General features: G+C 63.2%; 82 protein-coding genes and 2 pseudogenes (2 of these 84 cut by a window edge). 52 read left to right on the top strand and 32 right to left on the bottom strand.

Going from position 1 to position 115343, the window contains the following annotated elements; all coding sequences use genetic code 11:
• Nucleotides 1-199, top strand: the end of a protein-coding gene (locus ACR9Y2_RS28470; protein ID WP_435045263.1) for a bifunctional YncE family protein/alkaline phosphatase family protein. The gene continues 2336 nt to the left of window position 1, outside the view; the window shows 199 of its 2535 coding nt (coding positions 2337-2535); the start codon falls outside the window, past its left edge; it ends in the stop codon at nt 197-199.
• A gap of 58 nt (nt 200-257) precedes the next feature.
• Here ACR9Y2_RS28470 and secD read toward each other — a convergent pair whose 3' ends face one another.
• Nucleotides 258-3071: a protein translocase subunit SecD gene (gene secD / locus ACR9Y2_RS28465; protein WP_435045262.1), complete on the bottom strand. Its 2814-nt coding sequence runs from the start codon at nt 3069-3071 to the stop codon at nt 258-260.
• A 106-nt stretch (nt 3072-3177) separates the two neighbouring features.
• The gene (locus tag ACR9Y2_RS28460) at nt 3178-3561 is read right to left on the bottom strand and encodes a hypothetical protein (protein WP_435045261.1); all 384 of its coding nucleotides are present in this window, start codon (nt 3559-3561) and stop codon (nt 3178-3180) included.
• Nucleotides 3562-3707: 146 nt separating this feature from the next.
• Between ACR9Y2_RS28460 and ACR9Y2_RS28455 the strand changes: the two genes are divergently transcribed.
• Complete coding sequence (locus ACR9Y2_RS28455) at nt 3708-3890, top strand: hypothetical protein (protein ID WP_435045260.1); 183 nt, start codon at nt 3708-3710, stop codon at nt 3888-3890.
• Here ACR9Y2_RS28455 and ACR9Y2_RS28450 read toward each other — a convergent pair.
• Nucleotides 3882-4226 (bottom strand): hypothetical protein, encoded by a 345-nt coding sequence (locus tag ACR9Y2_RS28450; protein ID WP_435045259.1) that lies wholly within the window; start codon nt 4224-4226, stop codon nt 3882-3884. The genes ACR9Y2_RS28455 and ACR9Y2_RS28450 overlap by 9 nt on opposite strands.
• Before the next feature lie 187 nt (nt 4227-4413).
• On the opposite strand from ACR9Y2_RS28450, the gene ACR9Y2_RS28445 reads away from it, so the two are divergent.
• The 8 genes from ACR9Y2_RS28445 to ACR9Y2_RS28410 all read left to right on the top strand — a co-directional run bounded on the left by ACR9Y2_RS28445 (nt 4414) and on the right by ACR9Y2_RS28410 (nt 12736).
• Complete coding sequence (locus ACR9Y2_RS28445; RefSeq protein ID WP_435045258.1) at nt 4414-5925, top strand: SulP family inorganic anion transporter; 1512 nt, start codon at nt 4414-4416, stop codon at nt 5923-5925.
• A gap of 45 nt (nt 5926-5970) precedes the next feature.
• Complete coding sequence (locus tag ACR9Y2_RS28440) at nt 5971-6633, top strand: carbonic anhydrase (protein WP_435045257.1); 663 nt, start codon at nt 5971-5973, stop codon at nt 6631-6633.
• A gap of 90 nt (nt 6634-6723) precedes the next feature.
• Nucleotides 6724-8058 carry a sensor histidine kinase gene (locus ACR9Y2_RS28435; protein WP_435045256.1) on the top strand — a complete coding sequence of 445 codons (1335 nt, stop codon included), beginning with the start codon at nt 6724-6726 and terminating at the stop codon, nt 8056-8058.
• Nucleotides 8059-8063: 5 nt separating this feature from the next.
• Nucleotides 8064-8714, top strand: a complete 651-nt coding sequence (locus ACR9Y2_RS28430; RefSeq protein WP_435045255.1) for a response regulator — start codon at nt 8064-8066, stop codon at nt 8712-8714.
• Nucleotides 8715-8828: 114 nt separating this feature from the next.
• Entirely contained in the window at nt 8829-10295 is a 1467-nt protein-coding gene (locus tag ACR9Y2_RS28425) for a DegQ family serine endoprotease (RefSeq protein ID WP_435045254.1), read from the top strand.
• A 146-nt stretch (nt 10296-10441) separates the two neighbouring features.
• Nucleotides 10442-10834, top strand: coding sequence for an RNA recognition motif domain-containing protein (locus tag ACR9Y2_RS28420; RefSeq protein ID WP_435045253.1), 393 nt, complete (start codon nt 10442-10444; stop codon nt 10832-10834).
• Between the two features lie 30 nt (nt 10835-10864).
• On the top strand, nt 10865-11077 hold the full coding sequence (locus ACR9Y2_RS28415) for a hypothetical protein (RefSeq protein ID WP_435045252.1): 213 nt from the start codon (nt 10865-10867) through the stop codon (nt 11075-11077).
• A 111-nt stretch (nt 11078-11188) separates the two neighbouring features.
• Entirely contained in the window at nt 11189-12736 is a 1548-nt protein-coding gene (locus ACR9Y2_RS28410; protein ID WP_435045251.1) for an acetolactate synthase large subunit, read from the top strand.
• Between the two features lie 5 nt (nt 12737-12741).
• Here ACR9Y2_RS28410 and ACR9Y2_RS28405 read toward each other — a convergent pair whose 3' ends face one another.
• Nucleotides 12742-13746: an aldo/keto reductase gene (locus ACR9Y2_RS28405; RefSeq protein ID WP_435045250.1), complete on the bottom strand. Its 1005-nt coding sequence runs from the start codon at nt 13744-13746 to the stop codon at nt 12742-12744.
• A gap of 50 nt (nt 13747-13796) precedes the next feature.
• Between ACR9Y2_RS28405 and ACR9Y2_RS28400 the strand changes: the two genes are divergently transcribed.
• A complete protein-coding gene (locus tag ACR9Y2_RS28400; protein WP_435045249.1) occupies nt 13797-15326 on the top strand; it encodes an amidase in 1530 nt (509 codons plus the stop codon).
• Nucleotides 15327-15331: 5 nt separating this feature from the next.
• Here the strand turns inward: ACR9Y2_RS28400 and ACR9Y2_RS28395 are convergent, their stop codons facing one another.
• A complete protein-coding gene (locus ACR9Y2_RS28395; RefSeq protein WP_435045248.1) occupies nt 15332-16549 on the bottom strand; it encodes an ankyrin repeat domain-containing protein in 1218 nt (405 codons plus the stop codon).
• 240 nt (nt 16550-16789) lie between these two features.
• Between ACR9Y2_RS28395 and ACR9Y2_RS28390 the strand changes: the two genes are divergently transcribed.
• The 4 genes from ACR9Y2_RS28390 to ACR9Y2_RS28375 all read left to right on the top strand — a co-directional run bounded on the left by ACR9Y2_RS28390 (nt 16790) and on the right by ACR9Y2_RS28375 (nt 26063).
• Nucleotides 16790-17161: a hypothetical protein gene (locus tag ACR9Y2_RS28390; RefSeq protein WP_435045247.1), complete on the top strand. Its 372-nt coding sequence runs from the start codon at nt 16790-16792 to the stop codon at nt 17159-17161.
• 97 nt (nt 17162-17258) lie between these two features.
• Nucleotides 17259-19466, top strand: coding sequence for a transferrin receptor-like dimerization domain-containing protein (locus ACR9Y2_RS28385; protein ID WP_435045246.1), 2208 nt, complete (start codon nt 17259-17261; stop codon nt 19464-19466).
• A gap of 942 nt (nt 19467-20408) precedes the next feature.
• Nucleotides 20409-20945 (top strand): hypothetical protein, encoded by a 537-nt coding sequence (locus tag ACR9Y2_RS28380; RefSeq protein WP_435045245.1) that lies wholly within the window; start codon nt 20409-20411, stop codon nt 20943-20945.
• 726 nt (nt 20946-21671) lie between these two features.
• Nucleotides 21672-26063, top strand: a complete 4392-nt coding sequence (locus ACR9Y2_RS28375) for an InlB B-repeat-containing protein (protein ID WP_435045244.1) — start codon at nt 21672-21674, stop codon at nt 26061-26063.
• Nucleotides 26064-27445: 1382 nt separating this feature from the next.
• Here ACR9Y2_RS28375 and ACR9Y2_RS28370 read toward each other — a convergent pair.
• From ACR9Y2_RS28370 to ACR9Y2_RS28355, 4 genes are all read right to left on the bottom strand, one after another.
• Complete coding sequence (locus ACR9Y2_RS28370; RefSeq protein WP_435045243.1) at nt 27446-28978, bottom strand: M56 family metallopeptidase; 1533 nt, start codon at nt 28976-28978, stop codon at nt 27446-27448.
• Nucleotides 28975-29361, bottom strand: a complete 387-nt coding sequence (locus tag ACR9Y2_RS28365) for a BlaI/MecI/CopY family transcriptional regulator (RefSeq protein ID WP_194449692.1) — start codon at nt 29359-29361, stop codon at nt 28975-28977. Before ACR9Y2_RS28365 ends, ACR9Y2_RS28370 begins: the two co-directional genes overlap by 4 nt.
• A 570-nt stretch (nt 29362-29931) precedes the next feature.
• Complete coding sequence (locus tag ACR9Y2_RS28360) at nt 29932-30537, bottom strand: hypothetical protein (RefSeq protein WP_435045242.1); 606 nt, start codon at nt 30535-30537, stop codon at nt 29932-29934.
• 450 nt (nt 30538-30987) lie between these two features.
• The gene (locus ACR9Y2_RS28355) at nt 30988-31419 is read right to left on the bottom strand and encodes a hypothetical protein (RefSeq protein ID WP_435045241.1); all 432 of its coding nucleotides are present in this window, start codon (nt 31417-31419) and stop codon (nt 30988-30990) included.
• 373 nt (nt 31420-31792) lie between these two features.
• Here ACR9Y2_RS28355 and ACR9Y2_RS28350 point away from each other — a divergent pair, with 373 nt between their 5' ends.
• Nucleotides 31793-32479, top strand: coding sequence for a PIG-L deacetylase family protein (locus tag ACR9Y2_RS28350; protein ID WP_435045240.1), 687 nt, complete (start codon nt 31793-31795; stop codon nt 32477-32479).
• A gap of 227 nt (nt 32480-32706) precedes the next feature.
• On the opposite strand, the gene ACR9Y2_RS28345 is transcribed toward ACR9Y2_RS28350, so the two are convergent.
• Nucleotides 32707-33528, bottom strand: coding sequence for a hypothetical protein (locus ACR9Y2_RS28345; protein ID WP_435045239.1), 822 nt, complete (start codon nt 33526-33528; stop codon nt 32707-32709).
• A gap of 1529 nt (nt 33529-35057) precedes the next feature.
• On the opposite strand from ACR9Y2_RS28345, the gene ACR9Y2_RS28340 reads away from it, so the two are divergent.
• From ACR9Y2_RS28340 to ACR9Y2_RS28330, 3 genes are all read left to right on the top strand, one after another.
• Complete coding sequence (locus ACR9Y2_RS28340) at nt 35058-35327, top strand: antitoxin (RefSeq protein ID WP_435045238.1); 270 nt, start codon at nt 35058-35060, stop codon at nt 35325-35327.
• Nucleotides 35327-35503 carry a hypothetical protein gene (locus tag ACR9Y2_RS28335; protein ID WP_435045237.1) on the top strand — a complete coding sequence of 59 codons (177 nt, stop codon included), beginning with the start codon at nt 35327-35329 and terminating at the stop codon, nt 35501-35503. The genes ACR9Y2_RS28340 and ACR9Y2_RS28335 overlap by 1 nt, the downstream gene beginning before the upstream one ends.
• A 184-nt stretch (nt 35504-35687) precedes the next feature.
• A complete protein-coding gene (locus ACR9Y2_RS28330; RefSeq protein WP_435045236.1) occupies nt 35688-36056 on the top strand; it encodes a hypothetical protein in 369 nt (122 codons plus the stop codon).
• 66 nt (nt 36057-36122) lie between these two features.
• Here ACR9Y2_RS28330 and ACR9Y2_RS28325 read toward each other — a convergent pair whose 3' ends face one another.
• Nucleotides 36123-37709, bottom strand: a complete 1587-nt coding sequence (locus ACR9Y2_RS28325; protein WP_435045235.1) for a DUF5597 domain-containing protein — start codon at nt 37707-37709, stop codon at nt 36123-36125.
• Nucleotides 37710-38141: 432 nt separating this feature from the next.
• Here ACR9Y2_RS28325 and ACR9Y2_RS28320 point away from each other — a divergent pair, with 432 nt between their 5' ends.
• The gene (locus ACR9Y2_RS28320; protein ID WP_435045234.1) at nt 38142-38264 is read left to right on the top strand and encodes a hypothetical protein; all 123 of its coding nucleotides are present in this window, start codon (nt 38142-38144) and stop codon (nt 38262-38264) included.
• On the opposite strand, the gene ACR9Y2_RS28315 is transcribed toward ACR9Y2_RS28320, so the two are convergent.
• Both ACR9Y2_RS28315 and ACR9Y2_RS28310 read right to left on the bottom strand, forming a co-directional pair.
• A complete protein-coding gene (locus tag ACR9Y2_RS28315; RefSeq protein WP_435045233.1) occupies nt 38265-38906 on the bottom strand; it encodes a TetR/AcrR family transcriptional regulator in 642 nt (213 codons plus the stop codon).
• A gap of 6 nt (nt 38907-38912) precedes the next feature.
• Nucleotides 38913-39194 (bottom strand): hypothetical protein, encoded by a 282-nt coding sequence (locus ACR9Y2_RS28310; RefSeq protein WP_435045232.1) that lies wholly within the window; start codon nt 39192-39194, stop codon nt 38913-38915.
• A gap of 180 nt (nt 39195-39374) precedes the next feature.
• On the opposite strand from ACR9Y2_RS28310, the gene ACR9Y2_RS28305 reads away from it, so the two are divergent.
• From ACR9Y2_RS28305 to ACR9Y2_RS28290, 4 genes are all read left to right on the top strand, one after another.
• The gene (locus ACR9Y2_RS28305; RefSeq protein ID WP_435045231.1) at nt 39375-41405 is read left to right on the top strand and encodes a sigma 54-interacting transcriptional regulator; all 2031 of its coding nucleotides are present in this window, start codon (nt 39375-39377) and stop codon (nt 41403-41405) included.
• A gap of 274 nt (nt 41406-41679) precedes the next feature.
• Nucleotides 41680-42852, top strand: coding sequence for an efflux RND transporter periplasmic adaptor subunit (locus ACR9Y2_RS28300; RefSeq protein WP_435046340.1), 1173 nt, complete (start codon nt 41680-41682; stop codon nt 42850-42852).
• Entirely contained in the window at nt 42842-45991 is a 3150-nt protein-coding gene (locus ACR9Y2_RS28295; protein WP_435046339.1) for an efflux RND transporter permease subunit, read from the top strand. The genes ACR9Y2_RS28300 and ACR9Y2_RS28295 overlap by 11 nt, the downstream gene beginning before the upstream one ends.
• A 1-nt stretch (nt 45992) precedes the next feature.
• Nucleotides 45993-47405 (top strand): efflux transporter outer membrane subunit, encoded by a 1413-nt coding sequence (locus tag ACR9Y2_RS28290; RefSeq protein ID WP_435045230.1) that lies wholly within the window; start codon nt 45993-45995, stop codon nt 47403-47405.
• A gap of 15 nt (nt 47406-47420) precedes the next feature.
• On the opposite strand, the gene ACR9Y2_RS28285 is transcribed toward ACR9Y2_RS28290, so the two are convergent.
• Together ACR9Y2_RS28285 and ACR9Y2_RS28280 are read right to left on the bottom strand one after the other, a co-directional pair.
• Nucleotides 47421-51092: a family 78 glycoside hydrolase catalytic domain gene (locus ACR9Y2_RS28285; RefSeq protein ID WP_435045229.1), complete on the bottom strand. Its 3672-nt coding sequence runs from the start codon at nt 51090-51092 to the stop codon at nt 47421-47423.
• Nucleotides 51093-51186: 94 nt separating this feature from the next.
• Entirely contained in the window at nt 51187-51672 is a 486-nt protein-coding gene (locus ACR9Y2_RS28280; protein WP_435045228.1) for a DinB family protein, read from the bottom strand.
• Between the two features lie 166 nt (nt 51673-51838).
• Between ACR9Y2_RS28280 and ACR9Y2_RS28275 the strand changes: the two genes are divergently transcribed.
• Together ACR9Y2_RS28275 and ACR9Y2_RS28270 are read left to right on the top strand one after the other, a co-directional pair.
• Nucleotides 51839-52228, top strand: coding sequence for an ArsR/SmtB family transcription factor (locus tag ACR9Y2_RS28275; RefSeq protein ID WP_435045227.1), 390 nt, complete (start codon nt 51839-51841; stop codon nt 52226-52228).
• Nucleotides 52229-52360: 132 nt separating this feature from the next.
• Complete coding sequence (locus ACR9Y2_RS28270; RefSeq protein ID WP_435045226.1) at nt 52361-54433, top strand: serine hydrolase; 2073 nt, start codon at nt 52361-52363, stop codon at nt 54431-54433.
• 12 nt (nt 54434-54445) lie between these two features.
• Here ACR9Y2_RS28270 and ACR9Y2_RS28265 read toward each other — a convergent pair whose 3' ends face one another.
• From ACR9Y2_RS28265 to ACR9Y2_RS28250, 4 genes are all read right to left on the bottom strand, one after another.
• Nucleotides 54446-57157 carry an ADOP family duplicated permease gene (locus ACR9Y2_RS28265; RefSeq protein ID WP_435045225.1) on the bottom strand — a complete coding sequence of 904 codons (2712 nt, stop codon included), beginning with the start codon at nt 57155-57157 and terminating at the stop codon, nt 54446-54448.
• Nucleotides 57154-57510 (bottom strand): PadR family transcriptional regulator, encoded by a 357-nt coding sequence (locus ACR9Y2_RS28260; protein WP_435045224.1) that lies wholly within the window; start codon nt 57508-57510, stop codon nt 57154-57156. The genes ACR9Y2_RS28265 and ACR9Y2_RS28260 overlap by 4 nt, the downstream gene beginning before the upstream one ends.
• A 151-nt stretch (nt 57511-57661) precedes the next feature.
• On the bottom strand, nt 57662-61108 hold the full coding sequence (locus tag ACR9Y2_RS28255) for a hypothetical protein (protein WP_435045223.1): 3447 nt from the start codon (nt 61106-61108) through the stop codon (nt 57662-57664).
• A gap of 13 nt (nt 61109-61121) precedes the next feature.
• Nucleotides 61122-65561, bottom strand: a complete 4440-nt coding sequence (locus ACR9Y2_RS28250) for a hypothetical protein (protein ID WP_435045222.1) — start codon at nt 65559-65561, stop codon at nt 61122-61124.
• A 353-nt stretch (nt 65562-65914) separates the two neighbouring features.
• Between ACR9Y2_RS28250 and ACR9Y2_RS28245 the strand changes: the two genes are divergently transcribed.
• Nucleotides 65915-66808, top strand: coding sequence for a hypothetical protein (locus tag ACR9Y2_RS28245; RefSeq protein WP_435045221.1), 894 nt, complete (start codon nt 65915-65917; stop codon nt 66806-66808).
• 2 nt (nt 66809-66810) lie between these two features.
• Nucleotides 66811-67752: pseudogene (locus tag ACR9Y2_RS28240) on the top strand (CHASE2 domain-containing protein); the annotation flags it as partial.
• A 324-nt stretch (nt 67753-68076) separates the two neighbouring features.
• Here ACR9Y2_RS28240 and ACR9Y2_RS28235 read toward each other — a convergent pair.
• Nucleotides 68077-71310: a carboxypeptidase regulatory-like domain-containing protein gene (locus ACR9Y2_RS28235; RefSeq protein ID WP_435045220.1), complete on the bottom strand. Its 3234-nt coding sequence runs from the start codon at nt 71308-71310 to the stop codon at nt 68077-68079.
• Between the two features lie 119 nt (nt 71311-71429).
• Between ACR9Y2_RS28235 and ACR9Y2_RS28230 the strand changes: the two genes are divergently transcribed.
• The 3 genes from ACR9Y2_RS28230 (at nt 71430) to ACR9Y2_RS28220 (ending at nt 82468) form a co-directional block, all read left to right on the top strand.
• A complete protein-coding gene (locus tag ACR9Y2_RS28230; protein ID WP_435045219.1) occupies nt 71430-73739 on the top strand; it encodes a tetratricopeptide repeat protein in 2310 nt (769 codons plus the stop codon).
• Nucleotides 73740-74557: 818 nt separating this feature from the next.
• Nucleotides 74558-77515, top strand: a complete 2958-nt coding sequence (locus tag ACR9Y2_RS28225) for a BACON domain-containing protein (protein WP_435045218.1) — start codon at nt 74558-74560, stop codon at nt 77513-77515.
• Between the two features lie 15 nt (nt 77516-77530).
• Nucleotides 77531-82468, top strand: a complete 4938-nt coding sequence (locus ACR9Y2_RS28220; RefSeq protein ID WP_435045217.1) for a S1 family peptidase — start codon at nt 77531-77533, stop codon at nt 82466-82468.
• Nucleotides 82469-82538: 70 nt separating this feature from the next.
• Here ACR9Y2_RS28220 and ACR9Y2_RS28215 read toward each other — a convergent pair whose 3' ends face one another.
• Complete coding sequence (locus ACR9Y2_RS28215; RefSeq protein WP_435045216.1) at nt 82539-83711, bottom strand: hypothetical protein; 1173 nt, start codon at nt 83709-83711, stop codon at nt 82539-82541.
• Nucleotides 83712-84078: 367 nt separating this feature from the next.
• Here ACR9Y2_RS28215 and ACR9Y2_RS28210 point away from each other — a divergent pair, with 367 nt between their 5' ends.
• The 4 genes from ACR9Y2_RS28210 (at nt 84079) to ACR9Y2_RS28195 (ending at nt 87251) form a co-directional block, all read left to right on the top strand.
• Nucleotides 84079-84447, top strand: a complete 369-nt coding sequence (locus ACR9Y2_RS28210) for a PadR family transcriptional regulator (protein WP_435045215.1) — start codon at nt 84079-84081, stop codon at nt 84445-84447.
• Nucleotides 84375-85046 (top strand): DUF1700 domain-containing protein, encoded by a 672-nt coding sequence (locus ACR9Y2_RS28205; protein WP_435045214.1) that lies wholly within the window; start codon nt 84375-84377, stop codon nt 85044-85046. Before ACR9Y2_RS28210 ends, ACR9Y2_RS28205 begins: the two co-directional genes overlap by 73 nt.
• A 672-nt stretch (nt 85047-85718) precedes the next feature.
• Nucleotides 85719-86069 carry a DUF2200 domain-containing protein gene (locus ACR9Y2_RS28200; RefSeq protein WP_435045213.1) on the top strand — a complete coding sequence of 117 codons (351 nt, stop codon included), beginning with the start codon at nt 85719-85721 and terminating at the stop codon, nt 86067-86069.
• 24 nt (nt 86070-86093) lie between these two features.
• The gene (locus tag ACR9Y2_RS28195; RefSeq protein WP_435045212.1) at nt 86094-87251 is read left to right on the top strand and encodes a DUF3626 domain-containing protein; all 1158 of its coding nucleotides are present in this window, start codon (nt 86094-86096) and stop codon (nt 87249-87251) included.
• A gap of 25 nt (nt 87252-87276) precedes the next feature.
• Here the strand turns inward: ACR9Y2_RS28195 and ACR9Y2_RS28190 are convergent, their stop codons facing one another.
• Both ACR9Y2_RS28190 and ACR9Y2_RS28185 read right to left on the bottom strand, forming a co-directional pair.
• Nucleotides 87277-88155, bottom strand: a complete 879-nt coding sequence (locus tag ACR9Y2_RS28190; RefSeq protein ID WP_435045211.1) for a CPBP family intramembrane glutamic endopeptidase — start codon at nt 88153-88155, stop codon at nt 87277-87279.
• Nucleotides 88156-88530: 375 nt separating this feature from the next.
• Nucleotides 88531-89541 carry a hypothetical protein gene (locus ACR9Y2_RS28185; RefSeq protein ID WP_435045210.1) on the bottom strand — a complete coding sequence of 337 codons (1011 nt, stop codon included), beginning with the start codon at nt 89539-89541 and terminating at the stop codon, nt 88531-88533.
• 250 nt (nt 89542-89791) lie between these two features.
• Between ACR9Y2_RS28185 and ACR9Y2_RS28180 the strand changes: the two genes are divergently transcribed.
• Nucleotides 89792-90331, top strand: coding sequence for a DUF664 domain-containing protein (locus tag ACR9Y2_RS28180; protein WP_435045209.1), 540 nt, complete (start codon nt 89792-89794; stop codon nt 90329-90331).
• 78 nt (nt 90332-90409) lie between these two features.
• Here the strand turns inward: ACR9Y2_RS28180 and ACR9Y2_RS28175 are convergent.
• Nucleotides 90410-90616 (bottom strand): annotated as a pseudogene (locus ACR9Y2_RS28175) (alpha/beta fold hydrolase); the annotation flags it as partial.
• A gap of 497 nt (nt 90617-91113) precedes the next feature.
• On the opposite strand from ACR9Y2_RS28175, the gene ACR9Y2_RS28170 reads away from it, so the two are divergent.
• The gene (locus ACR9Y2_RS28170; protein WP_435046338.1) at nt 91114-91623 is read left to right on the top strand and encodes a DUF4256 domain-containing protein; all 510 of its coding nucleotides are present in this window, start codon (nt 91114-91116) and stop codon (nt 91621-91623) included.
• Between the two features lie 44 nt (nt 91624-91667).
• Here the strand turns inward: ACR9Y2_RS28170 and ACR9Y2_RS28165 are convergent, their stop codons facing one another.
• Together ACR9Y2_RS28165 and ACR9Y2_RS28160 are read right to left on the bottom strand one after the other, a co-directional pair.
• Nucleotides 91668-92624, bottom strand: coding sequence for a hypothetical protein (locus ACR9Y2_RS28165; protein ID WP_435045208.1), 957 nt, complete (start codon nt 92622-92624; stop codon nt 91668-91670).
• Between the two features lie 141 nt (nt 92625-92765).
• Nucleotides 92766-93524 (bottom strand): methyltransferase family protein, encoded by a 759-nt coding sequence (locus tag ACR9Y2_RS28160; RefSeq protein WP_435045207.1) that lies wholly within the window; start codon nt 93522-93524, stop codon nt 92766-92768.
• 108 nt (nt 93525-93632) lie between these two features.
• On the opposite strand from ACR9Y2_RS28160, the gene ACR9Y2_RS28155 reads away from it, so the two are divergent.
• Complete coding sequence (locus ACR9Y2_RS28155) at nt 93633-94151, top strand: carboxymuconolactone decarboxylase family protein (RefSeq protein WP_435045206.1); 519 nt, start codon at nt 93633-93635, stop codon at nt 94149-94151.
• A gap of 80 nt (nt 94152-94231) precedes the next feature.
• On the top strand, nt 94232-94804 hold the full coding sequence (locus ACR9Y2_RS28150; protein ID WP_435045205.1) for an RNA polymerase sigma factor: 573 nt from the start codon (nt 94232-94234) through the stop codon (nt 94802-94804).
• A 126-nt stretch (nt 94805-94930) separates the two neighbouring features.
• On the opposite strand, the gene ACR9Y2_RS28145 is transcribed toward ACR9Y2_RS28150, so the two are convergent.
• A complete protein-coding gene (locus tag ACR9Y2_RS28145; protein ID WP_435045204.1) occupies nt 94931-96991 on the bottom strand; it encodes an alkaline phosphatase D family protein in 2061 nt (686 codons plus the stop codon).
• A gap of 418 nt (nt 96992-97409) precedes the next feature.
• Here ACR9Y2_RS28145 and ACR9Y2_RS28140 point away from each other — a divergent pair, with 418 nt between their 5' ends.
• A complete protein-coding gene (locus tag ACR9Y2_RS28140; RefSeq protein ID WP_435045203.1) occupies nt 97410-98693 on the top strand; it encodes an ankyrin repeat domain-containing protein in 1284 nt (427 codons plus the stop codon).
• A gap of 179 nt (nt 98694-98872) precedes the next feature.
• The gene (locus tag ACR9Y2_RS28135) at nt 98873-99457 is read left to right on the top strand and encodes a DUF4256 domain-containing protein (protein ID WP_435045202.1); all 585 of its coding nucleotides are present in this window, start codon (nt 98873-98875) and stop codon (nt 99455-99457) included.
• 223 nt (nt 99458-99680) lie between these two features.
• Here the strand turns inward: ACR9Y2_RS28135 and ACR9Y2_RS28130 are convergent, their stop codons facing one another.
• The gene (locus ACR9Y2_RS28130) at nt 99681-100169 is read right to left on the bottom strand and encodes a methyltransferase family protein (protein WP_435045201.1); all 489 of its coding nucleotides are present in this window, start codon (nt 100167-100169) and stop codon (nt 99681-99683) included.
• Nucleotides 100170-100364: 195 nt separating this feature from the next.
• Here ACR9Y2_RS28130 and ACR9Y2_RS28125 point away from each other — a divergent pair, with 195 nt between their 5' ends.
• Nucleotides 100365-100544, top strand: a complete 180-nt coding sequence (locus ACR9Y2_RS28125) for a hypothetical protein (protein ID WP_435045200.1) — start codon at nt 100365-100367, stop codon at nt 100542-100544.
• 283 nt (nt 100545-100827) lie between these two features.
• Here ACR9Y2_RS28125 and ACR9Y2_RS28120 read toward each other — a convergent pair whose 3' ends face one another.
• Nucleotides 100828-101496: a hypothetical protein gene (locus tag ACR9Y2_RS28120; RefSeq protein WP_435045199.1), complete on the bottom strand. Its 669-nt coding sequence runs from the start codon at nt 101494-101496 to the stop codon at nt 100828-100830.
• A gap of 123 nt (nt 101497-101619) precedes the next feature.
• Between ACR9Y2_RS28120 and ACR9Y2_RS28115 the strand changes: the two genes are divergently transcribed.
• Nucleotides 101620-102180: an HXXEE domain-containing protein gene (locus ACR9Y2_RS28115; RefSeq protein ID WP_435045198.1), complete on the top strand. Its 561-nt coding sequence runs from the start codon at nt 101620-101622 to the stop codon at nt 102178-102180.
• 303 nt (nt 102181-102483) lie between these two features.
• Complete coding sequence (locus tag ACR9Y2_RS28110) at nt 102484-102888, top strand: hypothetical protein (RefSeq protein ID WP_435045197.1); 405 nt, start codon at nt 102484-102486, stop codon at nt 102886-102888.
• Nucleotides 102889-103181: 293 nt separating this feature from the next.
• On the opposite strand, the gene ACR9Y2_RS28105 is transcribed toward ACR9Y2_RS28110, so the two are convergent.
• Nucleotides 103182-104261, bottom strand: a complete 1080-nt coding sequence (locus ACR9Y2_RS28105) for an MBL fold metallo-hydrolase (RefSeq protein ID WP_435045196.1) — start codon at nt 104259-104261, stop codon at nt 103182-103184.
• 349 nt (nt 104262-104610) lie between these two features.
• Here ACR9Y2_RS28105 and ACR9Y2_RS28100 point away from each other — a divergent pair, with 349 nt between their 5' ends.
• The 5 genes from ACR9Y2_RS28100 to ACR9Y2_RS28080 all read left to right on the top strand — a co-directional run bounded on the left by ACR9Y2_RS28100 (nt 104611) and on the right by ACR9Y2_RS28080 (nt 107922).
• Nucleotides 104611-105006, top strand: coding sequence for a MarR family winged helix-turn-helix transcriptional regulator (locus ACR9Y2_RS28100; RefSeq protein WP_435046337.1), 396 nt, complete (start codon nt 104611-104613; stop codon nt 105004-105006).
• A gap of 55 nt (nt 105007-105061) precedes the next feature.
• A complete protein-coding gene (locus ACR9Y2_RS28095) occupies nt 105062-105643 on the top strand; it encodes a cysteine hydrolase family protein (protein WP_435045195.1) in 582 nt (193 codons plus the stop codon).
• The gene (locus ACR9Y2_RS28090; protein ID WP_435045194.1) at nt 105640-106002 is read left to right on the top strand and encodes a hypothetical protein; all 363 of its coding nucleotides are present in this window, start codon (nt 105640-105642) and stop codon (nt 106000-106002) included. Before ACR9Y2_RS28095 ends, ACR9Y2_RS28090 begins: the two co-directional genes overlap by 4 nt.
• Entirely contained in the window at nt 105978-107207 is a 1230-nt protein-coding gene (locus tag ACR9Y2_RS28085; RefSeq protein ID WP_435045193.1) for an MFS transporter, read from the top strand. Before ACR9Y2_RS28090 ends, ACR9Y2_RS28085 begins: the two co-directional genes overlap by 25 nt.
• A 247-nt stretch (nt 107208-107454) precedes the next feature.
• Nucleotides 107455-107922, top strand: coding sequence for a lipocalin-like domain-containing protein (locus tag ACR9Y2_RS28080; protein ID WP_435045192.1), 468 nt, complete (start codon nt 107455-107457; stop codon nt 107920-107922).
• Nucleotides 107923-108000: 78 nt separating this feature from the next.
• On the opposite strand, the gene ACR9Y2_RS28075 is transcribed toward ACR9Y2_RS28080, so the two are convergent.
• The gene (locus tag ACR9Y2_RS28075) at nt 108001-108939 is read right to left on the bottom strand and encodes a LysR substrate-binding domain-containing protein (RefSeq protein WP_435045191.1); all 939 of its coding nucleotides are present in this window, start codon (nt 108937-108939) and stop codon (nt 108001-108003) included.
• A gap of 602 nt (nt 108940-109541) precedes the next feature.
• On the opposite strand from ACR9Y2_RS28075, the gene ACR9Y2_RS28070 reads away from it, so the two are divergent.
• Nucleotides 109542-110633, top strand: a complete 1092-nt coding sequence (locus ACR9Y2_RS28070) for a DUF4932 domain-containing protein (RefSeq protein ID WP_435045190.1) — start codon at nt 109542-109544, stop codon at nt 110631-110633.
• A gap of 300 nt (nt 110634-110933) precedes the next feature.
• On the opposite strand, the gene greB is transcribed toward ACR9Y2_RS28070, so the two are convergent.
• Nucleotides 110934-111557, bottom strand: a complete 624-nt coding sequence (greB, locus tag ACR9Y2_RS28065; protein ID WP_435045189.1) for a transcription elongation factor GreB — start codon at nt 111555-111557, stop codon at nt 110934-110936.
• An 855-nt stretch (nt 111558-112412) separates the two neighbouring features.
• Here greB and ACR9Y2_RS28060 point away from each other — a divergent pair.
• Entirely contained in the window at nt 112413-113504 is a 1092-nt protein-coding gene (locus ACR9Y2_RS28060) for an AAA family ATPase (RefSeq protein ID WP_435045188.1), read from the top strand.
• Between the two features lie 247 nt (nt 113505-113751).
• Nucleotides 113752-115343, top strand: partial view of a S8 family peptidase gene (locus ACR9Y2_RS28055; RefSeq protein ID WP_435045187.1) — the 5' portion only. Its footprint extends 649 nt past the window's final position; the window shows 1592 of its 2241 coding nt (coding positions 1-1592); it begins with the start codon at nt 113752-113754; the stop codon falls past the right edge of the window.

Raw genomic sequence — 115343 nt, 5'->3', positions numbered from 1 at the left:
AAAGGCCCTGCGCGGTCAACCGAAGTCGGCCGCCATTGCGTCGGCGAAGATGCGCTGGGACGTGCCCGACGCCGTGCCCAGCGGCAAGCTCAATCAGATCCTATGGCACTCCACGCGCGGCTGGAACACTCCGTTCCCCGGCGTGAAGGTCTCTCTGTTCGCTCCTTATTCCGTCGATATCGACGATGACGACAGGTAGCCGCGCGGCGCACCGGGCAGCCCGCTTGGGACTGCCCGGATTCCGGCCGCAATGGCATCTACTTGGCGGCCAGCACTTCACCGCTGGGCACCGCCGGAGGGGCAGCCGGATTCTTCCGGGCATGCCACATCACCAGCAACGCACTCGCCACGAAGATCGACGAATACGTGCCCACCACCACCCCGGCAAATAGGGCGAACGCGATGCCGTTCAGCACCTCGCCACCCAGGAAGTACAACGCGAGACAGGCCAGCAGCGTGGGGCCCGCCGTCAACAGGGTCCGGCTCAACGTCTGGTTGATCGACTCGTTGACAAGCGAGAGGAACGACCGCCCTCGCAGCCCATGCTGCATGTTCTCGCGCACCCGGTCGAAGACGACGATCTTGTCGTTCATCGAATAGCCGATCAGCGTCAGAAGGGCCGCAATGATGTTGAGGTCGATCTCGCGATTCGTGAGCGAGAACAGCCCCAGCGTGATCACGATGTCGTGGAGTGTCGCGATCACGGCCGCCGCACCGGAGATCCATTCGAAGCGGAACGCCACGTAAATCAGCATTCCACCCAGCGCGCACAGGGTGGCCAGCAATGCCTGCTGCCTCAGGTGAGCGCCCGCCTTCGGCCCCACGATCTCGGCCGAACGAATATTGAAGTGCCCGAGGCCCGTCTCCTGCTTCAGGGCAGTCAATACCTTCCCATCGACACCCGCCACCTTCGACAGTTCGTCCATGTTCCCGATCAGGCCGCTGTGCACCTTGTCGCGGAACTCCGTGATGCGTTTCGCCAGCTCATGCCGCTCCTGGTCGCTGAGACTCACCCCGGCCGCCGGCAGCGCCTTCCACAGCGTCTCGTCCAGCGCGCCGATGCTGGCTGTATTCAGGTCCAGCTTGCCGTTCGCCAGGCCGTACTTCTCCTTCAGGGTCTGCTCGATGGTCATCCGGGTCTTTTCCAACTGGGATTCAACGGCCAGCTCAGTCCCGATCAGGACTTCGCTCGTACCCTGCGACTCCTGCAGGCTCACCGTACCCGGCAGGCGGGCCGCCAGGTATGCCCGAAGCTGGTCGAGCGAGGGCTTTCCATCGAACTTCACACTGATCAGCGACCCGCCCCGGAAGTCCAGGCCGTAGTTCGGCCCGCCCTTCACCACCAGGCTGCCGATGCTGATAACAATCGCCAGCACCGAAATGCCCAGCGTCAGCGCCCGTTTGGACAGGAAGTCAATCCTGGGCTGCTCGAACAGCTCCTTGCCGATGCTCAGGCTGCTGAGGCGGGGATTGCGCCAGACTTTCAGGTCGAAAATCGCCCGCGAGACAAACACCGCCGTAAACAGGTTCGCGATCAGCCCGATCACCAGCGTGACAGCGAAACCGCGCACCGGTCCCGTCCCGAAGATGAACAGGAACGCACTCGCCACCACGGTAGTCACGTGCGTGTCGATAATGATCGTCAGGGCCCGGTCAAACCCGGCCGAGATAGCCGCCGGGACGATCCGCCCGCCGCGCATCTCCTCCTTGATGCGCTCGAAGATCAGCACGTTGGAATCCACCGCCATGCCGATGGACAGCACTAGGCCCGCAATGCCGGGCAAGGTCCAGGTTGCGTCAATATAACTCAGCGCGGCCACGGTCATCAGCGTGTTCAGCATCAGCGCGATCACTGAGTTGACCCCGGCGCCGCGGTAGTACGCCACCATCGACGCCACCACCAACGCCAACCCCACCAGGCCCGCCAGGACGCCGCGCCGGATGGAATCCGCGCCCAACGATGGTCCAACCGTCCGTTCTTCAATCACCTTGGCGCCCGCCGGCAGGGAGCCCGACCGCAGGTTCAACGCGAGGTCCGACGCCGTCTGCTGGTCCGCCGCCCCCATGATCCGACCCTGGTCAGAAATGGCAGAATCGATCCGCGGAGCGCTGATCACCGAGTTGTCCAGCACAATCGCCAGTTGCTTCCCGATGTTCGCGCTAGTGAAACGCTGGAAGCGCTGAGCCGCGTCCTGCGTCAGGACGAAGCTCGTGTCCCACTGCCCCGGATTCTCGCCCGGCATCGGCTTGGCATCCCGCAGGTCCCGCCCGGTAATTACTGGCGAGCGCGACAGCAGGTACCACGCCTGTTCATTCGCCGCCCCGGCACGCGCCGTGCCGCGCACCAGCTTCGTATTCAGCGGCATCACTCCGCCATGCTGGCTGATCGCCGCCTCGCGCGAAGCGAATGGCCCAGCCTTCACCTCACACAGCTCCAACAGCGCCGAGGTCTGCAGAATGCCCTTCACCCGGGCCGGATCGTCGACGCCCGGCAACTGCACCAGGATCTCCGCCTCTCCGCCGCTCCCGCCCCTCTGCTGGACGCTCGATTCCGCCACGCCCAGGCCGTTGATCTTCTTCTCAATCGTGTTCATGCTGCGCGCCAGCGTATCCTGCCTCAGCAGAATGGCCGCTTCCTTGCGAATGTTCACGCGGTACGAATCAGAAGTCGCGGGCGTCAGCACCCACTCCGAGCCCAGCACGTCCGTAACGACTCGCCGGAAGTCTCCGGCCCGCTCGGCCGGTACACCGCGGACATCCACCTGGATACTCTCCGCCGTCTCGATCGAAGCCGGATCGTTCCTTTCAATCGACCCGTAGGGCACCTGCTCCTTCTGCAACCGCTCGTTCAGGCGCTCGATCAGAACGTCGGCCTCCGCCTTGAATGCGTCCTGAACCTGAATCTGGAGCACAATGTGGCTGCCCCCCTTCAGGTCAAGCCCCAACCGCATGCTCTTGTGCCAGTTGGCGGACAGTTGTTCGGTTGAGGTCGGCAGGCCGATAACACCAGTCACGCAAGCCAGAAGTACAGCGGCAATGACTATCCATTTCCAACGCAATCCACTGGGCATACTCTCTCCTTAGGGAGACACAGCTCCCCTGTTCGAACCAGGGTGGAGGAACAGGCGGTTTCGACGCGGACACACCTCCGGTGGTCGGCGCTCACTCCGCAAATGGTTAGGAGAGGAAGGCGGGCGGAGCGCGGGCGGGTCTCGTGACGAACAGGCCGCCCGGCAGGCGATGGGAGCGGAAGTGGCCGCAAGCGCCGGCATGATTTGGCAGCGGACTGTGATCCGCCCGCCGCTGCGGCATGCCTGCCGCAAAGGACTGTGCCGCCGTGGAGCGCGACCGCTCCAGCCGCAATTCCTGCCGCTGCGGATTGTGGAAGGACGATGAACCTTCGGCCGGACAGCATGTGCCCCGGACGGCGGCCAGCAGGCTATCCTGCAGGGCTTCCGGAGCCAAGGAAGGCGCGACACTCAGGCTGGCTCCGCCCAGGAACGCGGTAAACAATACCGCCTGGGCGAACCTCAACACCATTACTTTGTCGCGTTTCTTCACGGCAACCTGGATCGATGCTTCCTTTTCGATTATCCGGCACAGAGCCGCCGGTTGTCTCGGGAATTCGCACGGTCACCCAAGACTTTACGAAATCCTGACCCCTTCCTTAGGACCTCTTCAGGCCATCCGGTTCAGAATCAGGCTGTATGAAGATCTCCGGCGATCCTCTCTTATGCCTCGCGCTCGTAGCCCTCTTTGCCGCCTATCTGGGTTTTCGCATCCGCCGGCCCAATGCGTCGAAGCAGCTTCAACTCGCGGTTCTCGCCTTCGTCACCGCCACGTTCTTCTGGGTGTGCAGCTTCCTGCTCAGCCCCGCCGCTTCACTTTGAAGCCGCCTCAATCTTGGCAGGGGCAATCGGGCGAAGCCCGCCACTCGCTCTCTGCCTCTTCGCCTCCTGCCGCCGGTAAAGCGGCAACAGGTTCTCATCCAGCCAGGTGAAGGCGCCAGCCAGCCCGCCGCTCTCGTAGGCCCGGCCGATCCGCGCTTCCACCTCACTCGGCTCCCCCAACTGGCCCAGGAACTGGTTCGAGGTCATCCGCGTGTACCACTCGCCGTCCACCCGGCCGCCTTCACGTAAAATCAGCTCCCTGGCGTAAAGGCATAGAATCGCATCGCCAATCCATGCATCTCTTAGAATACGGCTGCGTTGGTCGGTTCTCGGCACGAATCCTGATCTTGCCATAGCCCTATACCTTGGCGCCAATCCTGAAGAAATCTTAACTATACAGAAAACAGTCCGATCGGCTATACTTCGGCTATCCACACCTGGGATCCAAAGATCCTATCCTTCGATACAATTTGGCCCGATGAAAGCAAACACAGGAATCACACTCCAACCGACTTCAGGCAACTTGTTTCGATACGACGGCCCCGCGGGGACGGTCGTTTTCCTGGTTGCCTTACCGCTCTGCCTGGGCATCGCCCTCGCCTCTGGCGCTCCGCTCTTCGCCGGCATCATCGCCGGAATCGTCGGCGGAATCGTAGTATCCATCGCCTCCGGCTCACAGGTGAGCGTCTCCGGCCCCGCCGCCGGATTGACCGTCATCGTGGCGACCGCCATCCAGAGCCTGGGTAACTTTCAGAACTTCCTGGCTACCGTCGTCCTTGCCGGGGGCTTCCAGATCCTGTTTTCGCTGCTGCGCGCGGGCGCCTTCGGTGACTATGTGCCGCTCTCGGTCATCAAAGGCATGCTGGCCGCCATCGGCCTGGTGATCATACTCAAGCAGATCCCGCATGCCCTCGGACGTGACGCCGACTACGAAGGCAATTTCACCTTCCTCGAAAAGGGTGCCTCGAACACGCTGACAGACATCCTGGAATCCGTGATGTCCTTCTCCCCGGGCGCCTTGCTCATCACCGCGGTCTGCCTCGCCATCCTGATTTTCTGGGATCAAATAGCCGCCGCCGGGCCGAAATTCCTCACGTTCATCCCCGCCCCCCTGCTCGTCGTCGGAGTTGGCATTGGCATGAACCAGATGTTCCACGCCTTCTTTCCGTTCCTGGAACTCACCGATAAGGCGCATCTCGTTTCCCTCCCCGTCTCCTCCTCCATCACCGAATTCGCCCAGCAGTTCACGTTCCCCAACTTCTCCATCCTCTCCACCCCGCAGGCGATCATGATAGCCGCCACGCTCGCCGTCGTCGGCTCCCTCGAATCGCTCCTGTCCCTGGAAGCCGGTGACAAGCTGGACCCGTATAAGCGGATCTCCCCGCCCAACCGGGAACTGTTCGCTCAGGGCTTGGGGAATATCGCCTCAGGACTGATCGGCGGGCTCCCGGTGACCTCCGTGGTAGTCCGCACTTCGGCCAATGTCTACTCCGGAGCCCGCACCTGGATCTCGTCCTTCACTCACGGCATCCTGCTGCTGGTCTCGGCGATGTTCATCCCCGCCCTGCTGAATCTCACCCCGCTCTGCGCGCTTGCCGCAATCCTGCTCGCCGTCGGCTACAAGCTCACAAAGATCGACCTCTACAAAGCCCAGTTCGCTTCAGGCTACGCCCAGTTCATCCCCTTCATCGTCACGGTCACGGCCATCGTGTTCACAGACCTGCTGAAGGGCGTGCTCATCGGCATGGCGTTTGGCCTGTTCTTTGTAATCCACTCGAATCACCACAAGGCCTTCGTCCTCGTGAAGCAGGACAACTGGTACCTCATCCGCTTCACCAAAGACACCACCTTCGTAAACAAGGCAGAGCTGAAAGCACTGCTCCGCTCCATCCCTGACGGCGCCACCCTTCAGATCGATGCCACTCGCGCCATCTATATCGATCGCGACATCTTCGAGGTGGTCTCCGATTTCGAAAAGTGGGCGTCCTTTAAGAACATCGAAATCGAGTACCGCAACTTCGCTTCAGCCCGTTAGGGATCCCCGTAGATAATTGGAAAGCCGGAAAAGGAACTACCAACGATGGAGTCTTACAAGAAACTGCTGCTCGCCAATAAGGCCTGGGTCGAGGACAAGCTGAACATCCGGCCTGATTACTTCGACGCCACGGCTCATGGACAAACCCCGGAATTCCTCTGGATCGGCTGCTCGGACTCGCGCGTGCCCGCCGAAGACATCACCGGAGCCGAACCCGGAGAGCTCTTCGTCCACCGCAACATCGCCAACATGGTCATTCACACTGACCTGAACGTGCTCAGCGTCCTGCAGTACGCCGTGGATTATCTGAAGATCCGCCACATCATCGTGTGCGGCCACTACAACTGCGGCGGCGTCAAGAATGCCATGACGCGCCAGGACCTCGGCCTCATCAACAAATGGCTGAGGCACATCAAGGACGTCTACCGCATCAACAAGCGCGAACTGGACACCATCGGCGATTTCCAGCAGCGCTACGACCGCATGGTGGAGCTGAATGTCGCTGAGCAGGTTCTGCACGTCGCCGAAACCTCCATCGTCCAGCGCGCCTGGAAAGCCGAGAATCGGCCCGTCATCCATGGCTGGGTCTATGATGTCCGCACCGGCTACCTGAAAGCCATCGCACAGATGGAGCCGGGTTCTCCCATGGAAAGTGTCTACGAGTACGACTACGGGGATCCCGAAGCCCCGCAGGGCAAGAATCACTAGCCAGCCGCTCAACCCAATCCCCAGCCCGGCCCTGCGAGATAATCAATCGCAGGGCCGGTTGCATTTGCACCTGGCGTGTTTCGAACGGCCATGGATAGCGCCAGATCCTCATCCGTCCAAAAGCTGCGGGCCATTCTCCTGGTCAGCTTCAGCGGCCTCCTGGGCCTGCTCCTCTTTTCCGGCCTCGACGGCCTGGGTGTCCTCAGCCGCCTGCACGACGAAGAGCAGCAGGCGCGCCGCGCCTTCCTCGTCCGGAACGCCAGCCTCACCCAACTCCGCGCCAGCCTCCTCGAATACTGGCAAAGCCTCGACCGCTGCATCGCCGAGAATGGCTGGGACGATCCCCGCCGTGAAAGGGAGTTCGTCCGGCTCTTCACCGCCGTCGAGGGTGCCCTCAGCCACTACCCCAACGACGGCCCCGTCGAGGAGCAGAATCTCATCGAGCTTCTGCACAACACCCTGCTCCAACATCAGGCCATCGCGCGCAGTTTCACAGGCCGGGCCGACCTCCCGCCGCTCGCCACCGGCAGCATGATCATGGCCGGCAAAGTCCAGGTCCTCGAGATCTCCGAAGAGATCAGCCGCGTCAACCGCCGCATGCTGGAAGAGTCCGGCTACCGGCTCCTGGCCCGCTTCGATACACTGCAGGGCCGCCTGCGCATGCTGCTGCTCATTACCCTGCTTTCCGGTCTCCTCCTAGCCGCCGGCAGCTTCCTCTACATCGCCCGCCTGGAACGCGAGGTGGACGAGCGATCCTTCGAACTCGGCCAACTCTCCTCCCGCCTGGTCCAGGCCCATGAGGAGGAACGCCGCTCCATTTCGCGCGAGCTTCACGATGAGGTCGGTCAATCCCTCGGCGCCCTGCTCGTCGACGCCGGCCGCCTCGGCTCGCTCGTCCCCCAGGAAGACGAACAGGCGCGCGGCTACCTCGCCCACATCAAGTCCGTCGCGGAACGCACCCTCCAGTCCGTCCGCAATATCGCCCTGCTGCTGCGCCCCTCCATGCTCGACGATCTCGGCCTCGTGGCGGCACTGGAATGGCAGGCCCGCGAGGTCTCGCGCCATGGCGAGATGGAGGTCGAAGTCCAGGCCGAAGGCATACCGGAGAATATCCCCGACGACCAGAAAACCTGCATCTACCGCGTAGTCCAGGAGGCCCTGAACAACGCCGCCCGCCACGCCTCGGCCCGCCAGGCCACGGTCACCCTCCACTACCGCGAAAACAAACTCGAGCTGACAGTCGCCGACGACGGCCGTGGCTTCGACCCCAAAACCACGCGCGGCATGGGCATCCTCGGCATGGACGAGCGCGTCAAACGCCTCGGCGGCTCGCTCTCCATCCAGTCGACGCCCGGCGGCGGCACCACCCTCCACGCGGAACTGCCCTGGACCCAGCCTGACGTCCGCTCGAACCCGGTAAACTAACGGCGATGCCCAGCATCCGGGTTCTCCTCGCCGACGATCACAAGCTCATGCGCTCCGGTCTCCGCCTGCTGGTCGAGCAGCAGCCCGAATTCCGTGTCGTGGGCGAAGCCGGCGATGGCCGCCAGGCCGTGGCCCTGGCCGTGGAACTCAAACCCGACGTGGCCGTGCTCGACATCGGTATGCCCGAGCTCAACGGCATCGAAGCCGCCCACCAGATCACTGAACAGGTGCCCGAAACCGCCGTCGTCATGCTCAGCATGCACTCCGACGAGTCCTACGTCCTGCGCGCGCTCAAGGCCGGAGCCCGCGGGTACCTGCTGAAAGACTCAGCCGAGGCGGATCTCGTCCAGGCCATCCTGGCCGTCCGCGAAGGCAAGTCGTTCTTCAGTCCCGCCGTCAGCCAGGTGCTGCTCGAGGACTACCTCCGCAAGCTCCGCAAGACCGGAGCCGAAGACTCCTACGAACTCCTCTCCCCTCGGGAACGCGAGATCCTCCAACTCGTCGCCGAGGGCAAGTCCAGCAAGGAAGTCGCCAACCTCTTCAACCTCAGCGTCTACACCGTCGAGACCCACCGCGCCAACCTGATGAAGAAGCTCAACCTCAAAAGCATGCCCGAGCTCATCCTCTACGCCGTCCGCAAGGGTGTCATTTCCTGATTTTTCTATCGCTTACATCCCATCCCTGAACGTCGGTGGCGGAAATACCCAGTCTCCGGGAGACCCCATCCTTCGTGCCGCCGCGTCTCATGAACAGGAAGGAAGATCCGACACATGATGAAGCACTGGAAGAATCGAACAGGTCTCGCCATCGCCTTCGCAGCGGCCTTGGTCGTCGGCGGTCTCGGAACCGCCTACGCCTCCAAGGTGCTTGCGTCCGCCAACCCGCCGGCCACCCTGAAACTGGCCGATCCAAACGAAGGCCCCAATAAGCTCAGCTTCGCCCCCGTGGTGAAGCACGCCTACCCCACCGTCGTGAATATCTCGTCCTCAAAGGTGGTCCGTACCCCTGCCGGCATGTCCGGCATGCCGCCCATGGACCCGCTCTTTGAGCAGTTCTTCGGCCGTAACCCCGGTGGCCGCGCCATTCCCAGGGAACGGCGTGAGCAGAGCCTCGGCTCCGGCGTCATCGTCAGCCGTGAAGGCTACATCATCACCAACAACCACGTCGTCGACGGCGCCACCGACATCAAGGTGGTCCTGTTCGACAAGCGCGAACTCAAGGCCCGCCTCATCGGCGCCGATGCCAAAACGGACGTCGCCGTACTGAAAGTCGACGCCGGCGACCTGCCTTACATCACCATCGCCGATTCCTCCAAGGTCCAGGTGGGCGACTTCGCCCTCGCCATCGGCAACCCCTTCGGCGTCGGCAAAACCGTCACCATGGGCATCGTCAGCGCTACCGGCCGCGGCAACCTCGGCATCGAAGATTACGAAGACTTCATCCAGACCGACGCGCCCATCAATCCGGGCAACTCCGGCGGAGCACTGGTGAATGAACGCGGCGAGCTGGTCGGCATCAATACCGCCATCCTCTCGCACGGCTCCGGCGGCAATCAGGGCATCGGTTTCGCCATTCCTTCGAACCTGGTTCGCCAGGTGATGGACAGCCTCCTGAAGGACGGTAAAGTGACCCGTGCCTACCTCGGCATCGTGCCCCAGGACGTCACCCCGGCCATCATGCGCGCCTTCAATGTGAAGGACAGCAAAGGCGCCCTGGTCGGCGATGTCACGCCCGACGGCCCGGCCGCGAAGAGCGGCCTGCAGAAGGGCGACATCATCCTGGAAGTCGACGGCGCGCCCATCGACGACAGCAACCAGCTCCGCAACCGGATCTCCATGATGCCGGTCGATTCCCAGGCCAAATTGAAGGTCCTGCGCGACGGCGCGGTGCACAACCTGGAAGTCACGCTGGGCAAACTGCCCACCCGGGAAGAACGCGCGTCCAACGATAGGCCAAATGGCGACCAGGACCTGAATGGCATTCAGGTGGAAGAACTTACGGCCGATGCGGCACGCGAACTGGGCCTACCCCCCACCACCGCCGGAGTGGTCGTCTCCGACGTGGATCCCGACAGCCCAGCTGCCGAAAACGGTCTCCGCCCCGGCGACGTAATCCAGGAAGTGAATCGGCAAAAGGTGCGGTCAGTGGCCGAATTCAACCGCGCAGTTCAGAAATCCGGCAAGAATCCGCTCCTCCTTGTGAACCGTGGCGGCAACACCCGCTACGTTGCGGTGTAAGCGAACAGACGTGACTCTCCTCTCGCCGGCCTCCTCGCGGGGCCGGCGCTTTTTTGTGCCCGCACCGGTCACGTGGAAGGGCAAAATGAGGGCCTGAACCTGGACCACCCCGGAAGGTCCCCAGGGAGGAACCTGTTATACTGAGGTTGCTACTTGATTGTGCCGCAGAACCGGCCGAGATCCGTCCCGCCCCGTCGAGCCCGCCTTCAACTAGTCGACTGCAAGGAGTTAACTTGAAGAATATTTTCGTCGGTAACCTGGATTTCGGCGCTTCCGAAGAGTCCATTCGCACCCTGTTTTCGTCGTACGGCAACGTCGACCGCGTCAGCATCGTCACCGATCGTGAGACTGGCCGCTCCCGCGGCTTCGCCTTTGTGGAAATGAGCGATTCGGGTGAAGCCGATCGCGCCATCGACGCCTTGAACGGTTACAACATGGGCGGTCGCGCCCTCAACGTCAACGAAGCTCGTCCGAAGACCAACAGCGGCGGCGGCGGTGGCGGCGGCGGCTATCGTCAGCGTCGCGAACCCCGCTGGTAGTTCTCAATCTAATTAGAAAGGGAGTCCCCTTTGGCTCAAAGATCGCGAACGACATTTACGAAACGGCAAAAAGAACAAGCCCGCGCTGAAAAACAGCGCGACAAGGCGGCCAAGCGCCTCCAACGCAAGGAGGACACGGACAAGCCGAGCCCGCTGGAAGAGGAAATCCCTCTCCTGCACGGTCCAGTTCTCGTTTCGGATTTCGACGACAGCGATTCAGATACTGAGGGCGGCAAAGCCTAACCGCTTCGGCCCAAACCTTGGCCTAACACGGCGCGCTGCCCCTCTTGGGGTGCGCGCCGTTATCATTCTGGATCGTCTCATTCACCACCCCGCCGGCCTTGATGTGCTTTCATGGGATTTCTCCTCATGAACGGCGCTGAAAGTCTCCTCCGCACCCTCCTCGCCAACGGCATCGACCTGTGCCTGATGAATCCAGGCACCTCGGAAATGCAGTTTGTCGCCGCGCTCGACCGGGTTCCCGGCATGCGCGGCGTCCTCTGCCTTCAGGAAGGAGTGTGCGCGGGAGCCGCCGACGGTTACGCCCGCATGACCGGCCGTCCCGCCGCAACGCTGCTGCACCTGGGACCCGGGCTCGCCAACGGCCTCTCCAACTTCCACAACGCCCGCAAGGCCCGCTCGTCCATCGTCAACATCGTCGGTGAACACTCCACCCAGCACCTGCGCTACGACGCCCCGCTGACCGCCGACGTCGAGGCCTTCGCCCGCCCCGTTTCCGGTTGGGTTCGAACGCTCGATTCCGCCGCAAATATGGGGACCACCGCCGCCGAAGCCGTCCTCGCCGCCTACGGACCACCCGGCCAGGTCGCCAGCTTCATCATTCCGGCTGACCACTCCTGGAGCCCCGCCGGCGAGCCCGGCCCCACCGTCCAGCCGCCGGTTCGCGTCGTTCCGCCCACCCTCCACATCAACCGCATTGCGGCCCTGTTGGCGCTCCCCGGCACCGCCCTGCTCCTCAGCGGAGCAGCCCTCTGTGAACGCGGCCTCAGCGCCGCCGCCCGCCTGGGTGTCCCCGTCTTCCTCAACCGCAATTCCGGACGCATCCCGCGCGGCGCACCCTGGTCGTTCGCGCAGCGCATCCCCTACTTCCCTGAGCCGGCAGAAGCCCTGTTGGAGGGCATCCGCCAGATCATCCTCGTCGAAGCCGAGGCGCCGGTTTCCTTCTTCGGCTACCCCAACCGCCGCAGCACCATGGCCCCGGAGGATTGCGAATTCCATACCCTCGCCGCCCAGAACGAGGATGGCCTTGCCGCTCTCGAAGCCCTCGCCGCAGACCGCCCGGGCGTCGCACGCTCCCAACCGGCAGCCCTGCCTCTGCCCGCGGCCGAACCGCTCACCCCCGACACCATCGGAGCCGCCATGGCTGCCCTGCTCCCGCCGGACGCCATTGTCTGCGACGAGATGGTCTCGAGCAGTGAACCCGTCCAACTCCACCTGAACCATGCGCCGGCCCACGACATGCTGCCCGTCACCGGCGGTTCCATCGGCCAGGGTCTCCCCGTCGCAGCGGGAGCCGCGCTGGCCTGTCCGGACAGGAAAGTCATCGCCCTCGAAGCCGACGGCAGCGGCCTCTACACTCCGCAGGCCCTCTGGACCATGGCTCGCGAACACCTCGACGTCACCACCGTCATCTTCGTCAATCGCCGCTACCGCATCCTCGACGTGGAGATGAAACGCACCGGCACCACGGTCATAGGTCCGCGCGCCGATGAGTTAGTGGATCTGACGAGGCCTGACATCGACTGGCAGAAGCTTGGCGAATCGATGGGCGTCGAGTCCGTGCGCGCGACCTCGACGCCCGAGTTCATCCGGCATTTCCGCACCGCGATGTCGAGGCCAGGACCCTTCCTGATCGAAGCGGTCCTGGCCCCGGAGCAGTAACCGCCTTACACGCCTTCTGTCGCGAAGCCGTGCTGTGTGCGGTGATATGCGCTGTCATACCGCTTGCTGGTCTTGAACAGCTCGTAGCGCCCGTCGAACTGCACGTCTTTCACCTTGGCCAGCAGCGCTGTCTTCTCCGCCGCGGTCAGCGGCTGGAACGACCGTGCGATCTTCAACGCCGTCTGCAGCTCTTCCAGGTTCGACAGCCCCACCACCTGCACACTCACCGGCTGCGACAGGCAGTAGCGGTAGCAATCTTCCACCGTCAGTAGCCCGGCTTTGATCGGCCGCCCATCGCCGCAGCAGCCCTTCATGCCGACAATGCCGACCTTCTTCTGCAGGCAGACCGGCATCACCTCTTCGCGGAAACTGAGGAACTGCGAGTCCAGCAGGTTGTTCGGCATTTGCGCCGTATCCCACGCGAAGTCCTTGGCCAGCATCCGGCGGTGAATGGCCGGAGTCTTGTGCCCCGTGAAGCCGATGAAGCGGATCTTGCCCTGCTTCTTCGCCTCCAGCGCTGCGCGGATGCCGCCCTTCTCAAACACCCAGTCCGGATCGTTGTGGTAGTTGCATTCGTGGAACTGCCACAGGTCGATATGGTCGGTCTGCAGGCGCTTCAGGCTCTCCTCCAACTGCTGCATGGCGCCCTCATACTCGCGGCTGCAGACCTTGGTCATCAGGAACGCCTTCTTGCGATAACCGTCCATGCCCAGGGCCTTGCCCATCACCACTTCGCTGCGCCCGCCGTTGTACTCCCAGGCGTTGTCGAGAAAGGTCATCCCTTCGTCGATGGCCGTCTGGATGAGCCGCACACAGGCGTTGTCGTCCCGGTTGCGGCCGGCATGCGCGCCCCCTACCCCGAGCATCGACACGCGCACTCCGGTCTTGCCGAGCAGCCTTGTGGGCACGCCCGTCCCGGTTGCACTGCTGGTTTGCGCCAGTACCTCCTCAGCCAGGACAGCCGTGGCCGCCATGCCCTGAAAGAACTGCCGCCGGGTATTTTCTGCCATGTGAGCCTCCTTCCGTCCAATGAATTGTATGTCATGGGACAATGGCGCACATGAACCGCAGGAAGTTTCTCGGAGCCACGGCCGCCGCCCTTGGCCTGGCCTCGTGTGCGCGTGTTCCCTACCGCCGTACCGCCTTTGAACTGGAGGAGCTCAGCTTCGAAGGTCTCGCTGTCGGTCTCCGCTCCGGCCGCTGGACCTCCCGGCAGTTGCTCGAGCTATACGTCAATCGCATCCAGGACCTCGACAGCGGCGAGTGGAAGCTCAACGCCATCATCGAACACAACCCGGACGCCGCTAAGCTGGCCGATGAGCTGGACACCGAACGGCGCCAGCGCGGCCCGCGCAGTGTCCTGCACGGCGTGCCCATCGTACTCAAGGACAACATCGATACCGGCGACCGGATGATGACCACTGCCGGCTCGCTGGCGCTGGACGGCTGGCACGCGCCCGTGGATGCCCCCGTTGCGGCCCGCCTGCGCGCCGCTGGAGCGCTAATCCTCGGCAAGACCAACCTCAGCGAATGGGCCAACTTCCGTTCCACCCACTCCTGCAGCGGCTGGAGCGGCCGGGGCGGCCAGACCCGCAACCCCTACGCCCTGAACCGCAGCCCCTCCGGCTCCAGCAGCGGCACCGGCACGGCCGTCGCGGCGAATCTATGCGCCGCCGGTGTGGGCAGTGAGACCGACGGCTCCGTCGTCAGTCCCGCGTCCGTCAGCGGCCTGGTCGGCATCAAACCGACCCTCGGCCTGCTGCCCGGCAGCGGCATTATACCCATCGCCCATAGCCAGGACACGGCAGGCCCCATGGCCCGCACGGTTCGGGACGCCGCCACCCTGCTGGGCATCATGGCCGGCAAGGACTTTACCAAAGACCTGCAGCCCGAAGCGCTCAGCGGAGTCCGCCTCGGCATCGCCCGCAAGTTCTTCGAGCGGAATGCGAAGATGGACGGCTTCCTCAACAAGCAGATCGACGCCCTGAAACGCTGCGGCGCCGTCATCATCGACCCGGCCGATCTCCCCTCGCACGGCAAGTCCGGCATGGAGGAGTTCGAGGTCCTGCTGTACGAGTACAAGACCGATCTCGACGCCTACCTCGCCCGCCAGCCGCAGGGCCGGCCCGTGCGTTCCATGCGCGACCTGATCGACTTCAACGAGAAGAACCGCGTCCGCGAGATGCCGCACTTCGGCCAGGAGATCCTTCTCCAGTCGGTGGACAAGGGCCCGCTCACCGACAAAAAGTACCTTGACGCCCGCGCCGCCTGCCTGCGCCTCAGCCGCGACGAAGGCATCGATGCCGTGCTCACGCAGCACAAGGTCGACGCCATCGTCACGCTCACCAACGGACCCGCCTGGTGCATCGACTGGGTCAACGGCGACTACGACACCGGCGGCTGCTCGACGCCACCGGCCGTGGCCGGCTACCCGCACGTCACCGTGCCCGCCGGACTGGTCGACGAGCTTCCCGTGGGCCTGTCCTTCTTCTCCACCGCCTGGCGCGATCAACGGCTGATCAACTACGCCTACGCCTTCGAACAGGAGACCAAGGCGCGGACCCAGCCCCAGTTCCGCCTCTTCGACTAGCCGGGCTACGACTCAGCCCCATAGCGCCGCAACGCCTCCGCAACACGCGCCCGCGTGGCCGCCGGGGCACGCTCCTGCCGCGACACCCACTCCAGCGAGCCGGCCTCGATCACGGAGCCTGCCTCCAGCAGCACCTCAATCGTGGACGGATAGTCGATCCCGTTCGTCGCCGTCATGGCAAACCACAGCGCCTGGCTCAGCGCCGTGCCGCCATACTCGTTCTCCACCTCGAGCGGAGCTCCGCGGGCGATCAGGAGCTTCATCGCCTCCACTTCGCCGCCCACAATGGCCCAGTGCAGACCCGTCATGCCCGTGCTGACATCGCGCACCAGCTCCGGCCGCCGGTCCAGCAGAAACCCGATCACCTCCAGGCGTCCATACTCGCAAGCCCAATGAAAGCCGCGCAGCAGCTTCAGCTCCGGGACGCCCGCCTTCAACCGCCCCTCGGCATCGAAACACGCGCTCACCACATCCAGACGCCCCACGCCGGCCGCACCTTCCAGATCTAGACTCGCGCCCAGTCCGGCCAGGTACGCAGCCGCGGCCTTGCGCCCGTTCGCCAGCGCAGCCGGGACAATCGTCCACCCGCCCGGAGCCCCCTCCAGGCTCGCGCCCCGCTCGATCAGCAGGTCCATGAGAGGGAGCTGCACGCCTGCGTTCAGCGGGTGCACGCTGGTCGCCACCAACCCCAACGCCGTATCCTTGCCGTACGCTCCGCACTCGGCATCGACCTCCGCCCCCGCGTCCAGCAGCGCGCGGGCGATCTCCACGGCATTGCGCGGAGTCTGCTGCCGGTAGTTCTCCACTCCATTCGCACCGACGTAGTGCAGCAGCATCGCCCCGTGCACCCGCGGCGAGCGCGCATGCACCAATGACGGATCCTCGGCCAGCAGCCTTTGCAGGGTGGCCAGGTCCCCACTGATCACCGCCTCCACGGCCTGCTCAAACCGGGATGCGGGCGAGTTGGCCTTCAGCAGGGCCTCCAGGCACTTCACAAACTTCGGCCAGCTCTCGAAGCCGTGCTGCCGCGCCAGCGCCCACTGCGCGTCGGCCAGCGTGAACTCTCCGCCGCTGAGCTCTTTCGCTCGCGGGTGGAAGTGTTTGACTCGTTCCAGGGCGGCACTCTCTCCAGCCTTGTAGGCTTTGAGCAGTTCCTTCGCCTGTTTCCGGTATTGTGCCAGGCTCGGACGAGCCGGCAACGGCATCAGATCGGTTGTGTTCATCCACGAACTCCCTTTCAAGTCGTGCCTGGAGTCCGCCCAAATCAGGCTGAAAGAAGGTTCGTAATGGACACGGAACCTGCTGAAGGTGGGCACGGCCCTTTCCGCGGACTGGTGGCGCCCTTCGCGCTCGTTTCCAAGCTAAGCCCACGGCGCGGGGAAATCAATACGGCCCGGGTAACTTTTCACATCCTGCCGAACAATTGCCGGTTCCCCCTCGTACTGTGTGGCTAAGGAGCTCCCATGAAGCGAATCCTGAGCCTGACCTTTGCCCTCTTTGCTGCCTCAGCCATCCTGCTGGCAGCCGACGCCACCGGCACCTGGACCGGAACCTTCACCGTCAATGGCGACTCGCCTGAACCCCGCCCCGCCCTGCTGGTCCTCAAACAGGACGGCGACAAGCTCACCGGCACCGCCGGCCCGAACGCCGACGAGCAGCACCCCATTGAGAAGGGCACCATCGCCGACGGCAAGATCACCTTCGAAGTCGCGGCCGGCGAGAGCATCATGAAGTTCGCCCTCGTTCTGAACGGCGATGAGATCACCGGTGATATTCAGCGCGACCGGGAGGGGGAACACCAAACGGCCAAACTCGCCGTCAAACGCCAGAAATAGGGCCCGCGCCGCTGACGGATCCACTCGGGGGCGAGAAGCCAGTGCCTCGCCCGCACACGCGCGGCCCGAAGGCGCGATAATCTAAGCCATTACCTCCATGAAACGAGCACTGGCCCTTTTTGTGTCTACCCTCATGGTCTCCGCGCAGTCGCCGGAGAAACCATTGGCAGGCTTCCAACCCGAAAACGCGCGCCGCGAATTCGAGCTCGAAAAGCAGTTCGACGCCCACCTGAGCCGCGCCAACCTGCAGCAGTGGCTGAAGCGGATGTCCGCCAAGCCGCATCATGTCGGCTCGCCCGGCAGCCGGGAGGTGGCCGAGTTCATCGCCGCCCAGTTCAAGAGCTGGGGCTACGCCACGCAGATCGAGACGTTCTACCCGCTCTTCCCTACCCCGAAGACGCGCGTCCTGGAGATGATCGCGCCCGAGAAGTTCACCGCCAAGCTGAGTGAACCGCCCATCGAAGGCGACGAGAGCACGGCCAACACGGCCGGCGGCCTGCCCACCTATCACGCCTATTCGATCGATGGGGACGTCACCGGTGACCTCGTCTATGTGAACTACGGCCTGCCTGGCGACTACGACAAGCTCGCCGAGATGGGCATCGATGTGAAGGGCAAGATCGTCCTCGCCCGTTACGGCGCTTCGTGGCGCGGCATCAAGCCCAAGGTCGCAGCCGAGCACGGCGCCATCGGCTGCATCATCTATTCGGACCCGCGCGACGACGGTTACTACGCCGGCGACGTCTATCCCAAGGGCGGCTGGCGGCCCAAGGACAGCGCCCAGCGCGGCAGCGTGATGGACATGCCCACTTACCCGGGCGACCCGCTCTCGCCCGGCGTCGGCGCCACCAAGGACCTGAAGCGCGGCCCCTACAAGCAGGCCGCCACGCTCACGAAGATCCCGGTCCTGCCCATCTCCTACGGTGACGCCGAGCCGCTGCTGCGCGCCCTGGGGGGTCCCGTTGCTCCGCCCGACTGGCGCGGAGCCCTGCCCTTCACCTATCACATTGGTCCGGGCGCCACGAAGGTCCACCTCAAGCTCGAATTCAACTGGGACCTCGCCCCCACCCACAACGTCATCGCCCGCATGACCGGCGCCGAGCGGCCTGACGAATGGATCATTCGCGGCAACCACCACGATGGCTGGGTCTTTGGAGCTTCCGATCCCCTCACGGGCATGGTCACCGTGATGGAAGAGGCCCGCGCGCTGTCCGAGCTCGCCAAGGCGGGCTGGAAGCCGAAGCGCACGATCATCTTCTGCGCCTGGGACGGCGAGGAGCCCGCCCTGCTGGGCTCCACCGAATGGGCTGAATTCCATGCGGACGAGCTCAAGAAGCACGCCGCGGTTTATGTGAACTCGGATGGCACCTCGCGCGGCTTCGTCCACGTGGGCGGCTCGCACACCCTGGAGACGCTTGCCTCGCAGGCTGCCCGCGACATCACCGATCCCGAAACGAAGGTCTCGACGCTGGAGCGCGCCAAGGCCCAGCGCGCCGTGGCCGGCAACCCCACGCCGGGCGACCTGCCCATCAGCGCCCTCGGCTCCGGCTCCGACTACACCGTGTTTGTGGACCACCTGGGCATCGCGAGCCTGAACATCGGCTTCGGCGGAGAAGGCAACGGCGCGGGGAGCTACCACTCGAACTACGACACCTATGATCACGTCGTGAAGTTCGAGGACCCCGACTTCCAGTACATTTTCGCGTCGGCCCAGCTCGGCGGGCGCTTTGTCCTGCGCCTGGCGAATGCCGATGTGCTGCCGCTGCGGTTCGACAACTTCTCGAAGATCGTCACGCGCTATGCGGGCGAGGTGAAGAAGCTGGCCGATGACATGCGCTCCGAAACCGACAAGCAGAACGAGCTGATCCGCAACGGCTCGTTGAAGCTCACGGCCGATCCGCGCAAGACGTACATCGTGCCTGAACCCAAGGCGGCCGTGCCGTTCCTGAACTTCGCTCCGCTGGACAACGCGGTGAACAAGCTCAAGACGAGCACGGATGCCTTCACGAAGATCGACCTGAAGGCGCTGCCTGAGCCCAAGGCCAAGGCGCTGGACGCGATCCTGCTGCAGATCGAGCGCAAGCTGACCCGCCCGGAAGGCCTGCCGCGCCGGCCCTGGTTCCAGCACCAGATCTACGCGCCCGGCTTCTATACGGGCTATGGCGTGAAGACGCTGCCCGGGATCCGGGAGGCGATTGAGGAGCGCTATTGGAAAGAGGCGGACGAGCAGATTGTGAAGACCTCGGCGTCGATCGAGGCGTTTGCGGCTGAGCTGGATCGGGCTACGGCGCTGCTGGCTCAGTGAGGAGTTGGGTGGTTCACGGAGATCCTTGGGCCATCGGGGCAGGCCTGGCTTGAGGTGCAGCTCGGGCCGCGGAGTGTGGGCGGGTTCCATTGAAGGAGTGCGAATTGGGGCATGGCCTTTTTCGTTGGGTGGTTGGGGGCGTGCGATTGCTCCCCCGCTCCTTTTAGTCGCGGCTCTGAAAGCGGATTGCCTCGCTTGGCGGGGGGTGGGGGAGTCGATTGAGGACGCTTCCGCTGCTTGGGCCCGCTGCTTGCCAGTTTGGGTTCGGTGCGCGGTGGGGTTGGTGGGGGCTTTTCGGTGATTCCTCCGCTCCCTCACGGTCGCGGCTCCATTTGTTTCGTTTGCTTTGGCGGCTTGGACGGGGGTTGGTGGGTTTGTTCCCTCAAAATCCACGGTGGGTTCCCGCTTGGGCTGGACGGGCGGCGGTTCGGGGGCGTTTTGGGGGGTTATCCACTCACTCACGTTCGCGGCTCCGTTTGTTTCGTTTGCTTGGGCGGCTCGACGGGGCTTGGGGGACGCCTTTGAGGACGCTCCTGCTGCCTTGGACCGCTTCCTGCCAGTTTGGGTTTGGTGGGCGGCGGGGACCACTCCCTCACGGTCGTGGTTCGTTGCGGCTTCGTTTGCTTTGGGGGCTTGGCGGGGCGTGGGGGACTCCACTGGGGGCGCTACGGGAACCGTGGCCCGCTCCTTGCCAGTCGCGGTTCGCTGCGCTGGGGGGACCACTGCCTCACTGTCGGGGGGCGTTGCGGCTTCGTTCGCTTGGGCGGCTTGGACGGGGGCAGGTGGGTTTGTTCCCTCAAATTGCTCGGTGGGTTCCCGCTTGGGCTGGACGGGCGGCGGTTCGGGGGCTGGTGGGTTTGTTCCCTCAAAAATCGCGGTGGGTTGTTGGGTTTCGGGCTCGGCGGGGCTGGGCGGTTCGCTGGGGGCCAGGAGTTGGGTCAGGTGGTCCAGGCCAGTTGGGGTGGAGAGGATGGCGCCTTCGACGCGGTGGAGGCGCATCTGGATCCAACCGGCGTAGCGATTGAGGGCCTGGATGCAGCCGTGCTGGCGGAGGACCCAGTCGCGGGCGATGTCTTCGTTGCCCTTCCCGTATTCGAGACCGGCGTTGAAGAGGGCGCGTTCGCGGCTCTCTTGTACGACGAGGTGGCCCTGGAGCATGTGCCACTCGAAAGTGAGGGCGCGCAGGGTTGGGTCGGCCAGGTTTTGGGTGTTGGCTTCGGCGATGGCTCGGAAGTGGGCTTCGAGGCGGGGCGACATGCGGTGGTCTTCGCTGTAGGCTCCGGTGCGGCGGGCGTTGTCGGCGACTTTGGCTTTGCCCTGTACGGTGCGGGGGCCGGTGGATTTTTGGGCGTTGGCTCGGTTGGCAGCGAGGCGGCGTTCGGAGATCTGGGTTGCGGGCATGGCGACCTTTTCTGTGGCTTTCGGGTGTGTTCCTTGCGTTTCCGTGCACCTGTGGAAGGGGACCGGCGCGTTGGCTGAGGCGCGATCGACTGGTTCGGTGATGTGCATAGAAAATGTCCTCTATAACCATTCTTGTAGGGGGTGGACCTAGGATTTAGGAGAGGAATATCTGCAATGTATTGATTGCAGGGGAGAAGATATTTCTCGAACTTGTGTCATCAAAGAAGCTTCATGTGGGGAAATGGGGTGGTTCGGAAGGGGTGAGGGGGGTTGGAGGAAGAAGGCCGGCACGAATGCCGGCCCGCAAGCGTGGACGCATACCCCACGGAAGAGGGCCCTGGATTGGATTCGGGGTCTTTGGGGTGTCAGGGGGCGAAGCGGTGGGCGGCGTGGATGGGGGTTCGGAGTGGAAGCTGGAGCTCCGGAGCTAACGTCTGTGACTTCCGGTCTCCGGGCGCTGCTCTGCGCGGGATGGCGACCCGTCCCAGTTGCAATTTCGACTGATTGAACATGTACTGCGGAGTACGCCGCGAGTGGAAAATGAGACTGTTTAGGTACTGCATGTTCCTGGATTCCTGGAAATTGAGGGCGGTTGAGGAAGGTGGCGGGCCAGCAGGGCCCGGGCGGTCAAACGCCGACAGGCCAGGAGACTCCGGCGGCAAGTCCTTCTTTATCAGCGGCGTATCAAACGGCCCGCCCCAGGCTACCCGCTTCCCCGATGTCAGCTGATTGAATAATATCGGTTCACTGCATTCCCACTTTAATTTCTGCAATACGATGTGACATTCTTGTTCTGAGGTTGTCTTGCGTACTGCTGCCGCTTCGATTTCTGCCCTGGTTTCGTGCCTGATCCTGGCCGTCCATCCCTGTTCCGCCCAGGTGCAGGTCCAGCGTAGCTTGCAGGAGCCGGTCTCGCCGATTCCCGGACAGGGCGTGGTCCAGCGACCATCCGAGGCCGCGGCCGGACCGGATCTGAATATCCAGGTCACCCACACCAGCAGTTTCCTGAGGGGACAGACCAATGCCGTGTATCTGATCCGGGTGACGAACGTGGGAGGGGGCGCCACTTCCGGAGCCATCGCGGTGGTGGAGTCGATGCCGTCCGGTATCAGCATTGCTTCGATGTCGGGGCCGGGCTGGACTTGCGCCGCGAGTGCATGCAGCCGGACCGACAGCTTCGCTGCCGGCCAGATGCTACCCACAATTACCGTTCTGGCGTCAGTGGGGGCGAACGCTCCGGGCTCGATCAGCAACCTGGTGACGGTGTCGGGCGGTGGGGACTCGAACATCAGCGACAACGTGGCCACCGACGCGACGAGCATCGCCTCGGAGGGATGGCTGTATGGCCAGGAGAATGGCCCCCTATCTTCCGTTGCGTCCCTGGCCCCGCGCACACTGTCGGATGCGGTGGCGATTGCCGGCTCGCGATTGGGTGGCCTAGCGCTGCGCAAAGACGGGACTGTCGTGCAATGGGTCCTCGACCGTTCGAACAACTGGCCCCTGCCCGCAGGGTTGAAGAATGTGATCGCAGTGGCAGCGGGTGACACGACGTTCTTTGCCTTGAAGAGTGACGGGCATGTTGTTGCCTGGAGCACGAATTATCAGGTGCCGGACACATCCAGCCTGTCGAACATTGTCTCGATTGTCGCGGGGCCGAACTTTGCCCTGGCGCTGACCGCCGAGGGTACGGTCCATGCCGTGTCAGTGGCGATGCCAGCGGAGGTTTTTATCCCCGCCGCCCTCTCGAACGCCGTGCAACTCTCGGCAGGCACGGGAGGAGCTTTCGCGCTCACCGCACAGGGAAGAGTGGTTTCGTGGGGCGGACGGGTGCCGCCCACTCCGGCCAACCTGGGAGCCCTCGTGCAAGTGGAGCGAGTGGATCTGGACACGGCTGCCGGGATCCGGGCCGACGGAACGGTGGTGGTGTGGGACAAGGCAGGGACCAGCGAACTGTTGACTCCGCCAGCGGGCCTGAACCGAGTTGTTGCACTGGCCGGCGACAGCTATGGGATGGCGTTACAGGATGACGGCATCGTCCGGGCCTGGGGCCCGTCTTCCAGTCAAGCAACTCCGTGGGCCAATGTAGCGCTGGCAGCGGGTTCCCTAGCCTCCACCAGAGCCATTGCGGGGACGCCCAGCTTCTTCCTGGTCATCCTTTCCGCACCTCCAGTGGTTTTATCCGTGCAGGTCACCGCCCAACATTTCGACGTGAAGAATTACGCGATTGATTCGCCGAAATTCGCCATTGACGGCATCCCCGCCACCAATTACAATGCGGTGCGCGTGGCGCCGGGAGGAACCCACACGATCTCCACCGGGCAGAAGCAGTTCTCATCGGGCAACTGGGTGGAATGGAATTTTGCGTCCTGGAGCGACGGAGGGGCCGCCACGCACAGCATTACGATCGGCTCCGCTGACGCAGCGTACACCCTGGATTACAAGCCGAGGGTCCGGCTGGAGACCAGCGCGGGCGCCGGCGGGACGATCAGCCCGGCTGGCGGGTACTTCGAGATCGGGTCCAATGTACTGATCCAGGCAACGCCATTGCCCGGCTTTGTGTTCTCCAGATTTACCGGCGGCTATCTCGGCACGACGGGCAACAACCCCGCGCGTACCGTGATGAACGCTCCAGGCCTGGTCACCGCGAGTTTCGTGGCGCAAACGGGGACCGCCCTGCGAGCCACCCTGCGCGAGGCGGGCCCTTTCATCCAGGGTCAGCAGAATGCGAGCTTCGCGGGCCGCGTGCTGAACGAAGGCACGACCGCGGTCAGCGGGGTGTCGGCGACATTTACGAACGTGACGATCAAGAGCCTCTGGGGCACCGGCTGGAGCTGTTCCGGTTCGACGTGCAGCCGCGCCGACACGCTCGCGGCAGGGCAGGCATTTCCGGCGATACAGGCGGTTGTCTCGATCCCGGCGAATACCACCAGCAGCATCGCACCGGTGATGCAGGTGAGGTCCACGAACGCAAACATAGTCGAGGCGACGGCCCCGACCGAGGTTTCCGGCACCGGCAATGCGGTGCTCTGTTGGGGGGATCACGCCTCCGGCCAGTGTTCGCCGCCCAACGGTTTGACCAATCTGACGGCCCTGGCCGCCGGAGGCAGGCACACGGCGGCCCTGCGGGGCGACGGCACGGTGGCAGCCTGGGGCGCGAATGACAAGCAGCAGGCCCAGGTGCCGGCCAACTTGGCCAGTGTGATCGCGCTCGCCGCGGGCCTGGACCACACGCTGGCGCTCAGTTCCGCGGGGCAGGTGACGGCCTGGGGGGACAACGGCAGCGGCCAGTCCAGTGTCCCGGCCAACCTGACGAGCGTGATCGCCATTGCGGCCGGGGCGCACCACAGCCTGGCGCTGACGAGCAGCGGCAGTGTGGCGGCCTGGGGCGCGAACGGCAGCGGGCAGAGCAGCGTGCCGGCCTCGGTTCAAAACGCGGTTGCCATTGCAGCGGGAGGGGATCATTCGCTGGCCGTGCTGGGTGACGGCACGGTGATTGCCTGGGGCAGCAATGGCGCGGGCGAGAGCACGGTTCCGGCGAACCTGGCGGCAGTGGAATCTGTTGCTGCGGGCACGCAGTTCAGCCTGGCGGCACTCCGGAATGGAACGGTGGTGGCCTGGGGGAACAATCCGGCGAGCATCCAAGCGGGAATCCCCGCCAATTTGCAGGACGTGCGCCAAGTGGCCGCAGGAGGAGCCCACGCGCTGGCACTGCGATGGCAGAGGACGCTGCAGGCGTGGGGCGCCAACGACAGGGGGCAGACCACGTTGCCCGGCGGTGTGACCCAAGTGGCGGCGGTCACGGCGGGTCTGGCCCACAGCGCGGCCATTACCGCGGTTTCTCCGCAGGCGACGGTGTCGTTCTCCACAGAGCCTGCGGGCCAGGCCTATGTGGTGGACGGCGTGACCTATGCCACCGCGCAAACTTTCCACTGGATCGCCGGCAGCACGCACACGGTGGAAGTCGCGCGCATACAGCCTGGAGCGACCGCGGGAACACGCTATGTGCTGCAGGGTTGGTCCGAAGGTGGGGCTACCACTAAGCGGTCCTTCACCTTGTGGGAGTCCGACACGTATTCGATCACTTTCAAAACCCAGTATCTGCTGACCACCACGGCTTCCGCGGGCGGGACCATCGCGCCCGCCACAGGTTACCAGGATTCGAATTACCAGGTCTCCATAACAGCGACCCCGGACGGGGGCTACCGATTCGCGGGCTTCAGCGGCGACCTTACCGGCAGCAACGGGCGGCAGAGGCTCAGCATGACAGCGCCTCGCGCGGTCCACGCCGTCTTTACTCCGGCGACCCCGTCGGCTGACGCTGTCAGTGTGTCGCCTGCCAGCGGGTCAGGCGCTTCGGGCGTGTTTACGGCGACCTACTCGGCGAGCCTGGGCCATACGGACCTCCTCTTTGTTCAATTCCTGCTGGCCGCGGCGGCGGACGGGGGCGGCCAGCCGTATTGTTTCCTGCATTACGATGTGCGAGGCGATGGGTTCTGGCTCTATGGGGATGGTGGGTTCTTCGTAGGGCCGGTTCAGCCAGGCACCGCCAGTGCGGCGCTTCAGAACAAACTCTGCGCGATCAACACTCAAACCTCAAGTGTGACCGGCAGCGGCACCACTTTCACGCTGGATGCACGCCCGGTTTTCAAAACGGCGGCGACGCTGAACGTCTACCTGCGGGCGTATACGACGGGCGACATCGATACGGGTTGGGTGCAGCGCGGAACGTGGACCACTGCGCCGACTCCTATCGGCAACATGAGTGTCCAGCCGGCCTCCGGGGCGGGTGCACAGCAGGCGTTCGCGCTGACCTACCAGGATCCAGCCGGGTTTGCAGGCGCACCGGCTGCGTGGTCGCAGTTCCTGATCGCCGCGGCGACGGACGGCGGCGGACAGCCCTTCTGTTTCCTCCACTATGACCATGCGGGCAACAGCCTGTGGATGTATTCGAGTGACGTGGGCTTCTTCCTCGGCCCGGTGAATCCGGGCACCTCGTCCGCGGCGCTGGATAGCAGTGCGTGTTCGGTGGATACGGCTTTGACGGCGATTGCGCGCCCAGGGGGGCTGGTGAGAGTCAGCGTTCCCGTTCACCTGAAGGCGCCGATGTTGGGGGCCAAACAGTTGTATATGCGGATGCAGGATCCGTTGCGCCGGGACTCGGGTTGGGTGGCGACGGGCAGTTGGACGATTCCCTAGTGGCCGCTCGCGGCAAGTCTATGAGGATTGGCGGCGGCTGGTTGCCGCAGGGCCTGCTACCCCTGGGAACGGGCTCTGGCCGGATGATTGGAAGGTCCCTCCGACTAGAGCACACCGGGCTGGGGAGTACGACCACACTGACAATCGAGGCGGGACTGTCATCCGGCCGCCTGATTGTGATCTGAATAGTGCGTGGACGCATACCCCACGGAAGAGGGCCTTGGATTGGATTCGGGGTCTTGGGGTGTCACGGGGAGGTGTGGTTTTTGGGGAAGAAGGCCGGCACGAATGCCGGCCCGCAAGCGTGGACGCATACCCCACGGAAGAGGGCCTTGGATTGGATTCGGGGTCTTGGGGTGTCAGGGGGGTGTGGTTTTTGGGGAAGAAGGCCGGCACGAATGCCGGCCCGCAAGCGTGGACGCATACCCCACGGAAGAGGGCCTTGGATTGGATTCGGGGTCTTGGGGTGTCAGGGGGGCGAAGTGGTGAGCTGGGGTTCGGAGCGGAAGCTGGAGCTTCAGCGCTAACGTCTGTGAATTCCTGTCTCCGGGCTCTGCTCTGCGCGAAATGGCGACCCGTCCCGGTGGCCATTTCGATGGATTGAATGCGTACCTCGGAGTACGTGGCGGCAAGAGTGCGGGCGTGCTTTTGTCCTGTATGTTATTGCATCCGAGCCAGTTACTGGACGAGAAGAAGCCTGGCCAACTTCGAGGCTGGGGCCAGTCAAACGCCAACCGGTGACTGGAACGGGACGACAAGCCTTTCTTTTTCTGCGGCTTGCAGAAAGGTGCACGCCAGGCTGTCGCGCCTCCTGCGTCCTGCGGCTTGCAGAAAGGTGCACGCCAGGCTGTCGCGCCTCCTGCGTCCTGCGGCTTGCAGAAAGGTGCACGCCAGGCTGTCGCGCCTCCTGCGTCCCGTTCCTTGCCGGTTTAACCGCCAGGAGGCGTTTCGTCCCCCAAGTCTTCAAAGTCGTGAAATGTTCTATCGTGGTGTTCGATTGCCTCAGTGATCGTGTCGAATGATCGGCCGACACGGGCTTCTGGAGCATCCTCGATCAATAGCTCCACAAACTGTAGATCCATTTTCGTCTTCCATTCAGCGGACACGGGCAGGTGGTATTCATCCGCGCTTTGAACAGTGAACTTTCCGGACTCAACGTTCTGAAGGCACCGGTAGCAGATCGCCATACCATCACAACGTTTCCATATGGTTATTGCCTGGTACATCTATTTCAACTCCGGTGGCTTTGGTGCATGGGAGTTGTCAATTCGTTCCCAACACCCTGTCCGAATTCGCATCTAGGTATTTGCTCGCCTTTTCGTGAATGTAGTGGGATGTCCGCCTGAAAGGGGACAGCCCCCTCCTCTGATTATCGGGCCCATCTATTCGAGGCGAACGCGGTCGTAGCCTTTGAATTTCGTTGTTTCGGAGACGATGATGCGATCGCCGTGTTGCAGGCCTTCGAGCACCTGAATGCTGTTTATGGACGCGGCGCCGAACCGAACCTTCACTCGGCTCGCGGACTTGCGGTCTGCATCGAGTTTGAACAACGAAGCTTCCGCGCCGCCCGACTGATCGGCGGGACGACCGACGTAGACCACGTCGGTGAGTACTTTGACCCGAATGGCGCCATCCACCGGGTGGCCGGCGGGCTGTCCTGCCGGGCCCTGGAACTGAATTACTACGCGCACCGTCCCGTTCGAAGGTGGTGAATCGATGCGGGTGACCGTGCCCGCCGCGATGATGCCCCGACCCACTTCGACGGAGGCACTCTGGCCGAGTTGCACCTCGCTGGCGACCGGAGAGGGCACCTGCAACTCGGCTGTATCGGGGCCGGTGATGGCGCCCACGGCTCGGACGAGCACAGGGAACTCGCCGAACTTCACGCTATCCATCCAGACGGCATCCTTCGAGACGCGCGCCTCCCCGGCCATCTGGGGCTGTGCCTGGGCCCAGCGAACAGTGGTCAGCAGGCAAACGGCGGCGAGACCCACGGCTACGGCGGCAGGCACACGAGGAGCAGGCTGCGAGGCACCGGTGAGCCGGAGGACCCGGTGCAGCAAGGGTCCGGTGGCGCTGTTTTGGGCGAATTCGGGCAGGGCCAGGCGAGCCCGCTCCAGCAGCGTGAGGGCTCGCGCGTACCCAATCGAATCGCCGCAGATTTCGACCGCCACGTCGTCGCAGCAGAGTTCCCGTTCGGCGCGGATGCGCGAGGAAACCCACCAGACGGCGGGCTGGTAGAAGAGCACGGTTTCGGCCACGGTCTGAAGCAGGTTGACGAGATAGTCGTGGCGCCGGATGTGCGCCAACTCGTGCACGAGCACGGCTTCCAGTTGCGCGGCGCTGAGGTTCAAAAACGAAGCGGGTGGGATCAGGATTACGGGCCGAAGCCAACCAATGACACTGGGGCTGTCGGCCAGCCGGGAGAGAAGGACGTGTACAGTGCGGGCGACGCCCACGCGCCTGGCCAACCGCGACACGGTCTCCAGCAGATCGGGCGGGACCGGTTCGCCTTCGCGCCGCAGCCGGGCTACGTGACGGGAGCCCCAGAGCAAGCGGAGCGCGAGGAGAATGACACCCGCCGACCAGACGGGCAGTGCCCAGACTTCGGCGGTGGCGATGAAGCGAGGCAGGAGCGCGGTAACGGCCAGGGCGGCTGAACCGGCTGCGTCCACAGATTGTGCTGGCGGCCCCTGGTAGACGGCAGCCGGCCGCGGAGCGCGGTAGAGGAGGCAGACGGTGACAACGGGGGCGGCGCTCATCGCGAGCAAGGCGGCGCAACTGAGTGCGTAACGCAGCCGGACTGGCCGGGGGCCCAGGATCGCCAGGGCGACCCACAACAGGAATGCGACGACGACGCCCTGCCACACGAAGTGGAGCAGTGCCATGCTGATTGCGTGAGCGAGCTCTGTCATTTGTTTTCTCCTTCCAGCCGATCGAGCAGTTTTTCCATCTCCTCCAGTTCACGCCGGGACGATTTGCGGCCGGCGACAGCCTGCAGGACCAAGGCTTTGACAGAGCCGCCGAAGGCGCGCTCCGCGAGGTCGCGCAGCAATTGCCGCTGAGTGTGCTCGCGTGGGTAGCGCGGGCTATAGATCTGCGGCCGGCTCGTGTCGTCGCGAGTGACCAAGCCTTTGCCGGTCATGATTTGCAGCATTTTTAATGCGGTGGTGTAACCCGTGGGTTTGACGCGATTGAGCAGGTGCTGAACCTCACGGACGGAGTGGGGTCCGTGGTCCCAGAGGACCTGGAGAATTTCCAATTCGGCGGAGGTCGGATTGGGCAGGCTGTTTTTCACAACTCATGATGACGAAGAGCTTCGTCATTGTCAACGAAAACTTTCGTCAATTCGGAGGGTGGCTGGCTGCCTGAGATTTTGGCGGTTTGAACATGGGGGTGTGCATGAGGAATGGGCGCTCGGCCTGGAGAGCGAGTGGGTGTGCGCGCGACCGGGTCGGGTCTGCAAGGCCGCAGTTCGGTGGACCGGGGCGAAAGAATCCTGGGAGTTAAGCTGGATTCCGGAGTGAGGCGGGTTGGTGGGCATTTTGGCGAGTTCGGGCGGCGGATCGGGGCTGCTAGTTCTGGACGGGGGTGAGCCCCGGCATTTGCGACTTCCGCTCTCCGAACTCGTCTGCCGGTGGGATCGCGACCCGTCCCAGCGGCAATTTCGAAGGATTGAATGTGTACCTCGGAGTAGGTAGTATTCGGGATCAGAGACGGTTGAGGTACCGTATGTTATTGCATTCACGGACGTTGCTGGACGAGAGGTTGGCCAGCGGGTCACGTGTCTTGGAGCCGTGAAACGCGAGACTGCAAGGGGATAGCGTCTGTAAGCCTTTGTTTTCTGTGGCCTGGAGAAAGGTGCACGTCAGGCCGTCCCCGTTCCATCTCCGTTCCCGCGGGCGTGCACGCCGCCGTCGTTTTTCAGAATGTAGTAGCCGTTGCCCGATGGCGTCGGTACGATGGCGGTGGCCGTGAGGTCGTATCCCTCAATGGCATCGCCGTATGGTGTGGCCGTCCCGACAGTCCACACCTGACCTCGCCTGCCCAACGCCCACAGTCCCTGGCCGTCGGGCGTAGCGGCCGCGAACGTCACGAACTCCCAATCCTGCGGTTCAAACGGAAAGTTTGTGCAGTACTTCAGGTGTCCGCCGCACAACTCGCGAGCTCCGCCGCGCGCGTGGATCGAGCCTCTCTTGCCGACCACCCAGTAACCGGCCTTTCCGGGAACGGCGACGATGGTGCCTGGTTCGTTGACGCTTTCATACACCGGCGCACCCCCTCTCGCCTCGGTTTTGCCAATTTCCACGCCGGTTTGCAGCTGAACCCAGGTACCCCCGTTGGGCGCCTGGGCCGCGCTGGTGAGCCACACCGAGCCGTCATAGTCCGATGCGCTGGCGGTGGGTGCCAGCGCCAGGCACGCCAGCATAGCGGTCGCCACAAAGCGGAGAAGGGATTGATGGGTCGTTTTCATTGTCTGCTCTCTCTCTACGTTTTCGTGAATGCTTACTGGCCTATGGTGCGCGAACTCGCGAGGCCAAACCATGGTTTGGGGATGACTTGGATCTCAACCGGTATTTGCCACAGCGGCAAGCACTTAGGAGCGCGGGTGGCTTGCCAGGGTCACTTTGCCAGGTTCAGATACCAGGCCCTGCCGGCGACCGTGAACCTGATCGACCGGAGGCCGCAGGATCACAGAACCAAAGCCGCCTGCGCGATGGCTCCACCGAGCGGACGTTGAGGGGCTGAGTCGTGCAGTATAGCGGTCCAGGAGTTCAAGAACCGTAGGGGCGTCGGATGCCGGCTGGATACAGAAATCGGCCATCCTGAATGTCTGGATCAAAATGCGAGAAGGACACCAGGACGTCCCGAATTTCCTCCCATCCCGGATCTCGTCCGTTCGGGGTCACTCGGAAGGATCGCTCTAGCGCTTCCTGACAGGAATCAATGTCTTTTCACAAGCGTCGGTGGGTCCGGACAGACAGATCAGGTAAATAGAGCCTCTATCCATACGAACGGATGCTGGCCGCAATTCAGAGGGACTCGCCATTCGCTTTTCTTCGTCAAGACTGAAATCGTCATCCCCGAGTAAGCGGCCCCCTGGATCCCATGCACGGCAATGGTTCACCTGGCGGACCTTGTCGACCGAGCAGTCGAACCACAATCGGTTCTTCCCATCGTTTGGCACATAATGCGCGGACTTGGACACGCCTTGCGGGCGAAAGAAAAGGCCCTGCACAGTGCTTTCCGCCGCGTCGAGATCGAATTCCACAAAGAGCGCCACCAGCGCGGCGGTCACGACGACGGCGATCGACAGTTTCTTGAACCTCAAAAAGTGACGGCCTTGCCATTTCATCAGCCTGACTCCCGCCGGAGAACACTCTACCTTAGGATACAAATGGGACACGCGCTTCTGCTGCGGCACGAGGGTTTTTGCGGGCTTCCTTGCGTTTGCAAAAGGCGGTGACGCCGGAGGCTTGGGCTCCGGTGAGAATACCATCCACCGTGACCCGGTGTATGACCAGACACAGGATGGGTACACCGCGAATGCACGCCCGTCCAGGGCTCGATGCCCGGGCAGCTCTACAGGGCAGGCTGACTTGGTACTTCCACGAAGCGAACGGGTCGGTGCTTTCGAAGAGGCCTAACTTATAGACTGGTGGGCAGTCGGGATGAACGGAGGAGCAGTGGTTACCAGGCGAGGCTTTTTGACAACAGGCGGCTTATTGATGCCGCTGGCGCCGGGCGCTGTGGCGCGTCCCTTAAATGTAGTTTGCGTGGGCGGCCATCCGGACGATCCGGAGTCGGGCTGCGGCGGGACGCTCGCCCGCTACGCGGCGGAGGGGCATCGGGTGAGCATTGTCTATCTGACTCGCGGCGAGCGCGGAGTCGAGGGCAAATCGCTCGAAGAGGCCGCGGCCATTCGCACCGCGGAGGCAGAAGCAGCGTGCCGCATCCTGGGGGCCAAGCCCATCTTCGCCGGTCAGGTCGATGGCGACACCGAAGTGAACTCGGCCCGCATCGAAGCCTTCCGGAAGCTGCTGGCCGCCGAGGCTCCGGACGTCCTGCTGGCTCACTGGCCCATCGACTCCCATGCGGACCACCAGGCGGCCTCCCTGCTCGCGATGCGATCGTACTTCGCCCTGCGAGACCGGCCCGTTCTGTACTTCTTCGAAGTGAACAGCGGGTTCCAATCGATGGGCTTTCAGCCCACGCACTACGTGGACATTCTGGCTGTGCGCGAGAAGAAGAAGGCGGCCCTGTTTGCGCACCGCAGCCAGAATGGCGAACAGATCTATCGCGTTCATCACGAGGTCATGGAGAATTATCGGGGCCGGGAGTCCGGACTGAAGGCCGCGGAAGGGTTTGTGTTGCTCACCCGCGATGGAAAGATGGACCGCTTGCCGGGGCTTTGAGAGGAAGGCGCGTTCCAGAAGCCGAACATCATTGGACGGAATGGCTGACGGGCGGCAGTTCGGCGCGGCGCGTAGGTGGGCGAATCAGTCGAGACCGGACAGGCCGTCGACAGGGGAGCGGGCAATGCGGGAGAAGTTCCACCAACGGCAGCGCAGGCATACATGTATTTTCCCTGGACAATTGTCCCCTGTCTGACCCTGTCCTCAGTTTCCAGCGTTTGTGGTTCTCATCCTGGCATTCCTATATCATCCCAACGACGAAGGAACTCAGTCATCGTTCCATGCGCATAACGCCGTAGACGAGCACGTCCCTCCTGACCGTCGGTGCGCATTTCGAAGTTCGCGTATTGGGCTGGGCCCCGATGATCGGGAGTGTTGAAGTGTTGCCGGAGGACTCCGATGGCAGCGACGACATCCGGATGGCGGATGATTGGGCTTGCCGCCATCGCTTCCGCTGCGGAGTGAGGCCCTTCGCCATATCCGGCGATCGTCCAAACCAAGTCATAGCTATCCTTCGCTTTGTCTCGCTCGTCAAGGGCGAATGCCTTCAGAATGACGAAGGGAAGCAAGTTTGCCACCCGCACAGGCGTGTTCTCCTGTATGCCCCCATCTTCAAGCAGTTCCCCGCTCAAGGCCACCGTGATAAAGTCGGTCCCGGCAAGTTCCGCACCCCGTGTGCGAATGGCGCTGATTTTGGACCCTGCGCCGCCCGGATTCCTGAGGAGCCTTCCGGCTTCCCCGTCTCCCAACGGGCAGAAGAACTCGAGCAGAACGTCGACGCCCTCCACTTCGCGGTGCCAGCGGAAAGTCTCTTCCTGACCGGTCTCTGCGTTTCGGGCAGGAGCGAAGCGTGCGTCCTTCAAGTTCTGCTGCAGGTTCCGATATGCCTCCTCTTCTTCCGTCGCGAGCGAAATTCCCACAACGATGTCCAGGTCCGTGGTCCCCACGTGCCCGGTGATTCCGGCAGAGGGTGTGCCGACAAGGTATCGAGGAGCCAGGCCCCCGATCAAAATCAGCTTCGATCCCCAGGGACCGATCTTCGTCAACAACGTCAGGAGTGCCCGCTCGCATGCGGCAACCGCGGCCGGCGTATAGGGTTCCCGTGGGTGAATCCTCGGATCAGATGTGCCCACCAACGACCTCCTCACGGACCTTCTGCGCTACCTCATCTGAACGGCCGCCTGCCACCAGCGACTCGATGTATGCCCGAGGGCGGGAGACGACGCGGAGGTTTCCACGGCCACTCCAAGTGACGGCATGCCGAAGCGGAAGATTGTGTTCTATTTGATGGAGAAACATGTTTGCGCCCTGATCGGCGAGGGAGCCACCGAGGCTCCGGGCTACCTCTTCCGCCGGCACGCTCGAATCAATCCAAATAGTCGGGGCGGGGTCGACCGTCAACGTCGGCGCGTAAAGGTTGGCGGCGGCAGTCCCGCCTAGCGCCCAGTGCCCGGTGATTTTCGAGATCTCTGGAATCCTGTCCAGGAGGGCGCCTGGAGACCGGCTCCACAGATAGAGAGCGGTCAGTTGCGCTGGCTTGACTGATTCCTCCATCGCCCAGAGTTCCAGCAGACCGCCACGGTCCAGCAATCGCCAGGTGCGATATGGACCGGCGCCCCGAGTTTCGACCAATCCCAGAGCGCTGAGCCGCGTCAATATGCGGCTTGTCAGGGATAGGGACACGCCGGATGCACGTGCCAACTCTGGAAGGAGAATCGTTTCGTGGAGCGGCCTTAAAAGGAGTGTCTCCGCGATCCATCCGGAGCGGCCACGGAGCTTGGCACGAACAGGGTTATCTGAGTTGCGCGTTCCCCCGGAGTCGGGGCGTGTTACTTCCACGAGGAGGCCAGGAGCGGCCAGACGAACGGCACCGGTCGACTGTTCTACCCAGGAAAGTGCCGCAGAGCGAAGGAGGGCGCGAGTGGGTTCGCTGAGCCGGCGAGTGGCAATGAGTGAAAACGGTGTAGTGCGCCCGGCTGTTCCCGTCACGAGATCCTCCGCACGCTCGCGGCTGAGTACGGGCACGTTTAGAACTTCAAACGGCGTAGGAGCACCGCCTTCCAGCCGTACTATGATCGAGCCTGGTGTGAGTCCAGGTTGGACGCTGAGGCCGTCCACTCGGCGGAGGACGCGAAGGAGCCAATCCTTCAGGGACGATGGCTGCGCTGAAACCACATCCGACAGTTTACAGCACGGCGCTAATCTACAGCAAGAGTAAATTAGTAAGATGGAGTAGAAAATGCTTTGTTTCAATATTATACAGACAGACTCCCAGATCGCGAAACAATCGTAAGCCTAAGACGATTCGTCAAACGTGCGGAATCCGATTGCCGGTCTCCGCGCTCGCAGTGGGTTGCCGCCACACCGTGGTCAGCCCCCGGTCGCGCCACGCCACCTGGATTGATCTCGCCCCAACCCGCAGTCACGGTCGACCCCGCACCCGTCGCGGAGGCGTCGTGGAGTGCGGTCGTCGCGCCCCGGCCGGTGAAGTCCTGAGACTGGAAGTTGCGTTGAGGATCGAAGATCGGGCGCGCTTCGGTTCGCCTGCCTGAGGCCTAAAAGGGGAGTTCCCGACGGCATGGAAGAGGCGGTAACGTATGCTTGGGAGGCGATGGTGTTCCCTAAGCGGCGAGCCAAGGTATTCAAGAACGGGCGGCGCCAGGCAGTGCGCATTCCGCGGGGCTTTGAGCTGCCAGGCAAGCACGCTGTGATGCGCAAGGAAGGAGAGAAACTCATCCTGGAAGCCGTCACCCCAAAATCCCTGCTGTCGGTCCTTGCGACGCTCGCGCCCCTGGCCGAGGAGTTCCCCGAGATCCCTAATCTGGGTCCGCGCCCCGTCGAATGCTGATGCGCAACCTGCTCGACACGAGCATCGTCTCCGAGTTGAACCGAAACCCGCAGGGCCGGGTGACGGAGCGGGTCCGGGCGGTGGGTGAAACGCAGGTCGCGACCAGCATCATTGTCGCCGCCGAGTTGCGTTGCGGAGCCGCCGAAGGCGCGCTCCGCGAGGTCTCGCAGCAATAGCCACTATGTGTGTGCGCCCCAAAGTGATCGCCGAGGAAGAACGGAGCTGTCCGGACGCCACGGCATTCGTTGAGCTGGCCTTCCACCGAATTCTGAACGGTCGTCGCATTTGGCAGATCGGTCTCGTCAGCCGGGAGCAGGCCACAACAACGGCACTTCGTATAGAAGAGGGACGGATACAGCCATGGTCGTAATTGAGACTACTCTGGGGACCGGGCCCTGGCCCCTGACAAAGCCGGGACCGATCGAGAGAGTCCTTGTACGTCTGCTCAGCGCGACCATTCCGGCAGCGAATCCTGACTTCGATCCGTTGTTCGAGAACGTGCGCATGTGGTGGGTTGAAATTGACCCGGCGGGCGTGCCGCAACGGGAACTCGGCTTCGATGAACAAGGACAAATCATCGTAGCGGCTCCTCTTGGAGACAACTTCGGTTTCTTTACTGATTCCAACATGACCTTCTCCCCGAACGAGCATCCTACGGTGTTGAATGCTTCGTTCGAGTCGGCATGGGCCGAGTTTGAAAGTCACTGGGCCGAGCGCAGCCGAGCGTGAGCGAGTTCTCCTCGTAGCGAGCGAAATCTCGTAATCCGGCCTGCAATTTGAACCCGAGCCACACCCTCAATACTTCATCAGCTTCACGCGCACCACCGTCCCCGCGCCCGGCAGCCGCAACCCGAAAAAGATCTCGTCGCCGCTCAACTGCCGGCGCGCTTTCCACACGCCATTCTCATAGGCGCCTTCTTCCGCACTCACGAAATCGGCCCGCGGCGCGGCTGACCCAAACTTCGGCCGGAAGTTCACCGTCGTGTCGAAGCCGGCGATTACGAATTCCTCCGGACCCACCTGCCCGATCAGGACCCGCCCCGTGGTCTTCGGCGTGCCCGCCGCGCGCGCTCCGCCATAGCCCCAATGCGAGGGTCCGAACTGCGCCATCGACTCATAGGCTCCGAAGTCGCCTACCAGCGTGGCAATGCCGGTCTCTTCCACGAACGAGCGCAGCTGCCCGTACTTCTTCGCTTCGGCCAGCAGCGGAGTCGCCGCCGCCACTACGCGATAGGTCGCCGACAGGTCTCGCAGGTTCTCGGGGATCGAGCCGGTGTCTCCTTCCGCTGAACCTTCCACGCCAAACACCGATACTCCGATGCCGCGCAGATCGCCCAGCGCGTAGAACATGCGCCGGCAGAAGCCCAGGTCGCGCCCGGTCTCCGGAATCAGGAGCGGGTTGTCCGGCCGGCTGTAGGGCGTTGCTTCCTCGACGTACTGCACATAGCTCTGCTTGTAGATGTCCGGCGAGATCCAGTCGATGGACGGCACCAGCGCCTTGTAGAGGGGCAGCATACGGGTCGTGGCGCCGCCGCTGGGATGCGAGAAGCCCGGCTCGTAGAAACCGTCCTGGATGTCGCTCCAGACGTTCAGGAACATCGGCAAGGGGAACTCGCGCTTCCCTGCCTCGGCCACGCGCTGCAGATACTTCGCCTGATAGTAGGCGGCGAAGGTCTCGCTGCCATAGGCCCCGAAGACTTCGTTCCACGTGCCGCTGCCGGTCTTCCCGAACGCCTTTACCGCCTCGGCTGGAGCCGCCTGGGCAAACAGTTTGTTCGCGCTTTCGGAGTGATCGCGATCGGTGCCCAACACGCCGGCTTCGTTCTCCACCTGCACGGCGATTACGGTGTGCTGCTCCCCGTCGATCTCCTTCAGGTGCCGCATGAAGGCCGCAAAGCCCTTCGCGTCCGCCGCCTGCGTCGCTTCCACGTGGGTGGCCAGCGCCCGGATGGGGCTGCCGGTCTGATCGATCATGCGCGGATACTTCTGAACGTTCTCCTTCACCCAGGCCGGGGCAAAGTGCATTGCGCCGTTCTTGAAGCCACCGAACCAAAGCAGGATCAACCGCAGGCCGTTGGCGCGCGCTCCGGCCACCAGCCCGTCGACCAGGGCGAAATCGAAGCGTCCTTCCGCCGGCTCCACCGCCTGCCACTGGATGGGAATCTCCACGGTATTGACGTGGATCCGCTTGGCGAGCGGCCAGGTGCGCTGCAACTCCGCGGGGAAGCCGCTGGAATTCCCGGTCTGGATGCCCAGGATCAGGAAGGGCTTGTCGTCTACCAGGAACTGGAAGCCGCCCTTGTCTTTCATCAGACGCGGCATGGGCGCAGCCGCCAGACTCACCGAGGCCAGCAGCAGGACCGCCATCGCTTTCGTATACATGAAGCCTCCTGGAACGCGTTGAGCCGGGAAATGGCGTGACGCGGGACTCCGCCGGAACCGTGCCCCGGTTTCGTCCCACAGACAGCATACAGCGGACAGGCGACTCCGGAATAGCAACCTGCCCATTGAGGAACCAACGGCCTGCAATCGCTCCCACAGCCATAGCGGCCAACTTCAGCAGTCGGGGGCAGCACCGCTGGTTTGGCCCGCCAATTGCCCGAATAGTAAGTCGACCCGGCCCTCCCGGTCAAGACCTACCACGGATGGGCGGAGTTGCCACACGGGGATCGTCTCTCGCACGCGGGAATCAGGGGCCCGCTCGAGTGCGCCGCCGCCAGTCGCCCAATCCTCCCTCCCAAAAGGGCTGCCTGGCGGCGGCCCGCAAAATGCCTTGGGCAGAGAGAGTCGAATTGGAGAGCGAGGAGCCAGGCTATGACATCGTGGACTGATTTTCGCGGCAGGCACAGGCACCAGTTGCCCGATTTGATCTTTCTGCTGCTAACTGTTGTCCCCTGGCTGATCTTCGCGCTGCTGCCCTACCTGGCTTCCAAATGATCAGCGCCGGGCGGCCAGGCCAATAGCGAATCGCCGGACCAGCGGAGCCGCGCTCTCGGCGGTGCTGCGGAAAGCCGCCAGCCACAGGCCGTACGCCAGGCACAACTCCACCGCACACGGCACAAACTCCCGCAGCAGCCGCGCGCGCCCTCGGCCGCGCAGGCCATTCCTCCACAGCCTTTCTACGGCGCGCATCTCTTCCCGGTAGAGGTCCAGGGCATAGCCAGGCGCCTCCAGCAGCGCCCAGTTGATGAGCGCCGCGGGGGCAGGCCCAGCGACGCAGCCCAGCACCGTCGCTTCGGCCATCCGTTCGATTCGCGAACGCACATCCGCGGCGTCGATCACGGCGAGCCTGTCCTCCAAAAGCCGCAACCTCTTCTCGATGTTCGACTCGACAGCCTGCTGGAACAGCGATTCCTTGCTATGGAAGTGCAGGTACAACACCGGCTCCGAGACGCCGGCTGCTTCGGCCAAAGCCTGTGTGGTTGTGGCGTGCAACCCGGTGCGGGTGAACAGAGTGGCCGCAATCCGCAGCACCTGGCTCCGCCGGATGGCGGCTGTCAGCCGCTGGCCGCGCCGCCGGGTCCGCGGCTCCTCCTTGGCTCCGGAGATGAGTGGGGCGGGGGTCGAGGTATCAGGCATGGCGCTTCAACCGGGGCTGCGTTTGGCGGGATTGAGCGCCTCCACCAGGTAAGAGGTGTAGACGCCGTTCGCGAGCAAGTGAACACCCTTCCTCGACAACCGGCGGAGCAGCGCCCGTCCGGCCTGGTCGATGGTCGTCAGGTCCCGCAGCAGCAACTCGACCGGCTTGCCCGCGGAGATCTCCTCGTCACAGCAGTTCTCCACTGTCTCGACGCTGTCACTCATGAGCTGGCCGTCCACCATGATCGTGGTGTGCGATGGCTCTTTCACCGTGCTGATACGGAACATGAACCTTCCGCCTCATCGCCGACAACTGCACGCCGGGTGCCAGCGCGGCGAGTGGAGCCCGAAGTGCCTCCACCCGCGGTAGCCGGCGCCAGCCCCTTTGGCCCCAGGTCCAAAATGCCGAACCCCGACAAATGCCAACGTCAATTGCCGATCTCGGCACCTATTGATAGGCTTCTGGATATGGAGATCCCGGATTCCGAAATCTATCGAGCGCTTTTCGATCTCTCGCAGGTTGTCGCCGGGCACGCCGATCTGGAGACCGTCTGCAACTCCCTGGCGGCCTCCCTGCGCCAGGTTGTCCCCTTCGATTTCCTGGCGCTGGTCCTGCATGATCCGGTGAAGGATCAATTGAGGCTCCACGCCATCAGCGCCAACCGCCCGTATAAGGACCGCCAGCGAGTCATCGATTCGCGAGGCGAGGACCCCGGCGCCCGCGTCTGGCGCGAGCAGATACCGATGGTACTGTCGCCGCTCGAGCAGGAGACCCGCTGGGGCGACCTGGTGCAGGAGGCCCTGGACGAAGGCATCCATGCGATGGTGCTGGTGCCACTGTCGAACGGCGAGCGGCGGTTGGGGCTCCTGGGCTTCGGGTTCGGCACGCCGTTCCAACCGGACCAGCGCGCGCTCCAGTTTTTCCAGCGTGTTGCGGCGGAACTCGCTGTTTCCGTGGAGGGATATCTCACACGCCAGGCCCTGCTCCACGAACGCGACCGGATGCGCGTGCTGTTCGAGATCACCAACTCGCTGGTCTCCAAGCTGCCGATGGAGGAGCTGTTCTCGGCGATCTCCACCCAGCTGAGCAGCGTGGTCGCGCACGATTTCGTGCTGATGGCCCTGCTCGAGAAGACCTCCGGCCACATCCACCTGACCGCGTTGCACTGCCCAGCAGGAATGCTCTTTGAGCCGGAGGAGATCTCAGTGAGCCCGCAAGGGATGCCGGCTGGCGAAGCCATTTCCACGGGCAGACCGGTGGTCCTCGCCGGTGATGAACACGACCGTTTCACCGCGCCGGTCTACCGCAAATACCGCCACCTGGGCTTCCAGTCGAGTTGCTCCATCCCACTGGTGGGGACCAATGGGATCTCGGGGGTGCTTGACCTGGGCCGCCGGAGCGGCCAGCCGTTCACCCCCGACGAGGTGGACCTGCTGGTCCAGGTCGCCCGGCAGATTGCCATTGCGACGGAGAACGCACTGGCATACCGCGAGCTTTCCGAGCTGAGGGATAAACTGGCGACCGAGAAACTATACCTGGAAGACGAAATTCGCTTCGACCAGAATGTCGGCAGCATGATTGGCGAAGGGCCGGCGTTTCAGGCCGTGTTGAGCGGCATTCAGGTGGTCGCGCCCACGGACGCGACCGTATTGATTGAAGGCGAAACCGGCACCGGCAAGGAACTGGTGGCCCGGGCTTTGCACGATCTCAGCGGACGGTGTAAACGTTCCTTCATTAAGGTGAATTGCGCCGCCATTCCGGCGACGCTGCTGGAGAGCGAGCTTTTCGGCCACGAAAAGGGGTCATTTACGGGCGCGTTTGCCCAGAAGATTGGCCGGTTCGAACTGGCCCACCAGGGGACGCTGTTTCTGGACGAGGTGGGCGAGATTCCGCTGGAGCTGCAATCGAAACTGCTGCGGGCGATCCAGGAACAGGAACTGGAGCGCCTGGGCGGCAACCGGACGATCCGCGTCAATGTGCGGTTCGTGGCCGCCACCAATCGCGGCTTGAAGAAGATGGTCGAAGAAGGCAAGTTCCGCAGCGATCTTTACTACCGTCTGCACGTATTCCCGCTGACGGTGCCGCCGCTGCGCGAGCGCAAGGAAGATATCCCATTGCTGATCCGCTACTTCACCCAGAAGTACGCGACGCGGATGAACCGCCCCATCGAGTCGATTCCGTCGTCGACCATCGAGGCGCTGACGAATTATGACTGGCCCGGCAACATTCGCGAACTGCAGAATGTGATCGAGCGTTCAGTCATTCTCAGTCCGGGCCGGGTGCTGGTCGTCACCTTGCCCGAGATCTCGAAAGCGGCGCCGCCGCCGAGGACTTCGCGGATCGAGGAGTCGGTCGAACGGGACCGCATCCTGCGTGCACTCCGGGCAACCCGAGGTAAGGTGGCCGGGCCGCATGGCGCGGCGTCCCTGCTGGGACTGCGGCGGACGACGCTGCAATCCCGTATGAAGAAGCTAAGTATCGAGCGCGAGTACAACTAAATTCGGCAGTTGCCCGGCAAGTGCCGAAGCTGCCGAAGGGCCGGCCGGCACACAGCCCGGAAGTTGCTCAATCCAGGTATCCATTTCTGGCGTCCCATTTGCCTAGAGAGAGGGTGACATGGAAACGCGAGATGCGCTGGCAGTCTTCGGCACCGGGAATCCGACTCAACTCTCCCACGGCAGGTTTCGACGAAGCCTCTTCCCTTCCCCATCCGGACAACACCGGCACTTCGGCACGGTGCCGAAGCGGCTGGCCGGCGCAAGCCTGGTCCTAATGGCATTTGTTCTCTCCGGCTGCAAGCCCCAGGCGCAAGCACCGGCACCGGGCCTGCCGGAGGTAGCGACGGTGACGCTGGCGCAGGAGCCGGTCACCCTGACCACGGAACTGCCGGGGCGGACGTCGGCGTATCTGGTGGCCGAGATCCGGCCGCAGGTGAACGGCCTGATTCAAAGCCGCCAGTTCCGGGAAGGATCCAATGTGACGGCCGGCGACCTGCTCTACCAGATCGACCCGGCTCCTTACCAGGCGGTGCTGACGCAGGCCAAGGCGTCGCTGACGACGGCGGAAGCCGAGTTGGTCACGGCCGAGGCCAACCTGCCGGCGCTGCGCTCGCGGGCGGAGCGGCTGAAGACGTTGGCGGCCACGCGCGCCGCGGCGCAGCAGGATGCGGATGATGCCGGCGCCGCGCTGCGGCAGGCCGAGGCCAATCTGGCGGCCAGGAAAGCGTCGGTGGAGATCAACCGCGCCGCGCTGGAGAGCGCGCGGATCAACCTCTCCTACACGCCGATCCATGCCCCCATCTCCGGCCGGATCGGCATTTCCAGCATCACGGTGGGCGCGCTGGCGGCGGCCTACCAGCCTACGGCGCTGGCGGTGATCCAGCAGCTCGACCCCATCTATGTGGATGTCGTGCAGTCGAACGCGGAGCTGCTGCGGCTGCGCAGCCGGCTGAAGAGCGGGCAGCTGAAGCCGGACAGTTCTTTCCTGCGCAAGGTGAAGCTCAGCCTGGAAGACAAGTCGATTTATCCGCAGGAGGGCACGCTGCAGTTCCGGGATGTGACGGTGGACTCTACCACGGGTTCGGTCACCCTGCGGCTCGTGTTCCCAAATCCGAACAATGTCCTGTTACCCGGGATGTTTGTGCGGGCGCTGATCCAGGAAGGCATCAACCAGCAGGCGCTGCTGGTGCCGCAGCAAGGCGTCGGCCGCGACACCAAGGGCCTGCCCTACGCCTGGATCGTCGGCCAGGACGACAAGGTGGAACAGCGGACTTTGGAACTGGACCGGGCCATTGGGGATAAGTGGCTGGTGACCAGCGGCTTGTTGGCGGGCGACCGGATCATCGTCGAGGGCCTGCAGAAGGTGCGCCCGGGCGTCCGAGTGCGCGCGGTTCCTCTCTCCGCGCCCACGCCGCAACCGGAGACGAAGGGGAAGGATCATGTCTAAATTCTTCCTGCACCGTCCGGTGTTCGCGTGGGTGATTGCGATCGCCATGATGCTGGGGGGCGTCCTGGCGATCTACAACCTGCCCATTTCGCAGTATCCGCCCATCGCTCCGCCATCGATCTCGGTCCGCGCGGTGTACCCCGGCGCGACGGCCAAGACGGTGGAGGACAGCGTGGTGCAGATCATCGAGCAGAAGATGACCGGCCTCGACAAGATGCTGTACCTCTCGGCCACCAGCGACTCGTCGGGGAGCGCGGCGCTTGAACTGACTTTTGCTCCGGGCACCGATCCGGACCTGGCCTGGTCGAAGGTGCAGAACAAGCTTCAACTCGCCATGCCCATGCTGCCGGAGGTCGTGCAGCGGCAGGGCGTGACGGTGAGCAAATCGACGCGCAATTACCTGATGCTGGTGGGCCTGGTGTCAGAGGACTCCTCCCTGGACAATAACGACCTGAACGACTATGCGATTTCGCAGATCCAGCCGTCGCTGGCGCGCGTACAGGGTGTGGGTGAGGTGGAGGCCTTTGGTTCGCAGTACGCCATGCGGGTCTGGCTGGACCCCGACAAGCTCACCCAATACAGCATGACTTCGGACGACGTGGTGGCGGGCATCCGCACGTATAACGTGCAGGTATCGGCGGGGCAGTTTGGCGGGATTCCCGCCATCCCCGGCCAGCGGTTGAATGCCTCGATCCTGGTGCAGTCGTTGCTGAAGACACCCGAGGAGTTCGCCGCGATTCCGCTGCGCAACAATCCGGACGGCTCGATTGTGCGCGTGCGGGACGTGGCCCGAACGGAACTGGGCACCGAGTTCTATGACGTGAATGCGTCGTTCAACGGCAAGCCTTCCGCGGCGCTGCCGATCCGGCAGGAACCGGGCGCGAATGCGTTGGATACTGCCGCGCGGGTGAAGGCCAAGATGGACGAGCTCTCGAGGTTCTTCCCACCCGGCATGAAGGTGGTCTACCCCTACGACACGACACCGTTCGTGCGGGTGGCGATTGGCGAAGTGGTACGGACGCTGATTGAAGCCATCGTGCTGGTGTTCCTGATTATGTACCTCTTCCTGGGGAATATGCGGGCGACGCTGGTGCCCACCATCGCCGTGCCAGTGGTGATTCTGGGCACGTTCGGCGTGCTGGGCGCACTGGGGTTCTCGATCAACATGCTGACGATGTTCGCGATGGTGCTGGCCATCGGCCTGTTGGTGGACGACGCCATTGTGGTGGTGGAAAACGTGGAGCGGGTGATGAGCGAGGAGGGCCTGCCTCCGTGGGAGGCCACCATGAAGTCGATGGAGGAGATCACGGGCGCGCTGGTGGGCATCGGCTTCGTGCTATCCGCGGTGTTCGCGCCGATGATTTTCTTCCCGGGGGCCACGGGCATCATCTACCGCCAGTTTTCAGTCACGGTGATCGCGTCGATGCTGCTGTCAGTCGTCGTGGCCCTGGTGCTGACGCCGGTGTTGTGTGCGTCGCTGCTGCAGCCGGTGGCGAAGGGTCACGAAGCGGCGGAGACCGGGTTCCGACTGTTGCGCCCGTTCTTCCTGGGTTTTGACCGAGCCTTCAACTTCCTGCGGGACAAATACCAAGCGCTGGTGGGCCGCATCCTGGGCGCGCGAGTGGTCTCGCTGCTGGCGTTCGCCGTGATTGTCGCGGCGATGGGGTATCTCTTCCAGCGTATGCCGACGGCCTACCTGCCGGATGAGGACCAGGGCATTCTGATGGCGATGGTCCAGCTGCCGCCCGGGTCGACGCGGGAGCAGACCGAAGGGGTGATGGAGAAGCTGCGGCGGCATTTCCTGGAAGACCAGAAGGAAGCCGTGGAGTCGTGCATGACGGTCTCCGGCTACAGTCCCGCCGGCCGCGGGCAGAACCAGGGCTTCGCGTTCATCATGTTGAAGGACTGGAAGCTGAGGGAGAAGCCCGGACTGCGCGCCAAGGAGGTGGCGGGCAAAGCGATGATGGCGTTCGCCGGCATGCGCAATGCCATCGCGTTTGCGTTTCCGCCACCCGCGGTGATCGAACTGGGCCAATCCAATGGTTTCGACTTCATGCTGCAGGATCGGGGCGGCCTGGGGCACGACGCGTTGATGGGTGCCCGCAGACAACTGCTGCAACTGGCGGCGCAGGATCCGCGCCTGGTGCGTGTCAGGCCGAACGGCCTGGACGATGTGCCGGAGTACCGCAGTGAGATCGACTGGGAGAAGGCCGGCACGTGGGGCGTGCCGATCTCCAACATCCACAGCACGATTTCGGCGGCATTCGGCAGCGCCTATGTGAACGACTTCATCCAGGGCGGCCGCGTGAAGCGCGTGTACGTTCAGTCGGACGCGCCATATCGCATGCTGCCCAGCGATCTGGAGCGGCTGTATGTGCGCAACAGCAAGGGCGCCATGGTGCCTGTGAATGCGCTGGCTTCGGGGCGCTGGGCGTACAACTCGCCCCGGCTGGAGCGTTACAACAGCTTCCCCGCCCTGAACTTCCTGGGCGAGCCCGCGCCTGGCCGGAGCTCCGGCGAGGCGATGCAGGCGATGGAAGAGATCGTCTCGAAACTACCCAAGGGCATCGGTTTCGACTGGACCGGGCTTTCGTACCAGGAACGCATGGGGCAGGCCCAGACCGGGCTGCTGTACTCGTTTTCGATCCTGGTGATCTTCCTGGTGCTGGCGGCGCTGTATGAGAGCTGGTCGGTGCCGATCTCCATCATGCTCGCCCTGCCGTTGGGCGTAATCGGCGGCGTGGTGGCGTCGTCGTGGCGCAACCTGCCCAACGATGTGTACTTCCAGATTGGGCTGCTGACGGTGCTGGGGCTGACGACGAAGAACGCGATCCTGATCGTGCAGTTCGCCAAGATCCGGCTGGAAGAGGGAGTGGGGCTGGTGGAGGCCACGCTGCAGGCGGCCAAGCTGCGGCTGCGGCCAATTGTCATGACCTCGCTGGCTTTCGGCTTCGGCGTCCTGCCGCTGGCCATTGCCAAGGGGGCAGGCGCCGGTGCGCAGCAAGCGATTGGCACCAGCGTACTGGGCGGCATGATCACCGCCACGTTCCTGGCGATCTTCTTCATCCCGCTGTTCTTCGTGATGGTCGTGCAGTTGTTCAGGAATCGAGACGCCACGACGGCGGGGGAGGGCCGATAACATGGACCGCCATATTCTGCTGCTGGCCGCTGTCTTCACACTGGGCGGATGCATGCACAACCGTCCCTATGAGCGTCCGCCGTCGCCGGTGCCCGCTGCCTGGACAGAGGGGACAGCGCAGCCAGCCGCGGCTGGCGCCGTGCAAGGGCCGGAGGTGCCCTGGCGGGAGTTCTTCTCCGATAGCGGTCTCCGCTCTGTCATTGAGACCGCACTCGCCAACAATCGCGACCTGAGGATGGCCGCGCTGAACATCGAGCGGGCGCAGGCGCTGTACAGGATCCAAAGCGCGCAGCGGCGCCCGACGGTCGCCGTCTCGGCCACCGGAAACGTCTACCGGCTGCCGAAGGACATGTCGGTGGCGGGCATCAATGTGGGGGAGGCCGTCACCATCCAGCAGTACACGCTGAACCTGGGCGCGGCCTCCTGGGAACTGGATCTCTTCGGGCGGATCCGCAGCCTGAAGAGCGCCGCGCTGGAACAGTTCCTGGCCACGGAGCAGGCCCGTTCCGCCACACAGCTCGCGCTGGTCTCCGGAGTGGCGAGCAGCTACCTGTCGCTGGCCGCCGATCGCGAGAGTTTGCGGCTGGCCGAGTCGACGCTGGAGGCGCAGCAAGCGAGCTATGACCTGATCCGGCAAATCCGGGACTCCGGCATGGCCTCGGATCTGGATCTCCGCCAGGCGCAGAGCCAGGTGGAAGCGGCACGCGTCGATATTGCGCGGTATACCGGCCAGATTGAGCTGGACGGGCATGCGCTGAACCTGTTGGCGGGCGCGCCGGTGCCGCCCAGCCTGCTGCCCAATGAACTGGGCGCAGGTAGCGCGATGAAGGAGATTGCGGCGGACCTGCCTTCCGAGGTGCTGCTGCGCCGGCCGGACATCCTGACGGCGGAACACCAGTTGAAAGCTGCCTACGCCAATATCGGCGCGGCGCGGGCCGCCTATTTTCCGCGCATCGCACTGACCGCCGGCGCCGGCTCAATGAGCAGCGACCTGACGAAGCTTTTCAATGCCGGTGCTGGCACGTGGAGCTTCGCTCCGCAGATCTCATTGCCCATCTTCGATTCCGGGGCCCGTAAATCGACCGTGAAGGTGGCGGAAACCGACCGGGAGCTGGCCATCGCCGAGTATGAGAAATCGATCCAGACCGCGTTCCGCGAAGTGAGCGATGCGCTTAGCCGGCGCATCCGGCTGCGCGAGCAGCATGTGGCCCAGCAGGCGCTGGTGAACTCGCTGGAGCAGGCGAACCGCATCGCCGACGCCCGCTACCAGGCGGGCATGGACAGTTACCTCACGGTGCTGGTGGCACAGCGGGCGCTCTACCAGAGCCAACAGGGGCTGGTGAGCCTGCGGCTGGCAGAGCTCGCAAACCAAGTGGCTTTGTATAAGGCGCTGGGCGGAGGCGGGGGCGGATGACCCCCGATGGGGCTCTCAACGGCTGGCCGTGAACTCGTAGCTGCCGGAGTGGAGCAGGTAGACGGCTTTGCCGTTCTCGAAGTGTTTGAACTCGACGCCTTGGGCGGCGGAGGGAGGCTGCCCGCCTTCCTTCACGGACGCGGCCGCAGAGGCCGGCAGGTAGAGCGTGGCGGTGGTATTGGCCGGCACGGTTGCTTTGTAAGTGAGGGTCTTGGCCTCCACTTTCCAGGCGCTGCGGATGCGGCCGTACATGGAGTCGTAGTAGCCCTCGGCGGAGGTCATGATGCCGGTGGGGTCGGGCTCCGGCTGCAAAATGAACTTCTGGAAACCGGGTTCGTCGCGCTGGATGCCCAGCGAATAAGCCATCATCCATTGGCCCACGGCTCCGAATGAGTAGTGGTTGAAGGAGTTCATGCTGTTGTTGCCGCCGAAGCCGTTCTCGACGGTGTAGCCGTTGAGACGCTCCCAGATGGAGGTGGCGCCCTGGTCGATGGCGTAGAGCCACGACGGGTATTGGTTGTTGTGCAGCAGGCGGTAGGAGAGTTCGCTGAGGCCGTTGTCGGAGAGCGCCTTGTTGATCCAGGAGGTGCCGATGAAACCGGTCATCAGCGAATTGGGCGGACGCAGCACGCCGCCGTCGTCCTGGTTCCCGCGGGCCACGCTATCGGCGAGGTTACGGACCATGTGGGGCGTGTTCTCGGAATTGAACAAGCCCATGGCCAGCCCAACGGCATAGGAGGTTTGAGAGTCGGCCACCTTGAACTCCAGGGGGGCGGGCGGACGGCCGGGGGCTCCAAACCCGCCTCGTCCGCCGACTGTGCCCAGCGTCTTCTTTTCAGCATTCACAAACGTGGCGTTGAAGAACGCCTTGCGCTTCTCGTACAGGGTCCTGTACTTCGCGGCGTCGGCCGGCTTGCCCAGGATTTCGGCGATTTGCGCCATGATGCCGAGGTCGTAGGCGTGGTAGGCGGTGGACAGGAACGGGGCGCCCAGCAGGTTGTTCTGCGGGCCCAGCCAGTCGCCCAGTTGACCGTCGGAACTGAGGCCGGTCTTCGGGTCGAGAGTCGTCTCCAGATAGTCGATGTAGGCGGCCATGGCCGGGTAGTGTTGGGCGAGCAGGCCGGTGTCCTTGTACTGCAGGTAGGTCTCCCAGGGGACGACGATGCCGGCGCTGCCCCACAGCACTCCGCCAAAGCCGCCGCCCACGGGGGCGACGTCGGTGAAGCGGCCGGCGGCGGACTGGGTGTCGCGCATGGCGTACATGTGGCGGGTGAGGAACTGGTTGGCATTCGAAACGTAAGTGGCGGTGCGCGAGAACACGTTGATGTCGCCGGACCAGCCCATGCGTTCATTGCGCTGCGGGCAGTCGGTGGGGATGGTGAGGAAGTTGTCGACGTTTGACCAGACGAGGTTCGACCACAGCTTGTTCACCTTCTCGCTGGAGGTCCTGTAGTCGGCTGTCAGCTCCCTGACAGAACTGATGGCCACGCCCTGGATGGCTTCGAGCGGCAGCGGTTTGTCGAGGCCGGTGATCTCGATGTACTGGTAGCCGTGCGAGGTGAACCGGGGCTGGAAGACCTGGCTGCCGGCCTTCATCGTGTACACGTCCTGGTTGAGGGCGGCGCGGTAGTTCTCGGTCATCAGCATGCCGACATTCTTCCCCGACTCTTTCAAATCCGGATAGAGCATCTCGGAGAAGCGGAGGGTGAGCCTGCCGCCGGCACGGCCATTGGCAACGGTGATCCTGGGAACGCCTACCAGGTTCTGGCCCATGTTGTAGACAAACACGCCGGGCCGGACCTCCTTCATGCTTTTCGCCGTGAGGGTCCGGAAGATTCCGGCGTTGTTGCCGATCTGGCCGAGGAGGGCGAGCTTGTCGAACTGGAAGGGTGTGCCAGGCGCGCCCATGCGGCCCTGTTCCAAGCCGGCGAAGGTTGTGCCCTGCAGCGGGACCGCGGCCGCCGGCTTCCACTTGCTGTCGTTGTAGGCGGCGGTGGTCCAGCCTTCGACCGCCTGGTCGCGGGCGGCGTCGTAGATCTCGCCGAAATCGAGGCTGCTGTAGAGGACGGGTCCGGAGGCGAAGTACTTCCAGGTTTTGTCGTTGCTGGTGATGGTGTCGGAGGTGCCGTCCTTGTAGGTGACGACGAGCTTCGCGAGCAGCGACTGGCGGTCGCCGAAGTGGTTCCAGATGTTGCCGAAGCTGAGCAGGCCGCTCCACCAGCCTTCGCCGAGCATCGCGCCCAGGGCGTTGTCGCCGGCCCTGATGAGGCTGGTGACGTCGTAGGTCTGGTAGAGGTGCGTCACGTTGTACTGCGTCAGGCCGGGGTTGTAGTAGTCGTCGCCGACGCGCCGGCCGTTCAGGAAGACCTCATAAATGCCGCGGGCAGTGACGTAGAGGCGGGCGCCGGCGACGGCTTTGGCGGGGGCCTTGAAGGTGGTGCGCAGCATGGGCATGGCATTGCGACTGGGATCCTTCACCTGGAACACGCCCCTGGTTCCACCGGAGAGAACATAGCGCCCATTGGCCACGGAAACGCCGGGTGCGGCGAAGATGCCCTTGTAGACAGGGGCCGAGAGATCCTCCTGGAACAGGATGTTGTTGGGGGCGCGGTTGTTGCGCACGGTGAGATCGCGGAAGCTTGCGTTCTGGCCCGGGTCGACGGCGAAGCCGATGTCGCAGAGCATGCCGAAGGGGAGATAGTTACCGCCCATGCCCAAGGGGTTCAGGTTCACGGCGTTCGCCGGACCGCCTCGGCCGCCCGGTCCAAACTGGGCAGGACCGGCTGGAGCGGCGGGGGCCGGTGCGCCCGTGAGGTTGGCCTGCCCGTCGATCGAGATGGTGATCTGGCCGAAGGCGCTGCGGAACTCGATGGTGTGCTCAGAGTTCCTGTTCGCACTGTTGATGAGCTCTTTGGCGAGTTCGAAGGTCTTGAGCGGCTTCGCGGGGGTATCGGTGTCTTTATAGCCGGCCCGATAGACGTTCAGTTTAGCCTTGCCATCAGGAGAGCCATCGACGGCCGCAATGTCGAGTTCCAGTTTGATGTAGCCCTGGTCCTTGCCGTTGGCGAGCTGGTAAATGTTCTTGTTTTTGTCCATCAGCCGCGAATCGTTGGCGCCGTAGACGAAGCTGGCGCGCGTGCTGCCGGGCGCGATGGTGAGGGCGTACTTCAGATCGAAGATAGCGAGGTAGGGCGCATAGAGGACCAGGTCTTCATTTCTGCCGCCGATCCATTGGGCGCCGCTCCACGCGCTGGAGCTGGGCGAGGGATCCATCAAGCCTGTCTCGAACCAGGAGCTGCCGAGGAGCTTCGCGCCGGCCTGGTTCCACACCGTCACAGTCCAGGAGTAGCGGGTCGCGGCCTTCAGGGCGCTGCCGGCGTACAGGATTCCGAGAGAGCCTGAGCCGTCGACCTTCTTCGTGTCCCAGACCAACCGGCCCTGGGGGTCCCGGACCTCCAATTGATAGGCGGCCTGGGCGGCTGAGCGCTCGCCGGCGGTGGTGGCCATCTGCCAGCTGAAGCGCGGCTGAGCTACGTCGATTCCCAGCGGCGTGGGCCTGTATTCCACCTGCAGATTCTGGAGCAAGGCCGCTGCGTTTGCGGTCGATAGGCAGCACAGCAGGGCGCTGGCCACGACGGCAAAGCGTCTCCACCGCAGGGAAACTTTGGGCTGGTATTTCTTCGTCACTACAACCTCCACGTCCTGAAGCCGGCTGTCTTCGTACGGACCGGCGGATCAATTCATATCAGGAAATGGAGGACAGCGGAAGGTCGGCGGCGGCTCAGTCCGCCTGGCGGGTGAGCATCACCTGCCCGAGATGGTAGGCAATGTGCCCGGTTCGCCCCAGCAGGACATTGAAGCGGTTGCGGTGCGGCTCGCGCTGGAAATCCGCCTCAGAGACGGAGGTATGGCGCTGCAGCCACTCCGCGGGGGTCAGTTCGGCGAAGCCGGCTTGCAGCACTTCGTTGGTCTTGCGCCAGATGTGCCGGAGATCCTCGACCGAAAAGGGATTCTCGACAGCCCCGTCGGCATTCTTGAGGAAGATGTCATCCAGTTCCGGATGGAGCCGGCGGCCGAAATCGAGCAGCGGGATGAGTGCATCGTTCACCGCGGCGAGGTGGCCCCAAATATAGAGAAGGCGGTTTTTGCCGGGCGCGACCCTGGCCTGCAGCCCTTCCTCCGAGAGGCTTTCGAAGAACTTGGTCGTCCTATCGACATTCGTGGTCCAGTTGCGGAGAGCGGCATCAATGAATTGCGAATCGGTCATGATCAGGTGATCCTTTTCCAGCGTGGAGATGGATGCGGCCGGCCCGCCCAAACGCGCGGGCGCAGCCGGCCTGCCTGCTGGGATGCTCGCCGGCGGGCTGCGGATTCAATAGTTCCGCATTTGTGAACTGTTGAACCAGAACGGGCCGCGCCGTACCATGGAAGAGATGAGACCGCTGCTGCACCCCTCTGTTGACGAGATTACGGTCGAATCGATTCTGCACGCGCTGGCCGATCCTGTGCGAGTGGCTATTTACGCCAGCCTGTTCAAGTCTGAATGCGCGCAGACGTGCACCGGTTTCCTCGCCGGGTGCGGCGCGAGCATTCCGAAGTCGACGCTCTCGCAGCATTACAAAGTTCTGCGGGAAGCAGGGTTGATCCGCAGTGAACGCCGCGGGGTCGAGATGCACAACACAACCCGGTGCGCGGAGATCGAATCGCGTTTTCCGGGGCTTCTATTCGCCATCCTAACTGCGCACAACCTGCAGCAGGAGCGCAAGGTGAAGGCGTCCGCCGCGCTGAAGCGCAAGGGCGGTTCGGCGGCGAAGGGACAGTAGAGGGCGCGCAAACCGGCGCCAACTGCCGGCCTCGACCAGGCTGTCTGCGATCCGCTTCACGTAGTATCGTGATCTGCAGGGTGAGCCGCTTGCGCTGCCCTCCAGACGGGCACCACCCGCGGCCGAACCACCATGCACCGACTGCTGCTATCCCTGCTTCTGCTCACGCCGGCACTGGCGCAACCGCCCGCCTGGCAGACGCGGGATGCCCGTGCGGCGGGCATGGATCCGCAGCGGCTGCGGCAGATGCAGGACGAGCTCGCCAAACTGCGCACCGATGCCCTGCTGGTCGTCCGACGGGGCCGGATCGTGCACGAATGGTACGCGCCTGAATGGAACGCCGCCCGGCCGCACGGCACGGCCTCTCTCGCCAAGGCCCTGGTGGGCGGCATGTCGCTGCTGGTCGCGCTGAACGACGGCCGCCTCGCGCTGGACGATCCTGCCTCGAAGTTCATCCCCTCCTGGCAGCGCCAGCCGCTGAAATCGAAGATCACCATCCGCCAGCTGGCCACCCACACGAGCGGCCTGGAAGACGCTGAACAGGACAACATCCCCCATATGCAGCTGCCGGGCTGGAAGGGCGCGTTCTGGAAGCGCCAGCCGGATCCCTTCTCCATCTCCATCCGAGACACGCCGGTGGTGTTCGAACCCGGCCAAGGCAACGCGTACAGCAATCCGGGCATGGCGGCTTTGGGCTACGCCATCACGGCCAGCCTGCGGGGGACCGCTTACCCCGACCTGAAGCTGGCATTGCGCGATCGCATCCTGCGTCCGCTGGCCGTTCCTGATACGGAGTGGGAGATCGGCTACGGCCAAGGCTACTCGGTGGATGGGCTCTCGCTCTATGCCACCTGGGGCGGAGCCTCGTTCACGGCCCGCGCCGCCGCCCGCGTGGGCCTGCTGATGCTGCAGCGCGGCGAATTCGGCGGGCAGCGCCTGTTCGCCTCCACGTGGGTCGATCGAATGCAGGCTGACGCCGGAATGCCCGTGCAGGACCGCGCAAGTGGCGATCCGGCGCCCCGCTCCGGCCTGGGCTGGTGGATCAACACCGACGGGATCTGGCCCGGCGTTCCTCGCGACACCATCGTCGGCGCCGGAGCCGGCCACCAGGTGCTCATCGTCATTCCCAGTCTCGACCTGGTCGTCGTCCGGTATGGGCAGGCCTTGACTCCGCCGGGCGTCTCCAGCGGCTTCTGGGCGCCCATTCTCAAGGGAATCCTGCAGCCGGTGATGGAGTCCGTGGTGACCCGCACCGCGTATCCGCCCAGTCCCGTGATTGCCGGGGTGCAGTTTGCGCCCAAGGGTACAATTCTCCGCCAGGCACCCGATAGCGACAATTGGCCCCTCACCTGGGGCGACGACGGAGCGTTGTATACGGCTTACGGCGACGGCCGCGGGTTCGCGCCCTTCACCGAACAGAAGCTCAGCCTCGGCTTTGCCAGGGTCGACGGAACGGCCGCCAAGTTTCGCGGGGTGAACATTCGCTCGGCTACGGGAGAACGCACGGGGGATGGAGCGAAAGGCGCCAAAGCGAGCGGCCTGCTCATGGTCAGGAAGCGCTTGTACATGTGGGTTCGCAATGTTGGGAATGCACAACTGGCCTGGTCGGATGATCGCGGAAAGACCTGGACCTGGGGCTTCCGGCTGGAACAGAGCTTCGGCGCCCCGGCGTTCCTCAACTACGGCAGGAACTATGCCGGCGCCCGCGATGGTTATGTCTATGTGTATTCACAGGACGGGGCCAGCGCCTACGATTCGGACAATGGAGTCGTGCTGATGCGTGCGCCGGTCAGGCGGCTGACCGAACGGGCGGCTTGGGAGTTTTTCGCTGGGCTCGACTCCGCCGGCGCCCCACGGTGGAGCTCTTCCCTCGACGCCCGTCAGAGCGTCTTCCGCAACCCACGCCGCTGCCAGCGCGTCGACGCCGTCTACCACCCTGTGCTGAAGCGCTACCTGCTCGTCGCCGGCTTCAATCACACCAGCGGCTGGGGCATGCATGACGCTCCGGAACCCTGGGGTCCCTGGACCACGGCTTTCGAAACGGAGCATTGGGACATCGAGGGTGCGCACGGCTACCGCCTGCCAGCCAAGTGGTTCAGTGGGGACGGGAAGAGTCTTTCGCTGGTCTATTCCGCCACTCACGGCAGAAACACACCGGACGACGATGCGTTCTGTGTTCGGGAAGTCCAACTGCAACTACGTTGATGCTGCAGGCTGCTATTCACAGCGCAGCGCTGAAGCCGGGTCCACGCGCAGCACTCGCCGTAACGGAGCGTAGCCCGCCACAACAGCCACTCCCAAAAGCAGCACCGCCGCCGTCACCAGCGTCACAGGATCCGATGGCGCGACTTCGAACAGCAGGGTCCTGGCATAGCGCGCGCCCAGCATCGCCATGGGGATACCCAGGGCAACTCCTGCCAGCGTCAGCACCAGGGCCTCGCGCTGGATCAGCCAGAAGAGATGACGGCGCGGAGCGCCCAGCGCGGTCCGGATGCCGATCTCCGGGATCCGGCGCGCGACGTTGTACGAGATCAGGCCATAGAGGCCGATGCAGGCCAGCAACAACGCCACGCCGCCGAAGACGGCCGACAGCATCGCCAGCAGTTGCTCTTTGAGCAATGACTGGGCCAGCTGGAGCTTTAGTGTCCGCAGGCGGAACAAGGGAAGGGATCGGTCCACCGCCTCCAACTCCCGGCGCACCTGCGCCCCCAGGTTCATGCCGTTCGCATAACGCAGTTCGTAGGAGACGAAGCCCCAGCGAAAGCCCTGTTCCCGGCCGTGCTGGAAGATTGAATAGTACAGCACGGGCCGCGGTTGATCGCGCATCCCGTTGTAGAGTGAGTCCTTTACCACTCCGACGATCGTCGCCAAGCCTACACGGTGGCCAATGGGATTCCCATTGGCAAACGCGCGGTTCGCGAACGACTGGTTGACCACCACCACCTTCGGCGCCGCCCCATCGTCACCCGGCTGGATGTCGCGTCCCAATAGGATCCGCGTCGCAACGGTATCGAAATACCCGTGGCTCACGGCATTCCAGGCGACTTTGATTGTGTCCCGCTGTGCCAGCGCCCGGCCGTCGATCTCGTTCACCCGGTCGATCAGGTAAAACTGATCGTCCACGGGACGGACAATCGAGGCGCCAGCCGACCGTACACCCGGCATGGCCTGCATCCGGCGCAGGATCTCGCTATACAGTGCGGCGGCCTGCTCCTTGTCAGAGCCGTAGCCAGCCAGTTTCGCATCCACCGAGAACATCAGCACGTCGTCGCGATTGAAGCCTGGATCGATCCCCCAGAGATTCTGGAAGGTGCGTACGAACAGCCCGGCGCCCGCCACCAGCGCCACGGACAGCGCCACCTGGGCCACAATCAGCCCCCGATCCAGCGCACGGGAGCCTGGCCCCACCTGGCGCGAGCCCGTCCGCATGGCGCTACCGGATCCGCGGGATGCACGCAACGCCGGCGCCAGGCCGAACAGACCCGCGGCCACAAACGTCGTGAGCAGGCTGAAAGCCAATACATTGGCGTCGGGGCTCAAGTCGATCGACAGAGGCGTGTCGCCGGTGGAGATTACCCGCAGCAACAGGGCCGAACTGCCCCACGCGATCGCCATCGCCAGCACGCCGCCCATCAAGGTCAAGACACTGCTCTCCGTCAGCAGTTGTTGGACGATGCGCCGCCGGCCTGCGCCCAGCGCCTGCCGTACCTCAATCTCGCGCCGCCGGCTGGAGGCGCGCGCCAGCAGCAGATTAGCCAGATTTGCGCAGGAAGCCAGCAACACCAACCCTGCGATGCACATCAGCACCTTCAACGGTAGCGAGTAGGTCTCCCGCAGGCCGCTGTGCATGCCTGAAGCAGCCGGGCGCAACATGAGATGGCTCGCCTGCACGAAGCGCTGCGTGCTCTCTTCCCTACCCATCGGAGAGAGCGCCAACTGCTCCTGGAGCACACGGCGGTGCACCAGGTCGAGTTCCGCCTCCGCCCGCCGGACATCGATGCCCGTCCGCACACGCCCGGCCAGCAGCAGCCAGCTTGCAAACGGCTCAGTCCAGCGCTCCTTCCGTCCGGGAGCCAGCCGGTCCGTCGACCGCAACGGCACCCAGGCGTCAGGAGCGTTCCCAATCGCGATGCCGCGGAACTCGGGCGGTGTCACCCCTGCCACCGTAAATGGCACGCGGTTGATGGTCACGGCCCGGCCCACAATGGAGGGATCCGCGGCAAAACGCGTCCGCCAATACTGATCGCTGAGCACCACCACTGAGGCATCCAGCGTGTCTTCCTCCTCGGAAAACAGACGGCCCAGCGCCGGGCGGACGCCCAGCACCGCGAAGAAATTGCCCGAGTACGCATCCAACTGCGCGAGTCCGGAGGTCCCGCCGGACTCCAGATTCACCCGCCCCACCCGTGTTCCGCCGAAGATCCCGGACATCGTCCGCGACTCCTTCCGCAGCCGTTCGAATTGCGGATAGTCGAACCAACTGTTCCAGTTGCCCGGATTTGTCTCCCACAACGGCAGTGTGTAAGCGAGCTGGACCATTTCATTCGGCGCGGGCACAGGCAACGGCCGCAGCACCACCGCGTTCAGCAGGCTGAAGATGCCCGTGGGTGCGCCGATGCCCAGGGCCAGCGAGAGGATCGCCGCAGTCGTGAATGCGGGCGCCCGCCGCAGGTTGCGCAGGGCATAGCGCGCATCCTGCACGATGTAGTCCACCCACTGCCAGCCCCAGGAGGCGCGCGTATCCCCGGCGACTCTCAAAGGGTTACCCAACTCCCGGCGTGCCGCCAATTGGGCCTCGCGCGCCGTCAGTCCTTCCGCCCGCCGGGCACGCGCCTCTTCCTCGAGATGGAACGCCAACTCGTCAGCCAGCTCGGCATCCCGCTTGCGCCGCGAGAGCAGCCAGCCCAATCGCCGTAGTGCGTCTCTCATGCCGGATCCTCCTCCGAGGAATTCAGGACCAGTCCCATCGCCCTCGCAAACGCCTCCCACTTGGAGCGCTCGCTCTGCAACTCCCTGCGGCCCTTTGTTGTCAGACGGTAAAATTTGGCGCGCTTACCGGTCTCCGCCAGCTCCCATCCAGCCTCCACCAGTCCGCGCCCTTCCAACCGGTGCAGCGCCGGGTACAGCGACCCCGTCTCCACCTGCAGCTGGTCTTCGGATGTCCGCTGGATATGCTTGGCGATGGCATGTCCATGGTTCGGTCCAAACAGCAGCGTACGGAGAATCAGTACGTCCAGGGTTCCCTGCAGAAACTCCATGCGCGGCGTGTTGCGAGTTGTCATTCCGTAGACACTCTACAATATAATTCTGTAGAATGTCTACTACAAAATCGCGGGTCATGGCGCAGGTTGGACAGTGTTTGCGAACCGCCACCCTGGGCGGCCGGCATCCAGTGGCTGCAGGGATCTGTCCGCCACGCAGGTCGCGCTGCAGTCAGCAGGCGTCCGGCACCGGTGTGAGCGGCGAGACCCTCAGCATCCGCGAGAAACCCAGATCGGCGCCCATCGGATCCGGCGCCGGATTCTCGTCCGAGGCCGCGCCGAAACACTCCACGGCTAATACCGTCAGCGGCGCTTCCGCGGGCAGCCCGACGCGCTTCAGCATCTCGTGGACCGCGGCAATCTCGATTGCCCCCTCACCGTACAGTAGGGCAGCGTTGCCTTCCAGTCCCGCATTGAAGAGTGCGGCCGGAGGAAGCAAGGGGAAGCGTGTCAGGACCAGGTTCCGCCAGGCCTTCCCATCGGTCTGCCGCACCCTGGCGTAGAGCACCGCCCACAACTGCGTCCGCGGAATCTGGGGCCGGACATTTCGCCCCTTATAGACCGGGGTCGCAAAGGGACCGCGGACTCGAATCGTTCGTTCGGTCCGCGCGGCCTGGCACGAGAGTGGCGGCACGGGATGCTGGACGCCAGCGACGCGCAACGCCGGCCCGTGGCGTCCTTGCGCAGTGGACCACCGGGCCTCGGTATGCCCCAGGCGGAGCTCGTAGGTGTATAGCCCGAACAGCTCCGGCGACGCGGCATTTAGCCCTTCGGGCAGGGGGACAATCCAGTGCCGCCCGTCGGGGGTGTTCGCCGCCAGTTCACCCATTGCGTTCAGCCCGTTGTTGTCGCGTGGCTGGCCGGGGACGATCAGCCGCATCCACTCCGGGTCGAGCGGCAACGGTGCCTCGATCGTTTCTGGAAACACCTCATTGGTCAGCATGGGATCCGGCGCGTCCGCCAGAATCCGGACATAGTAATTGTCGCGTGGGTCCAGAGGCGCCTCTTCGAATTCAATCCATAGCGACCGCACACGCTGATTGGTGGAGGAATAGTCGTCCGCCGCCACAAACTCCGACAAGGCGATTCCGGCCGAGACCAGTTTCGGAGTCTGCACCGGTGGCGTGGTGACGGGCACCACCAGTTCCGGAAGCACCTCGGGCGCAGGCGCCGGGGCCCCTCCTTTGAACGACGCTGCAAGGCGGTACTCAAACCGCAGCTCTTCCGGAAACTCGCCCGCAGCCGGCTTGGGATCGTAGGCATCGAAGAAGAACACGTCAGTGAACTGACGTTGCGCCGCCCTCGGGTCCGGCGCGACACCAGCCCGAGCTTGAGCGGCAAGGGCGCGTGGCAGAACCACCCTGCCCGCGAGCTGATCGGCATCAGGCCGATTCGGATGCCTGACAACCCGCCTTACCTCAAGCCCTGAGTCCGTCAGGCCGTCCCAGGTCCAGTCGCGGCTCACCGTGAACCGTACGACATTCACCCAGCGGCCGGCGAGGTCGGCATTCGACGCGAAGGTGATCGCTGACGCTTCCGAGCCAAGCGTATGCTGCAGTTCGGCGGACGCTCCGAAGATGGTTCGATGACCAGGGCGGCCGGAGAGGGTGACGCGCGAATGAGCCAGGCCCAACTCCAGGGCGACGCGATCCAGGGGGTTGGCCACTGAGCCGTCAGCGGGCGGAGACTGGAAAAAGAATCCGCGCACCGGCAGGTCGTTGGCGTTGAAGAGAGGCTCTTCCGCGGCTGCGTCCGCCCGGATCTCAAGCGTGATGGGAGTCCCGTTCCGCGCGGCCTCCGTCTCGAAATAGTCAGCGTCTTCGCGGCCCAACGCGGTGAGTGTCAACCGGATGTTCCGTGCCGTCGGGATGGCCAGCGGACCATCGTCCGGCTGCAGTCCGTTGAAGGTAGCCAGCGTGGCATGATCCTCGCCGGTCACCGGAATGGTGAGGGTAGCCGCCTCGAAGGATCGCCGGGTGTTGTAGAGCGGCATCCAAGCGGACTCATCGCCTGTGAGGGTCCGCACCTCGACAAGAATTCCAACCTGCAAAACATCCGGATCGGGCACGCCGAACTCGCGTTCCGGCGCGGTCTCGAAGTCGTTGCGCAGGTCGGCGAAGGTGGCGTTGCCCGTGAAAAGCGCATCCGGATAACCGAGCCGCGGCTTCGCCAGCTCAATCGATGGCACGTCTTTGGTGGGCCGCGCCAGCACTTGGATCTGCCCGGGACGGCGGCGCCTGCGGAAAGCAACGGTGGCAATGGAATCCGGCGCCAACGGGACGCCTTCCGCGGCCGCCGGGCCACCTCGCGTCAGGTCCGCCAGCCGGACCCGGAACTCATACGTCCCCCCATACAGCAGGGGCACCGCCTTGTCCGCGACGGGCACAAACTTCTTGTCGCGGCCCAACCTGTGCGCCTGCGCCGCCGGGTCATCGAGTAGAGGATGCTGGTGCAGGTCGACCAGCTCCTGATCCGTCAGCGCCAGCGAACTGCCACGCCACGTGGCGAAGTAGGGCGGCATCCAATACTGTCCCGCGTGCGCCGGTGAGATCTGGACGGGCGCCACTTCCACCACGGCATCGCCGTCAAAGCGTCCCAGGGTTTCCGCTCCAAGCGTGAGGTCCGCAACACTCGCGATCCGCTGCAGCGAATTCCACGCGGCCTCGCCACGCCGGCGGACGTCCACCCGGTAGCCCGCCGTACCCATCGGTGCGTTGAGAGCGGGGTCCACCTGGCGGTTCAGCCATTCGGCCACCTGCTCGTCATCCCATGCGAGACGGATCCCATCTCCGCCGTCGTCCGTCTGCGCACAGTGCACCATCCGGGCGAAGCCGTTGCTGTAGCGTTCCGCTTCGCGATACACGTCGTCGGCCGGATTCGCGCCGTCCAGGGGGAACAGCACGGCGGCGTAGAGCGGCCGGTTCTCGTTGAGCGCCGGCAGGCGGGCCGCGTACACAGACCGGAAGCCGGGGGCGGCTCCAAAGTAGTCGCTGCTGGGATCCAGGTCGATGTAGAGCCATCCGCCCTTGGCCAGGCGCGCCGGGTCCGGCACGGCCACGGTCACCTGCCCGATGAAGCCGCACGCTTCCGCCAGAGCCGGCTGTTTCAGCAGCATGGCCAGAATCCGGCCCCAGGTCACGGTGTTCTCGAGTTCGACAGGCAGCGGCGGCTGGCTCTCCTGCGCCTCGTGCAGCGCGCAATCGAAGTCGTCGGCCGCGGCCATGAACTTCGAGAGTTCCCGGTTCCCGGTGAGTGCCCGGTAGCTGCCGGTCACCGGTTTGCGAAACGTGAGGGTCGCGGCGGGCACGGCCACCGGACGCGCCACAATGTTGAATTGGCGCCTCAGCTCAGCCAGCAGCGCCGCCTTGTTCACGGGCTCGGGCTCGAGCGCCAGGGGCCCCACGGCCACCGCATCGGCGGCACGCGGCAGCTCGTCCGGACTGTCGATCAACTGCGCGGTGAATACCAGGTTTGCCGTGGCGAAGGGGGGTTGGTCCGCCGCCGGAACCTCGTTGGGATCCCCCTTCGGCAGGCACAGGAAGCGCACCTGGATCGATCCGTCGCTCCAACGTTGTGGAAAGGTCAGCAAGCTCAGGCGTGAAGGTGTGGGTGCGGGCATTGAGATCGGCTCCTCAGATGGCTGCGGTCAGCGCCAGGGCTCCGCCGCCCAGCGGCAGGGCGGCAAGCCGCAGTGGGATCTTCTGCTCAAATTGCGTTCGAACGTCGACATCTTCCTCGATCAGCCAGGCAACCTGTACCGTCGCGACCACGCGGATGTCGGCGAAGATGGTGACGTTCTCGAAATCGGCCCGCAGGATCCGGGCCATCGCCTGCACGGCGAACGAGAAGCCGATCAGGCCGCCCATCAGCTTCGCGCGAGCCTCCAGACCCAGCATCACGCCAGGCTGCAGCGTCTGTGGAATGAGCATGTATCCATACGTGATGGTGACCTCCACTTCCAGCAGGTTCTTGATGAGATCGCCGCCCAGTGAGGTGGTCATGCCCAGCCCCAATTCAATCGTGGGACTGCCGTCTTCCTTAATCTCCAACGCGAAGCGGAACATTCCACCCGCATACACCAGCGGAGGAATGACACCCTGCTGGATGTCGCCCTCGAACTCCGCCAGCAGGCGTCCGCTGGTCGACCCGTTCAGGGCCGCCTCCAGTTGTCCGGTGACGTGAAATTCGCCATAGAACTTGCCTACACCGATGTCGATGCGTTCGTTCGGCCCCTCACCCAACCGGAACTTCAGGCTGATGGTCACGATGAATGACGGGCTGGGCCCTGAACCCGCTGTCACGTCGACGTCGAAATCGAGGCCGAGGTTCACAAACTGCTTCAGGGCGTTGACGAGTTCCCGCAGCGCATCCAACGCCGGACCGAAATCCAGCGAAGGCTTCTGCAGCTTGCCCAGCTCACCGCTGATCGCGCTGTAGTTGGTCTTGATGACGAAGATCTTTCCGAAGGGATCGATCTCGATGTTGATGTCGTTGGGGGTGACACCGATCTCCCACGGCTTGTCTTCCAGGGCGGAATCGATGAGGCCGCTCAGCTTTGGCGCATCCGGGAACAGCCGTTGGATCGCCCACTCGCCGCCTTTGGCCAGGTCGGGCAGCGGAGCCGTCAGGTCAAAGCCCGGATTCGTCAGGCGCCAGTCGTTCACGCCAGTGATGTCAAACGCCGCGGCCTGCGCTGCGCGCAACGAATACACGCCCCGGGGAAAGACATCGGTCGACTGCGCCAGCGCCATGGGATCGGCCACGGCTGGCGCCGCCGTTCGCAACACGCCCGGCTCCACCGGATTCACTGAGGGCACCGGGAACAACACGCGACTGGTGGGCGTGGACATCATCAGCCCGTACTCCGTCGCCGGACGGTCGCGATTCGCATCGCCCGGATCGCGGAACGTATAGGGCCGCCCTGCCAGCCGAATTACCGGGATGCCGCGCCGCGGATCAACAGCCGAGGCTTCTCCCGTGCTGCTCACGCTCACCGCGCTCCACTGGCCGGCACGCGGCAGTTTGGGGGAACCGTAGGCAGCCACCACGAAGCCGGGAGCCGGTGCGTTGTCCTTGGGAGCCACACCGGCAAAGAGCCCCGACACCTGCATGTCGAGAGTGCCACCCACCCGGATGGCGATATCCGCCGGTCCGCCAAGCACGCCCTTCACAGCCGCAAACAGCAGGGCCATCCGGGCCGCGGTCGGAGCCGCCGCGGCGCCTGTGGGCAGCACCTGAATGTAGCCGGCCTGGTCATAGACGGGCACCCTGCCCGACTCTCCGCCGGCCCTCACATTCTCCAACTCGGCATCGCAATCGTAAGTCACGGCCTGCCAGACTGAGCCATCCGAAAGGGTCAGCAGCGGCTTGCCCGGGACCCGGATCCGCCGGATCTTCCGGTAAGCGATCACGACCCCTTTGTCGAACCTGGCGGGAGTCTCAAACAGTCCATCGTCGACGGCCACCCAACCGCTGTCGAAACGCAGCACTCGCCCGGAATTGCGCCGCTCCATCACGATGCTGCGCACCAGATGAGATTCACAGGGGGCCAGGATGGTCCGGGCCTGAATGACTTCCAGGCAGGTGCGGCCCACCATGACGTCGAATCGCGCCTGGGTAATGCCCACCGGCACGTCCCTGCGCCAGTTGCTGAACGTACTGAGTCCATACCCGGACAGGTCCGCCTGGTGCAGCGGCAGGAAGTTATGGAGTTCGTCCATCTGCAGGTTGATGGCGGCATCGTCCACAACACTGGCGAGCCCGGCGGCGTTAGGCCGGAGGTTCTGGATCTGGCGGAGGGAGCCGGCCATGATCCGCGCCGGATCCAGCGGCACCGGCGGGTCTGCCGGCCGCAGCTTGCTGGACTTTAGCCGCAACTGCCGCGCGGATGCCATCCCCGGTCCAAAGTCCACCGCATGCAGCGAGGCATCGGTGGCCGAGGTGGCGAACTGCAGCACTTCGAGCACGTCGAAGCGGGCGAAGGCGCGCAGCCCGAACGGCAGCGAGAACATGACTCCGCAGCGCTCACGTTCACGAGCGGAATCCACCCACGCCCGCGCAATCACGCCAGGCAGTACGGGCACCAGTTTGACGCTCCTGCTGCCGGCCAGCGTGCGAGCACCGTTTGTTTTGGAAACCAGTTCGACGGGGCCGGCCTGTACCGGTTCCCACAGGACCTGCGGCTGCATCAGCAAGCGAAGCCCGCTGAACTGCAGGCTCAACTGATTGTCGCGAAGCGTGGGCTCCAGCCGCCCCATTGACTCGATCGCCACGCCAAAGTGGTCGTCGCGGCTCGACAGATCCAGCAGGCTCAATGACTCGCGATGCGTGCCGAGGTGCCCGTCGAAGAGCTCTCGTAAAATGGGATCTTCATCCTCGCGCACCACACCGGGCTCGGGGAAGAAAACCCGGCGCTCTAACCGGCTTTCGATACCTGGGGTGGCCGCGGCCTGCCAGTTGAGGGTCGTGGACAGCGCGGCCGGCTGGGCCTGTCCGGCATCCGGCAAGCTCCAGTTCATCGCGTACGGATCGGGCAGGCTGGGCTGCGCCAGCAGTACATCGAACGAGAGAATGGCTGTCCCGTCCCCCACCGCGGCCGTACCATCGTAGACACCCAGAAGCACCAGCCGGGCAGGTGGCCGGACCGTCAAATACAGATTTTCCAGAGCCAGCCCTTCCGCTGCATTCCCGGGATCCCGGCCCGCCTCCAGAGCGACAAACAAAACCTCGGGGCGCGCCAGGATGGCGAAATTTTCCAGGCGACCTTCGAAGCCGAAAGGGCTGCCGGTTGCCCGCAGCGGCAGGTCCCAGCGGTTGCGGATCGTTCCGCCTTCATGCACCACCGTGATATCGCCCCGGCCTCGCTCGCTCAGAAAGGTGACACGCGTGATCGGATCCGGGCCAAAGTTGATACGGCTGAGCGCAGGCGTCCAGAGCTCCAGTTCCAGCCGGCCGGACCCGTCGGGCCTCCGCCCCTCGAGCATGATCAGATCCGCGTTCGCCGTGAGATCGGCCTCCAGCAATCGCAATGTCCCGCCGGCCACGCCGGCCAGGCTCATCGCCAAAGGGCCTCTCAACGTAATTCGGACCGAGCCCCCGTGCGCCGTCTCCCCCAACTCAGCCGGAGCGGCGGCATTCAAGGGCAGGGACCACACAGCCGAGGTCGCGTCACATTCGCCCGCAAACTGGGCAGCGGCGGACCGGTTCCCGGCGATCGCCCACGGCTGGCTGGCCGGGCCAAACGGAAAGTTCAGGGAGACACCGTCGCCGCTGGGCGCCGCTCCGGCTTCGTTAAACTCGAGCCCGGATCCGAAGCCGGCGAGTCCAATCGCCCCAGTCACCGCCGGGCTGCCATTCGAGCGGACCTCCAGCGTCTGCGGCAACGTGATCGAGACGCCGTTTGCGTCGGAGCCGGCCGGGTCAGCCGGTGGCGGCGGCTCGGGCTGCACAGTGAGCACCCACTGCGCGTTGGAGTTCACCAGGATGCGCCCGGCAAGCGCGAACAGGGCTGGAGCGGTTGAGGTAAACGTTCCGCCGGAGACGCGCAGACCGGCCATCCCGGCCACGCCCGCAACCAGGGATCGCGCGCGGATCCAAACCGTACCCTGGGGGATGTCGAACACCAGGTTCCCTGGCTGCGGCGCCGTGCCGGCAGGAAGCAGCAGTTCCACCTGGGGTGCCGGGTTGCCATTGGGCTGCCGGAGATGGACCGCGTGAAAGGTCACACTTTCGAAAATCAGGAACCGGGTCAGGTGCCCGGATCGGTCCGCAAAGGGCCCGAACACGTGCGACGGGCGCAGCGGCTCGGCCGTTGGGATCAACTCGTTGTTCTGTTGGAAACGCGCCCGGATCCCGTCCGCCGCCAGTTGCACCGCAAGGGCACCACCCGCAGTGATCGCGGCCGAAATGCCCGGATCCATCGAGGTGTCGACGGGAACGGGGATGCCCGGGTTCTGCTGCATGAGGATCGCCGCGACAAACCGGCGCAATTCGGCCAGGTCCTCCAGGCTCGTACCCGCGGCTGGTTGCAGTGCAGCCGTAAGCGCAATCAATTGGTCCGATACCGGGTTCATGGCGAACTCCTTCTATGAACGGAAACCAGTTGCTTCAAGATCGGTTGTACTGCTAGCTGGAGGACAGGAATTACGTCGACTCCAGGGCTCCAACTGTAGCAGGGTTCGGCCTTCGTGTCGCCGGGTGGGTCCGCCGCGCCGCGCGAAAGGAAAATGCCCACAGCGAGCCGCGACCGCAAGGCGCGGGGGGCGCCCAATAGCCTCCAGTCAACCTACCCGCGGGCGCAACCACGCCCTTCGATCGTCATCGACAATCTGGACCCACACGCGTCCGATCCAGCGCTGCATGCACCCCTCAATCTGGAACCGGCGGGTACGTATAATGCGAGTTACAGATATTCGCAGGAGAAAGTATGAATCGAGCTCACTTGTTTGCCCTCGCACTGTCCTTTACTGCCTTCGGTAGCGAACAGCCGGCTCAGACCCCCTCCGCGGTGGCCCCAACGCAACCGACTATCACGGCATTTGTCTATGAAATTCAGGGCGACTGGTCCGCGGGTCGGGAACGTCTACGCAAGGGGCAGGGCCTGGCCGAGGGCAGCGTGATACGGCCGCTGCTCGCACAGAAGGCGCAGGATTCGCGGCAGATTGTGAGCTTCATCGTCCTGATGACACTCGACGGGAAACCACTCAGGCTAGATTGTTGTCCTGTCAACGGCACGCCCCCCAGCCTGAAGGTTCCCGCCTCGGGACAACCGGAAGCGACACTCTCTCGCCGCATCGTCGAGGCCGCGGCGAGGATTTTCAACCACCGCGGGGAAATGTTCGCCACCACGCTGGCGCGCGGAGCGGAAGATGTGAGCCGTTCCGGAATTGCGAAACTCATGGACGGTTGGCTGGAACTCGGCGAGGGTGCTCCGGTCTTCCAGCGGAGCGGAGCCATGCTGCTGGAGCTGTGGCTCTGGCCCGAAAGCGGAGCCGCCCCGTCCGACGCCAAGACCCGCATTACACTACCCCTGCCCGCGGATCAGACGGCGAAAATCAAAGTGACGGCCAACCTCCGGCCGGGTCTGTACCGTGCGCAGCCGATGGGCGCAACGAAAACCGGGCTTGGCGCGGTGGGACGTGATTTCTACCTTCTGGTAAATAGTCCGGCAACCTATGAAGAATCAGCCACCTATTTCCGCCAATGCCTCGCAATTGCATCGGGCTGGAGTAATCAGGTCTCTCCATCAGGGAAGGAGGAGTTCCTCAGGGCATCGCTCCTCGATCTCGCGAGCCGACTCGACGGTCCCGGAAAGCAATAGTCATGTCGAAGCGCTCCTCCGCAGGCGTTGTCCAGTCGCCACATGCCGCGCCGGTTCGCGACACCTTGCGGCACATGCTGGCCGCGAAGTGGGTCATCCTCATCATTGCGGTGCTGACGGCCGGGATTCAACATCTCGGATGGCTGGACCAGTGGGAGTTCACCAGTCTGGATGTTGCCGCGAGCCTTCGACCGGAGCAGGCCGCCCGCCGCACGGTGATCGTCCAAATCAAACAAGAGGACTACGTTGCCTTCTTCCAGGAGTCCAGCCCACTGGATCCCAATCGCTTGAAGCAACTGATTGATGCGATCGCCAAGGGTGGCCCCGCGGTCATTGGTGTGGATCTCTCCACATCGAGAAAGATGTTTCGGGAATTTGTGACCGATCCCGCATGGCCTCCCTTGATCTGGGGCGCCGACCTGTCGATTTCAGACGGAAATGCCAGATCACTGCGCCCGGTGCTGGGCGGGCAGACTCTTTCCCGGCCGGGTGACGCCTTCGGACTCGCCCTGCTGCCCAAAGACTCTGATGGTGTCTTGAGGAAGCACAGCCGTTATATTCCCCTGGGCGGCCGCGAACTACCTTCCTTGCCATGGGTCATTGTTGAGGCGTTCTGCCGGACGCCGGAAGCGTCCGCCCAGGAAAAGCACCGGATCTCCAACCATTCGGGTGACGAGCTGAAAATGAACTTCACCGGAGAGCGCTATCGTTTCCGGACGATCACGGCCAGCCAAGTGTTCGAGATGGCTCAGGAGGAGGGGTGGCAGCAAAGCGGTCCCCTGCGGGGTTCCATCGTCCTGATTGGCGGCTACTACGATGACGCCGCCGATCGGCATGCCACGCCTCTGGGCGAGCGCCCAGGCGTCGAGTTGATGGCCCAGGCCGTGGAATGCGAGTTGAACGGCGGCGGCCTTCGTCCCTCCAATGAACTGCTGGCCATTCTGCTCGATATTCTCGCTGGCTTCGCTCTCACTGCTATCCATCACCGGCTGGGCGCACGCACGGGTGGAGCCTTGGCTGTCGTCGGTGCGGCGTTTCCCATCTTCGCCACCTGCAGCTTCCTGGCATTCCTGACAACCTCGCGCTGGCTGAGTTTCGTGCCGATGCTGTTGGGGGTGCTGGTTCACGAACTGCATCACGAGTCCCGGGAGGCCCGGGTGCTGCGCGACAAGTACCGTGATTTGCGTCACCGGTTCGAGGAGCTTCGCGGTGTCTGCGCCGCACGCTCAGGTGAGACGCCATCGAAGCCCGGCAGCGAACCTCTACCTTCAGAAGCCGATGCGGAGCAGGATCTGAAACTCGCGGGCCGTCTCCCGGAAGGGCGTGCTGACGGGGAAACCGCTATCCAGGCCCGTGCGCCCGAAGAGGGCCTGCCCAAAAGTGGGGGAGCCCAGGAGGCTGTCGGGACGGTTGAGATTGGCATGATTCAGCACGTTGAAGGCGTCTGCCCGAAAGGTCAGCCGGCCGGCCTCGCCCAAAAGCGGGAGGGGCACAAACCGGCTTAAGGACAGATCCAGGCTGAAAAACCCCGGGCTGGAGAAGGCATTTCTACCGGCGCTGCCCAGCCTGCCATTGGCGGGCGATCGGAAAGCGGCACTATTTAGGATTTGGCGCCCGCCGTCGGACGGAGAGTCCGTACTCGCGCCATCCGGATCCAGCAGGTCAGCACGGCTGTTATAAGTGATGCCGCCGGAATCCGGCACACTGGAGGCCGCCAACACGCTGTACGGGAACCCGGAACGAACGGCCCCAAGCTGGGCCAGTTTCCAGTCTCTTAACAAAGCACCGGTTCCACGGACTGCGGGTACATCCCACATGTAGTAAAACACCAGGCTCTGTCGCTGGTCGAAATCGGAATTGCCGCGGTCGGCGGCAGGATCGAACTGGCGGGAGAACGCGGCAATCTGCCGGACACCTGGACTGGCCGAGACTCGCGCGAAGTTCAGATCGAAGAAGTCCCCGGCGATTGGATCGCTTTGATTGTCTATGCTGTGGCCCCAGGTATACGCCACATGAAGCTGGCCGCTGTCGGAGCGGCGTGCGGCGGCGAGCGTCAGACCGTGGTAGCTGGAGGACCCTTGGTTGGCCCGGTAAGAGATTTGTGGCAGCGCGGGATTCAAACTGCCATCGGGCGCCCCCTGCCCCGGCCGCACGCTGAATGGCCTGTTGACGATGTCGGTCGAGGCGAGCCTGCGGCCGGAGGAGCCGAGATAGGCGGCGTCCAGCACCCAGCCGCCGGATATCCGCCGCTGCAAACCGGCAAATCGGCTCTCTGACGAGCCGCTGGACCAGCCGGAATCGAACTGGGTGAGATAGGGAAAATCGCCGTCCACGGCCTGCCGCCGGTAAGCAGGCAGCACCGCCTCCACCGGTCGCAGGTAGGAACCGGCGGCCGGTTCGTAGTCGAAGTTCGCCAGCACAAACCGATTGTTCCGGAGGTTCAGCCAGAGGTTGTCATAGGGCCGGTCCCGGAACTGGCCCCAGCCGGCTCTTAGCACCGTGTTTCCGCCACCTGTCACATCAAGGGCAGCCCCAACACGCAATGACAGGCTAGTGGACGCACTCTGGAACAGGGGCTGACTGCCAGCGGGTCCCGGATCGAGCACCGCGCCCTGCAGTCGCTCTGCCAGCGTGGTCCCGCGGCCAAGTTGCACCACCAGGTCTTTCACGGGCCCCGTATTGACAGGCGATCCGAATCTCTCATATCTCACTCCCATGTTGAGAGTGAGCCTCCGGCTGGCCTGCCACGAGTCCTGAACGAACGCAAGGTAGTCCCGAACGTTGTAGCTTCTCCTGGAATCCGGTTGTGCAAGAGAAGGCAGCTTCAATCTGTCCAGGGATACGGAGAAATAGGCGGGCTGGTCGACCGCGAAATCAACCACAGTGGGAAATGAGTACCGGCCGTCCTGCCCCGCACTGAGGAAGCCGCCCAGTTGCCGGCTGGTGAGGCCGCCGCCAGCCTTTAGCGTGTGACGCCCCGGCGACCACGAGGCTCCATCCTGGACCTGCAGGCTCCGGATGCGATTCGAGAAAGAATAGAACGCCAGGCTGCCCGGGAGAATTGTCGACTCGAAGGAGGTATCCACCAGCGTGGGCACCTCGGGGTGCGGCCGGCTCCACCCGAGATTGTCCGCCAGGAAGCCCACGCGGGCCTCGTTGAAGAAACGTGGTGAAACGAGGCTGGCGACCGTGAACCCGCTGCTGGAGACGCTTTGCTTCAGACCCGATTGGAACTCGGAGTACGGACTCCAGACGAAGTCCGGCCTCGAACTGGCGGCCACCGCCGCGCGCGCCATCGCCCGATGCTTGCCTCCTCCCGGGATGAGATCCAACCGGACGGTCCCCAGCGTCCGTTGAACGGTGACCGGTGGTTCGAACCACAAATGACTCGTAAGGTCTCGTCCGGACTGGACGGCCGGCGAGGGGTAAGCCGTGAGCAATTTCCTCGCATCGCTGGTGGCAAACGTGATTTCGGTCAACAGCGGCGAAGGCACGCTCACTTCGGTCGCGGGTGAATGTCCGTGTGAATCGAGATGTTCCCAGGAGGCGGACCCATAGACCAGCCGCTTCCAGAGCCGTCCCGCCAATTGGACGCCCGGCTGGATCTCCCGGGATACCGGACGCCGCAGGCCCAGCCGGTTGTTCTGCAGACTGTTGGCATTGAAGGCTTCGTTCTTTAGGTTGAGGTACGCCGTACCATGCACGGCATCTCCGCCAGACCGCGTGATGGCGTTCGCCGTATACCCGGAGGTACCTCCCGTCTCAGCGGAAAAATCGGCGGTGGAGATCCGGTACTCCTGCACTACTTCAGGGGCAATGATGAGGGCTGGGCCGCTGAGCAACTGGTTGTTGACCTCAATCCCATCCAGCAGAAAGTTGGACGCTGTCGGCCGCTGTCCATTCACCGCAACGCCCAGGCTGCGCGTCGTCCCCGCCTCGGCCGTGATCCCGGGTTGAGTCACCAGGACGGTATATACATCACGGCCAGCGAGAGGCAGTTCCTTGATCTGGGCAGGATCGATCGACTGGGAGAGTGCCGCATCCGGAGCGCCCTGCTCTCCAACCTCATTGACCATGACGGTAGTCTGCATTCTCAGATCGGGCCCGTAGAGCGTCGCCAGATACTCGCTGCCAGGCATCCTGAGGCGGCCGAAACGGTCACCCCAGACATCGGCCAATTCCTGCAATTGGAAATCCAGGACGAGGCGGCCCGCGACACGAACCTCCAGTTCGTAGTAGTCCTGGGGGCGGTAGTCCTTCACCTCCACGCGAAGATGATAGCGGCCCGGGGGCAGGGGCGGGAGCCGGTATGATCCGTCTGATGCAGAGATAGCGGCGCCGCGCAAGGCGAGGTCCTGCGAGTCGAACGAGACTGTCGCCCCCGCAATGCCTTGCGTCGTTTCACCCTTCCGGATCTGTCCGGAGATGATGCCCTGGGTGGTCTGTCCGAAGCAGGCGGGAGTCAGAACGCGAACCAGGATCAGCAGCCAAATCAACCGCATCTACCAAGGCAGCATACTGAAATCTCCCAGGCCGCGCTAATATTTCAGATGCAGTGCTCCGAATTGTACTCTTGACTCTCTTTTGTTGGGCGGTTCCGGTTGCAGCGCAACCAGCAGCCGTGATCCTTTCGCCCGGTAGCGCCGAGGTGGCCAGAGACGGAACGCAGTCCTTCATCCGGCGTCCCGCGGGCGATCTGCTGTTCGTAGGCGACCGGATCAGTACAGCCGCGGAGCCCATGCAGTTGCTTCACTGCGGTAGCAAGTCCCTGCTTTCGGCGCCGCCTGGGGCGGAGGCCGTGGTGGCGGCGGCCGGTCTCAGCCTGGCCGGCGGCAGCGTTCCGCCGCTTCGCCCGGTCGCCGCCTGCGTGCTGCCTGACGTCCCGAAGAATCTGCCGGCGGCTCAAGCCGACATCGCTGGAGGCAACCGAACTCTCCCGCGCGGCGAGGCCCGCGGCGAGGCGCCCATGGAACCAGCCGCCCTCCTGGATAAGGCCATCCTCCTGGAGAATCAGTCGAACTGGGAGGAGGCGGCGAGCGCCTACCAGGCACTGCGGAACGCGTGGCCGGACACAGACTGGATCGGTTACAAACTCAAGCAATTGTCGGACAGGATCGAAGAGGATAGGCGCAAGGGCGAGGGAGGGCCACCCAAGACCTACGCCATTGTCGTGGGGGTGTCGACTTTTGCGGCCGGATCCGGACTTGAGCCGCTGCGGTTCGCCCATAGCGATGCCCAACTATTCAAAGACTTCCTGCTGACTCCAAGAGGTGGCTCGATTCCAGAGGAGAATATTGATTTCCTCATCAATGAACGCGCCACGAAATCACTGATCAGAGAGAGACTCAAACAGGTACTGACTGAGAAGGTCAGGCCGAAGGATCGTGTGATTCTATTCTTCGCAAGCCATGGAAGAATGCATCAACTGAAGGGAAACGCCAAACCCACTGTCTACTTTGCGCCCTACGACGCGAACCATGAGGAACTGGGGGCAAGCGCAATCAGCTTTGAGGAGATCGCAGCTTATCTCAACGGCACCCTCTCCCGCGCGGAGACGATGATCTTCTTCCTGGATACCTGTTACGCCGGTGCGCTTGCCGCACAGGAACCCAGCCTCAAAGCAGTATCGGATGAGGTCCATGGTATGCAGGGCAGCAGCCGGGCACTTTTCGGTCTCGCCGCCTCGCAGAAGAAGGAGACCTCAAAAGAATTCGCCGAACTCGGAGACGGCCACGGCGCTTTCAGTTGGAGCCTGGTCCTTGCCTTGAACGGTATGGCTGACGCTGATAGCGATCGGAAGGTGACCCGGGACGAGGTGGAACAATTCGTCAATCAGCGGGTCAGGCAGTATACCGGGAACAGCCAGCGCCCTGTGCCGTTTGGCAACATGGACGTCGATACCCCACTTACGCGCCTGGATCTTCCGGGACTCGCCAACCTGAAGGAATCGGCGGTAAACCCTGGTGCGGGCCGCGGGGCAAACGACGCCCAATTGGAGGCGGAGGAAGCCGGCGAGAAAGTTGTCTTGAAATACCTCCATGGGGAAGAGACAGCCCCTGCCAAATCTGAGTTCGAAGAGGCAGCCGAGCGATTTCGGATCGCCCTTGGCTTCTCGCCGGAGTCAGCCTGGCTAGACGCCCGGCACTCCTTCTGCTCGGGCCGCGTATTGGTTTTCGACAAGAACTTCAAGGCGGCGATCGCCGCGCTGGAACGGGCCGTGCGGCTGGATCCGCAAGGCGCATATGCGTTCAACGCCCTCGGCATCGCCTACCTGGAGAACGCCGAATATGACCGCGCGGCCGCCGGCTTCCGCGACGCCATCCGCTTTGCGCCCCAATGGAGCTACGCGTGGCACAACCTGGCCTTGACGCACACGCAGCAAGGCCGCTTTGAAGAGGCCATTCGCGAGTACCAGCACGCGATGCGCCTGGCCCCGCGCTACGCTTATCTGCCCCATAATCTAGGCGTCCTCTATCAACAGATGAACCGTCGCCGGGAAGCCGCGCAGAGCTACCAGCGGGCCATCCAGTTGGCCCCCGCCAAGTCAGACTCCTATAACGCGCTCGGCTCACTACGTGCCGTGGAAGGCAAGCGGCGCGAAGCCGAGCGTCATTTCCGCCAGGCAATGGAGCTCTCTCCCTCGAGTCCGTCTGCTCGCCGGAACCTCGCCGTGCTCCTGTCAAAAGACCGCAAACGCCGGTCCGAGGCCCACGCACTCTGGAGTGAGATTCTCGACAGAGAGCCGCAGGATGTAGCCAGCCGCCTGAAGCTGGCCCAGCTACTGGAATCCGATCACGATTGGGCGGGTGCCGGACGGGAGTATCGTCAGGTGCTCAACCTGAGCCCCGGCTCCACCGCCGCACTCGAGGGACTGGAGCGAGTCAGGAAGGCGGGGGAGCGAACGCCGGCGAAGCGGCAAGAGTCCAAATGAAGTCCGCGTTCTGGCGCTCGACTCACCCACCTCCATGTCCTTCTTCTCCCTCGCGAGGGTGACAGAGAGGGCGGACGCCTCGAGCCGAATCACCCAAATGCGTGACTCGCTCTGCCTTGATCACTCATTTGAGTGAACGAATCACGGCAGGGCCGGACGTACTATATCCAGACCGCCGGGAACCCGTTCAGAACTGTGGTATTTCTCATCGCACGAGTTCATACTATTTTCAGGTCTGATACTCGCTTTGAGGAGCAAGCGTCATGTCGATTGCTAGCCACCCCGCACACGCGCCACGCAGGAATCATCTCGCAATAGGATCCAAGAGCCCGCGCAACATGACCTTCGTGCAACTCCTCGCGCGACTGATCACCGGAGCCCTTGCCTTGATGCTCATCTCCGCTTCACCACTGTTGGGACAACTACCGGAGAGGAGTTGCGCGGCCTCACCAGGTATCACCACGTTCAACTACAGCGAGCGGGTGAATTGTGGAATCGCCATTCCGGGAGAGCGGGACAAGTTGCGATTCAGTGGTCGTGCCGGTGAGTGGATCGAGTTAATCTCATACCGCACACAGGGCGGAGCTCAGCACTGCATGTCCCTGGCAGACCCTGATGGAGTAGTGGTTAGTGATTCATGTGTGCACTCATACTTCCGACCCGCTCTTCTGCTGGTTGACCAAGTCCTTCGCAAAACGGGACTCTACACCATCACTTCATATGCCGCTGGCGATGTGGAGCTATTTGGCTACTCGATCGTCGTTCAACCCATGTTTCCACCTCCAGCGAATGTCCTGCCTCAGATGGCCGCGGGAGTAATGCAACCCGGCGAAGTTTTTCCGCTGACCAAACAGGTCCACTCCATCCTGGCGACTGCAGGAGATACACTTTCATTTCGAATTGTTCGGCAGACCTCCGAGGCCCAACATTGCCTACGGCTCACCGAACCGGATGGAGCGGACGCAAGCAACTGGCAGTGCGTTCACAGTTACTTTCGCCCGGCCACCCTCTACTACGACAAGAAGCTCACGAAATCCGGCCTTTACTTTTTGGAAGTGTTCGACGCTGGCTACATCGAGTCCTTCAAGTACAACGCCTGGCTCGATTGCACCGGCTCCTGCGAACAGGGTTCCGGCGGCTCCGGCTCCGGCGGCGGCCAAACCTCCGATTGCTCCATTTCCCTTCTCCCCTCCAACCAGCTCGTCGGCACCGCCGCCACTGAGGCCAGCATCGGTGTTATGACCGCCAGCGGCTGCCAGTGGAGCGCTGAAACCAAAGCCGCTCACCTTACCGTCAAATCCGGCCTCTCCGGCTGGGGCCCGGGCACCGTCACAGTCTCAGTGGCCGAAAACAAGGACGCCGCCAGCCGCACCGGAGCCGTCACCGTGGGTAGCCAGGCCGCCACCATCACACAATCCGGCAAATCCCCCCTTCTCGTTGTCACGCCGAACACCCTGACGTTCAACCACACCGATGGCGCCGCTGCGCCCGGACCTCAGGTGCTTTCCGTCTATACCAACTCAACTACCTTGGATTACACCGCATCCACAACCAGTGTCTGGCTCCAGCTCTCACAGTCCCGCGCCAAAGCCCCCGGCAGCCTCACCGTCACCGTCAATCCCGACGGACTCGTCGCAGGTACCTATGACGGTCGCATCACGATCAACGCACCCACAGCCAGCCCTGCCAGCAAGGTCATCGCCGTCAGACTCGTCGTCGACGAAGCCGGCTCACCCAAGCTGTCCGTGGACCGTGAGGCGATCTCTGACTCCTTCGTGCTGCGCTCCAATGGCCGCGCGGTCAGAGTGATGGTCGGCAATGCCGGCGGTGGTTCGCTCCCGTTCAGGGTGGAATCCACAACACAGTCCGGTGCGAACTGGCTGGCCGTCACACCTGAGGAAGGCACTGTGTCGCAGACGGAAGAGGCCCCCGTCCTGATCTGGGCGGATCCCTCTCAATTGTCCGTCGGGACTTTCAAAGGCAAAGTCGCCATCATCACCGACTCGGAACGCCGTGAGATCCCCGTCACCGCAACAGTGACAGCCAACCAGCAGACGATCCTGCTCTCGCAGACCGGCTTGACCTTCACCGCCGTGAAGGGAGGCTCCGTCCCGCCTCCCCAATACTTCGGCATTCTCAACACGGGCGCGGATCTGATGGACTGGACTCTGACCAGCTCCACTATTAGCGGAGCTTCCGGCTGGTTGAAGGTTACCCCCAATAGTGGAGCCACAGACGGCCAGTTACTGGAGATTCCGCTCGCTGAGGTGGCCGTCGATACTTCCGGCTTGGAACCGGGCGAGTACCACGGCCAAATTCAGGTCGAAGCGCCTGCAGCCGAAAACTCACCGCAGTTCGTCTCCGTAGTCATCAACGTACTGCCTCCGGGCAGTGATCCAGGTCCGCTGGTCCGGCCGACCGGCCTCATCTTCGCTGAAGCTTTAAATGGAACCCCAGCCGATGACCAGCGCATCAGCATCTCCACACTCAGCTCCTCCACGCGGACGTTCATCGCCGGCCGCCTCACCTCCGACGGCGCCGCGTGGTTCACAGTCGCACCTTCCAGCGGGACAGTCGAACCCAATAAGCCCGTCGAAGTGACCGTGAAAGTCAGCAACAAAGACCTGACGCCGGGCATCCGCCGTGGTGTCCTGACACTTCTCTTCAGCGACGGCGCGGTGCAGACCGTGAATCTGCTCTATGTGATTGCGGGCGCCTCCACCAAAGGGGCAAGAGCGGCTGAAGATTCATGCCAGCCCACGAAACTTCTTCCTCTCGTCACCTCCCTCGGTTCCGCGTTCAACGTTCCAGCCGGTTGGCCCAACACCCTGGAGGTGAAGGTCGTCGACGATTGCGGGACACCCTTCAGCTCGGGTGCGGTCACGGCCACCTTCTCCAATGGAGACGCTCCCCTCCCCCTGATCGGCATGAACGATGGACGCTGGCTCAAGACCTGGCAGGTGCGCAATACGGCGAACCCGCAGATCACTATTAAAGTCGCGGCCGACGATCCCGACCGCCAACTCAGCGGCACCGTGGAGCTGACCGGCGGCGTCCAAGGCTCTTCCGGACCGCCAGTGCTGAGCTCGGACCCCGTCTCGAACGCGGCCAGCAACGAGCACTCGGCCCCCATCGCCCCTGGCTCTCTCGTCAACATCAGAGGCGCAAAGCTCGCCTTCGGGCTGGCTGAATCCCCATCCATGCCCCTGGAGAATCAACTGGCCGGCGCAATGGTGACCATTGGCGGCAAGATCGCTCCCCTGGTAGCGGCAAGCGAAGAAAAGATCAGCGCACTGCTCCCCTTCGGATTGCCGGTGAATACGCGCCACCACCTCATCGTCCGGCGCGGCAATACGTTCTCGGTGCCGGAACCCGTCACCATCTCTGCTACCCAGCCGGCCGTCTTCACCAAAGACGGCAGCGGCGCCGGCCAGGCGATGGCGGAACGCGCGGAAGGCGGACTGGCTGAGCCCGGCAGTCCGGCCATCGCGGGAGAAGTCCTCACGCTCTACTGCACCGGACTCGGCGCCACTTCTCCAGAAGCGGTAGCCGGAGAGGCGGCCCCGGATTCGCCGCCAGCTATGGTGATTGCACCGGTATCGGCCACCATAGGCGGCATGCCCGCAGCCGTCCAATCGGCTTCGCTCGTACCGGGTAAGTCCGGCTACTACCAGGTGAAGGTCGTGGTCCCGTCCGGCGTCGCGGCCGACGATGCCCCGCTCATCGTCAAGGCCGGTGAACAAAGCAGCGCACCGGTCACGGTCGCCATTCGCTAGGGATCGGTGCACCTCATGCGTCCAAGCTCAATCCTTCTCATCGTCGGACTCCTGTGCAGTCCGGCCATAGTCACAGGCCAGGACTTGGGCGAGCGTCGGCAGGTCTCCGCCGCCCGGTTCAGTAATAACGGCGAATGGCTTCTTCTCGAAGACGGCACCCGCCTCTGGCGATCCACTGTCCATTCCGCCGGAGCCTCGGCCATCCGCCTCCACTTCCAGGACTTTCGTGCCGGCGCAGGCACTGTGTGGGTTCATGGCCTCCGTGCTTCCGCGGACCGGGAAGGTCCGTTCACGGGGGAAGGCCGGTTCGCCGATGGCGACTTCTGGACTCGCGAATTCCCGGGCGATACCGCCGTCGTGGAGTACCTGCCGCCCAGCGGTTCCACCACCGGCCAGACACCGTTCCAGGTCACCGAACTCATTCACGTCTGGCCGCAGCCCGATCTGGCCGCAGGACAATCCGGCACCTCGGCCGCGGGCGGCAGCCGCAACGTCACTTCCTGCCACAAGGACGTCTCCTGCTATCAGCAATACCAGGACCCCGCCAAGGCAGTGGTGTTCGTTCGCTATCTGGCCGGCTCAATCTACCGCAATTGCTCCGGTGTCATCCTGCGCGACACTTCCGGCAATCCAGGCGGATACCTTCTCACGTCCAACCGGTGCGTCCCAGACGATACAACGGCGAAACTGCTCCAGGTCTACTGGAAGTTCCAGACCACCGCCTGCAATGGCGGAGCGCCTTCCCCCAACGATGTTCCTTCTGTCGCCGGCGGGCGACTCATCGACACCCGCAAGCCGCCGGAAGGCGATTTCAGCCTCGTTCATCTTGAGTCCATCCCGTCGGTCTCCGGATTCGCCGAACTCAGCAGCAACGAACTCGCGGCCGGCGCCGCCGTGTACGGAATTCACCACCCCGATGGCAGCTACAAGCGGGTCGCCCTCGGCCTTCGGGCAACGGACCGCGACGTCACCGCCGACGGACTCACCCTGCCTGCCGCCCGGTTCTACCAAGTGACCTGGACCGCCGGCCAGATGGAATCCGGCTCCTCCGGCAGCCCCCTGTTCAACGACGCGAACCAGGTCGTGGGACTCCTTGGACCGGCCTACGCGCCCTCCATCGGACAGGTGGGCTGCGACGTCAGCAAACTCACCAGCACCTACGGCCGCATGAGCCTCATGGCGCCTCTCCTCAAACGCTATCTCGATCCGTCCGCGGCCGAGCCTACTATTCTGACTCTCTCACCCTCCTCAATCACCGCCGGCGCAGGCGAAGTCAGCCTTCTCGTCCGCGGCATGGGCTTCTCCGCCGGATCCACAGTCTATTGGGGAGAAACCGCACTACACAGCACATTCAGCAGCGCTCAATCCATGCGTGCCCAGGTGGATGCCGGCCGCATCGCACAGCCAGGCATTGGCAGGATCTCGGTCAAACGTCCTGACGGCGTCCAGTCAAACTTCGTCGATCTGCCCGTAATCGCACCCAGCGTGGCACTCAGCAGCACTGCCCTGACAGTTTCAGCAGAAGTCGAAGGCGCCATGCCCGCGGCCCAGGTAATTCAGGTGACCAGCGTACCCTCGGGCCTGGCGATCACGACCAGTATCGAGTACCAGGAGGCCGGCGGCTGGCTGCAGCTCACCGCCGACCGCTCGGCCACCCCCGCCGCCCTGACAATCCAGGCCAGTCCCCAATTCCTGTCGCCTGGCGCTTACCACGCCTTCGTCAAGGTCATCGCATCCGGTATGGATCGCCCCGTCTCTCTGCCGGTCACCCTCACCATTTCACGCACTTTCAACTTCCTCTACGGCCTGGGGATGGAGACGCCCAAACAGAAGTGCTTCGCCCTGAATGCCGCCGCTGGACAGGAATTCACGGTCACGACTTCCGGAGAACCCTGGCTGGAGGCCCTGCCCGCACTGGGTTCCGCGCCCTCCAACATCTGCGTCGGAATCGCTCCCGCCGGACTGGAGGTGGGGAAATACGCCGGCACTGTCAGTATCCAGCCCTCTGGACTGACCCTCGACATAATCCTGCAGGTCACCCCGCCTCCGCAACTCAGCCTGAGCACGGAAAAGCTCGCCTTTGACTTCGTCCCCGGATCCACGCTCACCGCCAAAAAGGTCTCGGTGAAGAGCGTCAACCCGGTCTCGGGACTGCCCTATACCTGGACCGTTACCCCACCTGCTGCCGCATGGCTCCGTGTCTCCGCGTCTTCCGAGGTCACCCCGTCCGATCTCACGATCTCAGTCAAACCCGAGGGCCTCGCTCCTGGTGCCTATTCGGCGGTCATCGCCGTCGCGGGCAAAGGCTTCAACAACGATCCGAAACAGGTGGAAGTCTCCCTGCAAGTGCAGGAGGTCCGGCTCGACGCTTCGCCCTCGTCACCAACCCTGCTCTACGAAGCCGGAGCCGAGTTGCTGCCCTCTCAAAGTGTTCGCATTCTGGCCCAGGCGTCCGGGGGCACTGCCGCCAAGATCACGTTCACCGCGGCGGCGGAATCGGAAGGCGGCTGGCTCCAGGTGGACCTGCGCTCGGGCACCACACCCCGCGACCTCCGCATCACCGCCAAACCGGGCACCCTCGCTAATGGGGAGTATGCCGGCTCGCTCCGCATCGAGTCGCCCGATGCCGCCAACAGCCCCATTTCCATCCCGGTTGTCCTCAAAGTCGTCGGGCCGGGCCTCGTCGCCGAACCAGCGGCCCTCCAGCTTGAAATGATATCCGGCAATCGCCAGCCCATCCAGAAACAGATCGCCGTGAAACGCAGCAGTTCCGGCACCGAGATGGGCTTCACCGTCGCCGTCGAGGCCGGTTCCGCCTGGCTGACGGCCGTCGCGCCGGCCGGAGCCGCAACACCCAACTCGGTCAAAGTGGCCGCCACCGCCGCGAATCTCGCGCCCGGAGCCTATTCCTCCGCAGTGATCATCACCTCGCCCACAGCCGGCAATTCGCCCTTGCGCGTGCCGGTGGCCCTCACCGTGCGCGATCGGCCCCAGATGCTGGCCACACCCTCTACCCTGGCCTTCACCACTCAGGCCGGCTTCCGTCCCACGGCGGCCCTGCCCCTCAGCATCTCCGGCGGAGGCGCCGCCTTCAGCATTACGGCCCATACGACTGATGGAACTTCCTGGCTCTATCTCGACAAACTGTCGGGCACTACCCCGGCGACGATTCTCGTCTCCGTCGATCCGTCAGGGAAGAAAGTCGGCAGCTACGGCGGCATCATCCGCATCGACTCCCCCGATTCCATTAACGCGACGCAGACGGTCCTCGTCACGCTGGAAGTCACGAAGTCGCCAACTCCCCTCATCACGCCCGCTGCCGTGGAACTGCAGGGACAGGCAGGCAGCAACCGCGCGCTCTCCGGCAGCATCCAGATGGCCACCAGCGGCGACCCGCTCTACGCCAGAGCCTATGTGGTCGAGGGCGGCCAGTGGCTCACCGTCTCCGGTCTCGTCAGCGCCGCCGGAGTCTTCCCCGGTGACCCTCTGCCGCATCCGGGCACCCTCAACTACTTCGCGGACCTCCGTGCCCTGATGCCCGGCATCCACAAAGGCCGCATCTCGCTCGTGGATGTCGGTACGGAAGCCCCCTTGGTGGAAATCCCCGTCACCCTGACGGTGCGTCCGGCCACCCTGGCACTGCCCTACTGGGTAGATGGGGGCGCTTGGACCTCCTCCCTGACGCTGATGAACACAGACAATCAGCCGGCCTCGTTCCGCCTCGCGTTCAGGGATGCCAATGGCGCTCCCTTGCTCATGAACGTGGCCGGTCTCGGCCGGCTCAGTGAAGTGACCGACACCATTCCAGTAGGCGGCGCCCGGTCTATCGTCACCGAGGGCTCGGCCGCCTCGACAACCGAAGGTTGGGCCGAATTGACCGCCGATCGCGGTGTCAACGGCTATTCCCTGCTCAGCCAGAAACGCCAGAATGGCGACACCGAAGCCGCCTTCCCCCTCTATGGGAACGCCGGCAGCCATCTGGTCCTCCCCTTTGACAACACTACTGAGTTCACCACGGCTCTCCGGCTTCTGAACCCCACTGCCGCTGCTTCTGCATTAACAGTGAAGCTGAGGGATGATACCGGCCAGGCCATTGCTTCATCCACCTTGGATCTCCCGGCCGGAGCCCAGTGGAACTTTTCACTCGATCAGAAATTTGAGGAGACTGCGGGCCGCCGGGGCACCGTCGAAATCACTTCGTCCACCGCCAGCGTTTCAGCCATTGGCCTGCGTTTCAGCAAGGAGGGCGCCTTCACCCCCCTGCCCCCCGCGACCCTCGGCACTGAGCCGTCCGGCATGACCACCCTCGTAATTCCTAATGTTGTAGACGGCGGAAGCTGGCAGACCTCCACCCTGCTGTGGAACCCCAACCCGACTCCTGCGCCTTTCTACTTGAAGTGGCGCATTCGCGACGGCACATCCATCAGCATCCCCTTGCCTCTGGATGCCTCGCCCATGGAGTACTTCGACCTGATTCCCGCCTGGGGCACACGCCTGGTTGCCTCAAGCGGGCTGGGCGACGCGCTGTTGTCCGCCCAGGCGGAGATCACCGCGCCCGCCACAGTTCGCGCGGCCGCCCTTCTCCAGCAGGGGATGGACACTTCGTTCTACTCCGAGCGCACCATTCCCGCTGCCCAGCCCCTATCTCCGCCCGCCTTCGTCGCCTTTGACAATCGCGAGGGCGTCTCCACCGCCCTGATCATCTCCAATGGCAGCAGCGTACAAAAGCTGCCGTATTTCCTCGTCCTGCGCGATGAAAACGGAACCATCCTGACCTTCGAGGGCCGGTCGCTGGCCGCCTCAGCCCAGGAGGCCCTCGATATCTCCTCCCAATACCCGGTCTCCGCCGGCCGCAGCGGCGTCATCGAAATCTCCGGCGGGCCCGTCTCGGTAATCGGCCTCCGCTCCACCAGCGGCGGAGCCCTGACAGTCGTCCCGGCGGTCGTGCGCTAGCCCGCCTAGCATTACGAATAAGGCCTCAGGCGGCAGTGCCCTTGCCTGACTTAAGGGCACAGTCTCTCCCCTAATACGGCAGAGTGGTGAACGCCCCGCCCGGTGTAAACCTCAACCCCAAAGGCACGAAATTCGCCGGGTTCCCGGCCGCATCCGTCGCCCGGATTTCCACCAGGCCATTCCGCTCAGCCACCAGGGGGAACTTCGTGGGGATCGCAAACGACGTGTGTGCATTCGGCCCCAACGGCAATGTCGAGGTTGCCAGGATCCCGCCGGCCGTGCCGTGAAAAATGAACGTCAGCGTCAGCGGGGTCGTACCCGGATTCACAGCCGCCAGCCCGGTGGTGAACGCAACATTGTCATAAGGAGCCACCGTCTCCGTCGTCAACTCTCGCGCCAACACCGTCGCCTCCAGGTCCAGCCGGCCGGTCACCACGCTGCGAAAAATGACCATCGCCTGCAACGGCTCGCTCGACAGCACCTTCACCCAGCCCGTCCGCAGCGCCGCCGGCCGCGGTGACTCGATCACCGTCGACGCCAGCGGAGCCAACGTCAATGACCCGTTCAGCAGTGGGTCGAGTATAGCTCCATCATCGCCATACACCGTGTACTGGACCGTCGCCGCAAAGTTCGGCGACGAATTTCCAAACGAGAGACTCGATCCCCACTCCGCGCCATCGGCGAAGTGCGGAAGGTAATACGCATACCCCAGCCGTGAGCCGGCCGCCGGAATCGGCGTCACACTCACCTCGTCCACCAGGTCGCCCAAACTGTCGCTGGGCCCATCCGCCGCCAGGGCCACCCGGCTTACCGTCTTCGTCGCCACCACCTCTGTGACGAACCGTCCGAATGTGGTCTGCCCGCTATCCCTGGTCACCGTGCCCAGCAGCGCATCATCCCACAACAACCGGAACGCACTGCGCGAGGAGCCCGTCCGGTTGGCCCCCCAGAATCGGATCAGATACCGCTGACCCGGAATCGTCGCAATGTCCTGGTAGATGTCGGAATTCGTGTTCACGTCCAGCTCGACGTATTGCGTCCCGATGACCCCCTGGACATAGCCAGCGCTCTTGTTCTGGACCTCGATCTTCTGCCCGCTCGTCGAGTGCCAGCACGGTATATCAGTGAACGTGGTACTCAACCCAAACTGCGGCGCTTCGAATCCGCCATTGCAAATCAGGTTCTGCGCCGGAATTCGGCCGGCCAATCCCGCCAACATGATACCCAGGACAACAATCTTCACTTTTCGCCCCCCCCAGTGGTGGAGCCATTGTAGCTCACGCGCGATCGAGAACTGCGCTTGAGAATGCAATGGAATACGCAGTTCCGCCAAAGTCGCCGGGTGAAGGACGTGAGGTGGACCGCCTTAATCCATCTTGACCATTCACCATGCCGCCGACTGCTTGAAATACAAATCCTGAGGGACGAGTTGCCTCGACGTGGTTTCGCGACGGAATCGCTCTCGGCGCTGCAGGATGGACGCCGGCAGGCCGCCCGCATCGACTCAACGGAATTAGAGAGCCTCGGTCTCAGAAAACCTCTTGACTGCGTTCAGAACGAGGTTTACGCTGATACCATGCATTACATGGTATCAATCAAGGCACTATAGAATGGGCATCGAGGAAGCCGCGAACAAATGGGAGACGCAGCTTAGGAAAGGGTGCTTGGAGATGGCGGTAGTCCTGGCGCTCTTCGCCGGCAGGAACTACGGCTTGGGCATCCTGTCCGTGCTCGAAACGAACTCGAAGCTAGTGCTTTCGGAAGGGACGATCTATCCGATCCTCAATCGATTACGGCAGGAAGGCCTGGTCGACTCAGAATGGGTCGAATCGGAACTTGGCCACCCCCGGCGATACTATGTGCTCACCAGCAAGGGGCGCCAGCGTGCAATCGACATGGCGAGAACATGGCTCGATCTTGCATCCGGGCTCGAACGGCTGGCGAAGCCGGTCTTGAGCAAGAAGGAGAAATCAGCATGACTGCCGACACAGAAGGCGATAGATACTTGGCAGAGCTTCGAATGGAGCTGACAGGGATGACCTTATCCGAGCGGGAAGAGATCATCGATGAAATCCGCGCCCATATACAGGAACGGTCCCTCGAATCGGGAATGACGCTCGCTCAGATCGTCGGGAAGCTCGGTCCATCCGCCGAACTGGCGCACGACTATAACAATGGCATCCTGCTCCGTCGCGCGAGCCGCAGCCGATCGCCCTGGTTCTTACTGGGCGTAACTTATCGGTGGGCCAAAACCGGGATTCAGGGTTTCGGTCTCTTTCTGCTCGCATTTTCCGGGTATGGAATGGCGGCTGCGTTCTTCCTGTGCGCACTCCTGAAGCCCCTGTTTCCAGAACAGACCGGCTTGTGGATTGGGCCACGCGGAGTGAACGCGGGGTTCCGCGTGGGCGGAGTGGAAGGTGCCACCGAGGTTCTTGGCCCCTGGTTCATTCAGGTTGCGCTGTTGATCGGTATCGGCCTGATGATCGGAACAACTGCTTCCGTCCGCGCGCTGCTGCCAAGACTCAAGCAGTCGAGCAGTCTCTTGCGCCGCTCGGGCGAGGCGGAGCAGGTAGGCTGAAACTCGGTCCCCAGTACCCAGGCAACACAGCATGTCCGATGCTGACACAGGTTCCGCCGGGACGCCGTACGTTCACTTGCAGCTTTGGACATATGGTCCGCAACCCGGAAGGGAACGCCGGCAGATTCACGTCCCGGGGGGCGGGCGATCGGGAGCAATCCCGACCCACATCCAGGGGACGACACCTTCTCAGCACGCCGCTTCTGGTCCAACCCTGTCTGCGCTGCGGCTACTCAAGCAATGTATGGTGCGTGTTCCGGCGACAACCTCGCCGCTGTGTGGACTGCTCCTCGGCATGAAATGCACAACGTCCGCGTTCAGCGGAATGCGATGCTCGTGGATGATCAGCGTATAGCATCCCTGCTCTACCGCCATTTATTCGTCGTATGGATGGGCGTGCGCCCTCGACAGCGCCGTCTGATGCCAGGTCCGAAATGCCATTTGGCTCCCGTCCACGCCATCGAAGGCATAGCCCGCTACTCCAGGGGTCGTTTGGGCTGTTGGCGCAATTCTGTTCGCGGCATGCCGCATGAACTCGGGGAAGTTGTCCATGCTGTTAGTGGTCTCAGGCCTGGGCGCCGGGTCCATCGCGCCGAACCGTCCCGAGCCTGGCACCCCTCTGCCACCGCCCTGACCGAAAACGCTATCCTGTGAAGAATAAAGGGCTCAAGCATGGACCTCACCAGAGTCTACCGAATGACGTTCGCGAGCGTTTACCCGCATTACGTCGCCAAAGCCGAGAGAAAGGGGCGCACAAAGCAGGAACTCCATACTGTCATCCACTGGCTCACGGGCTACGACGAAAAGGCCTTGCAGCAGGTGATCGAAAAGAAGGTCGACTTCGAGACCTTCTTCGCCCAGGCTCCGCAAATGAACCCCAACGCCCCGAAGATCACCGGCGTCATCTGCGGCTACCGCATCGAGGAAATTGAGGATCCGCTCATGCGGCAGGTCCGCTACCTCGACAAGCTGGTGGATGAGTTGGCCAAAGGCCGGGCCATGGAAAAAATCCTGAGAAAGTAAGCAGAATCGGGGGTCGGGGATTCCATGCTGTCGGCCGCACAATCCGCAGCACTACGCCACGTGGAGGCGACCGCGGAGGCAGGCGAACCAAAGGCGCTGGAGTCCATTGCGGGGATCTTCGAGCGCGCCGGCCACGGGCTAGCGGCCTATCACGACGCGGTAGAGTCGATCCGGCAACACGCTCGAATCGCGCTCCACTTCCATCCGGATCGCCTGACCCCCAGCGGCGCCACTGTCGCAGACAGCCTCCTCAGCGCAGGAACCTACCGGAATCAGTTCGAGACCGGACTGTCCAGTGGCAGCCCGACAGCCTATCCAGGAGGCGAGCGGGATCTCTGGGAACGCGCCTTGTTTGGGGGCGCCTACCACGCCGGCGGCGTCTTCCTCGCCGATCGCCCCAAGTACGGATCACTCGAGCTCGTGCGTTACCCGGACGGGCCGGCGCCCCGTTTTGGCTCGTGCTACTTCGTCCTCCGTGACGTAGGCGCCCGCACCTCGATCACCTTCATGGGCAGTGAGCATCCGCAAGCTGGCCATCGCGCCGGCACCCTCGCAAGACCTCATGGCGCCCTCGCGGCCCTGCTGGCCGAGATCGAGAACGGCGGCATGGCCACGCCGGACTGGCCTCCATTCCGGACACCCACCCTGGGGGTCCCAGAAATCACGGTGGGCCGCTTCTGTGATCTAGCCCGGAGCCTGCCCGAGCCCAGGCCGGATGCGTCGCTGGGCCCACCCGGACGTCTGCTGGACACAGGCGTCGAAGCCCAGGTCCACGGCCGCATCGAACTGCATCGGGATGTCGAACTACTGGTAGCCGACCCGGCTTTCGCGGCCACCCCTACCGGCCCGGCGCTGCAAGCCCTCGCGGAGAAGTACGGGTTCGATTTGAGGTGGCACTCTGGCTTCCGGCTCCCGGTCCGCGACGTTCCGGACGACTTCCGTGGACCCGCGATGCCGGAATTCGCCCAACGCGTCGCCGGTGCGGCCGATATCCTGGACGCTGCAGCGATAGGGCAAGCCGCCGCCTCACTCCACCGCAATCCCGCCCAATGGAGCGGGTGGGGTGACTACTGGGAAGTCGTCCGGCTGTTCCGCCAGCTCTGGCACGTGCTGGTCCACTTCGGACTTCCGGCTGAATGGGGACCCCACCCTCCGCACCGTCCAAATGAACCAACCGGCTAAGCGCCCGTACTGCTCTCGCCGGAGCTCACCCCCTGGCAGCAGCCAACTGAGGTTGGGCAACTTCCGCCCGGCGCCGCCAGAAATACACAGCCAGCAGGGCGACAGCCAGGGTGAAGCCAATACCGAACTCCCCCAGGATGTACTTCGCACGGCCTGTGTACTCTGTCATCGGATCGAAGAAATGCTGAATGAAGTGGTTGCTCGAGGCGTGCAGAATTACCGCGGTCCATAAGCTGCCCGATTTCAGGCGCAGCCACGTCAACACGAAGCAAAGGCCGATCATGTTGGCGAAAACAACGGCCAAGCCATACCCGCCCGTCCCCGCGTTGTAGCCGGCGAAGACAATGATCGGCACATGCCATGCGGCCCAGATGAACCCGGAGAGAACAGCGGTGGCCGTGAAGGAATAACGCTGAGCCAGTGCGGGCACGAGAAATCCACGCCAACCGATTTCTTCTCCCAAAGTGGTGGCGCAATTCTCAATGACGCCGATAGTGGCCACCATAAGAAAGTGGAGGGTGATACCGAACCCGCGGGAGATTGGGCCGAGGCCGAAAAAGGCCGTATACGCATCGGCACTCTGTTGTGGGTTCACCGCAGCGATGCCAGTCCACCAGGCTGTCGCGTACGTAACCGTAGCATAGGCGAGCGGAATGAGATAGCTCAACACCTGATAGCGGGTCTCGCCCCACTGCCAACCCAGGCTGGCGAGAGGGCGGCCGAGAACCCTGCACGTAAGGAATGCCCCCACCGCCGGGCACCACATCAACGCCTGGGTGTAGGCCCCGCCCGCCGCCTTTGTTCCTGCTGATCTAATGATCAGGAAATAGAAAAGGCAGCTGGCTGTCCAGGTGAAGAGCAGGTAAAACGGAATCGCGCGTCGGTCGGCAGCCGGGATCATCATGACAGAGTACACCATCCGGTCCGGACCGCCGGCAGATCGGGAAGAAACCGCGGAAGCGTACTATGACTCCGGGGTAAGCGATATCCCAACCCCCGGCCACCCCAGCAACGACCGGCCTCGCGTGGCCGGTGCATCATCCAGGCAGACTCGGCCGACACGAAACCACGCGTCAGGACTGACCACGGAACCAACGCTTTCGATCGCACGTAGGAGTTGGACCGACCCAACAAGGAAGACTAACCCAACACAGCCAACTTCCCGCCGAACCCACGCTGCGTCAGCCTGCCCCATGAAGCGGGCCGCTTGCCCTGGAAGCCGGCCGCCGCCTCAACCTCATCCAGAACGCCCCTCGGCCCTGGATCCATGGGTGGTCCATCAATAAACCAGATTCGCTCCGAAATTGGGCATCTGTCCTGAATCCATCAGGGCGGCCCAGGTCTTCAGCCGCCCTCGATCCAACCGCCAGAAGAGACTGCACTCGTCGAAGAACTGCCGCACGGGCTCTTTGTACCCGGCCTCAATCAGTTCCTTGGCGAGCGACATATTCGGCCCGAACGAGTTCAGTTGGGGTGACCCTGGAGTCTTCCCAGCCGCGAGCAGATACTCCCCCGCCTGAACCTGATCGCCACCCCGGAGGGCAAGCTGGCCCAGCACCGTATTCCCGTAGAACACCAGGTTGCCCCGATACCCGTGCCTCGTGATCCTGGCCTTGTCGAGCATTTCGCGCGCATAGGCCCTGGCTTCGTCAGGCGCTTGCGCATCCAGCGCCAGCCGGGCTGCCGTGGGCAGCAGTGCGTCCCGAACAACGCCGTTCAAGGCGGCCATGTCTTGCCCGATCAGGTGGAATGCCTCAACAGCGCTGAGCAGTGGACCAACGTTGAATCTCGTCCTAACGACGAGCGTACGAGCACGATACTCGTGCCATCTTCCAGCAGCCGGCTCCAGGGTGATCGCCCGGTCAACAGCCCGGACGGCGAGCGTGCGGTCCGCATGGATGCTGCTCAGAGCCCGGGGACCCGCGACGAGGGAGCCCTCCACCTCAAACGACGCATTCCACAGTGCGTAGCCGCCCTCCCCACAAACGCCGGCCAAACCTGATTCAGCAAGCTGCTGCCGCGCATGCGCCGCAAACGTGCTGGCGGCCTTTGCGGGATCAATGCCGGTGACTCGATCCCACTCGCCCAACTCCGTGACGCCGAGGACGGAGTAAGCGTAGTTCTTCCCCAACAGCGTCCGAGAGGCAACGTCGGAGGGATTCGCCGCCACCTGGGCTTCCAGTTGGATCACCTGTTCCTCACTCAGCACAGGCGTGATGGTATTTGTGGCCGGCGGGGTTTGCGCAGACGCGCTCGCAGCCAGCAAGGCCAAAATGAGAGTACGATTCACGCGACCTCCAAGCTGAGCGGCTGACTCCGCTCCGGACGCTGCACAATCGAGCAATCCTGTAACCACTAGACGGCGGCGGGGGCCAGTGCGTGGAGAGGAACGTGATGCGCCCTTGGCAGTTCTCGCCTCCTGAAAGCGAGGATTATCAGAAACGATCTCCACAGGAAGGTCCGATTTCCGGCAATCCGCGTGCTCGTAAAAGCCCGCTGTGTGTTAATTCACTGGCAAAACCGGGTTTGTATACTTGGACGTGGGAATTCACTTGGCCAGCCGCCCTGCAAGGTTGCCGCTTCGCATCGAGCCAATCCCCGGTTTCGCACCAACGATTGGCCGTTTGGTTTGCATCCTCACGCATTCGCGGCAAGCGCTAATGACAGCAGTCGACGGCCTCACTTGCGCTCAGTTGGATCATCTTCACGATGAAGCGAGTAACTCGATCGGCGCCCTGTTAGCGCATGCGGCCGCCGTGGAATGGTGGCATCAAGTGCTCACTTTCGGGGAGCACGTGCCGTCGGCGATCGAGGAGGCGCCTTGGTTGGCGGCGCTCGATTTGGGAGCGCAAGCTCGAGAGCAGATTCGAAACCGGGAACCTGAATCCTATCTGGAGGCGCTCGACCGGACTCGCGAAACAACTTTGTCCACCCTGGGTAAGCTGGATGACGCCTGGCTCGAAAAGCCGCTCGTAGCAATGCCGGAGAGAAATGCACACTGGGCCTGGTTCCATGTGGCAGAAGATGAAATCAGCCACGCAGGCCAGATCCGATGGCTCCGTGCCCGCCTTCCTCGATGAACTGGGCCGGGCAACTCCCAATCTGGCATTGGGTGCTTCGATTCCGCCGTCGCTCCAGCCTACGACGTTGACCGCGCCGAGCTTCAGATGGTCCAGCAGGGCGGCCTGATCCTCGGTCATCTTCTCATAGGTAATCTTTGCGGCGCTGTCGCCGGACCGGCCCTGGTCTCGGCTGTCCATGGCGATCACCTGGTAGCTCTTGCGGAAGTATGTGATCTGGGCCGCGAGATCGCGGCTGCTGCCACCGTTCCCATGGATCAGCAGCAGTGGCTCGCCGCCACGCACATGATCCCATTTGATGACCCCGATCGCTTCAACTCCGTCGTGGCGGCGTTCCTGCAGAAACCATTCGTGAAGGTCGATCGCCTCGGCGACACGATCAAATCCCTGGAGAAATTGCGGTCATCCACAGCGAAGTAGGCCGTCTCGCCTGCCATAATCAAACAGACTCGAGCACGGCCCCGCTGAAGCTGGGGAGCATACGCGGAAAACGCCGTTGTGTGGAGCGGAGCCTCTCAAGTCCTGGGCCGCCGGGCCTCGGTGACTCAACCGTCCAGCCGCACCCTCGTTGAGTCAACTTCCCGTCTCCGCGTCAACCGCCCCGATCAATCGGCATGCGTCATCCAAACAGCGTGAGATACTCTCATGAATGCGGCATGCGGGGGGCGGATGCACCTTCCCCGCCCGGAGTCACGGCCTTTCATCGAACGCAGGGGAGATCGACGATTGGAGGCAACAACGGCAGGGTGCTGTCGCCAGAACAGCGGGCGCAGCTCCTCGGGATGCTGAAATCCCGCTTCAAGAACAACAGCAGGCGTCACGAAGGTCTTGCCTGGGATCAGGTACAAACGAAGCTGGAAGCCAACCCGGAAAAGCTCTGGTCCCTGAACGAAATGGAGCGAACCGGCGGTGAACCGGACGTTGTGAGCCACGAAACAACGGGCGCCTTCATCTTCTACGACTGTTCGGCCGAAAGCCCCAACGGCCGCAGAAGCCTCTGCTATGACCGCGAAGCGCAGGAGTCCGGAAAAGAGCACAAGCCGGAAGGCAGTGCGCTCGAATGGGCAGCAGCCATGGGTATCGAGATCCTCACGGAGGATCAGTATCGGGACTTACAGAGACTTGGCGCCTTCGACACGAAGACCTCCAGTTGGATCGCGACCCCCGCGAAGATCAGAAAACTGGGCGGCGCCCTCTTCTGCGATCGCCGTTACGACACGGTCTTCGTCTATCACAACGGCGCGGAATCCTACTACGCGGCCAGGGGCTTCCGCGGCTCGCTCCGGGTCTAGCGCTACGCCCGCGAACCCCGTGCACGGACTGCCGCAAAGCGGCGCTATCGCGAGGACCCAGCGTTCTCGCACCAGCGGAGCACACGCAGTGCCCGCAGCGTAATCCACCGGCTGGGCCGCCCGTCGCCATCCTCCAGCGCAAAGTGGACCTTGCCGGGATGTGTATTCTCCAGCAACCACACTCCGCCGGCCTGCTGTTTGGATCGAAGCAACCCGATCGCTTCCTCTATGCGCGGGTCGGGCGGAGCCCCAACCGTCCGGAAGTACTCGATGGCGCGCAGGACATCATAGTGCCAGCGGGTCGGAAACGAGAATTGCAGCCAGGCTGGATCAACAACCCCGCCGGTACTCTTCCGTCGGAACAGTCTCCGCTCCAGCAGGTATTCCTCACCCCGCCGCCGGGCCGCCATCGATTCCGCCGTGCCGCCCGTTGCGCGCTCATGCGCCCAGAGTCCTTCCAGCACATTGATTGTGGTCGCGAACGACGACCGGACGGAACCGTTCTCCGCTTCGCAGTTCCACCCGCCGTCCTCCAATTGCTCCTCAAGCAGGCGCGCCACCACGCCGCTTACATCCTGGTGGAAGTAGAGGCCCAAGGTGACCGTCCTGCCATTGATGCACGGCTCCACCTCTCCGCTGAAGAAGCGCTGCCCGGCATGCTCCCAACGGCAGTTCTCTCTGACGAGTTCTACGGCTTGACGGACCTTGTCACAGCACGGATCAATTCCAAAATCATGGAGTAGCTGAAGTGTGGGCAGCGTGGAGGTCCAGGGCTGGCCCTCATTCTCGGCCCGCCAATGAAAACTCTGCGCCGGAAAACAGGCGCCTCCGGCCCACTGGCCATCCTCGCCCTGCAGCGCCAGCAGCCTGGCGCCCCATCCTTCATGAGCCACTCGCGCGCGCTCTGCCGCGACGGCCTCCTCAGGTGCGCCGGCCAGCTCCCGCATCACCTGCCAACGAATCGCGGGGTCCGATTCCAGCAGCCAGTCGAGGACGTTCATGCGGCTCAGTGTAGCAAGCCTGTTTTGGACCGTTCAGGATGCCGCCTGACCTCTGGTTTCGACGCGTCACCTGAACGAAATGGCCCGTGCGCACACTCGACGTTGGAACATCGGCTCTGCCTGTGGCCAAATCCCGAATCATCAATGGACGACGGCGCTTTGCGGCCTGGCCGGAACCCGCCATGGCATCAGCATCGGAACCTCCGCCTGGTAGCGCCGGTAGGCGTCGCCATACTGGGCGACCAGGTCTCGCTCCTCCCATCGTGTACCGAGAACGATCCAGATACTGAATAATGCGTTCAACAGCACACGGTCCTCTGAAAGCACCGGCGAGGCCCAGAGCATCACCAGGACCAGGAAATAGAACGGATGACGAACCCACCGGTAGGGGCCGCTCACGGCCAGCGGAACAGGGGCGTGGCTGCGATGGCGGAAGCGTGCCAGCACGTCGGCGGTACCGAACGCATCAAACCCCTCGATCGAAACGAACGCCCACACGAAGCTGAGGAGCGCCAGTAGTGAGATGGCCCGGACAAGCAGGCTCAGGGGACCTTCGAGGGTCAACGGCGTCGCGTCCACCGGTTGCCACAGCACGCACAACAGCACCAGCGCGAAGGCCGAAGCGAAGGTATACAAAGCCCGGCTCAGCCAGCTTGGGATCCACTGCTCAGCCCATTCGCGAAACGAACGGCGCACCATCCCGCTGTGCTGCAGGAAGAAGAGGAGGCAGAGCGCCGCGTCGAAAAGCGCCGCCGCCAACGAGCTGAATCCGAATAGGAAGAGGCTCAGGCCCATACTGCCAAGGAACTGGCCGAAGACGAGAAACGAACCCACCCCGGTCAGCACGGTCAGGCCCAGGAACGCGTAAACCAGAATCATGGAAAGCGTGTTATTTCGCATGGTTGCTACCTCGCTCGTGAAGACGGGAATCATGCCGGAATCGATACACTGGGCCGGCCGGTGTATCTTTTCCCAACCGCCTTCCGTCTTCACGGCAGGAGTCAAACAGTGTCAATCGAACCAGTCATCGATCCCAAGCTCAAAGTATTGATCGCGCTCGGGGCCTCAGTCGCCGCCGGGTGCCAGCCCTGCACGGAATTTCAGGTCAGAGCCGCGCGTGAGGCCGGCGCCTGTGGACAAGGCATCCACTTTGCCGTGGAGGCGGCCCTCGCCGTGAGGCTGGCGGCCACCCGCGGCATCGATCGCTGGAGTGAACGCTGCCAGGGCGCCCGGCCGGAACTGGATGCTGCCTTCCGGGCCAATAAGCAGCTATTGGCGGAACTGATAGCAGTCGCGTCGGCCATCTGCGTTCAATCCGTCCCGGACCTGGTTTTGCACATGGCCGAGGCCGGTCGCCTGGGGGCCACACCGGAGATGTTGCGGGCCACCGTGGGCATCGCCCGATCCGTCCACAACGCAGCCATTGAGCAGATCGAAGCCGTGCTGGCGGGCGATAACGCCGTCTTCACGTCCGCACCGAATGGCGAGACGCCCTGTGGACCCGCCCAGGGGTGCGGCTGTCGATGACGGCCGCCGAAGCCGGCCCTTGCGTCCTCGCCGCGGAGGCGGGAAAATCGCCTCAGGGCATCGTCAGGGAGGGGGGAATCATGTCCTCCATCGACAAGGAAGCACACGGCGTTGATTTCAATGCGGTGTACTCCGCTTTCTATCCGAGAATTCTCCGGTACCTCGCTCGGCTGGTGGGTCCAGACGACGCCGAGGACGTCTCGCAGGAAGTTTTCATCAAGGTCAGCCGCGCCCTTGGCGACTATCGCGGCGAAGGACTCTCTTCGTGGGTCTATCGCATCGCCACCAATGCCGCCATGGACAGAAGGCGAGGCGCCGGCCCCATCGCGATTCCGGCGGAAGAGGAGGCCCTCGCGCCCGACTCCGCCGAGACCGCGGAACAGCGCCTGATCCGAGGCGAAATGAGCGAGTGCGTTCGCGGCCTCATCGATGAACTGCCGGACACCTATCGGGCTGTCCTGATCCTGAGCGAGATCGAAGGGCTGGCCGATGCCGAGATCGGGAGCGTTGTCGGAGCATCGCTGGAGACGGTCAAGATCCGGCTGCACCGCGCCCGGCGCCGGCTCCGCGAGGCACTCGTCGACCGCTGCAACCTGTATCACGACGGCGACCACCGGCTGCTCTGCGACCAGAAGGCCCAGGCTGGGCATTGAAGCCCGAACGGCGAAAGCGGCCTAATTCAGCAGCGAGGTCCGCGCGGCTTCTGTTCCCCGTCCGGACAACAAGCGCGGTCCCCACCGCCAGCACAGCGGCGGACGCAATCATCGCCCCAAGCCCTCTCAAATCGAAAGGCCGGGATCGCCCTCAATCACTTGCTGGCGCAACAAAGGCCGCTCGCCCGGTTTCCAGAGCGATGCCGTGTGGACGACCCGGTAGCGAAGCGGACCGCCATCGGCACGATCGCTGCGCGTGATCGGGCGTGGAATGCACACGAACTCGGTCCGCATTTCATCGCCGGTGAGCCGCACCGTCGCATAGCCATGACCACCCATATCCACGAATTGAAGGTGCGGGGACAGTTTCGGATTGGAAACGGCGTGAGCGCGCTTCAGGTCGAAACTCCTCGCGTATTCGAGGCACGAGCGGACCCCGTGCTTGAGGAGCATGTTGTAGGTCCATTCGGGCTTACCCCCTGGCCGGTCGGCCAGGAACAGCGAACGCAGCGGATGATCCTTCGGAAGCCTGTGCTCAAAAGACTCCATCGCCCCAGGGCTGGCCAGCGAGGCGCCGACAAAACTGAGCCCTACCGGCTCAAACTGGGCCGGTGGCAGTCGGGAGGCGGCATAGCCAGCCCAGAAACTGTGACGGTCGCCCGACACGATCGCAAACCCGGTGATCTTCGAATCGCGGACGAGGTCATAGATCTCGCCACGCTCGTGGTAGGCGCTGCCATAATCGCCGCTGCCGATCTGCGCAAAGGTGTCGGCCGGCCACTTCTGCCTGGTCAGGCCATCGGGTAGGTTCTGCGGGTCGGCCCGCAAATCGAGTGCGCCCAGCGAATTGCCCCAGATCTTCCAGGTTGCCGCGGACCGCCGCAGCTGGTCCAGGAACCATCTCTTCTGCCGGGTCCCGAGCAGCGTGCGCGGTGCTGAATCCTTTCGGGGATTGGGGATGCTGATCTCGCCAAAGCTGAGTTCGGCGGGCGGTTTGCCGCCGTTGCAGGTGCGGCCGGCATCCAGCGCGATCATCGCCGGCTCAGAGAACATCCCGTTAAAAGCCGGATCGTAAATCTTGCCGACGCCCTCCGCATCGGTCGGGTCGTCGCCGCAGAAGCTGTGCTGGTCGGTGAGAATGAGATCGAGGTGCCGGCCGTAGCGCAAAGACCGATAGGCGATCAGGCTATGGATGGCCTTCAGATTATTGGGTTCGATCCCGAGGCCACTCTCGTCCCACTCTTCAATCGCAACATTCTTCACCGCCAGCGCGCCGAACGTGTCCAGCGATCCGCTCGGTGCCTTCACGCGTGCGGGCATGTATTCGAACCACGCCTGGTTGGCTGCGACCTTCACAGTCTGGCCCGGCTGCGGAGCGCCCCCCGCCTGGACGATGCTCTGCCGGCCCTGCCAGGAGAATTCGTGATTGTCCCAGATGGCGACGAACGGCCAACGCGCTCTCGCGTCCTGCAGGTCGGGATCCGCAAGGTAGCCCTTATAGACGGCGCGATAGCCGTCGACCGTTAGCGGGTAATGGAATTTGCCGGTTTGGCCGCCATCGGGAATCCGGCAGACTTCGTAGATCGTGCGGTCATACCGCGTCTTCACCTCGTCGGGATATTCGACAACCTCATAAATGAAATCGCCGAGGTGGAGAACGAAACCCAGTTGATCGGCGGGCGCCGCGCGCTCATCCTCAAAAATCATCCGGCGATAGCCGTTGAGCTTGCCTTCATTCACGCTCTGGCAACTGACAAATGCGAAATGGACGGGCCGTGGATCGTTCGCCAGAGGCGCGGTGATCGTCCGGCCAACGCGGCTACCGTTCCCCTCCTCATCGGTGAATCGGTACCAGTAGACGCGCGAAGGCTTGAGATGACCGACCAGCACGCGCGTCGTCCAATCCGATTCCGCTGACACCGGCGCTGGCGCCGTGGCGACGACCCGCCGGAACGCATCATCCTCGGCCACCTCCACCGTCAGCACACGTCGCCCGCCCGGCTCGAACGGCCGCCGCGTCCAGAGGATCACGCTGCTCACATCGGGATCGCCGGACGCGACGCCCTCCGGATAAAGGTCGCGACGCTCATGCCAAGCGGTGGTGGACGCTCGAGCCGCTCCGCCCCACGCCAGCGAGGCGCCCAGCCCCGCTGCCAATTGAACAAATTCGCGTCGATTGAGCGTCATCGTGTCTCCCCTTCCCAATCTCTCCGCAGGCCAGGCAACGTGATCGGGTATGAACTTCGATGAATAGACGTGGTCGTACCCCGGCTGGTAGCAAAATGAGTGCGCGATGCCCGCCGAAACGCAGACGCGACCTGACCCGCGCGCCAATCTCTTCCGGAAGCCTCTTCACTGCATGGGTAAAAGCCGTTGAGACACGACCGGAGAGCCGCCGGTGATTGGCCTCACGAACCCAGGACCCGCCCGGAGAGGTCGTGTCGCGCGAGTTCTTTGGCTTGTGCTAATCTCGACTCCGGGCGCACAGGGCGCCTCTTTCCGCGGATAGGACTGAGTCCACCTGCAGCGTTTTTCGTTATCAGGTTCTCGCGAACCTCCTTTTACCCGATGCAAGCGGACCGGGCCATTTAGAGGAGGCCACGCTATGTCTATCCGTTCGTTGCCAGTTCGTCCCGATCTGGACCAACTCAAGCATCAAGCCAAAGAACTCCTGGCCGCTATTCACTCGGGCGATTCCGATGCTCTGGCGGAACTCCGGGAACATCACCCTGAGCCAACGATGGACCCGCCCAGTATCAAGCTGGCCGGTGCGCAGTTGGTACTCGCACGCATGTATCAGGCGAATAGCTGGGCGCGGCTTATCCAAGCCGTGAATCTCGCCAATGCCATCTGGAGTGACGACCTGCGCGAGGTTCTCGAGTTGGTGAACCGGAACCGGAACTTGTTGTATGAAGCGACGCTCATACGCAGTGACAGCAATTGGGGTCCGCCCATGACCTATGCGGCCAACCTTGGGCGAGATCGCCTCGTCCAGGCGCTCCATGAGGCCGGCGCCACCGACCACCGCTCTGCGTGGGGTCGTGCGGTGCTGCAAGGCAAAATCGAAACCGCAAAACTTCTCGTCTTGCTGCTCGGCAAACCTGCGATGCCCGACGATGGCCTGGGCGGGCCCGCGTACACGCTCAGCGTCGAAGGGACGTTGTATGCACTCGGCGTCGGCGCGCGCGTTTACGACGACAATGGCAAGCTCCTCGCGCCAGTCGATGTAGTGCTCGAGACCGACGGTAGAAATCCAGCAGCGAAGCACAGGATTCTCGAGCTCTACGAGCAGCACGGCGTGGTATATCCCGACACGCCGGTGATGGCCTTGCACCGCGGAAGAATCGATCTGCTCGCCGAACACCTGCGCCGTGATCCGGCACTTCTTGGTCGCACATTCAGCCATCGCGAGATCTATCCCAGCGAGATGGGCTGTCTCGATCCAATCAATGCGACAGTGGGCACCCCTCTCGGCGGAACGACACTCCTCCACATGTGCGTGGACTACGACGAGATGGAGATGGCGCTCTGGCTCCTCGATCACGGAATGGACGCAAACGCGCGTTCAGCCGTTGGCGCTGCCGGGTTCGGCGGCTACACCGCGCTCTTTGCAACAGTGGTGTCCCAGCCCAATTTCTGGATGAACTACAGGAACCGCGGGCCGTACATCGCGCCGTTCACCGAACTGCTCTTGGAGCGCGGTGCTGACCCAAATATACGGGCGTCCCTCTGGAAACAACTTCATCCCGGCCACGCCAAGCACGCTGACGGCGCGCGCCATGAGTACCGCGATGTGACAGCCTTGTCGTGGGGGAGGCGATTTCATGCGCCGATCTTCGTGAGCGAGCCAGCACTGCGTCTGATAGAAGCGGCCGGGGGCGCCGAGTAGAAGCGACACCGGCCACCCAGCCCACCCCGGCCGAGCCGACTGCCCGTTTGCCCGTCCAATAGACATGCGCCATCCTGGCATCGTGCGATACTCTCTCATGCATGCCACGGGCGAGGGGGCGGCTACACCTTCTCCGCCCGGATTCACGGCCTTTCGTGGAGCCGAAGGGAGCTGGAGCGATGAAAGCAAAACCGCAGGGAAACACCAACGACAAGCGGCTGTCGCCAGAGCAGCGGGAACATCTCCTCGGAGTATGGAAGTCCCGTTTCGAGAAAAACAGGAATCGTCACGACGGGCTTGCCTGGGATCTTGTACGAACCAGGCTGGAAACCAACCCTGAGAAGCTCTGGTCCCTGGGCGAAATGGAGCGAACCGGTGGTGAACCGGACGTGATCGGGCGCGACAAATCGACGGGCGAGTTCATCTTCTGCGATTGTTCGGCAGAAAGTCCCAATGGCCGGAGAAGCCTCTGCTACGACCGCGAAGCACTGGAGTCGAGAAAGCAGCATAAGCCGGAGAACAGTGCGCTGGACATGGCGGCCGCCATCGGCATCGAGATCCTCACCGAAGACCAGTATCGCGACCTACAGAAACTTGGGGTGTTCGACACGAAGACCTCGAGCTGGATCAGCACGCCTCCGCCAATCAGAAGCCTCGGCGGCGCCCTCTTTTGTGATCACCGTTACGACACGGTGTTCGTCTATCACAACGGCGCGGAGTCTTACTATGCCGCCAGGGGCTTCCGCGGCTCGCTCCGGGTATAGCCGTCCGTGGGGGGAGAGCCCGCAAGCCCCGCGCGGCTTTGAAGCCGCACCGGGACGAAACCGCTGGTGGCTTGGTTCAAACTCGGCATTCTGCGGCATGGAGCCTCCGAGAATTGAGCTGGAACCGAGACCCCGTGCTTGTCGCGATACGACCCGCCCGGACCACTTACCCCGTCACGACTCCACACGCGAAGCTCTCTCGCTTCCCTGTTCTGATACCCCTTCACCATAGGAACGGAACAAATCGTCGCGTGCGTTCCAGGTACGCCGCATAGCCTGCTCCGAAATGCTGGAGATTCTCCCGTTCCTCGGCAAATGCGGTCGCAATGAGAAAACCGCTCGCCCCGAGTGCCAGCACAACGCTACCCATCGATAGAGGATTCTTCAGGTATGCGCACCAGACAAGCGCCAACAACGACGTATACATGGGGTGGCGTATGAAGCGATACGCACCAACGGTCACCAGCGTGGATGTGTTCTCAAAAGGGAGATTGGTGCTGCGGACACCCGTGCGCACCGGTTTACCAATCAACCGGAGGAGCCGGAATCCCTCAATCGCCAGTCCGATAGAGGCAACGCCGAGGGACCACGACACCAACTGGCGAGCTGAGAGCGCATCGCGAAACCACATCGGCACGTTCAGGAGGATCAGAGCCGACAGGAGTTCAAACGCGAAATAGCGATAGAAGCCGTGAGAACGGGGATCCCGCATCGACCTCCACGACAGCTGAAGGATGCCGAGGGACGCAACACAAAAAACCCCGACCCGGACCATCGTCTTCGCCTGACTACGGACCTCAATGCGACAAGGCAAATATGGCACTTCTCCCTGGCCGGGTCAATCCACAACAGCAACGCCAGCCTGCGTGCGATCACCACCCCGGGAGGCAGTTTTGGGGGATTCGTTGTGAGTGACCGCGTGGCGCTTACCGTCACCACCGGTTGGACCGCCGGCAGACCGGAAGCCTCTCCTTCGGGTTCGCACCCGCGCCAGCCTGTCACGTCCAACCTCGAGTGTCCCCTCGCAGCCGCGAGGTTGTCCATGGACCTCCGTCGTGTCACCGGCATCGCCGGCTTGGCGAAGTAAGTCCAGTACAAAGACCCGTATCGCATGTGCTTCGTCCGCGGGTACGGAGGGCTTCTCAGCGAACTCGCCCGGGAACTCAGCTGAGTGCAATTCGAAGCCATCGGAGAGACCGCCCCGCTTTACTACTGGGTGGTTCAACAGCAATCCGGTTGCGCCGGATCAGTCCGCAAAACTCAGTGCCCGTGGCGATGCGAATTGGGGTGCCCAATACCACTCATGGGTGACGGCTCCGGAGCACAGCCTGCGGCCTTCCCTCTCCAATGCTCAACCCACACCATGGGAATCAGAACCCAAACTGCCGGACGACCATCTCCACCGCCGCCTCTTCAGGAAACCCCATACCCATCGAAATCGCGGACAACCCCAACCGCGCAACCTCCCCAGCCAGCCGCTCCGTGAACATCTCATCGCGCGCCAGCAGGTTCTCCAATGCCCGTTTCGGATCACTGGCCTGGGCCAGAAACCCGGCGCTCGCTCCGCCCCGCCGTTCCATCGTGGCCCGTCGAAACTCCGGCGAAGGCAGCAGCCACACCGCGTGACGGGAATCGAAGAGAATCGGCCGGACGAGCTGCGGCAACACCCGGAAGCCCTCCACCAGGACCCGCCGCTCGGCCGGGATCCGCAGCAAATCCTCGACAATCAGGGGGAAGCCTTCGCCCTGAAACCAGTGGAAGGTTGCCAGCATCACATCCGGCGAACGCAGGACCCAGCGCTCGTCCAGACTCGTAGCCAGGAACTGGTGCAGTAGCGGGCAGTCTCCAGCCGTGCTTCGCCGCGAGTGCTCCGCCATCACGTCATCCGTGGAGTAGAGAACGAGGTCCCACCGCTCAGCCAGGCGGCGGGCAATCGTCGACTTCCCCGCGCAGCTCCCGCCCCCTATCCAATAAACGTTGCGCAACCGGCGACGCAGGATTTCGGCGGACGCGGACCCCGAATATTCTTCGAATGGCATCGTAACGGGCAGCGGCAATGCTCATCATAACCGGGCGGCGAATCGGGCATCTCCGGGTACCAATCCTCCAAGACCGCCGAACGCGAGCCACATCAGCGGCATGGGCGTTTGCGTCCGAGTGGCGTGGAGGCGAAGACCTTGCGGCCGCATTGGATCCGCATCGCGGTTGACTCGCGAGCAAAGCCCAAGGACAATCCGAACGTGAGCTTCACAAATCTGCGATGGCTTTTCCCGGTCGTGATCATTCTTCACAATGTGGAAGAGGCCATATGGCTTCCAGGGTGGGCGAGGCGATCCGGTTTCTGGTGCACCCCCGTTTCGACAGGTGTTTTCTGTTTTGCCGTAGCTGTCCTAACTGTCTTGGCTTTAGCCGTCACATGGCTGAGTGCCAGGTCGGGAGGTCAGACACTATGGACGTACCTGACGTTTGGATATATGGTCGCGATGTTAGCCAACGCAGTATATCCGCACGTCGTCATATCGATTGCAGCACGTAGCTACATGCCGGGGACCGCAACAGCTGTGGCCCTGAACCTGCCGGCCCTATCTTTCCTGATGGCATCAGCTCTCGCGGAGCGGCAAGTTACGGGCTGGAAGGCCGTAGCATATGGCGCGGGAGTACCCGGTCTGCTGCTCCTCTCCCTCCCGGCACTGTTCAAGTTTGGAAGGGCCCTGAATCTCTGAATGAGAGGCGGAGCGTGTGGTCAATGACCGCCAAGCGATCGACGACGGCTTATTCAGATCCAGAAGGCCGTGTCGTCCCCTATACGCCGAAGTGCCCGTCCGGATCAGTCTCCCAAGTCGCCATCCCACAGGCGAACTTTCGCTCTGCAGGAACGGACACCGCCGCACTGAATCGTGGCATTCTATCGAAGATCGCTACAACCTGGAGTTTCCGTGCCCACAGCAATGTGGAGGCGTGCCAAACCCCGGCGTTCACGGCGGTGTCACGAAAGGGAGGTTCGGATGGGATACGGAGTCGGAGTCTTGCTGTCGCTCGCCGTGGCGGGCTTTGGGCGATTGGCTGGATTTGACCGCGATCGGGCGTTCTACGCGACCGTGCTGATCGTCGTCGCCTCGTACTATGTTCTGTTTGCCGTGATGGCCGGCGGAGGGCAGGTTCTCGTCGCCGAGTTGGTCGGGCTGGGCGTGTTCGGCGCCGCTGCCGTGCTCGGGTTCAGGCTGAATCCGTGGATCGTCGCGGCCGGGCTCGCCGGACACGGGGTTTTCGACTCCTTCCATGGCAGGGTCATCACCAATTCCGGCATGCCTGAGTGGTGGCCGGCCTTTTGCGGGTCGTACGACGTTTGTGCCGGCGCAATCCTCGCGTGGCTGCTGTGGCGCGAACGGAAAGGCGCACGGCGCGATCAAACCGTGGCTAACGCCGCCTGAGCGACGGAGCACGCCCCGATGTAGCCAATCCTCGTAAGCGTGAACCGGCAGGCAATGTGCGGGATGGCGCCTGCCTAACGAACTGCTGCGAACTGCCCGTCAGGATCAGTCCCAATAAGCCGGCATCACAACTGGAACGAGACTGGCGGGGCACGGTTGAGTGCAGGGCTCGATGCGCGTCCACTCCTGGTCCGGCGAGCCTTGCTGTAACGGCACTTCCGGCCCGTGTTGCTCTCATCCGAGCTTCACAAAGAACCTCGTCCGTCCCAGGTACGTCAAGCCGCGGCGCCCGCTCATGGCGCCGCGGTCCAAAGCGCTTCGATGTTGTGCTCGTGGATGTGGGGCACCTGCAGGCCCACGTCCGCCAACCCGGCGAGTTCCGGGCACAGTCGAGATCTTGTCAACGTCTGTTTGGCTTCCTGCAGCGTCTGCCCCGCTGCCTTGGCGCGGCGCACTTCGCTCCACAACTTGTCCATATAGGCGACCTGAGGTGCAACCTGCGCTTTGGTCATCACGTCCCAGCCATGACACGAGATGAACTTCGTCTGCTCATCAGCCTGCGCCAGCACTTCATTGAGCACGGCGATCCAGTGATTCACCATGCGCCCCGTCATCTCCTCCTTGGGGCCGTAGGGGTTCTTGAATACGGGCAGATGCTCGCCGTAGAGGATGGCACCCAGGCGGACGATATGCTCTTCGGGGATGCTGATGATGGTATCCGCGACGGAGTGCCAGTGCCCGAACGAGAACAGGTGCACCGACACATCGCCCAGGCTCAGAACCATCCCGCGGTCGAACACAATGGATGGTGGGATGTAATCGATGCCGGCGGCATAGTCCGCTTGCACGATTTTCCAGAACTTCTCGCCCAGCACAACCTGCGGTGTTCCCTTCAACCCGGGGTCCTTGAGTACCTCTTTGCTGATTGCGGCGATGCTCTGCTCGGGAAGCGAAAGCCTGTCCGCAATGGTCGAGGGGTCGGCCTTCATTCCAAGAATGGCTTTCACCACCAAATCGCTCCCGACGATTGTGGCATCCGAGTAGGCGCTGTTACCAAGGATGTGGTCCGTGTGTTCGTGGGTGTTGATCAGGTAGGCGAGGTCGCGGCGTTGGAACTCCGCCTGGATCGCCTGACGAACGGCTTGCGCGACAGTTTTCGAGAAGGCCGAGTCAATGACGACCATCCCTTTCTGGGTGGCGATCGCCACGTATGAGTTATTCCACGGGCCGGTCTCCACCACGGCGACACGGGTGCTGAGTCGGCGCACCTTGATCCCGAGGTCGGGGGCCCCCTTGGATTCAGCACGGGCGGAGATAGCCGTCAGGATAAATACGGCGGGCATGAGCAGTGAACAACAGCGGCGCATGGGCATAGTCTTTCCAATGACAATCTCTACGTATTATCAGGCGGCGCCGTTCCGTGCAATAGATATACAGATCTAAATAACTTCTACCAATGCACAGCAACCATGAAGGGCTTCGCTCGGCAGTACCCTGAAGTCTGCTGGTAGCCGTCAATCGCAGGCACTCGGCCGTATCTCGGAACCCCGTCGGCAGACTTCCACCTCAGCCCGGCCCGCCACCGAACAGCTCCAGCCGGCAGATGAACAACCATGTATACAGGCAAACTTTACAGCTTACCTGTATATGTGACATACTGTACTAGTGAGCAATCGAAGATCATCCAGTCCGCCCGCACTCGCTTCGACCCTCGCCGCGGAAATCCGCACAGTGGGCGGCAAACTCAGGCGGCGGCTACGCGAGCATGGGGCACACCACGATCTGCCACCATCCCAGGTCTCGGTTCTTCTCCGACTGGAGAAAGATGGCTCAGCCACGGTTTCTCATCTGGCGCGAGCCGAAGGCATGCGCCCACAATCCATGAGCGCTGTCGTTGCACCGTTGCAGCAGGCAGGCTTGGTCAAAGGTGCTCCAGACCCGAACGACGGGCGGCAAACTCTGATGTCCCTGACGCCCAAATGCCTGAAGATGCTCCAGGAAGGCAGGGCCGCAAAACAGGACTGGCTCACCGCGCGGGTCTCACAACAACTCTCGATTCAGGAGCAGCAGCACCTGCAGGCGGCACTCCCCCTGCTACTGCGTCTTGTTGAAGATTGAACCCAGTCTGCCCTGCTTCTTACTCACCGGAGTCTGTGTCCGAGGAGAACATCCCATGCCGCTGACTACGCTGGACCCCAACACCGCCTTGCTCGTGATTGACCTCCAGAAAGGCCTCGTCAACGGCGATTTCATTCATCCCATAGCCGAGGTCATCCACCGCACCCGCGCCTTGATCGACGTCTTCCGTACGAGGCACCTTCCTGTCGTGCTGGTTAATGTGGCGGGACGGGCGCCGGGCCGCACCGAACAAGGCCCGCGCGGCGGTACATCGTTTTCCGAGAAATGGACAGAACTTCTGCCGCAGTTGGATCAGCAGCCGGACGATATAGCAGTCACGAAGCGCAGCTGGGGCGCCTTCGCAACAACAGATCTGGAACGCCGGCTCAAGGCACGGGGCGTTACCCAGGTTGTGGTGACGGGCATCGTGACCTCCGTCGGCGTGGAGGCAACCGCTCGCCAGGCCTATGAGCAGGGGTTCCACGTGACCCTGGCGCTCGACGCAATGACCGATCTCCGCGAGGAGGCGCACCAGTACTGCATCCGGAACGTCTTCCCACGTGTCGGTGAGACAGGCTCTTCACCGGAAATCATCTCGCTGCTGGAAGAGCCGGAAAGAGGAGTGTCCGCATCATGAATTGGCTGTGGCTTGTGTCGTATTTCTTTGGTGGCGTCTTTGCGGTAAACGCCGTCCCTCACTTTGTCGCGGGCACCATGGGACGCTCTTTTCAAAGTCCCTTTGCCCATCCGCTCGGCCAGGGGCTCTCCTCTGCGACGGTCAATGTTCTTTGGGGCTTCTTCAACACGGCGGTTGGCTATCTGCTCGTCGCACACGTCGGCGCTTTTCATCCGCGAGCGACAAGCCACATCCTTGCATTCGGCCTCGGCGCGCTCCTCACCGGCACATTTTCCGCACGCCACTTCGGCCAGTTCCATGGCGGCAACGCGCCGTCGAATTCAGAAAGGACACAGTGTCCGGCACCTTCCGCTCACTGAGAAGCTTCAACTTCCGCTTATGGACAGCAGGCAGCCTGGTCTCCAACGTCGGCACCTGGATGCAGCGCGTTTCCCAGGACTGGCTGGTGCTCACCCAACTCACCCATCGTGATGCCTCAGCGCTGGGCATTGTCATGGGCCTGCAGTTCGCGCCGCAGCTTCTGTTCCTCCCCTGGACGGGCCTGGCCGCGGACCGGCTCAATCAACGCAAGCTCCTGATGCTCACCCAGGCAACGATGGGCGTGCTTGCGCTCATCCTGGGCGTTCTCACCATCACCGGAGTCGTCCGGCTCTGGCAGGTCTATCTCTTCGCTTTCCTGTCCGGCTCCGCCGCAGCCCTGGATGCACCGGTAAGACAGACCTTCGTCGCGGAAATGGTCGGCGACGAGGACCTCTCCAATGCCGTGGCCTTGAACTCAACCTCGTTCAATGCAGCCCGGATGCTGGGTCCCGCCGTTGCAGGTTTTCTGATTCTGAAGGTCGGCATCGGCTGGGCTTTCATTTTCAATGGGCTCTCGTTCGCGGCAGTGCTGCTGTCAATGTCGCTCTTCCGGCTCTCGGAATTGCGTGCCAGCGTCAGGGCCAATCGCACGACCTCCGGATTCCTCGAGGGCATTCGCTACGTGTGGAGCAGACCGGACCTCAGGGTGATCCTCTGCATGCTGTTCCTGATCGGCACCTTTGGACTGAACTTCCCCATCTTCATCTCGACGATGGCCGTGAATGTCTTCCACTCCGACGCACGCGCGTTCGGCCTGCTCTCCTCCATCATGGCCGTCGGCTCGCTCTCCGGAGCGTTATTTGGCGCGGGCCGCAGGAAACCAGGCTGGGCGTCCCTGTCCCTCGGAGCCTTTGTCTTCGGACTGGGCTGCACTCTGGGCGCACTCGCGCCCGGCTACTGGTCGTTTGCGGCCGCTCTTGCGGTCAGCGGCGCCGCCGCCCTCACCTTGATCAACGGCACAAACAGCATCATGCAGCTCTCGACAGAACCCTCCATGCGGGGCAGGGTCATGGCCCTCCGGGTCGCCGTCGCATTGGGAGGAACAACCATCGGCGCGCCCATCGTCGGGTGGGTGGCCAACCACTTCGGCCCGCGCTGGTCGCTCGGCATTGGTGCTGCCTCCGGTTTCGCCGCCGCCCTGCTCGCCGTCTTTGCGTTGTTCATTCCAAATGCACCACCACCGGCGAAGGCATCCGCCCTGTGATGTCGGTGCGATGGCGTCCCCTCAGTCGACAGGAAGCTGAACCGTCCGCGCGGGCTCACTCCGGCGAAACTTGAGAAATCCTCAATCAACAGCTTGAAACAATCAAATTGTGCCTGAATCCGACCACCGTTATTCTGAGTTCGGCTAACTCATGTCCCTGCCCACACACCACCCTCTACCCCACATCAAAAGACCCTCTCGATCAACCTTCGGACTGCTCACACTTTGCTGTCTTTTCATGCACTCTATGGCCGCTCAGAACTCCACTCATCCACTCGCCGGCACATGGCAACTCCTGCGCGCGGAGGTCGCCGCGCCGGACGGCGCCATCTCGGCCGACCCCTCCTATGGAGCCTCAGCCAAGGGCCTCCTCATCGTCGATCAGGGCGGGCGCTACTCACTCCAGGTATTCCGCCCCGTCCGGCCTAAGTTCGCGGCGCGCGATAAAGCCAAAGGGAGTGCCGAGGAGTATCGGGACGCCGTTATCGGCGCCAGCACACACACCGGCACCATCGAATACGATGCCGCGGCCCACAAGCTCATCTTCCGCATCGATCTCGCCATGTTCCCCAATTGGGAGAACACCGAACAGGTCCGCGACTTCCAGCTCACCTCCGACGGAGTGCTCTCTTACACCGTTCCGCCACGTCCGGGCGGTGCCCGCGCAATCTCCGTTTGGAAGCGTATTTCGCCGCATGAGGCAGGGATACGTTGATCATGGTCATCCTCCGCAGTGCCGCGTTGCTGTGTTCGGCCGGCAGCATTCCTGCGGCTTCTGGAAAGGCCTCCCGCTCTACGAGTGAACACGGCTGCGCCCGCGCCGCCGTGTCTGGTGGACCACTAGGGCACTCCTCTTCCAGGTCAATCCGCTCACCGCTTCGGTGAATGTTTCGGACACGATCGCGGCCAAACGCTCCATCACCTCACTCGTACCCTGGGGCATCTGCAGCGTCACCGGAAATGGCTTCAGCTTCGGAAGCCCGAACAGTTGCGGGTCCGCTACCAGCTCCGGCGGCAGTGCCAGTTGTGTTCGCACGGTGAGACCAAGACCACCCTTTGCCGAGGCCCACAAGCCGGCCAGGCTCGGACTGGTGGCGGAGATTCTCCACTCGATTCCGGCGGCGTCCAGCTGCTTCACCGCCTCTTTGCGAAACGCGCATTGCGGACCCAGCAGGATCAGGGGCAACGGTCCGCCGCACGATTTCGGCGCATATTCACCACCCGCGATCCACACCAGGTCGAGACTGCCAATCAACTGCGCGGCCGGCCGCGATTCTTCGCCCAACACCAGCGCCAGATCGATCTTGCCGCTCTCCACCGCATCGGCCAATGCGCGGTTGCCTTCGATCCGGACCTCCAACACGACATTCGGGTAGAGCCGGGAGAACCGGCTCAGCACGGATGGCAGAACGGTCTCCGCAAAATCCTGCGAGAACCCGAGCCGCACCTGTTCCGTCAATTTCGCGCCGGCAATCGAGTCGAGCAGTTCATCGTTCAACGCCAGCATCCGCCGCCCGAAGCGCAAAGTCAGCTCCCCGGCTTCCGTCAACCTCAGGTGCCTTCCTGACTTCTGGAACAACGCCGCGCCGACATCGTCCTGCAGGCGCTTCATCTGCAAACTGATCGCGCTCGCACTCCGTCCCAGACGGTTCGCGGCGTGGCCATACCCGCCCAGATCGGTAGCCACGGCAAGGCTCCTGAGCGTGTCGAGATCGAGATTCTTGAAGCCCATGCTTTTACACTACTGCAGCATGGCTCCTGGTTTGACGCCAAAAGGTGAGCATTGCTCGCCAGTCCGAAGTGGAACGGCAACGCTGATCGATCATCCGCGGGATCTCCAACTGGCGACATCGGCGTCCAGCCAACTCCAAGCAGTGCGCATCTCATAGCAGTCTGTGGCGGAAGTCCCGCTAGCCGCGCGGCAAGGGCTTGCGAGCCCAGGGCGCGAAGAGCCGGCCGAACTAGTGCCGGCCACTCGGAGGCCGGCTCGACACTGCCATGGGCCGCAACCCCTTGTCGCCCTTTGGGTTCGCTCCGCCGCCGGCCTTCCTCCCAGAAAAAGGCGACTCTCTTCGGAGCGGCTTCGAAATTGCACTTGAGCTGCCATTCTGGTACCTGCGGCGGTGCGAACGCGGCTGCGCGACTTCCGCCACAGGCTGCTGGGAGAGGTCACATTCCAAACCTCCTGATCGTGCGTCCGCCAAGTGAGCGATTTGAACTCGCATACCTTCAACTCCCGGCGGAGGACTCCGGGGCTACCACCCCAGGACTTTGGATTATGATAATTAACACCCTTTGCTCTTATTTGAACCTTTAGGGAAGGAGACGCCTCCCATGCCGATCCACCAGATCAAAAGAGGTCCTTGGGCGCCGGTCTCGACGGTTCTTCTAGTCGGGATATTGGCTGTGTTGGTCAACCCCTGCAGTACTGCCCGCGGGCAGGGAGGGCCGGCCGTCTCGACACACACTGACGAGTTCCGGGAGGCGCCCGGATTTATCGTACTGGCCGACCGCCGGATGTTTGCCGTAATGGCGTTCCTGAACGCCGCCGGCTACGACGATGAACCCAACGCCCGCGAGATGCCAGCGTTGCGTGTAAAAGTCCGCCAGATGGTCGCCGCGAATCTAAAGCAGCACCCTCAGAAGCTCGCTTCGTGGCGGCAGCTATATTCGGGCTGGAAAAAGGCGCATATCATGCTGCCGCGCTATCAGGAGTATGCACTCAGCCTCACCCAGGACTACCCGTTCCAACCCGCGGACTCGATCCCCCTCAAACAGTTGCGCGAGTTTCACCGGGTTCTGAACGACTTCTGGCAGGCGGCGAGACTGGACGAAATCTGGCAGGCGATCAGGCCCGACTACCTGTCCGAACTGCGATCGTACTCGCTCGAGTCGCTTCAGTCCGGCGTGGATGCCGTCTGGGCATATTTGCACATGACTCGCTCGGACACGTTCACGTTCGTGATCGTTCCTAATCCGCTGTGCCAGAGCCGTTCCGCTCAGGCGATATCTCGGAGCGCGATGTATTACATCGTCGACGGCCCCCTGGTCGGGCGAGGCTTCAACAGCCACGAATATCTACACAGTATTGTCGACCCGATTGTGAAGGCCGGTTTAGCTCGGCAGAAACGCAAGCTCGACCAGTACTTCCGCGCAAGTAACGGAAAGACGATCTACTACGGAACCCTGCCGAATTTCACGGCCGAGTGCCTCATCCACGCGTTGACGCCGCGGTTGGCGTTACAACATAACAACAGCCCGGAACGGCAGGAAGCAGCCAAGCGCGAGATCGATGGCCTGATGAATGCCGGCTACCTGCTCGTGCGGTCGTTCTACGAGCGTCTTTCTGCGTTCGAATCGAGCCGGCTTCCCTTCGACCAGTTTGTTCCCCAGTTGCTCGATGAAATCCCCGCTTACCGCCCATGAAGCGGGTCGCGGCTCGTAGGTACGGCCGCTGCGTCTTTGAAGTTGGCAACTACGCGGCTCCCCGAAAGACGCAGCTCCCGACCAATTGACGTTTAGTCGCCAAACCACCGAAGTGGTCGGTCGTGGGACTAGGAACGGGAAGTCGGCTTGTCGCCGCTGATCCGCGGCGCTCCGGCCGGATCACGCGCCAACAGGAACTAATTCGGCTGCAATCCAAAGCTGCGGATTGCCGATGATCTCCCCGGAGTAGTCAACTCGCCACTCGTCCCCAAGCCCGCCCCGTAAGGTACATGTGTCGAGTTACGAGCTTCGGCCAGGTGGATCGGAATTGCGGGAAAGCCCCTTTGACGAGGATTCGGCAAAAGGCGGTTCACTGAATGGTTCGACCGCGATGCTCTCATAACGCACTTCCAGCACGATCAGGTCGGTTGTGCCGCCCGGCGCCCTGAGTTCTACATGGTCGCCTTCCGCCGACTTCAGCAATGCGCGTCCCAGGGGCGAGAGCCAACTGATGTGGTGGCGGTTGAGATCGACCTCGTCGGAACCCACGATACTGACCTCACGCTCGGCACCCGTGGCATCGGCATAGCGCACAGTGGCTCCAAAGTATACCCTCGTCGAGGCCTGCTCTGATCTCGGAGCGCCCGGGTCAACCACTTCTGCGGCTTCGATTCGCTTGCGGAGAAAGCGAATCCGGCCATCGATCTGACGCAGGCGCCGCTTCCCGTACTTATAGTCGGCGTTATCGCTGCGATCGCCGTTGGCGGCCGCCCACGACACCATCTCCGTGACGGCCGGGCGTTCCCTGGTGACGAGAAAGTGGTACTCCTCATTGAGACGCTTCAGGCCGCCTGGCGTGATGTAGTTCTTGCCGGGCGATTCGGGTTTGTCCGGTTGGGGTTGTCGAGTAAATGCAGTTCGCACTTCTTAGTCCGTCCCGCGCGAATCTCGCGGATCAACCAGGAGCCATGCGGAAGGGGCGCGGAAAGCACCGCGGATGTCCGAGTTCCCTGGGAGGCGTGCCTCTACTTACCGATTGTTTCACGTTCTAAAATCCACGTTGAGCCGACCCGCCGCCCCGGGCGCTCGCGCCCGAAGGCGCGCCGATCGCAGAAGGCCACCCGGCGCTTGCGAGTTGCTAGCGCATCCGGAAACTTATCCAGGCTCCCTCGACGAGTTCGAGACATGTCCAGACTGGGTGTCCAGCATGGACAGGGGTGGGCAGTTCGCACCGATGAGTCTGAGAAGAACGGGCTTCCATGGGTTCGATCAGACAGCCAATTGGGCGGTGAAAGTTCGAAATGTGTCCAGACTGGGGAGGCAACTTCTAAGCTGTTGATTCCATTGATGGCGATATGTACTTGAGCCAATAGGTCCTTTGGAATCTGCTTCGAGTCCTGCCTGCCGCATCCCCTCTCGTGGCCATTCTCCGTTGGCATCCGAATCCTGCCAAAGCGCTCAGGTTCCGGAATCGCGATTCCCCGGGCTCGAAGGCAAGGCGCTCGGCGCTCAGATTCCGTATAGCGTGATCCGCTTGGGAAGGTTCACTCGATTTTCATTATGGATGACCTGCCTGCCGCGCAGGTGCGCCTACCCATCGTACTGATTCCACGCGAGAACACGACATTTGTGAGCGCTTCTGTTTTCTGTCATAATTCCCGTTCGAGACGCTCGAACGGTTGCCGAGCGTTTTCCTACGGTTGTTTCGGCCAATGAGGAGGCCGGTGGAACGCCAGACAGCCCGACTCGGGTCCGCTTGGGTGGTGCGAGAGGACGACAATGAAGAATACGGAGCCGGTGAAACTGACAACCACGAGCGAGTCGATTCGGAAGTTGCTCCTGGCGCACTTCGAGGGAGACGCCGAGGGATTCCGCGCCGCTGCTCGCGAATACATCAACGAGGAACGACGGAAAAACCACCAGGTTGTGGCGCGCGATCTCGAACGGCTCCTTGCGTCATACAACGGTCTTTCCGTGGTACGTGGCAGCAACGGTCTAGCTCCGCTTCCGGGCGCATCGCGGGATGTCCCGAAGGACAAAGAACGTGACGTGCCGCTCGTTGAAATGTTCGAACCGGTAAGACGCCTCGATGATTTGGTATTCGATGAACGAACGCGCAAGACGCTCGACAGGATCGTAGACGAAAACCGTCAGGCGGATTTGCTTAAGACGTATGGCGCCCGTCCTGCCAATCGCATCCTGTTTTGCGGGCCGCCCGGCTGTGGGAAGACCGTATCGGCCGAGGCAGTCGCCGCAGAGTTGTATCTGCCTTTGGCTCTGGTCCGCTTCGACGCCGTGGTGTCTTCGTACCTGGGCGAAACCGCAGCCAATCTGAGGAAGGTCTTTGACTTTGCCCGCAGCCGGCCCATGGTGGTACTTTTCGACGAGTTCGACGCCATTGGAAAGGATCGTGCATCGCTCGAAGAACACGGCGAAATCAAACGGGTCGTCAACTCTTTCCTCCAAATCCTGGACGGATTTCGCAGCGAAACAGTCGCGATCGCGGCGACCAACCACCAGGGCTTGCTCGACCTGGCCCTCTGGCGGCGATTCGATGAGGTTGTTTTCTTCGACCTACCGGATGCTGCGCGCATTGAAGACCTGTTGCTACGGAACCTTCGCCAGATCGGTGTTCATCCGGCGACGAACCTTCATGACCTGTCCGCAACACTTGTCGGTTTGTCGCATGCTGACGTCGAACGCATTGCGCGGGATGCCGTCAAGGATATGTTGCTGAACGAGCCCGGTCCGGTTACACCTGCCGCTCTGGAAGGTGCCAGCGTTCGCCAGAGGAAGAGGACGGCGGTCGCCAAAGGGATGAACGCAAAAGCAGCACCTCAGACTAAGTCCAGAAAGGGGCCCGCCAGGTAACGTGCCACACCATCCTGAAGATCAACGGCATCCGCACTTGCCGTTGGTCCGGGTGGAAGCCAATCCGCCCCGCCGAAAACGTCCGGGGTTTGGCGCCTCCGGGCCCGACCGCGGTGGGCGAACTCGATTCGGTGAAGCACTCCTCGCCAGAACCGAAGCAATCGAGGCCGAAGCGCGCCGCATTCCGGCAGTTCAGGGCTTTGCTCCTCACCTGGTGTTTCGCGTTCCCCTCGCGGCCGGAGCTTCGGTGGACACCATCGCGGAGAGGCTCCGCGCCGCGGGATTGATGGTGGTCAGCATCGAACCGGATCAGGCCGTGGTGGTGTTTCAGGATGATGCGAATCTGGCGGAATTCCGGCGCGCACTCGGCGAGTATATAGCTGGCCCTCGAATGATTGAGAAGAGAGGCGAGCGCGCTAAGACGACGCAGTGGGACGTCTTCGAGTTCATCGAAGCCGACCAGTTGCGAAGCTGGTCGCGCGCCGACCGGATCGGACCGCGGCTCGCGACCGAAATCGGAGTCAATGGCGACCGCATTGATCGAATCCGCATTTATACGCTCGACGTTGAACTATGGCATCCGGGGCTCGCGGAACTTGCACGACAGAAGATGGCGGAACTTCAGGCGCTAGTCAACGACAACCGGACCGAGCGCGAGCGACTCTCTGACCGGTTCGTGGGAGACCTGCTGGCCATCGCCCGGGTCAGCGTTTCAGGCGTCAAGCTCGATCGTCTTCTCGATGCATCAATCATCGCGGAAGCGGAGCTTCCCGAGCAACCCGTTTTCGACGCAGTGGTGGCCGCTCAGGTCACACCGCGGGATTTTCCCGCCCCACCCCCTCCACCGGACGACGGGCCTCGCGTCTGCATCCTCGATAGCGGAATAACCTCCAATCATCCGCTGCTCCGGGCGAATGTCGGCGGTGAAGAAGCAGTACTCACAGCGACGGACAACCCGGCGGATATGAATGGACACGGAACACACGTCGGCGGACTTGCGGTGTTCGGTGACGTCCGGGCCTGTTACGCCGATGGCACCTTTTCGTCGCCGATTCGGCTGTTCAGCGCTCGGGTGCTAAATGATCAGAATCGTTTCGATGATGATCGGCTCATCCACACGCAGATGGAGGCTGCGATCGAGCTCTTTCGCCGTGAACCTTACGACTGCCGCGTATTCAACCTGTCATTGGGTTCGCCGGACGTCGTGCTGAACGGGGCGAACCGTAGACAGACTCTTTGGGCCGAAGCCCTCGATACCCTAGCGCGGAAATACAAGGTGCTTCTCGTCGTTTCGGCTGGTAATAACAGTAACGTCTCTGCCAAGACGCCGGCCGATGCGGAACGAATTCTCCAGAATTATCCACAGTACCTGTTTGATGGTGACGCCGGATTGAGCGATCCGGCAACGGCCGCGATCGCATTGACCATCGGATCGCTGTCTCAATTTGCAGCGCCGGCGGTTCGCGCGGGAGCCGGCGCCGGAGATTTTGTTCGCGCGGTGGCGAGTGTTGACGAGCCGTCGCCGTTCACGCGTACCGGATTGGGGATCAACCGTGCGATCAAGCCCGACCTTGTCCACTATGGCGGGAACTTGCTGTTCGAAGGATTTGGGAACAATGTCCGCAGAGTTCGCACTGAGAATCCCGACGCCGGGACGAGCGTTATGTCTTTCTCCCACGAACCTCTGGATCGGTTGTTTGCATTCCGGATAGGCACCAGTCAGGCAGCCCCAGCAGTTGCTCGAATGGCGGCACTGTTGTGGGATCGGCTCGATGGTACCTTTGATGGCGAACTTGATCCAAATCTGGTACGGGCGGTTTTGGCGAACTGCGCTTCGGT

The organism is Paludibaculum fermentans (assembly GCF_051172195.1).
Taxonomy (GTDB): domain Bacteria; phylum Acidobacteriota; class Terriglobia; order Bryobacterales; family Bryobacteraceae; genus Paludibaculum; species Paludibaculum fermentans_A.
This window is presented reverse-complemented; position numbering and strand designations above follow the sequence as displayed.

Coding starts and splice junctions, on each gene's coding strand:
- secD (WP_435045262.1), bottom strand. CDS start 3,071: ATGCCCAGTGGATTGCGTTGGAAATGGATAGTCATTGCCGCTGTACTT.
- ACR9Y2_RS28455 (WP_435045260.1), top strand. CDS start 3,708: ATGAAGATCTCCGGCGATCCTCTCTTATGCCTCGCGCTCGTAGCCCTC.
- ACR9Y2_RS28440 (WP_435045257.1), top strand. CDS start 5,971: ATGGAGTCTTACAAGAAACTGCTGCTCGCCAATAAGGCCTGGGTCGAG.
- ACR9Y2_RS28435 (WP_435045256.1), top strand. CDS start 6,724: ATGGATAGCGCCAGATCCTCATCCGTCCAAAAGCTGCGGGCCATTCTC.
- ACR9Y2_RS28430 (WP_435045255.1), top strand. CDS start 8,064: ATGCCCAGCATCCGGGTTCTCCTCGCCGACGATCACAAGCTCATGCGC.
- ACR9Y2_RS28425 (WP_435045254.1), top strand. CDS start 8,829: ATGATGAAGCACTGGAAGAATCGAACAGGTCTCGCCATCGCCTTCGCA.
- ACR9Y2_RS28410 (WP_435045251.1), top strand. CDS start 11,189: ATGGGATTTCTCCTCATGAACGGCGCTGAAAGTCTCCTCCGCACCCTC.
- ACR9Y2_RS28405 (WP_435045250.1), bottom strand. CDS start 13,746: ATGGCAGAAAATACCCGGCGGCAGTTCTTTCAGGGCATGGCGGCCACG.
- ACR9Y2_RS28400 (WP_435045249.1), top strand. CDS start 13,797: ATGAACCGCAGGAAGTTTCTCGGAGCCACGGCCGCCGCCCTTGGCCTG.
- ACR9Y2_RS28395 (WP_435045248.1), bottom strand. CDS start 16,549: ATGAACACAACCGATCTGATGCCGTTGCCGGCTCGTCCGAGCCTGGCA.
- ACR9Y2_RS28390 (WP_435045247.1), top strand. CDS start 16,790: ATGAAGCGAATCCTGAGCCTGACCTTTGCCCTCTTTGCTGCCTCAGCC.
- ACR9Y2_RS28385 (WP_435045246.1), top strand. CDS start 17,259: ATGAAACGAGCACTGGCCCTTTTTGTGTCTACCCTCATGGTCTCCGCG.
- ACR9Y2_RS28370 (WP_435045243.1), bottom strand. CDS start 28,978: ATGACAGAGCTCGCTCACGCAATCAGCATGGCACTGCTCCACTTCGTG.
- ACR9Y2_RS28360 (WP_435045242.1), bottom strand. CDS start 30,537: ATGAAAACGACCCATCAATCCCTTCTCCGCTTTGTGGCGACCGCTATG.
- ACR9Y2_RS28355 (WP_435045241.1), bottom strand. CDS start 31,419: ATGAAATGGCAAGGCCGTCACTTTTTGAGGTTCAAGAAACTGTCGATC.
- ACR9Y2_RS28350 (WP_435045240.1), top strand. CDS start 31,793: ATGCCGCTGGCGCCGGGCGCTGTGGCGCGTCCCTTAAATGTAGTTTGC.
- ACR9Y2_RS28340 (WP_435045238.1), top strand. CDS start 35,058: ATGGAAGAGGCGGTAACGTATGCTTGGGAGGCGATGGTGTTCCCTAAG.
- ACR9Y2_RS28335 (WP_435045237.1), top strand. CDS start 35,327: ATGCGCAACCTGCTCGACACGAGCATCGTCTCCGAGTTGAACCGAAAC.
- ACR9Y2_RS28330 (WP_435045236.1), top strand. CDS start 35,688: ATGGTCGTAATTGAGACTACTCTGGGGACCGGGCCCTGGCCCCTGACA.
- ACR9Y2_RS28325 (WP_435045235.1), bottom strand. CDS start 37,709: ATGTATACGAAAGCGATGGCGGTCCTGCTGCTGGCCTCGGTGAGTCTG.
- ACR9Y2_RS28320 (WP_435045234.1), top strand. CDS start 38,142: ATGACATCGTGGACTGATTTTCGCGGCAGGCACAGGCACCAGTTGCCC.
- ACR9Y2_RS28315 (WP_435045233.1), bottom strand. CDS start 38,906: ATGCCTGATACCTCGACCCCCGCCCCACTCATCTCCGGAGCCAAGGAG.
- ACR9Y2_RS28310 (WP_435045232.1), bottom strand. CDS start 39,194: ATGTTCCGTATCAGCACGGTGAAAGAGCCATCGCACACCACGATCATG.
- ACR9Y2_RS28305 (WP_435045231.1), top strand. CDS start 39,375: ATGGAGATCCCGGATTCCGAAATCTATCGAGCGCTTTTCGATCTCTCG.
- ACR9Y2_RS28300 (WP_435046340.1), top strand. CDS start 41,680: ATGGCATTTGTTCTCTCCGGCTGCAAGCCCCAGGCGCAAGCACCGGCA.
- ACR9Y2_RS28290 (WP_435045230.1), top strand. CDS start 45,993: ATGGACCGCCATATTCTGCTGCTGGCCGCTGTCTTCACACTGGGCGGA.
- ACR9Y2_RS28280 (WP_435045228.1), bottom strand. CDS start 51,672: ATGACCGATTCGCAATTCATTGATGCCGCTCTCCGCAACTGGACCACG.
- ACR9Y2_RS28275 (WP_435045227.1), top strand. CDS start 51,839: ATGAGACCGCTGCTGCACCCCTCTGTTGACGAGATTACGGTCGAATCG.
- ACR9Y2_RS28270 (WP_435045226.1), top strand. CDS start 52,361: ATGCACCGACTGCTGCTATCCCTGCTTCTGCTCACGCCGGCACTGGCG.
- ACR9Y2_RS28265 (WP_435045225.1), bottom strand. CDS start 57,157: ATGAGAGACGCACTACGGCGATTGGGCTGGCTGCTCTCGCGGCGCAAG.
- ACR9Y2_RS28260 (WP_435045224.1), bottom strand. CDS start 57,510: ATGACAACTCGCAACACGCCGCGCATGGAGTTTCTGCAGGGAACCCTG.
- ACR9Y2_RS28255 (WP_435045223.1), bottom strand. CDS start 61,108: ATGCCCGCACCCACACCTTCACGCCTGAGCTTGCTGACCTTTCCACAA.
- ACR9Y2_RS28250 (WP_435045222.1), bottom strand. CDS start 65,561: ATGAACCCGGTATCGGACCAATTGATTGCGCTTACGGCTGCACTGCAA.
- ACR9Y2_RS28245 (WP_435045221.1), top strand. CDS start 65,915: ATGAATCGAGCTCACTTGTTTGCCCTCGCACTGTCCTTTACTGCCTTC.
- ACR9Y2_RS28235 (WP_435045220.1), bottom strand. CDS start 71,310: ATGCGGTTGATTTGGCTGCTGATCCTGGTTCGCGTTCTGACTCCCGCC.
- ACR9Y2_RS28225 (WP_435045218.1), top strand. CDS start 74,558: ATGCAACCCGGCGAAGTTTTTCCGCTGACCAAACAGGTCCACTCCATC.
- ACR9Y2_RS28220 (WP_435045217.1), top strand. CDS start 77,531: ATGCGTCCAAGCTCAATCCTTCTCATCGTCGGACTCCTGTGCAGTCCG.
- ACR9Y2_RS28210 (WP_435045215.1), top strand. CDS start 84,079: ATGGGCATCGAGGAAGCCGCGAACAAATGGGAGACGCAGCTTAGGAAA.
- ACR9Y2_RS28205 (WP_435045214.1), top strand. CDS start 84,375: ATGGCTCGATCTTGCATCCGGGCTCGAACGGCTGGCGAAGCCGGTCTT.
- ACR9Y2_RS28200 (WP_435045213.1), top strand. CDS start 85,719: ATGGACCTCACCAGAGTCTACCGAATGACGTTCGCGAGCGTTTACCCG.
- ACR9Y2_RS28195 (WP_435045212.1), top strand. CDS start 86,094: ATGCTGTCGGCCGCACAATCCGCAGCACTACGCCACGTGGAGGCGACC.
- ACR9Y2_RS28190 (WP_435045211.1), bottom strand. CDS start 88,155: ATGATGATCCCGGCTGCCGACCGACGCGCGATTCCGTTTTACCTGCTC.
- ACR9Y2_RS28170 (WP_435046338.1), top strand. CDS start 91,114: ATGCTGAAATCCCGCTTCAAGAACAACAGCAGGCGTCACGAAGGTCTT.
- ACR9Y2_RS28165 (WP_435045208.1), bottom strand. CDS start 92,624: ATGAACGTCCTCGACTGGCTGCTGGAATCGGACCCCGCGATTCGTTGG.
- ACR9Y2_RS28160 (WP_435045207.1), bottom strand. CDS start 93,524: ATGCGAAATAACACGCTTTCCATGATTCTGGTTTACGCGTTCCTGGGC.
- ACR9Y2_RS28150 (WP_435045205.1), top strand. CDS start 94,232: ATGTCCTCCATCGACAAGGAAGCACACGGCGTTGATTTCAATGCGGTG.
- ACR9Y2_RS28145 (WP_435045204.1), bottom strand. CDS start 96,991: ATGACGCTCAATCGACGCGAATTTGTTCAATTGGCAGCGGGGCTGGGC.
- ACR9Y2_RS28140 (WP_435045203.1), top strand. CDS start 97,410: ATGTCTATCCGTTCGTTGCCAGTTCGTCCCGATCTGGACCAACTCAAG.
- ACR9Y2_RS28135 (WP_435045202.1), top strand. CDS start 98,873: ATGAAAGCAAAACCGCAGGGAAACACCAACGACAAGCGGCTGTCGCCA.
- ACR9Y2_RS28130 (WP_435045201.1), bottom strand. CDS start 100,169: ATGCGGGATCCCCGTTCTCACGGCTTCTATCGCTATTTCGCGTTTGAA.
- ACR9Y2_RS28120 (WP_435045199.1), bottom strand. CDS start 101,496: ATGCCATTCGAAGAATATTCGGGGTCCGCGTCCGCCGAAATCCTGCGT.
- ACR9Y2_RS28105 (WP_435045196.1), bottom strand. CDS start 104,261: ATGCCCATGCGCCGCTGTTGTTCACTGCTCATGCCCGCCGTATTTATC.
- ACR9Y2_RS28095 (WP_435045195.1), top strand. CDS start 105,062: ATGCCGCTGACTACGCTGGACCCCAACACCGCCTTGCTCGTGATTGAC.
- ACR9Y2_RS28090 (WP_435045194.1), top strand. CDS start 105,640: ATGAATTGGCTGTGGCTTGTGTCGTATTTCTTTGGTGGCGTCTTTGCG.
- ACR9Y2_RS28080 (WP_435045192.1), top strand. CDS start 107,455: ATGGCCGCTCAGAACTCCACTCATCCACTCGCCGGCACATGGCAACTC.
- ACR9Y2_RS28075 (WP_435045191.1), bottom strand. CDS start 108,939: ATGGGCTTCAAGAATCTCGATCTCGACACGCTCAGGAGCCTTGCCGTG.
- ACR9Y2_RS28070 (WP_435045190.1), top strand. CDS start 109,542: ATGCCGATCCACCAGATCAAAAGAGGTCCTTGGGCGCCGGTCTCGACG.
- ACR9Y2_RS28060 (WP_435045188.1), top strand. CDS start 112,413: ATGAAGAATACGGAGCCGGTGAAACTGACAACCACGAGCGAGTCGATT.